Here is a 114,931-nt window from a genome sequence, read left to right on the forward strand (position 1 = left end):
GCGCCTGTACCGGCCGCGGCGCCTGTACCGGCCGCGGCGCCTGTACCGGCCGCGGCGCCTGTACCGGCCGCGGCGCCTGTACCGGCCGCGGCGCCTGTACCGGCCGCGGCGCCTGTACCGGCCGCGGCGCCCGTACCGGCCGCGCCCGTACGGGCCGTCGCCACCGCGGGGCCGGCCGGGTCGCCGCCGTCGCGGGCGCAGCTCCCGTCCTCGCGGCCGCGCTGAACCCGTCGCCCGCGCGCAGTGCGCCGGGGCGGCCCGGAGGAGGGCGGTCCGCCGGGCGACCGGCAGACTGCTCCGCATGCTCGATGCCTCCGCACGACTGCTGCGCCTGCTGTCCCTGCTGCAAGCCCACCGGGAATGGACCGGGGCCGATCTCGCCGACCGGCTCGGGGTCACCCCGCGCACGGTGCGGCGGGACGTCGACCGGCTGCGGGAGCTCGGGTATCCGGTCAACGCCAGCCCCGGGACGGGAGGCGGCTACCAGCTGGGGGCCGGGGCCGAGATGCCGCCGCTGCTGCTGGACGACGAGGAGGCCGTGGCGGTCGCCGTCGGGCTGCGCACCGCCGCCGGGAACGGGGTCGAGGGGATCGGGGAGGCATCCGTACGGGCCCTCGCGAAGCTGGAGCAGGTGCTGCCGTCGCGGCTGCGGCGCCGGGTCTCGGCGCTCAACGAGTTCACCGTGTCCATGCTGCGCGACCCCCGGGGTTCCACCGTCGACCCCTCCGTCCTGACGGAGCTGGCCTCCGTCTGCCGGGACGCCGAGCGGCTGCGCTTCGGGTACCGGGACCACGGAGGCACCGTCAGCCGCCGCACCGTGGAGCCGCACCGGCTGGTGTGCACCGAGCGGCGCTGGTACCTGGTCGCCTGGGACGTGGACCGGGAGGCCTGGCGCACCTTCCGGGTCGACCGGATCGAGCCCAGGCCCCCGCACGGCCCCCGGTTCACCCCGCGGCCGCCGCCGGCCGAGGACCTGGCCGCGTACGTCTCCCACGGGGTGTCGCAGGGCGTGTACGCGACCAGGGCGCTGATCCGGCTGAAGATCCCGATCGAGGAGGCGTCGCTGGTCATCGGGCCCAGCGACGGAACCCTGGAGCCGGTCGACGGGCGGAGCTGCCTGCTGCGCACCGGAGCGGTGAACCTGACCGTTCTCGTGATTCACGTCATGTTGCTCGGCTGTGAGTTCGAAGTCGTCGAGCCGCCGGAGCTGACGGACCGGATCAGGGCCGCGCGGGATCTCCTCGGGCGGGCCGTGGACTCCGCACCCGTGGAGAAAATGTAAGAGAACTGAGGGGTAATCACCTGGTCCGGTCCAAGGGGCCGCGGCAATCTCCGGCGGTAATTGACCCCCTTGCGGCAGGAATTCCATACGGTCTTCCCGGCGGGCGTGTCGCGCACGGGAAAACAATGGGAGCCTGTCGATATTCTGTGACACAAGCGTGACCCGGGACGGACTAACGTGCCGGTCGGCCGCTGACGGTCCGGGGGTGCCCGCGGACCGCGCGGCGGGAACGGCGGAGGCGGGCCGGGTCGATGACCCGGCCCGCCTCGGTGTCGTGCGGGAGGTGGTGCGTACCGTCCCGCGGACGTCAGCCGCCGGTCACCGGACGCGCCGCGGCACCCCGGGCGGGGGCCCGCTCGGTGTGCGCCGGACGGCGGCTGCCGGCCGGGGTGACCGGGGTCCGCTCGGAGCGGATCACGTGCGCCCTGGTGGCCGCGTGCGCGGCGGGGCGGGGCGCCGGGGAGTGCCCCGTGACGGCGCCCGCGGGGCCCGAGGGCGCCGCGGGGACGGCCGGCAGGGCTGAGGCGACGGGGGAGGCGGGGAGCACGGGCTCGGCGGGGAGCGCGGGCTCGGCGGCCGCGGCGGGAGCCGGGGCAGCCGCCCCGGCGGTGTCCGCGTCCAGTCTGAGCTGCCACTTGCCGCCCGCGGAGAGCAGCGGGGTGAGCGCGACGGCGACCGGCGCGGGCATCCGCCCGGTCTCGGCACGGCGGCGCAGCAGCTCGCGCAGCTCGAAGACGTAGGCCTCGACGCGGGCGATGAGCGGCTCGAACCAGGGGAGCGCCAGGAGGATCAGCAGCCCCGCGGTCCAGCCGAGGAGGACGTCGCTGATCCAGTGGGTACCGAGGTAGACGGTGGTGGCGCCGACGCTCAGGGAGACGACGGCGGACACCACGGACAGCACCCGCCGGGTGACCACGGTGGAAGCCAGGTAGGCCAGGATTCCCCAGGTCACGACGGCGTTGGCGGTGTGGCCGGAGGGAAATATATCGCCGCCCGCGAAGAGTTCGGCGGAGCCGATCTCGGTGGCGTAGTGCGGGCCGAGGCGGCCGAGGCCGATCTTGACGGCCCCGACGGTGACGTTGAGGAGCAGCAGTGACACGCCGAGGGTGATCAGCGGGCGGAGGGTGTGCTGGCGCCAGGAGCGCCAGCCGAGCCAGGCGGCGACCATCACCGCGGTGGGTCCGCGCTGGCCGAGCACGACGAGGTAGTCGAGGAAGGCGTGCAGCTGCGGCCACTGCTCGTAGGGGCGGAAGAACATGACCTGCCAGTCCAGCCGGACGAGCCAGGACGTGGTCAGTACGGCCACCACGATCGCGAGGTAGAAGGCCAGCGTCGATCCCAGGAGCACGACGCGGTGCCGGCTCATCCGCGGCGTTTGCAGATGAGCCGGTCGCTCTGGTTCCCGGTCCAGCCGGGCGAACACCCGCTCCAGACGGGGCGGGATTAGGTCGGTACGCACTCAATCGACGTTACCGCGCGTTGCCGGGCGCCCCGGGCGAATCACGCGCTTTGTGATGACCATGTGATGTGGAGTTGGTCTCACGCGGAACTTAATTGCCGCTATTTCGAGCGGGGTTGCGGCCCACTTGATCCACTGTCACCGAAATGCCTTTCGCACACTTACCTGTGCTTTATTGCCGCAGCCCGCGTCCTTTGCCGAATGATGTATCGGAATGTCTCATTCCGTTATCTACGGGGGCCCGGAGCCGTTCAGCCAGAACGCCCCGTAGACCGCCGAGGCCACGGCCGCCGCACCCAGCACCAGGGCCGCCCACCGCGTCCGCCACCGGGCCAGGGCCACCGCCACGGGAAGCAGCAGCGGGAAGGCCGGCAGCAGCAGCCGCGGCTTGGAACCGAAGTACCCCGACGCGCACAGGGCCAGCGCCATCACGACCCCGCCGTAGACGAGCAGCGGCACCGGCTGCCGCTGCCGCACGCACCGCACGTACAGCCACAGCACCAGCGCGACCCCGGCGACCAGTCCGGCCCCGGCCGCGAAGCCCGCGGACGCGGGAGCGCCGGGGGAGGCCAGCTTCGCCCCGACGAAGCGGGCGAAGGCCCAGCCGCCGTCGAAGCCGTTGCCCCAGCCCGCCTGCACGTCCAGGTAGCCGAACGGCCCGCCCCCGGTGCGCACGCCGACCCACAGCACGTACGCCGCCGCGCCCAGCGGGGCCAGCAGGGCGCCCGCCGCCATCCGCCACGACCGCTCCCCGCGCCGCACCGCCAGGGCGACCGCCACCCACACCGCCGCGACCACCGCGGCACCGACCGGGCGGGTCAGCCCGGCCCCGGCCGCCAGCAGCCCCGCGGTCACCCACCGGCCGCGCAGGGTCCCGTACAGCGCCCAGGCGGCGAGCGCGGTGAACAGGGACTCGCTGTACGCCATGGACTGCACGATCCCGACGGGCAGCACCGCCCACAGCGCCACGGCCATGACCCCGGCCCGGCGGCCGTACAGCAGGCCGGCCACGGCGAAGATCCCCCAGGCCGCCGCGAGCCCGGCGAGCGCCGACACCACCAGGCCCGAGGAGCCGTACGAGAGCCCGGTCAGGGCCGACACCAGCCGCTCCAGCCAGGGCAGGAGCGGGAAGAAGGCCAGGTTCGAATGGACGTCCCCGTTCGGGAGGACCACCTCGTAGCCGTACCCGCCGGCCGCGGTGCGGGCGTACCAGAGCGAGTCCCAGCGGGCCGACAGCAGCGTGTGCGGGCTGCTGCCCGCGGCCGCGCTCCAGGCGCCGAGGACGAGCAGCCCGAGCAGCCTGACCGCCGCGAAGACGGCCAGTGCGGGCGCGGCCCGGCGAAATCCAAGATCTTCCACGGGCATGATTATCGGTGGCGGCGCACCGCGGGCGCGGCCGGGCACCACGAGCCGTGAGCGCGCGTGCACGCGGGGCAGTGCGAGCGGCCCGGCACGTGGCGTACGCCACACGGCGGCCGCATCCGGGATGAGAGCTTGACCACGTGGACGACAGGCGAACTCGCGTACGCTGACCGTTCACTCGCGTGTCGATGCCGGACCCGTCGGAAGCCGCACAGCGCACCATCCCCGCGGCCCCGCAGACGCTGGTCCGCCGAGTGCGGGGGGATCACCTGGGAGGTACATGCATGTCGGGGACGAACACGGCCGACCGCAGCACCCCCGGCCCCTGGCAGCGGCTCCGCGCGGCATCCGGCGGGGCCAACCGCTGGGTCGTCCTGGCGGTGCTCTGCGTCAGCCTGGTCCTCGTCGCGCTCGACGCGACGATCCTGCACGTCGCCGTCCCGTCCGTCACCGAGGACCTGCGCCCCGGCTCGATCGAGCTCCTCTGGATCGTCGACGCCTACCCGCTGGTCTGCGCCGCCCTGCTGATCCTCTTCGGCACCCTGGGCGACCGGGTCGGCCGCCGCCGCATCCTCCTCCTCGGCTACGCGCTCTTCGGCGCGGCCTCCGCGCTGGCGGCCCTCGCCGACAGCGCCCAGGTCCTCATCGCCGCCCGCGCGCTGCTCGGCATCGGCGGCGCGATGATCATGCCCGCCACGCTGTCGATCCTGCGCCAGGTCTTCCCCGACCGGCGCGAGCGGGCCCTCGCCATCGGCATCTGGACCGCCGTCGCCGCCGTCGGCGCGGCCGGCGGACCGGTGCTCGGAGGCTTCCTGGTCCAGCACTTCTGGTGGGGCTCCGTCTTCCTCATCAACATCCCGCTGATGGCACTGATCCTTCCGCTGGGCCGCTGGCTGCTCCCCGAGTCGAAGGGCTCCGCCGACGGGCCCTGGGACGTGCTCGGCGCGCTGATGGCCGCCGCCGGAGTGCTCGGCTCCGTGCTCGGCGTCAAGCGGCTGGGCGCCGAGCGGCAGCTGCTCGACGCCGAGGCGATGGTCCCGCTGTTCCTCGGTGCGGCGCTGCTCGTGCTGTTCGTACGGCGCCAGAGGCGGCGCACGCACCCGCTGATCGACATGCGGCTGTTCTCCCGCGCCGCCTTCACGACCTCCGTCGGATGCATCGTGCTCGCCATGCTGGCGCTGGTCGGCCTGGAGCTCATCGCCGTCCAGTACCTCCAGCTGGTGCTGCACCTCAGCCCGCTGGAGACCGGCCTGCGGCTGCTGCCGCTGACCTTCGCCGCCATGGCCGCCGGCGCCACCGGGTCCTACACCCTGACCCGGATCGGCCCGCGGACCATGGTCTCGCTGGGCTTCCTGCTCACGGCCTTCGCCGTGCTGCTGCTGACCCTGATGGGGCAGCAGGACCGTCCCGTCCTGCTCACGGTGGGCTTCATCCTGCTCGGCTTCGGGCTCCAGACCACCCTTTTCGCCGCGTACGAGTCCATGCTGAGCGAGGCCCCCGCGGCCACCGCCGGCGGTGCGGCCTCGATCGGCGAGACCTCGTACCAGCTGGGCGCGGGCATGGGCATCGCCCTGCTGGGCAGCGTGATGAACGCCGCGTACGCCCCGGGGCTCGCGCGGGTGCCGGGCGTCTCGGCGGCGCAGTCGGAGGGCGCCGCGCATTCGCTGGGCGAGGCGTACCAGATCGCCGCGCAGCTCGGCGGGCCCGCGGGGGCCTCGCTGTACGAAGCCGCCCGGCACTCCTTCGTGCACGGGCTGCACGTGACCCTGGTGGTGAGCGCGGGGCTGCTGCTGGCGGGTGCGGTGATGGCGCTGAAGCTGCCGCGGGTGATGGAGTGCGGGGCGCCCGGCGGCGAGCCGGAGGAGGAAGCGGCGGTGAAGCTGCCCTCCCAGGGGGGCGGGCGGCGGGCGGCCGGGGTGCCGTCGCAGGCTGCCGGTGAGCCGTGCCCGGCTCCTGCGGAGCGCGCGGGCTGACCGTGCCGGGCCGCCGGGCCGCCGGGCCGCCGGGCCGACGTGGGCTCGGGTGCGTGCTCGCGTGCCGCGCCGTCGCCGGGGGCGCTGCCCCCGGACCCCCGCGCCTCAAACGCCGGCGGGGCTGATCATGCGCTGACCGTGGCGGGCTGATCAGGGCCGCGGCTGTCCGGGGGCGGGGCTGATCATGGCCGGGGTGGGGGTGGACGGGTGGGGAAGGGGGCGTCTAGCGTCGGGGGCGCCGCGCGCAGACGTGCGCCGCCAGTTCCGACTCCGGCCGCCGGGAGGCCCCGTGTCCGCGTTCCAGCCCCATGATCCGCTCGGGCTCGACGAGCTCCTCGGTCCGGAGGACCTCGCCATCCGCGACACCGTCCGCGGCTGGGCCGCCGACCGGGTGCTGCCGCACGTCGCCGAGTGGTACGAGAAGGGCGAGCTGCCGGAGATCCGCGAGATCGCCCGCGAGCTCGGTTCGCTCGGCGCCCTCGGGATGTCGCTGACCGGCTACGGCTGCGCCGGCGCCAGCGCCGTCCAGTACGGCCTCGCCTGCCTGGAACTGGAGGCCGCCGACTCCGGCATCCGCTCGCTGGTGTCCGTACAGGGTTCCCTCGCGATGTACGCGATCTGGAAGTACGGTTCCGAGGAGCAGAAGCAGCGCTGGCTGCCCGGCATGGCCGCCGGCGAGCTGATCGGCTGCTTCGGGCTGACCGAGCCGGACCACGGTTCCGACCCCGCGGGCATGCGGACGTACGCGAAGCGCGACGGCACCGACTGGGTGCTGAACGGCCGCAAGATGTGGATCACCAACGGCTCCGTCGCCGCGGTGGCCGTGGTGTGGGCGCAGACCGACGAGGGGATCCGCGGCTTCGCGGTGCCCACCGGCAGCGCGGGGTTCTCCGCCCCCGAGATCCGGCACAAGTGGTCGCTGCGCGCCTCGGTGACGAGCGAGCTGGTCATGGACGACGTACGGCTGCCCGCGGACGCGGTCCTGCCCGGCGTCACCGGTCTCAAGGGTCCGCTCGGCTGCCTCAGCCACGCGCGGTACGGGATCATCTGGGGGTCCATGGGCGCGGCGCGCGCCAGCTTCGAGTCCGCGCTCGACTACTCCAGGACCCGGGAGCAGTTCGGCAAGCCGATCGGCGGTTTCCAGCTCACGCAGGCCAAGCTCGCGGACATGGCACTGGAGCTCCACAAGGGCATCCTGCTGGCCCACCACCTGGGCCGGCGCATGGACGCGGGGACCCTGCGGCCGGAGCAGATCAGCTTCGGCAAGCTCAACAATGTCCGCGAGGCCATCGAAATCTGTCGGACCGCGCGGACCATCCTGGGTGCCAACGGGATCTCCCTCGAATACCCCGTCATGCGGCACGCCACCAACCTCGAGTCGGTCCTCACCTACGAGGGCACCGCCGAGATGCACCAACTGGTGCTGGGCAAGGCGCTCACCGGGCTCGACGCCTTCCGGTGAGGGCCCTGCCTAGCTCTGGTTGAAGAAATCGCGCGAACGGCCGCCGGGCTCACCGCTCACGATCTGGGTGTCGGCCGGGGTCAGCAGGAAGACCCTGGTCGCCACCCGCTCGATCGATCCGCGCAGCCCGAAGGTCAGTCCGGCCGCGAAGTCGACCACGCGCTTCGCGTCGCCCGGATCCATCGACGACAGGTTGACGATCACCGGGACGCCCTCGCGGAACAGCTCGCCGATGCCGCGCGCGTCCCGGAAACCGTCCGGGGTGACCGTGGCGATCCGGCGTCCCTGGTCGACGGCCGACTCCGAGGCCACCTTGACCCGGGGGTCGGTGACCCACGCGTCGCCGGGGCCGGAAACCGAACCACCCTGGGCGGCCTCCGCGTAGTCGTCGTCGTAGTAACGCTCGTCGTCGCTGTCTTCCACGAGACCCAGCCAGGCACTCGCCTTGCGCACCGAACCCATGGACGCCTCCTTTCACCGCGGTCAGTCTGTCTTCTCTCCGCTGCCCCTATGGTCGTCCATGATGCTGACAACGCGCCAAGTGGATAGTCGGCGCGCACGGGTTTCGTGACGGTACTGGTGCAGAACATCCGTTGCACGGTCAAGGATCCAGGCGGCTACCGCTGCTGACTGAGTGAAAATACGACTGCTGCGGCCTTACGGGTGAGCGGTGCGGACGTACGGGTGACGCGCGGGGCTCGCTACGATGCCCGGCAGGCACGCGTACGACCCACGGGGGAACAGATTGTTCGGCATCGTCAGACCTTGCACGCACCGGCTCGGGGAGCGGTTCAAGGCGGAGTGGATGGCCCATCTGTGCGGGCTGTGCCTGGCACTTCGCGGGGACCACGGTCAGTTCGCCCGGATCGTCACGAACTACGACGGTTTGCTGGTCTCCGTTCTGACGGAGGCTCAGTCCGGTCCGGCTCCCGGCGCGCGCCGCACCGCGGGGCCCTGTCCCCTGCGCGGCATGCGCACGGCCGCGGTGGCCCAGGGCGAGGGGGCGCGCCTCGCGGCAGCCGTCTCGCTCGTGCTGGCCTCCGCGAAGGTGCGCGACCACGTCGCGGACCGGGACGGGCTGTTGGCCCGGGCCCCCCTCGCCCTCGCCGCCCGTACGGTCGCCCGCGGCTGGGACCGGGCCGGCGCCCGGACCGGAGCCTCGCTCGGCTTCGACACGGCGGTGCTCGTCGACGCCGTGGACCGGCAGGGGGCCATCGAGACCCTGGCCGGTCCCGGCACGCCCGTGCTCGTCGTGACCGAGCCGACGGAGACCGCCACGGCCGCCGCCTTCGCGCATACCGCGCAGCTCGCCGGACGGCCAGGCAACGCCCCCGCGCTCGCCGAGGCGGGCCGGTACTTCGGGCGGCTGGCGCACCTGCTGGACGCGGTGGAGGACCAGGGCGCGGACGCCGAGGCGGGCGCCTGGAACCCGCTCACCGCCACCGGGACCCCGCGGGCCGAGGCCCGGCGGCTGTGCGACGACGCCCTCCGGGGCATCCGGCTGGCACTGGCCGAGGTCGAGTTCGCCGACGCGGGCCTCGCCCACCGGCTGCTCGTGCACGAGCTGCGCACCTCCGTGGACCGGGCCTTCGGGACCGCGGGCTGCGGGCACGACCACACCGGTACGGCACCGGCCGGCCAGGGCGGCGCCCCGTACGGCGGCGGGCCCTACGGGGGTCAGCCGCACGGGGGCCTGCCGTACGACGCCCGGGGCGCCGGCAACCCGTACGCGCAGAACCCCTACGGCGGCCCGCCCCAGGGCGGCGCCCCGTACGGCGGGGGAGCGCCCGGCGGGCCCCCTGCGGGCTCGGGCGGCGGCTTCGGCGGCGGTGGTGGTGGTGGCGGCATGTTCGGCGGGCCGACCCCGCCGAAGCCGCGCCGCGGGCTGCTCGCCGGCTGCGCGGTCGCCATCGGCCTGTGCTGCACCTGCCGGATCTGCTGCGCCGACGAGTACGAGGGGCCCTGGTCCCGCAAGAAGCGCGAGGGCTGCTGCTCCAACTGCGACTGCCCGACGGGCTGCGACTGCGACGGCTGCTGCTGCCCCTGCGACTGAGGTCCCGTCAGATTCCACAGGTCCGGACGGGGTACCCCCGGGTTCCCGCCCGGACCGGCGTGGAAGGGTTGAGCGGCATGAGCGACGACGCGGACGATCCGCACACCGACTGGCGGAAATGGCACGAGCGACGGCTGGCCGCCGTGTCCGCCCCCTACGGCCCCCTCGCGCTGACCGGAACCCACTGGCTCGCCGACTACCCGGAAGGTCGACTTCCGGCCGTTCCGGGGCTCTGGCGCGCGACCGGAGGCTCGGTGGCGCTGACCGCCGCCGCCGGGGACGGTCTGTGCCTCGACGGCGAGCCCCTCGCGGGCGAGGCCGTGCTCGGCGCGGACGAGGGCCCTCCGTCGGCCTCCCGGGTCCGCGCGGGCGAGGTACGGCTCGTCGTGATCCGGCGCGAGGGGGAGTGGGCGGTCCGCGTCTTCGATCCCGGCTCCGAGGCCCGCCGGTCCTTCGCCGGCATCGAGGCCACCCCGTACGACCCGGCCCTCGCGCTGCCGGGCCGCTTCCGCCCGTACGCCGAGGGCCGGACCGTCCAGGTCGAGAACGCCGACGGGCGCGCCCGGGGCCTCGGACTCGGCGGCGAGCTCGTCTTCGCCCACGAGGGCGCGGAGCACGCCCTCCAGGTCGCCGTCGACGAGGACGACGGCAGTCTGTGGGCCGTTTTCGGCGACGCCACCGGCGGCCGCTCCAGCTACCGCTTCCGCTTCCTGAAGCCCGGCGTCCCGGCGTCCGACGGCTCGATCACCGTGGACCTCAACCGCGCGGTGCTGCCGCCCTGTGCCTTCGCGGACCACTTCGTGTGCCCGTTCCCGCCACCGGGGAACACGCTGCCCTTCGAGGTGGCGGCAGGAGAGCGGCGGCTGAAAGCCGCCCTTGCGACCGATATCTGACGACAGCACACTCCCGAGAGTGCTTGTCAGGGACACGGCGTGTTCTTCTGCGCTCCCGTGCCCCTGCCGCGCCTCACGGGCTCCGGCACCCCCACGATCGCCGGGCCCCCGAACCCTCCCGGAGGACGATAAGTGAGGATCAAGAGCATCACCCGTACCCGGCTGCTCGCGGCGGCCACCGGCCTGGCCGCCGTAGCCGCGCTCGCCGCCCCCACCGCCGCCAGCGCCGACACCCAGGACGGCGGGTTCAGCGCCTCCCGTCTCGCCTCGGCCGGCGCATCCGTCCTGCGCGCCGACGTCGCCGGCACCGCATGGCACACCGACCCCGCCACCGGGACCCTCGTGGTCACGGCCGACTCCACCGTCTCCGCCGCCTCCCTCGCGAGAATCAAGCGCGAGGCGGGGGCCGACGCCGGTGCCCTGCGCATCGAACGCACCCCGGGCAAACTGACCAAGCTGCTCTCCGGCGGCGACGCGATCTACGCGTCGAGCTGGCGCTGTTCGCTCGGCTTCAACGTCCGCAGCGGAAACACCTACTACGCGCTCACCGCCGGGCACTGTACGGACGGCGCCGGCACCTGGTGGAGCAACTCCGCCAAGACCACCGTGCTCGGCTCGACCACCGGGTCCAGCTTCCCCACCAACGACTACGGCCTGATCAAGTACGCCAGCAACTCGCCGGTCCCGCCCGGAACCGTCGGCAGCCAGGACATCACCAGCGCCGTCAACGCCACCACCGGCATGGCCGTCAAGCGCCGCGGGTCCACCACCGGCACCCACAGCGGTTCGGTCACCGGCCTCAACGCCACCGTCAACTACGGCGGCGGCGACGTCGTCTACGGCATGATCCGCACCAACGTGTGCGCCGAGCCCGGCGACAGCGGCGGCCCGCTCTACTCGGGCACCCGCGCCGTCGGCCTCACCTCCGGGGGCAGCGGCAACTGCTCCTCCGGCGGAACCACGTTCTTCCAGCCCGTGGTCGAGGCCCTCAACGCCTATGGGGTCAGCGTCTACTGACGGTGACCCACGCGCCCCCGGACGCCCCCCTGGACGTCCTCCCGCCATCTGGGAGGATGTCCAGGGTGTCCACGGGGGAGGCTTCTGCATGAAACGCATCGGAGTGACCGGCCACCGGTCCATCCCCGGCAGGGCGCTCGGCCACGTGGAGAGCGCCCTGCGGGCCGTGCTGGGACGCCACGAAGGCCCGCTGGAGGCCCTCTCCAGCCTCGCCGACGGGGCGGACCAGCTGTTCGCCTCCATCGCGCTCGAACACGGCGCCGACCTCACCGTGGTCATCCCCAGCGGGGACTACGAGGACGCCTTCGAGGACGCCGAGTCCCTGGCCCGCTACCGGGGGCTCAAGCGCCGCGCGGCCCAGGAGGTGCGGATGGACTTCGCCCACGCCACCGACGAGGCCTACTACGCCGCCGGCACCTACATCGCCGACTCCTGCGACCGGCTCGTCGCCGTCTGGGACGGACTGCCCGCGCGCGGCCACGGCGGAACCGCCGAGATCGTCGCCTACGCCCGGACGCTCGGCAAGCCGGTCACCGTCATCTGGCAGGCGGGCGCGACCCGGGACTGAGCCGCGCCCCCGCTTCCCGGACGGCCGTCAGCTGCTGTGCCGGGCCAGCCAGTCCGTGTGCTGCGGCGAGACGTACCGCTCGGTCTCGTACACCGACGAGGGCCACTGGGACTCGGTGATCGTCGTCTGCATCACGACCATCATGGCCGCCAGGTCCTGCTCGATCAGGGTGTGCGCCTCGATCAGCGGATGGTGGCGGCGCACCTCGTTCCAGGCGATCCCGGCCGCGGCGGCCGCGCTCAGCAGCCCGGTCAGCTCCGCGCCCGGACCCGAGCCGAACATCCCGAACACCGCGAGCAGCAGGGCCAGGAGGGTCAGCAGCACGATCGTCCACGACCACAGGGCGGTCGCCCGGCGGGACACCTCCGTCCGCCTCCGGTACCAGTTGCGCTGCTCGATCAGCCGGTCCCGGACGTACGTCTCGCGCCGCGCCTGGTAGCCCGTCCCGCGCAGCCGCTCCATCGCGCCGGTGATCTCCCCGCCCTCCGGGACCTCCCCGGTGGCCCGCGGGTCCTCCCAGCCCATCTTGCGCAGCTCGTCCAGGCCCTTCTCCAGCCGGGCCCGGTACGTCGCCCCCGCGTCGGCGGCGTCCGTGCCGAACGGCGCGCCGTGCACGGCGTACCGCCACGCCAGGGACTTGATGAACTCCGCCGCACTGCGGTTGAGCTGCCACTGCGGGCGGGCCCGCCGCCGGGTCGCCCGTACGCCCACGGCCAGCACCCCCGCGTACGCGAGCGCGCTCAGCAGCCCGAACAGGCGCACCGGGCCGAGCTCCGGGCCCGACGGCAGCGCGGCCGCCCCCGCGGCCGCGACCAGCAGCAGCAGCTGGGCACGGGTCGCCTGGGTGGACTCCCGCTGGCGGGAGATCGCGGCCCGGTCGGTGTGGTGGAAGAGGGCCGGCAGGTCCTCGTTTCGAAAGGTCATGCTGTCGGTCACGGCGCCCCCTGCTGTCGGGTGGCGGGCGGTCGGGCCGCGCGGCCCCACCGCCCGCGGTCGGATCACACGGCGAGGGGCTCCAGGTCACGGTGGACCCGCCGCTCGTCGCGGGCGTAGCGGGTCAGTCCGTGCTCCTCGCCGAGCAGCCGGGTCAGTTCGGCCACCGTCTCCGCACGGACCCGGGCCGCCTCCTCCTTGCGGCCCATGGAGTCCAGGCTGACCGCCATGTTGGAGGCGCTCGCCAGGGTCTCCGGGTGGTGCACCCCGAGCGACTCGCGCAGCCGCATCACGGACAGCCGCTCCAGCTCCAGGGCACCCTCGGGATCGCCCAGGTCGGCCCGGGCGTTGGCCAGGTTGAGGTGCGCGAAGATCGTGTGCGGGTGGTTGTCGCCCAGCACCTCGCGCATGTGCCGGATCGTCTGCCGCAGCATCGGCTCCGCCGTCTCCGACGCGCCCGTGCCCCAGTGGAAGACCGCCAGGTTGTTGACGGCCGCCAGGGTGTACGGGTGCCGCTCGCCCGGCACCTTCATGTACTCGTCGACCACCTCCTGCGCCAGGTCCCGGGCCGCGCCCGGGTCCCCGGTCGCGAACAGGTCCGCGGCCAGGTTCAGCTCGCAGGCCAGCAGGTCCGGGTTGACCGAGGTGTACTTGGCCCGGTAGCGGCCCCGGGTCGCCGTCGTCAGCCGCAGCGCGTCCTCCAGCTCCCCGGCCCGGCGCAGCGACACCGCCAGGTTCTTCGCCGCCGACAGGGTGCCCGGGAACGCCCAGCCGAGCTGCCGCTTGTAGATCTCGTACGTCCGGGCCAGCAGCTGCACCGAGTCGTCGTAGCGGCCCACCTCGCGCAGGTCCCGGGCCAGGTTCTGCGCCGAGGACAGGGTGTACGGGTGGTCCGGGCCCAGCACCTCCGTGCGCCGGTCGAAGACCTCCTGGTCGATCTCCCGGGCCCGGGAGTACTGCCCGACCATGCGCAGGTTCAGCGCCAGGTTGTTCGCGGCGGCCAGCGTGCGCGGGTGGGCCTCGTGGAAGATCTGCCCGAAGCCCTCGTGCGCGGCCGTCGCCAGCTCCATCGCCTCGCCGTAGCGGCCGAGCGCGCCCAGGTCCATCGCCAGACCGCTGGTGGTCATGTACGTGTGCGGGTGGGAGGCCCCGAGGGCGTCCCGCTGCCGCTCCAGCGTGCCCTCGTCCAGTTCCATCGCCTCCACGAAACGGCCCTGCGAGCGCAGGATGTTCGAGAGGTGGAACCGCAGGTAGAGGTACTGCAGGTCGTCGCCGCCCAGGGTCTCCTTCCAGACCTCGCGCAGCTCCTCGCCCAGCTGGTGCGCGGCCTTGAAGTCACCGCGCTTCCACAGGTACCGCACCCGGTCGATCAGCAGCCGGCGGGTCTCCGGCTCCTTGCAGTGGCGGGCGTCGGACGGAGTCAGGTGGGGCCAGATCGTGTTGAACCGCGGCCACGTCTCCGGGTTGTCTATCGGCTCGTCGTCGTCCGGCCGGGCCCCCGCCAGGATCCGGTGCACCGCGTGCCGGGCCTCGTGCTGCTCCTCCTCCGAGAGCTGCGCCCGGATGACGGCCTGGACCAGGCGGTGCACCTGGATGCTGTTGCCGACCTGGTCGACCTTGGCCAGGGCGAACCGGCCGATCTCCCGGATCACCCGGCCCAGCACCAGCTTCTCCTGCAGGGAGGAGTCGTACGGCTTGAGCGCGTCGATCATCTCCTTGCTGTAGAGGAGGTTGGCCGAGATCGGCTCCGGTGCGAAGAACGCGCACAGCTGCAACAGCCGTACGGCGGCGGGGGAGCGGGACTGGAGCCGCTCGATGGACACGTTCCAGGTGGCGGCCACCGGCTGCGGGTACCCGGGGGGCTGGTTCAGGCCCAGCACCCGGGCGGCCTGCTGCGCGAGCTGCTCGATGTACGCGGACACCGGGGTCGCGGTCTCCGCGATCCAGGCACCGGCCTGCTCCACGGCCAGCGGCAGGTCTCCCACCGCCACGGCGACCTGCTCGGCGTCGTCCTGGGACAGTCCGGGCGCGCGGCGCTGGAGGTGCTCGATGGACTCCTCGCGCAGGAAGACGTCCACGGGCAGCGCGTCGCCGTACTGCGACCAGGACTGGTTGCGGGAGGTCACCAGCACGTGACCCGGACCGCCCGGCGGGAAGAACCGCTTGAGGGTCTCCGGGTCGTCGGCGTTGTCGAAGACCAGCAGCCAGCGCGAGGACGGGACCCCGCGGCGGAGCAGGTCGATCGCCTCCTGGGAGGCGGCCGCCATGTCCTCCCCGGTCTGCGCCCCCAGCCGTACGGCCAGCTCGGCGAGGGCCGCGACCACGTCGTCGGTCTGCTCCGAGGAGATCCACCACACCAGGTCGTAGTCGGCCATGAACCGGTGCACGTACTCCAGGGCCACCTGGGTCTTGCCGACGCCGCCGAGCCCGTACAGCGTCTGCGGCTGCGGCAGCACGACGGCCATGCCGCCGCCGAGCTGGTCGCGCATCCGCTCCAGCACGATGCTGCGGCCGGTGAACCCGGTGTTGCGGGGCGGTGCGTTCCAGATCTTCGGGACGGTCCCCGGGAAGCGGGGGCCGGGCTGCGAGGCGCTGTTGACGGTGTCGGGCAGGGCCATCGGCCGCTCCACCGCGCGCAGCAGCGCGGTGGTGGCGTGCACCTCGTCCAGCCGGAACAGGTCCACCGGGTTGCGGTCGATGTAGGGCGTGGCGAGCCGTACGTCGCCCACGCGCAGCGGCACCAGCTGGCGCCGGCCGCCGGTCGGGTCCTCGGCGGCCGCCCGGTTCCACACGTCCACGGCCCGGGCCGACTTGAGGTAGGCGCTGGAGAGCAGGACCACGGTGCGGGCGGCGGTGTCCACGCTCAGGCCCGCGCCGCCGAGCGTGTCGCCGGAGCCCTGCCCCGCACCGGCACCCGCCCCGGCGCCCGCCGCGCCGGACGGCGGCTGTTCGGCGGAGACGTCCCGGGGGACGACCCGGAAGCCGGCCCGGGTGAGCACCGACTCGATCCAGTCGGCCCACATCCGGTTCTCGGCGACGTACGAGAGGAACAGGTCGGCGGGCAGCGCGGGACGGCGCCGGGTGAAGGCGTCGCGGATGCGCAGCCGTACCTCCTCGCCGATGACCGGCATCGAGGTGATCTCGCCGCCGGTCACCACGGTGGTCAGGCGTTCGAAGGCGGAGAGCAGGGAGTTGGTGAGCCCGGCCTCGTCGCCGAAGGTCGCCAGGGTCTCCTCGTACGCGTAGTACGGGCGGTAGGGGATCTCCACCGCGCCCCAGTAGGAGGTCAGCTCGTCCCCGACGAGGCCGCCCGGAAAGCGGTCGAACTTGATCCGGGCCAGGGCCCGGCCGGCGTCGGCCTTCTCCTTCTCGCCCTCGTCGATGCGCATCGGGACCGGGTAGATCGTGATGCCGCGGTCGTTGAACCGCTCGTCGATCTGCCGGGCGACGGAGGCGGCGCCGTCGATGGACTGGTCGGAGAGGGTGAAGCAGTCGACGAGGACGTCCGGGAGGTGGACGGTGCAGATGTCCGCGATGTCGGACAGGCCGGTGCGGCTGTCGATGAGGACGTAGTCGTAGTTGCGCTTCATGTCCGCGCGTAAGGCGTCGAAGAACAGCCCGCCGCCGAGCCGGTCGTAGAAGTTGTCCCAGTCGAAGGTGGAGACGGTCGCGGAGTACTCGCGGTTCTGGCGGCCCGCGGAGACGAAGTCGAGGGTGCCGCCGTCCGGGAACTCCCAGCCGAGGACCTCCGGGGTGAGGGAGACCGCGTGCGGCTGGATGCGCGCGTAGTCCTTGTGCCAGTCCTCGGCCCGCGCCACCGGGCTCGTCGCGGCCCAGGCGTACTCGCTGATCAGGTCGATGACCCCGGTGGTGGCGCCGAGCGTGGACGGGTCGAGGAAGGGGTGGAAGAAGCGGTGCAGGCCCGGGGCCTCCAGGTCCCAGTCCACGGCGAGGACCCGCTTGCCGTTGGCGGCGAGGATCCAGGCGGTGTTGGCCAGCGCCATGGTGCGGCCGGTACCGCCCTTGTACGAGTAGAAGGTGACGATCCGTCCGTCACGGCTGTCGCTGTCACGACTCGCTGTCATCCGCGTCCCCCCGGTCGATGTCGTCGGCGTCGTTGCCGTCGTTGCTTGCGGTGTGCGCGCGCTGGGCATCGGGCGGGAAGGGGACGGACGGCGCGGGCGTGAACGGCTCGTTCATCCCCATCGGCCCGATCAGCCGCGGTCGTTCGGTGTGGGTGTTGCCGGCCGGCAGGTACACCTGGGCGTGTCTGAGGAACTGCTGGGCCGCTGCCTCGACCACCTGCGGCAGGATCTGGCCGAGGGTCTCCATGTTCGCGACGCCGTTGGCCGCGGCCCGGCACGCGGCCCGGCCCTGGCCCATCTTGACGGGGAGGGTCTCCTCCAGCCGCCGGGTCAGCTCGGCTTCCTTCGCCCGGCTCTGGTGGTCGTAGCGGTTCCACGGGACGACCACGTTGATCCACGGGCGGGACTCCTGGTCGAAGGCGGCGAGGCGCCGGCGGCGCTGCTCGTCCTCGACCACCCAGCGGTCGACGATCAGGATCTCGGGGCGGGTCGGCGGCTGCTTGCTGTCGAAGTGCCCGGCCTCGTCGTCGAACGTGGCCATGGTCGTGCGGTAGTTGAGGGACCTGACCAGGTCCTCGGCCACGTACGCGATGGGCTTCTGCGAGACCGGGTGGTACGGGTTCCATTCCAGCGCGCTGTCCCCGTAGTACTCGGGGCTGCGGCCGTCCGGCAGGTCGTGCCGGGACGAGGCCGCCACGGTCACCTGCAGGGTGCGGCCGGCGTTTCCCGGCGTGCCGAAGGCGCTCGGTATGCCCCGGTAGTCGACCGGGCGGGTGGACGCCAGGCGGACGGTTTCGGCCACCGAGACGATGCGCTTGGCCAGCTCGTACACGGCCCGCTCGTACTGCTCGGCGTATCCGCGCAGCTTGATCAGCCCGTACAGCCCGTCGGTGACGTACCGCTCCCCGAGGGTGTTGTGGTTGAACTGCAACCGTTCGGCGGGGCCGGGAAGTTGGGACGGCGGCACCGGCACCCATAACGCCGGCACGATGGCGTCGGCCGATTCGTTCGTGATGGCGCTCTTCTGGATGAGGCGCTGCGTGAAGGCGAACCACTCCTTTCCGCACATCTCACTGGCGAAGTACCGCGGCGAGAAGAGGGGTACGAACACCCGGCAGGTGGCGAGCGCCGCCCCGAGCCGTTCCGACCAGCCCTCGCCGCTGCGTATCTCCCGGTCCATGAATCCGGCGTCGGAACCCGCGGGGAGGTCCGTCAGGGCCATGACGTGGCTGCAGAGGTCGCGGAAGAGACGCTCGACCCACATGTCCGGGTCGGGCCCCCCGGCCCCGAATCTCGGTGTATGCGCATAACTGAGAAAAAAGTACGGCTGCACTGATGCGGGCACACGCCCCCCGTCCCGAAGATGCGAGCGAAGAAACATCATTCCGGAGCTGCATCGCCACATCCCCTCATCGTTCAGTCAATCAGCGTCTGTTTTCGGTCATCCATTCACGGGCGTGATCGACGGCGTCCGGGATCGAGAAGAGCATGGCCGGAGCCCCGCCCACCCATCCCCTGCGCGCCCGCGAATCCGGGAACGTTCCGCCGATCTCCGCGAAATCACTGTCGTCCAGCTCGACGTCCTCGTACGCGGTCCACTCTCCCCCCTGCTGACGCCCTGGCCGGACCCCCGGATGGTTCACCTTCACCACACACTCGTACATGCGCAAGGGGGGCTTCGGAATTCGATACTCCGCGAGATGGAATGCGGTGCAGACGGAAAACCCCACATTGATCATGAGTACCTGTCCTCCCTCCCAGCACAGCTTTCCCAGGGGGGAGTCCTCGCCCATGTGGCTTTCGATCCGGTGGCCCGAGCAGAGCCGCGCCGCGTCCCGGCCCACGGCGGCGAACGAGGTCTGCGGGTGGGCGCTGCGCGCGGCGCCCGGCGCCGTGCGGACCGCCTCGGCGAGGACCCCCATGCCCTCGCTGGGGCTGAGCAGCGGGTCGTACGCGGGCATGCGCTCCCGGAAGGCCGCCACCTGCTCCGGGGTCAGGCCCGCCGTCCGCCGCCGATGGCTGGCGGAGGTGACGGAGTTGGACGCGGTGAACGCCGGGACCATCAGGGTGCCGCGGCGCCCGAGGAGACCGGTCAGGGCCTCGCGCAGCACCTCGGCGCGCAGCCCCGTACCGCTCAGGGAGGCGTGGGCCATCAGCCGCATCCCCGGGCGCACACCGAGCCGCCGCAGCTGCGCCGCGAGGGTCAGGGCGCCCGGCACCCCGCGCGGCGGGGCGCTCACGCGTCGACCGCCTTCAGCTCCCCGCGCAGTTCCGCCACCAGCCGCTTGCCGGTGACCGTCAGCTCGGCCGCTCCCGACAGCCGGTCCAGGGCCCGGTGGATGGCGTCCGAGGCGCCCGGCTCCGGGGCCGCCGTCGCCCGCCGGTACGCCTCCACCGCCACCCGCTCGTGCACGTCCGCCAGCAGCCGCGACACCGGGACCGGCCGCTCCCGCCACGGCGAGGGGTGCTCCCACTGCCCGTCCAGCGCGTACAGGTCGGCCACCTCGGTCAGCGCCCGCAGCCGGGCCCGGCGCCGCCCGGTCAGCAGCGCCAGCGCCGTCTCCCGGACCCCCGCCGCGTACGGCACCCCGAGCGCCCCGGGGCCGTGCCGGCCCGCCTCGCCCCAGTCGCCGGCCCGCGGGCCGCCCGCGAGCGGGGTCAGGGTGCTCAGGGGACTCAGCCCGGCGGTGGCCGCCCGGGTGAACTCCGGCAGCGAGGCGCACAGCAGCGCCCACGCCCCGTCCAGCCGGCCGCGCCACTCGTCGGCCTCCCCGGCGCCGAGCCGGAGCCTGGGCGGGCGGGCGAAGCAGTTGCGGTACGGGTCGAGGTCCTCCAGCGCCACCGGCGCGGAGTCCGGCCCGGGCGACCAGGTCCGTACGGGCTGCCAGCGCGCGTCCCCCGCGGCCGGCCCGAAGCGGTGCTCGGTGCGGCCGTCCCGCACGGCGTACGCCCCGTCGGCCGCCCGCAGCGCGGCCCGGCCCTCGGTGCCGGGCTCGCCCAGCCGCAGCAGGCCCAGCGTCGGCAGGTACACCTCGCCGTCCCGGTAGGCGACCTCGGCCGGCAGGTCCAGCCCGCCGCGCAGCACGGCCGCGGCGGTCAGCGCGGTCAGCCGGCGCGCGGCCTCCGCGGGATCGGGGCCGGGCGCCGCGCCGGAGGGGCGGTCCCCGCGCGCTCCGTCCAGCGCGGCCAGCACCCAGGTCCGGGTGAACGGGTGGTCCAGTACGGCGTCCAGGGCGTCGGCGCCCGCGTCCCCGGCCCGCTCCACTTCGGCCAGCAGCTCCCAGGCCCGGGCCCAGGCGGGTTCCCCGGCGAGGTCGGCGTGCAGCCGGGCGAGCAGCACCCGGGTCAGCTCCTCCTGGGACCGGGCGAGTTCCGCCGGGTCGGCGAGCTGCGGCGCGGTCTCCCCGGCGGAGGTGCGGCCCTCGACGCCGTCGACGAGCTCGCGCAGGTCGGTGCAGTACACGGAGGGGTTCTCGAAGCCGTGCCCGTCGCGGTAGCGGTGGGTGTAGAGCCCCCCGCCGCACGAACGTACGACGGGGCACCGTCGGCACGCCTCACTGACCCCGGCCAGGCCCAGCTGCCGGGCACGGACCCCCGGATGGGCCGCGACCTGGTCGAGGGCGTGGTCGAAGACGTTGAACCCGGTGGCCGCCGCGCCCTCGTAGGCGCTCTTGAGGGAGTCCACCTGCTCCAGGGTGCCGTCGGTCTCGACGACGACGAGGTCGGTGGGCGCCAGCCCCAGGGACTCGGTCAGGCTGGGGCCGCCGCGCAGGGTGGAGAGCAGGGACTCGAAGAGCCGTACGGGTACCGGGCGCTCGCGGCGCTCCCAGTGGTCGAAGACCCGCAGCAGCCAGCGGGCGTACGCGTCGGGGGCGCCGTCGGGCCGGGCCGGGGGCGTGTCCCAGGTGGCGTGGGGGAGGAGGAAGTCCACGCGCGGGGGTTCGAGTGCGACGAGCGCGTCCAGGACGGCGACCGGGTCGTTGGCGACGTCCACGGTGCAGAGCAGGCCCTGGTAGAGGTGGCGGTAGGGGGCGGAGCGGAGCAGGGCGACGGCGGCCAGGACCAGGGGGTGGCTCGTACGGCCGTCCGCGAAGCGGCGGTGGCGGTCGTTGGCGGCGCGGTCCCCGTCGAGGGAGATGCCGACCCGCACGCCGAACTCGTCGAAGAGGTCGAGGTACCGGCTGTTCAGCTGGAGGCCGTTGGTGTGGATCCGCAGGTCCAGGGCGGCCGTTCCGGCGAGCGCCCGGGTGAACTCCTCGCACACGAGCCGGAGCCGGTCGGGGCCGGCCAACAGGGGTTCCCCTCCGTGGAGAATCACCGTGACAGAGGGGAGTGCATGGTCACGGGCATGCTCGGCGAGCCGCGACGCGGTCTGCGAGACGACCTCGGGGGAGATCACCTTCGGTCGAGCCCGCCAGCTCTGATCTGCGTGTTCGTAGACGTAGCAATGATCACAAGCAAGATCGCATCTGCTGTGAACTTTCAGGACGATCTCGCGAAATGCGATCAGGCCGGTCATTCCACCAGTCTAGAGCGCTTACTCCACCGTCAGAGAGCGGAGTTGAAGATCGGTGACTGGACCGAACGACCGGATTCCGCCGGCAGTACACGGCCGAGCGTCGCCGTCGCCGAGGCGCTGCGGACGTCGATCTGGGCGAGCGGGGTCCGGCGGGCCTTGACCGTGCTGGTCGCGGGGGTTGCGGAAGTGTTCACGACACCGTCCTTGGGGGAGCCATGGGGAATGGGCATGTGAATGACAACAACGGCACGCTGCTGTCAAGCGTGGACTTTACTCGGCCACACCCCATTGGCAACCGAGACATGACGCCTGGTCAAGCGTTCTAGGCAAAGGGCGGCGAATTTCACGGTGGGCGTATTCGGCCGTTCGCCGCACGGCAAGATCCATTTCGCGCGGCGGACGATTTCGGCGCCCCGGCTCCGGTCCCGGTCCGCCCCGGCCCGTCTCCGGCTTCGGCCCCGCTACGCGGGCTGCTGTTCGCTCACCGGGGGTGCCGGGACGTCGCGCAGCAGCCAGTTCAGGACGTCGGGCAGCGCGCGCAGGGCGGCGAAGTGGGCGCCGGCCGGGTCGATGGTGGTGGTGGCGCCGGGGATCCGGCGGCCCAGCCAGCGGGAGTGGCCGACGGGGGAGAACACGTCCAGTTCCCCGTGCCAGATCAGCACCGGGCAGCGGATGTCGGCCGGGTCGAAGCCCCAGGGGCGGCTGAAGGCGAGGGCGTCGTCGATCCATCCGTAGGCCGAAGTCCGCAGGCCCTCACGGTAGTTGCGCAGCAGCATCGACCGCAGGCCCGCATCCGAGACGATCATGCGGTCGTTGGCCGTCAGGTCCTGGCGCAGCTCGTCCAGGAGGCGGCCGGGGTCCTTGCGGATGCCGTCGGCGCGGGGGATCAGCCGGGCCGCCAGTTCCTCGGGGTCGTCGAAGGCGGTGGTGTACTCCTGGACGTTGGAGTCGGCCATCCCGGCGAACCAGTCCAGGTCTTCCGCGTCCCAGGGGGCCAGCCCCACCATGGCTGCCGTCCGGGTGACCCGGTCCGGGAGCAGGGCGGCGCAGGCCAGGGCGCCGGGGGCGCCGCCGGAGCGGCCCGCCACGGCGAAGGCGTCCAGGCCGAGGGCGTCGGCGATCGCGGCCACCTCCTGGGCCACGTCCGCGACGGTGCGGCCGGGGTGGCGGTCGGAGCCGCCGTAGCCGGGTCTGTCGTACGCGATGAGCTGCATCCGGCGCTGGTAGAGGACCATGCCCCGGGGCGCCGGGCCCAGGCGGCTGCCGGGGGTGCCGTGGAGCAGGAAGACCGGCCTGCCACCCGGATCGCCCCAGCGCTCCACGGTCAGGGCGCGGCCGTCGGCGGTACGCACCTGATGGCGCACTCGCTCCCTCCCTCATGGTCGACGCGAGCCGTCACGGTGATTGTGCTCGCTGGGGGAGGAGTGCGGTAGGGCGCACTTCGCGCGAAATTCTTGTGAAAGTTTTCACAAGCGCGCAGAGGTCTTTGGTCCCTCGGCATATGCCCAGGTCACGTAGGGGATTTGAGGGGCGTGAACCGGCGTGAACGGTCCTTCGGCCCCCTCGAAAGGGGCTTTTTCGGCGCTGCGGCTTCCGTTTTCGGGTGTGGAATTGAGTCATCAGGCTGAGTCGTCAGGAAATCAGCGGATCGCCGGTTCGGGCCGGGTCGAAATGAAGGAGTTCCCGTCATGCAGGCCAACGAGATGGTGGACGGACTGGTTCAGGGCGCGCTCGCGGCGCTCGGCCGGTTCGAGTCGTTCAATCAGGAGCAGGTCGACCACATCGTCAAGAAGGCCTCCCTGGCGGCGCTGGCCCGGCACGGCGAACTCGCGCAGCTCGCCGTCGAGGAGACCGGCCGCGGCCTCTTCGAGGACAAGGCGGTCAAGAACCTCTTCGCCTGCGAGCACGTCGTGAACTCCATGCGCGGGCTGAAGACGGCGGGCGTCATCCGCCGCGACGAGCTGAACGGCATCACCGAGATCGCCGAACCGGTCGGCGTCGTCTGCGCGATGACCCCGGTCACCAACCCGACCTCGACGACGCTGTTCAAGGCCCTGATCGCGCTGAAGACCCGCAACCCGATCATCTTCGCCTTCCACCCCTCCGCGCAGAACTGCTCCGCCGAAGCCGCCCGCACCGTGCGCGACGCGGCCGTCGCGGCCGGCGCCCCCGAGGACTGCATCCAGTGGGTCACCGTCCCCTCCATGGAGGCCACCGGCGCGCTGATGAACCACCCGGGCGTCTCCACCATCCTCGCCACCGGCGGGAACGCCATGGTCAAGGCCGCCTACTCGTGCGGCAAGCCGGCCCTGGGCGTCGGCGCCGGCAACGTTCCCGCGTACGTCCACAAGAGCGCCAAGCTGGGCCGCGCCGTCCACGACATCGTGCTCTCCAAGGCCTTCGACCACGGCATGATCTGCGCCTCCGAGCAGGCCGTCATCCTCGACCAGGAGGTCTACGAGGCGGGCATCGCCGAGTTCCGGCGCCTGGGGGCCCACGTGGTCAGCGCCGCCGAGAAGACCAAGCTGGAGCAGTTCGTCTTCGGTACGACGGCCCACGCCGCCGACTGCTCCGGCGCGAAGCTGAACCCGGCCGTCGTCGGAAGGTCCCCGCAGTGGATCGCCGAACAGGCCGGGTTCACCGTCCCCGAAGGGACCTCCCTCCTGCTCGCCGAGTGCGGCGAGGTCGGCGACGGCGAGCCGCTGACCCGCGAGAAGCTCTCCCCGGTACTGGCCGCGCTGAAGGCCTCCGACACCGAACACGGCCTCCGACTCGCCGCCGCGATGGTGGAGTTCCACGGGCTGGGCCACAGCGCCGCCATCCACGCCGAGGACGAGGAGCTCGTCGAGGAGTTCGGCCGCCGGGTCAAGGCGGTCCGCGTCATCGCCAACTCCCCGTCCACGTTCGGCGGCATCGGCGACGTCTACAACGCCTTCCTGCCCTCGCTGACCCTGGGCTGCGGCTCCTACGGCCACAACTCGGTCTCCGACAACGTGACCGCGGTGAACCTGGTCAACATCAAGCGGATCGGACGGCGCAACAACAACATGCAGTGGTTCAAGGTCCCGCCGAAGATCTACTTCGAGCGCAACTCCATCCGCTACCTCGGCGAGATGGACGGCATCAGCCGCGTCTCCGTCGTCACCGACAGGACGATGGTCTCCCTCGGCTTCGTGCAGCGGGTCACCGACATCCTCCAGGCCCGCGACGGCGCGGTCGCCGTCCAGGTCATCGACAACGTCGAGCCCAACCCGGAGCTGGCCACCGTACGGGCGGGCGCCGCGCTGATGCGCGAGTTCCGGCCGGACACGATCATCGGCCTCGGCGGCGGCTCCCCGATGGACGCCGCGAAGATCATGTGGCTGATGTACGAGCACCCGGAGGTGGAGTTCGGGGACACGAAGGAGAAGTTCTTCGACATCCGCAAGCGCGCCTACACGTTCCCCTCACTGGGCGGCAAGGCGAAGATGGTCGCCATCCCGACCACCTCGGGCACCGGCTCCGAGGTCACCCCCTTCGCGGTCATCTCCGACCCGGCCGCGGCCCAGAAGTACCCGCTCGCCGACTACGCGCTGACCCCGGACGTCGCCATCGTCGACCCGGTCCTGTCGATGGGCCTGCCGCCCACCGTGACCGCGGACTCCGGCTTCGACGCCCTGACGCACGCCACCGAGGCCTACGTCTCCGCGTACGCCAACGACTACACGGACGGCCTCTGCCTCCAGGCGATCAAGCTGATCTTCGAGAACCTCCAGCGGTGCGTCGTGGACGGGCCGAACGACCCCGAGGCCCGCGAGAAGATGCACAACGCCTCGACGGTCGCGGGCATGGCCTTCGCCAACGCCTTCCTGGGCCTGGTCCACGCCATGGCGCACACCCTGGGCAACACCTTCAAGGTCGCCCACGGCCGCACCAACGCGATCCTGCTGCCGCACGTGATCCGCCACAACGGCACGGTCTCGCACAAGGCCACCCCGTGGCCGAAGGCGGAGGTCTACCGGGCGCCGGAGCGCTTCCAGGAGATCGCGAAGATGCTGGGCCTGCCGGCGGCCACTCCCGCCGAGGGCGTGGAGTCCTACGCGCGGGCCGTCGAGGAGCTCCGTACGAAGTGCGGGATCCCGGCCTCCTTCGCCGAGGAGGGCGTGGACGAGCGGGCCTTCCTGGAGGCCCTGCCGACCCAGGCGATGAACGCCTACGCCGACCAGTGCGCCCCGGCGAACCCCCGGATGCCGATGATCGACGACATGCGGCAGCTCATGCGGCAGGCGTACTACGGCACCGCGGAGGGCGCCCCGGCCGGAGCGTGACCCCCCGGGGCCGCCGGCGGAGGACGGTGAGGGAACAGGGGCCCGCCCGGTGCGCACGCACCGGGCGGGCCCCTCCGCGTCCGCGTCGCAGGCGGGCCGCTCCCGGGTCCCCGGCGGCTTCTAGAGGTGCGGGATCAGGGCCGCCGTGGCCGAGCGGGCCCGTTCCAGGGCGGCGGAGCGGTCCGCGCCGGGCTGGCCCAGGACCACGCGGGTGCTGAGCCCGTCCAGCAGGGCCAGCAGCTCCGAGGCCCGGCCGGGCACGTCCACCGGGGCGAAACGGCCCTGGTCGACGCCCTTGGCGAGGAGGGCCTCCAGGTCGCGCTGCCAGCCGTCGTCGATCTCCTGCTGGGCGGCGCGCAGTGGTTCGTTGGAGGCCGTACGGGCCCACAGCTCGATCCACAGGGTCCAGCGCGGGTCCCGCGGGCCGCGCGGCAGGTACAGCTCCGCGAAGAGGGCGAGCTTGCGGTGCGCGGTGACCCGCCGGCTCAGCAACCCGGCCCGCTCCGCGGCGAGTTGGTCCTCGCTCCAGCGCAGCGCCTCCAGCAGCAGGCGGTCCTTGCTGCCGAAGTAGTACAGGATGTGGCCGCCGCTGGTGCCGAGCCGCTCGGCGAGCGCGGACATGGTGAGCGCCGCCAGCCCGTCCTCGGCGATCGCCGTCATGGCCTCTTCCAGCATCCGCTCCTGGGCGATCTGCCCGTCGCGCCGCCGTGCCGCTCCCGCCACCGGTCCGCCCTCCTGATCTTCGGGTCCCGACCTTATCCCGGACAGGGTCTTGACGCGGCCCCCGTTCGCCCCGCATCTTGAATGCCATTCAAGAACCTAGAACGTCGTTCAAGGTCCAGTACGGTCCGGAGCGGTCCCGCAGGGCCCCGCGGGCTCCCGCGGGTCGAAGATCAGGGGTACGGCGCATGACACAGCAGGAGACGACGCCCGACGTCGACGAGGTCTTCCGGGTCGAGACCCACGGCATCGACCCCATCCCCGACGCCGAGCGGCACGGCAGCGCCAAGGACCTCTTCTGGCTCTGGTTCGGCTCGAACCTCACCTTCACCTACGTGATCAACGGGGCCCTCGCCGTGGCCTTCGGCCTCTCCTTCTGGCAGGCCACCGCGGTCGTCGTGATCAGCGGACTGTCCTTCTTCGCCGTCAGCGCCGCCGGCCTCAGCGGCATCCGCACCGGCACCGCGACCCTGGTCATCTCCCGCGCGGCCTTCGGGGTCCGCGGGAACTTCCCCGCCGGCGTCCTGAACTGGGTGGTGAGCATCGGCTACACCATCGTCAACACCGTGGTCGGGACGCTGGCCCTGGAGGTCTTCTTCGCCGAGACCGGCCTCGGCACCGGGAACGGCGTCCGGGCCCTCGCGCTCGCCCTCACCCTCGCGCTGACCTTCGCCGTGGCGATGTGGGGCCACGCCACCGTGCAGTTCGCCGAGCGCTGGATGGCCTACGTCCTCGCCGCCGGCTTCGGCGTGCTCCTCGTCTTCGTCCTGCCCGGCGCCGAGACCTCCGCACCCGCCGCCGCCCCCGGGCTGTCCGGCTGGAGCCTGGCCTTCGTGGTCATGCTGGCCGGGCCGTTCTCGTACCTGCCGATGCCCGCCGACTACACGCGCTACCTGCCCCGCACCACCACGCTGAAGTCGATCACCTGGATGGGCGCCCTGGGCGGCTTCGTCTCCTCCGTGGCCCTCGGCGTCGCGGGCGTGGCCGCCGCCACCCAGACCGACATGACCGACGCGGTCGCGGGGGCCGAGAGCCTGCTGCCGGGCTGGTTCCAGCCCCTGTTCCTGGCCCTGGTCCTCGGCGGCTCCGTCACCAACTCGATCATCACCCTCTACTCCTCCAGCCTGAACCTCCAGGTCCTCGGCATCCCCTGGAGCCGGGCCCGCGCCATCCTGATCAGCGCCGCCGTCACCGCCGCCGGCTCACTCGGCGCGCTGTTCCTCACCGACTTCACCACCTCCCTGCTCTCCTTCCTCTCCCTGCTGATCATCGTCTTCGCGCCCTGGGGCGGGGTCTTCCTCGCCGACATGCTGCTGCGCCGCTGCCGCTACGACTCCGACGCGCTGCACGCCGGGCGCGCGGGCGCCTACTGGTACCGCGCCGGCTACCACCCGGCCGGCCTGGCCGCCCTGCTCGCCGGCATGGCCTTCGCGGCCCTGACCTGCGATTCGGAGCTGTGGACCGGCCCGCTGGTGGCCCCGCTCGGCGGCGCCGACCTCACCCTGCTCGGCGCGGTGGTGTCCGGGCTCACGTACGCGGCCCTCGTCCGCCGGACGCCCGCGTACGCGCCGGCCGCCTGACCCCTCCGGCAGTCCGCCCCGGCCTGTCCGCCCCGGCCCCGGTCCCGTCCCCCGGCCCCACTCCCCACTCCCGTCCCCCCCCGCACCCGTCCACGTCGCCCAGGAGCACCACCCCATGTCATCGCACCCCTTCCCCGCAGACCTGCTGCTCACCGGAGCCCGCATCCACACCGTGGACCCCGCCCTGCCCGAGGCCGAGGCCCTCGCCGTGCACGACGGCCGGATCGTCTGGGTCGGCGCCGACGCCGACGCCGGGCAGTGGTACGGGCCCGGCACCGAGGTGCTCGACGCGGGCGGGAAGCTGGTGCTGCCCGGGTTCATCGACGCGCACAACCACGTCCGGCTCGGTTCCGACGACGCCTGCGTGCAGCTGGCCGGGGTCCGGATCCTGGAGGCGATCCTCGACCGGATCGGCACCTGGCGGGAGGCGCACCCCGACGCGGAGTGGATCGAGGCGGAGGCCTTCGACTACTCGGCCGTTCCGGGCGGGCGGATGCCGTGCGCGGCCGACCTGGACCCGGTCACCGGGGACACCCCCGCGATCGTGCTCTCGTACGACGTGCACACGGCCTGGCTGAACACCGCGGCCATGCGGCGCCTCGGCGTGACCCGGGACCGCACCGACCTGCCGTTCGGCACGGCCGCGACCCACCCGGAGACCGGCGAACCCACCGGCTTCGTCACGGACTTCGCCGTCAAGGGGCTCTCCCGCGACGGCCACCGGGAGCTGCGCGCCCTCGGCGTGCCGTGGGCCTCGCCGGAGCGCCAGTACGGGCGGCTCGTGAAGAGCCTCGACGACGCCATCGGCTTCGGCATCACCACCGTCGTGGAACCGCAGAACTCCCTCGACGACCTGGAGCTCTACGAGCGGGCCCGGGCGGAGGGGCGGATGCGCTCGCGGATCGTCGCCGCGCTGTTCCACCCGCGCGGCACCACCGAGGAGGAGCTCGACGGCTTCGCGGCGGCCGCCCGGATGTACGCGGGGGACCGGCTGCGGGTGGGCCCGCTCAAGCTGTACATCGACGACGTGGTGGAACCGCGCACGGCCGCGCTGCTGGAGCCGTACACCGGCTGCGGCGCGCACCGGGGCGAGACGTTCTACCCGGCGGAGGAGTTCGCGGACCTGCTGGCCGGGCTGGACGCGCGCGGCTTCCAGTGCTTCGTGCACGCCACCGGCGACCGCGGCATCCGTACGGTGCTGGACGCGGTCGAGCACGCCCGTACGGTGAACGGTCCGCGCGACGCCCGCCACCAGGTCGTGCACGTGGAGTGCCTGGACCCGGCGGACGTGCCGCGCTTCGCGGAGCTGGGCGTGGTCGCGTGCATGCAGCCGCGGCACTGCGCGCCGGAGATCGCCGGGCCCGGCCAGGACTGGGCGGAGAACGTGGGCGAGGACCGCTGGCACAAGGCGTGGCCGATGCGGAGCCTGCAGGAGGCGGGCGCGGTGCTGGCCTTCTCCAGCGACTGGAACGTCGCCGAGATGGACCCGATGGTCGGCATCTACACGGCGGTGACGCGCCGCCCGCTGGGCGGCGGCGACCCGTGGCAGCCGGCCGAGACGGTGGACGTGGCGCAGGCGGTGTACGGCTACACGATGGGCTCGGCGTACGCCAACTTCCTGGAGGCGGAGCGGGGTTCGCTGTCCGTGGGCAAGGCGGCCGACTTCGTGGTGCTGTCGCGGGACATCCTCGCCGTCGCCCCGGAGCGGATCCCGGGCACGGTGGCGGAGGTGGTCGTGGTGGCGGGCGAGGTCGCCCACCGGGCCGGCTGACGCCCGGCGGGGCGTCGCGGGGCCCGGGGCCGGCTGTACGCCGCCCCGGGGGCCGGCCGCGTGCGTCTTGCGGCGGGGTCAGCGCTGGGGCCAGTACCAGAGCGGTTCGTCCAGCGGGCCCTCGCGGCCCGCGACCTCGGTGCGGCCGAACTCCTTGACCAGGGTGATCGTCCGCAGGTCCACCCGGTGCCGGCGGGTTCCGGCGGCCAGGGCCCCGGCCAGCGCGTCGGCGTGGGTGACCACCACCGTCTGGGTGTTCCGGGAGGCCGTGAGGATCAGGTCCGCGAGCGGTTCCAGCAGGTCCGGGTGGAGGCTGGTCTCCGGCTCGTTCAGCACCATCAGGGCGGGCGGCCGCGGGGTCAGCAGGGCCGCCGTCCAGATCAGGTAGCGCAGGGTGCCGTCGGAGAGCTCGGCGGCGTCCAGCGGGCGCAGCAGGCCGTGCTGGTGGAGTTCCAGCGCGAAGCGGCCGTCCCGTTCGGTGACGGAGACCCGGCTGCCCGGGAAGGCCGCTTCGACGGCCTCGTCCAGCGCGGCGTGGTCCCCGATCTCGCGGATCGTCTGGAGCGCGGCGGGCAGGTCCGAGCCGTCGGCGCCGAGCACCGGCGTACGCGTGCCGATCCGCGGGGTCCGGGCGGGCGCCCCGGCGTCGGTGCGGACGTGGTCGTAGAACCGCCAGGACCGCATCAGCTCGCGCAGGGCGAGCAGGTCGGGGGCGAGCTGGGGGTCGGCGAGCTCGCCGAGCACGGAGTCGTACGGGCGCAGGGCGTTCTGCGTCCGGTGCCAGCCGCCGTCGGCCGTGCGCGTCCGCACGGCGGGGCCCGCCCGGTCCGACAGCAGGGCGGCCGGGCGCAGCACGGGCCCCGCCCAGGTGCACTCGCGCTTGATCTCCGGGTCCAGGGAGAAGAGCGAATCCGGGACCGGGGCCGGGTGCCCGAAGTCGACGGCGTAACCGAACTCGTCGCCCGCGAAGCCCAGGCGCAGGCTGACCGGCTCGCTCCGGACCGTGCCCTGGAGCGGGTGCTGTCCCTCGCGCACCGCCCGGCCGAGCTTCTCCGGCCCTGCCCACAGGGTGGACGGCAGCCCGCCCTCCCTGGCCAGCGCGGCGACGGCGCCACCGCGGGCGGAGTCGGCGAGCAGGCGCAGCGAGCGGTACAGGCTGGACTTGCCGGTCCCGTTCGCGCCCGTCACGACGGTGAGCCGGCCCAGCGGGACGACCAGTTTGCGCAGGGAGCGGTAGTTCTCGACGGCGAGCGTGGTGATCACGGGACGATCATGCCCCGGGTCGCTCGCCGGGCGCGGGGAAACGGCCCGTCGGCAGTACCCGGCGGCCCCGGGTCGTTCACCGGGCGTCCGTTCCCTCCCCGGCGAACCGGGGGACGGACGGCGCGTCGCCGGGGAGCCCGCTGCCGACCGCCGGACCGGGCCTGCCCTTGCGGAAGATCGCGCAGGCGAGCGTGACCGCGGAGCCGAGGACCGCCCAGCCGGCCAGCACCAGCATCGGCCCGCCCGCGCCGTTGCCGCTGAAGTACGCGATGGAGCGTGCGGCGTACGTGCCGGCGCCCGGCGGCAGGGCCGGGCCGATGGCACTCCAGAACGGCGGCAGCAGCGGGTACGGGTAGGCGCCGCCCGCGCTCGGGTTGCCGAGCACCACGACCAGCAGGATCGCGAGGCCGATGCCGACCACGCCCGCCAGCCCCTGGAGGGCCAGGGTGATCGCGCCGACCGCGAAGACGACCAGGGTGCCCAGCCCCCACAGCGCCATGAGGGAGCCGGACAGGGCGCCCAGGACCGGGCCGGCGATGACCGCGCCGAGCAGTCCGGCGACGATCGCGTACACGAGCAGCGCGCCGAGCCGGATGACGGCGCGGGCGGAGTTCGCGGGGCGGGCGCCGGCGCTGATCGCGAGGATCGCGGCGCACAGGTAGCCGCCCACGCACCAGCCGACGACCAGGTAGAAGGCGCTCAGCCCGCGTCCGTCGCCGGCGGCGGCCGGGGCCACGTCGACGATCCGGACGGTGCGGCCCTGGCTCTGCTCGGCGAGGCCCACGACCTCCTCGACGGCCTGGGAGAGGGAGGCGCCGGCGCCGCTGGCGACCAGCAGCCGGTCGATCGTGCCCGACGGGTCGATGATCAGGGCGGCGTCGACGTCCCGGTTCTTGATCTGGGCGCGGGCCGCGGCCTCGTCCTTGACGGTGCGGGGGGCGAGCGGATCGCCGGGCAGGGCGCCGAGCTGCTGCGCGGTCTGCGTGGCGACCGGAGCGAGGGGGGCGGCCACCGCGATCGGGATGTCGCGCGGTTTCGGGTGGTGGAAGGCCCCGATGTACGAGGTGATGAAGGCGAGCTGGAGGGCCAGCACCCCCAGGACCAGCAGGGCCGCGCGGGCGGTCACGGCGTCCTTGACCTCGGCGAGGAAGCCTCCGGGCGGGCCTGCTGCGGTGCTCTCGGTGGGCTGGTTCATGCCCCCCACGCTCGGCGCGGCGGGGGCGGGGCGCAGCAGGGGAGGACCGAATGGATGACCGAACACGTGTTTCGCACGTGTATTCGAATTGCTCTATGGTGGAGAGCGGGGGAGGTGTTTTCTTTCGAGCGAAGCAGGAGGCCGCGGGTGCCTGGTTTTACGCATCTGCACACCGTTTCGGGGTTCTCCGTGCGTTACGGCGGATCACACCCGGACCGGCTGGCGGAACGGGCCGCGGAGCGGGGCATGGACGCCCTGGCCCTCACCGACCGCGACACCCTCGCGGGCGCGGTGCGGTTCGCCAAGGCATGTGCGAAGGCCGGCATCCGGCCGCTGTTCGGGGCCGACCTGGCCGTGGCGCCCCCGGCGCCGTCGGGCAGGTCGGGCGCAGCCGCCGGGTCGGCCGGGTCGGGGGGCCCGGCCGGCCCGGGACGGCCCGGTGCGGGCGGCGCCCGGCCGGGTACGGGGCTGGTGCGCACGGGGCTCGCGGACGGCGGCGGGGCCGGGTGGGCCGCGGCCCGGCCGGGCTCCGGTTCCGGCTCCCCGGGCTTCGGCGCGGTGCCGGGTTCCGGCTTCGGCGCCGCACCGGGGTCCGCGCAGGGCGCCGGGTCCGCCGAGGTCTCGTACCGGCGGCGGAACCCGGTCAAGGGCGGCGCCTTCGTCGACGAGTCCGCCCCCCGCGCGGTCTTCCTGGCCCGCGACGGCGCCGGATGGGCCGAGCTGTGCCGGCTGGTGACCGCCGCCCACGCGGCCGGGAGCGCCGAGCCGACCGGATCCGGGGCGGGTTCCGGGCAGCCGGTCGTGCCCTGGGGCGCCCTGGGCGGGGGCGGCGTGTACGTCCTGCTCGGGCCCGGTTCCGAGGTGGGGCGGGCGCTCGCCGCCGGGCGCCCCGACCGGGCCGCGCGCCTCCTCGGGCCCTGGCGCGAGGTGTACGGGGACTCCCTGCGCCTGGAGGCCGTCCACCACGGCCGCACCGGCACCGGCCCCGGCTCGCTGCGGCTGGCCGCCCGTACCGTCGGCTTCGCCGCCGAGCAGGGGGTCCCGGCCGTCCTCAGCAACGCCGTCCGGTACGCCGACCCCGGCCAGGGCCCGGTCGCCGACATCCTCGACGCCGCCCGGCGGCTGGTCCCCATCGACCCCCGGGGGCCGCTCGACACGGGCGAGCGCTGGCTCAAGGACGCCACCGCCATGGCCGAGACCGCCGACCGGGTCGCCGAGGCCGCCGGCCTGCGCCCCGCCGACGCCCGCCGGCTCCTCGCGGAGACCCGGCGTACGGCCGAGGCGTGCGCGGTCGACCCCGAGGACGACCTCGGCATGGGCTCCGTGCACTTCCCCGAGGCCCGGCTCGTCGGCGCGGCCCGCCGCAGCGCCCAGCGGGTGCTCACCTCCCGGGCCTCCGCGGGCATGGTGCTGCGCGGTTACGCCGGCGACCGCGCGTACTGGGAGCGGATGCACCAGGAGCTCGACGTCATCGCCTACCACGGCTATGCCTCGTACTTCCTGACGGTCGCTCAAGTCGTGGACGACGTAAGAGAGATGGGGATTCGGGTGGCCGCCCGCGGCTCCGGCGCCGGCTCCCTCGTCAACCACCTCATCGGCATCGCGCACGCCGACCCCGTCGAGCACGGCCTGCTCATGGAGCGCTTCCTGTCCAAGCGCCGGCGCGTCCTGCCCGACATCGACGTCGACGTGGAGTCCGCCCGCCGGCTGGAGGTCTACCGGCGCATCATCGACCGGTTCGGCACCGAGCGGGTCGCCACCGTCTCCATGCCCGAGACCTACCGGGTCCGGCACGCCATCCGGGACGTCGGCGCCGCCCTGTCCATGGACCCGGCCGCCGTCGACCGGCTCGCCAAGGCCTTCCCGCACATCCGGGCCCGCGACGCCCGCGCCGCGCTGGAGGAGCTGCCGGAACTGCGCGACGTGCGCGGGGAGTCGTACGGGCGGCTGTGGGAGCTCGTCGAATCGCTGGACGCGCTGCCGCGCGGGAGCGCCATGCACCCGTGCGGGGTGCTGCTCTCCGACGCCTCGCTGCTCGCCCGTACGCCGGTGGTGCCCACCAGCGGCGAGGGGTTCCCCATGTCCCAGTTCGACAAGGACGACGTCGAGGACCTCGGGCTGCTCAAACTGGACGTGCTGGGCGTGCGGATGCAGTCCGCGATGGCGCACGCGGTCGCGGAGATCCGGCGCGGCACGGGGGAGGAGCTCGACCTGGACGACCCGGCGCAGGTGCCGCCGGGCGACGAGGCGACGTACCGGCTGATCCGCTCGGCCGAGACCCTGGGCTGCTTCCAGATCGAGTCCCCGGGCCAGCGCGACCTGGTGGGGCGGCTCCAGCCGTCCACCTTCCACGACCTGGTGGTCGACATCTCGCTGTTCCGGCCGGGGCCGGTCGCCGCCGACATGGTGCGGCCCTTCATCGAGGCCCGGCACGGCCGGGCGCCCGTCCGCTTCCCGCACCCCGACCTGGCCGACGCGCTGCGCGGGACGTACGGGGTGGTCGTCTTCCACGAGCAGATCATCGAGATCGTGCACGTCATGACCGGCTGCGGGCGCGACGAGGCGGACCGGGTGCGGCGCGGGCTGTCCGACCCGCAGTCGCAGGGGCGCATCAAGGTCTGGTTCGCGGCGACGGCGGCCGGGCGCGGCTACCCGGTGGAGGTGATCGCCCGTACCTGGGAGATCGTCGAGGCCTTCGGGTCGTACGGCTTCTGCAAGGCGCACGCGGTGGCCTTCGCGGTGCCGACCTACCAGTCGGCGTGGCTGAAGGCGCACCACCCCGCGGCCTTCTACGCCGGACTGCTCACCCACGACCCGGGGATGTACCCGAAGCGGCTGCTGCTGGCGGACGCCCGGCGGCGGGGCGTGCCGGTGCTGCCGCTGGACGTGAACCGGTCGGCGGTCGCCCACCGCATCGAACTGGTGTCCGATGCGGTGGGCGGGGGTACGGGCGCGGGTGGGGTGTGGGGGCTCCGGCTCGGCCTGTCCGACGTGCTCGGCATCAGCGAGGCCGAGGCGCGCCGGATCGAGGACGGGCAGCCCTACGCCTCCCTGCGCGACTTCTGGGACCGCGCCCACCCGGGGCGCCCCGTTGCCGAACGGCTGGCTCAGGTCGGGGCGTTGGACGGGTTCGGCGCCAACCGACGGGATCTGCTGCTGCACTTGACGGAGCTGCACGGTGCGCAGCGGGCGGCCGGAGCCCGTGGGGGCGCCCAACTCCCGCTGGAGGGAGGCCGGTCCACGGCCTCTGTCGGACTGCCCGACCTGAGCGACGCGGAACGGCTCAGTGCCGAGCTGGGCGTCCTCGGCATGGACGCGTCCCGGCACCTGATGGCCGACCAGCAGGCCTTCCTGGCCGAGCTGGGGGCGATCCCGGCCCGGCGGCTGCGGGACACCGCGCACGGGCAGACGGTGCTGGTCGCGGGGGCCAAGGCAGCCACCCAGACCCCGCCGATCCGGTCGGGGAGGCGGGTCATCTTCACCACGCTGGACGACGGGACGGGCCTGGTCGACCTGGCCTTCTTCGACGACAGCCACGAGCGCTGCGCGCACACCGTCTTCCACTCCTTCCTGCTGCTGGTGCGGGGCGTCGTGCAGCGCCGGGGCCCGCAGAGCCTGAGCGTGGTCGGGTCGGCGGCGTGGGACCTGGCGGAGCTGGTGGAACTGCGGGCGTCGGGCGGCCTGGACGCGGTCGCGGCCCGCCTGGCCGCGGGCGGGGACGGCCGGGGAGGGGACGGGGACGGCCGGGGTGACGGCGGAGCCGGTGACGGCGGCGACGGCAACGGCAGCGGCGGTGCCGCCGCGGGGGACGGGTCGGAGCCGCAGGCGTCCGGGGCCGGGACCGGGACCGGGTCTGGGTCTGGGGCCGGGACCGGCCGCCGGATCCGCATGTCCACGGGGTACGAGATGAACCCCTGGGCCGACCTCCAGCCCCCGGGCACCGGCCCCGCGACCGGCCGCAAGCTGTGGCACTCCAGCCCGGGGAGCGCGGGATGACCCGCGCCGGCGCGCCGCGGGCCGTGATGTGCCTGCGGCTGCGCCCCGCCGACGGGGGCCCGCTCGGGGCGGAGGCGTACGCCGGGGTGCTGGCGCTGCTCGGCGGCCTCACCCCGGTCGTGCAGGCGCTGCCGCCCGACGCCGCGCTCGCCGATGTCCGGGGCGCCCTGCGCTACTTCGGCTGCGACGCCGTCCGGCTGGCCGCCGTCGTCCGGGTCCGGGCCCTGGCCCTGTACGGGGTGGACGCCGCCGCGGGCATCGCCGGGAACCCCATGCTGGCCCGGACCGCCGCGCGCGACGCCCGCCCCGGGGAGACCCTGGTCGTCCCCGACGAGCCCGCCGCCGTGGCGCGGTTCCTGGCCGGCCGCCCCGTCACCGACCTCGACGGGGTCGGCGCCAAGGCCGCCCGGACGCTGTGCTCCTACGGTCTCGACTCCGTCGGGCGGGTCGCCGCCGCGCCGCCCGCCGCGCTGCGGCGGATCCTCGGGGCCCGGCTCGGCCGCGAGGTGCGCGAGCGTGCCCTGGGGATCGACCCCACCGCCGTCCGGCCGGGCTCGGCCGCCCGGGCCGTCGCGGCCGAACGTCCCTTCGACCGGGACGAGCTGGACCCCGTACGGCACCGGCGGGCGCTGCTCTCGCTGACGGAGGAACTCGGTGCCCGGCTTCGTACACAAGAACCCGGGCAGGGGCAGGTCTGCCGCACCCTCTCGCTCACCGTCCGCTGCGCCGACCGCACCACGCTCACCCGCACCCGCACCCTGGCCGAACCCACCGCGCACTCCGCCGTCCTGACCGCGACGGCCTACGCCCTGTACGAGGGCCTCGGCCTGCAGCGGGCCCGGGTCCGCGCGCTGTCCCTGCGGGCCGAGGACCTGGCCCCGGCCGAACGGGCCGCGCGGCAGCTCAGTTTCGACCCCGGCGACGAGAAGGCCCGCCGCCTGGAAGCCGTCACGGACCGGGTGCGGGCCCGCTTCGGGCCGCACGCGATCGCCCGCGGCACGCTCGCCGCGGGGCGGGCGGCGTAACGGGGCGGTGCGGCGGGCGGCGTGACGGGGCGGTACGGCGGGCGGTGTGACGGGTCGTGCACCGGGCGGCTCGGGGCCGGGCCGGGGCCTCGGGCGGCTGCGGCGCTCGCCGGGCCGTCTATCAGTCCGCGGGACGACACGGCGATTTTTTACCGACGCGTAACTTCCCAGTTTTGCTACCCGCCCGTAATTTGGCGGCAGCAGCACCCCTTGTGATCCGGATCACGGGACGAGCCCCCACGCCCCATCCCCCCGCGCCATCCCCTTGAGTCGCAACCGCAAGGAGATCACACGATGCTGCCCTGGAGACGCCTGCTCCGCCCGCTGGCCGTCCTCACCCTCGCCGCCGCAGCGCTCGTCGCCCCCACCGGCGCCGCGCAGGCCGCGTCCGCACCCAGCAGCGGCTGGAACAACTGGTCCTGCAAGCCGTCCGCCGCGCACCCGCGCCCCGTCGTGCTCGTCCACGGCACCTTCGGGAACTCCGTGGACAACTGGCTGGGCCTCGCCCCCTATCTCGTCCACCGCGGCTACTGCGTCTACTCGCTCGACTACGGGCAACTGCCCGGCGTGCCCTTCTTCAACGGGCTCGGACCCATCGACAAGTCGGCCGGCCAGCTCGACGTCTTCGTCGACCGGGTCCTCGCCGCGACCGGCTCCGCCAAGACCGACGTCATCGGGCACTCGCAGGGCGGCATGATGCCGCGCTACTACCTGAAGTTCCTGGGCGGCGCCGACAAGGTCAACGCCCTGATCGGCCTGGCCCCCGACAACCACGGCACCACCCTGCTCGGCCTCACCAAACTGCTCCCGTACTTCCCCGGCGCCGAGGACCTGATCAGCGCCGCGACCCCGGGGCTGGCCGACCAGATCGCCGGATCCGCCTTCCAGAACAAGCTGAACGCGGGCGGGGACACCGTCCCCGGCGTCAAGTACACGGTGATCGCGACCAAGTACGACCAGGTGGTCACCCCGTACCGGACCCAGTTCCTGGACGGTCCGAACGTACGGAACGTCGTGCTCCAGGACCTGTGCGCGGTGGACCTCTCCGAGCACGTCGCCATCGGGCTCACCGACCGGATCGCCTGGCACGAGGCCCTGAACGCCCTCGACCCGGCCCACGCCGAACGGACCACCTGCGCGTCGGTCTTCGACTGACGCACGGGCGGTCCGGGGGCCGCGGCCCCCGGCTGCCGGTCCGCGGACCGGCAGCCGGGGAGCCGGCGAGGTCCGCGCCTAGCGGCCGTGGCGGCCCGCGGTCGTACGGCGGCGGGCCACACCGAACAGCACGGCCGCACCGACGGCCAGGACGGCGGCCCCGCCGATCGCGATGACCGGAGTGGCGCTGCTGCCGCCGGTCTCCGCGAGGTTCGAGCCGTCCGACGAGCCCGCGGGGACCGGGGCGGAGACGGCCTTGCCGTTCGTCTTCGGGTCGTTGTCGCCGTGGCCGTTGTGCTCCACCGAGGACTTGTCCGCGCCGGCGGCGATCTGCTGGTCCGTCGGGACCTGGGCCACCGGGCCGGTGCCGGGCTGGTCGGACGGCTCGCCGCCGGGCTGGTCCGAGGGCGCGGAACTCGGCTTCGAGGTGGGCTTCGTGCTCGGCTTGGTGCTCCCGCCGCCCGAGGTGCCGGTACCGGTACCGCCGGCCGTGGCGCCGGCGCCGCCGGTGGCCCCGCCCGTGCCCGTGCCGCCCGTCGCACCGCCGGTGCCGCCACCGCTGCCGCCGTTGTCCTTGCCGAAGACCACGTCGGAGCAGGTGTAGAAGGCCTCCGGGCTGTCCGAGCGCTGCCAGATGCTGTAGATCAGGTGGCGGCCGGTCTTCTTCGGGACGGTGCCGGAGAAGACGTAGTCACCGTTCTGCATGCCCGGGTCGGTGGACTTGAGGAAGGGCGCGGCCTCCAGGTCGGACCACTTCAGCGGCTTGGCGGGGTCGTACCCGTCCTTCGTCACGTACAGCTCGAAGGACCCCTTGTGCGGGGCGGTCCCCTTGTAGCGGAAGGTGTGCGCGCCCGCCGTCATCGGGCTCGACGGCCAGTCGGCGCGGGCCAGGTCCAGCCCCTTGTACTTGCTGTTGCCCGCCGAGCACAGCTGCCCGTCCGGGATCAGGGACTTGCTCTGCCCGGCCGCGTTGGCGATGTTCACCGCGTTCCAGTCGTAGAACGCCTGCGCCCCGCTCGCCGCCACGGCCGCCTTGCACGCGGCGGACTTCGGCGACTCCGGCCCCTCCGCGTAGCACGCCGCCACCCGGCTCACCGGGTCCGTCATCGACCCGTGGGCGGCCGCGGGAGCGACGGCGTACGCGGCCACCGCGAGCGGGGCGAGACCTACGGCGGCGATACGGGTGGCGGTGCGGCGTACGGGCATGGGTGGATCTCCTTCGGAGCACAAGACGGGGGTGCGCCAGCGGTGTCGGGCAGTGCGGCGCCGCCCCCGACGGGGGATGCGGCGCCGCTCCGGCCCTCCCTGGCCCCGCCAAGCTAGCCCGCGAAACCCCCCGTTTCCCGAGCCCAAGCCCCCAAAGCCCGATCCTTAGGCTCCACTTAAGGCACCGGTAAGCAGCCCCTCAGGAAGGGCCTTCGCGAGCCATTCCGCTTCACGGATCCAGTGAGGGTTCCGGCCTGGTTCGTCCGGCGTCGCCGGACGGGCGGTCCGCAGTGCCGACCGCGCACTGGGCGTGCCCGCCCGTCGGCAGTCCTGGGGACTGCTTCTTCACCTCTTTCGCAGCGGACAAGGAGCGGATCGCCTCGGAAGCGTCGTCTCTGGTATTCGCTGTTCTGGTGTGCGGCAACGAGGTGGTGACCGGTATCTCCAGGGAGGACTCTCCAGGCTCCTCACGCTTACCGACGTAGGCGCCTCCACCGTTAAGGTGTCTGCCCAACAGGGCAGGCAGCTCGGGATCTCAGGCCCTAAGGGGCAATTGGCGCTGGTCTCCCGGCGCTCGTTCCCGGCTCGAATCCTGGACCAAGGCTTGTCCCGCAAACTGCCTGCTCAGGGCCTGATGGCATGATCGAGGCGTGATGAGTGGACCCGCTCGCCCCGGTGCGATGAGATATGTCCTGTTTGATGTCGATGGCACGCTGATCGATGCCGTGGACAATCAGCGCCTGGTCTGGCGCACATGGGCAGAGGGGTACGGGCTGGACCCTGTTGAGGTTTACCGAGTGGCGCTGCGGACGAGGCCCATGGAGACGTTCGCGCAGGTTGCCCCGGACCGGGATCCCCGGGAGTGCCTGGCCACACTGCACGAGTTGGAAGACGAGGACGTCCGGTCCGGCACCTATACGGCCTTCGATGGCGCGTCGGAGCTGCTGAGCGCGCTGGAGCCCGGGACCTGGGCACTGGTGACCTCGAACTACGGGCACCGGGTACGTGGACGTTTCGCGCGGACGGCCCTGCCGGTCCCGAAGGTTGTCGTGGATGCGGCCGCTGTGGCGGAAGGCAAGCCGTCGCCGGTGCCGTATCTGCAGGCAGCCGCTCAACTTGGTGCCCAACCGGAGAATTGCCTGGTCATCGAGGACGCCCCTTCCGGGGTGCAGTCCGGGCTGCGTGCCGGGATGACGGTGTGGGGCGTCAACGCCCCCACAGCAGTGGACGGCGTGCATCGCCACTTCGGCAGCCTGCGCGAGGCGGTCCGCGACATCCTCGCCTTCGCATCTGGGCCCCGCCCTGACCGGCCGGAGGGGGCGGCCCCAGTGGAATGATCTTGCTGTGGCTGGTGTGATCACGGCGTCGGAGCCGTCCTGGACAGTCCCGTTCACCGGGCTGAGCCCGCGCCGGTTCATGAAACCGGTGACGGCGCTGCGTCGCGCGGGGGTCGATGCCACCCGCCGGGGCAGACCGTGGAGCCTGCTGCTGGAAGACAGAACGCTGCTGGTCACGGCGTACTGGCGCACCACGATGCGCCGGCTCGCCCCCTGTTCGGGATCTCCCTCGGCCCATCTTGACCATGCCGAGCTTCTGCGCGAGGTGCAGGGACTGGGTGAACAGGCCGGCGAGCGCGTCCAGGTGGCGGCGGCGAAACCGGGCGAGATGGTCCTGGGGCAGCCGGTCGTCCAGCGACGGCGGCAGCAGCAGGACCTGGTGCGGGTCGAACGCCCGGAACCGCTTGTCCACCCCCGCCGCACGGCCCTGCGGCCGCTTCTTCTCCACGGCTCGACCTCGAACAATCCATCCCCACCACCCATACCCAGATGATCCACACGAATGAGCACGAACCGCAGGCCGGGTGCCGGTTACTGAGACACGCTCCTGGCCACCGGATGGCGGAAGCCCCCGCCCGGATCTTCCGGGCGGGGGCTTCGTCTTGCTCTTTGCGGTTCCGACCATCAGACGATCAGAGGATCAGGCGGTCCGACCGCGATTTACCAGAGGCCGGGCTCTGCGGTCCAGCCCTGGACGTAAGGGCTGAAGCCACCGTCCGCCTTGGCCTTGTAGGTGAAGGCCGAGGTCTTGCCGACGGCGTAGTTGTACATGAACGTGATGTCCTCACGTCCGTCGCCGTCGGTGTCGCCGGAGGCCGGGTGGCCGGTCGACGAGGAGTACCACTGGCCCGCTCCGACGAACCAGCTGCGGAAGTCCTCGTTGGTGACCCCGCCGTCCGTCTTGCCGAACATGGTGAACAGGCCGGAGCTGCCGCCGTCGTAGTCGTAGAACGCGCCCAGGTCGTCCCGGCCGTCGCCGTTGTAGTCGCCCGCGGTCCAGCGGGTCTTGGCGAAGTTCCAGTTGGCCTGGTTGCGGGTCCACGAGGCGATCGGTGCGGCGAAGCCGCCGTCCGCCTTGCCGAGCATGGTGTAGGCGGTCACCTTGGCGTTGCCGGAGTAGATCGCGAGGATGTCGTCGCGGCCGTCGCCGTTGAAGTCACCGGCGACCTCGTAGCCAAGTCCCCAGGTCCACGCGTTGTTGGCGGAGCGCCAGCTCGCGACGGAGTTCTTGAAGGAGCCGTCGGCGTTCGACAGGAAGGTGTGGAGGCCGGAGGCGCCCGAGCCCTGGTCGTAGAACATCGCGACGTCGTCGCGCTTGTCGCCGTTGAAGTCGCCGGCGACGATGCGGCCCTTGCTCGCGGTCCAGTTGCCCGGGGCGATGTAGGCGCTGCGCGGCAGCACCTTGAAGGTGCCGTCGGCCTGGCTCAGCCAGGTGAACATGCCGTTGGAACCGTCGGCGTATCCGTACAGTGCGGCGATGTCGGAGCGGCCGTCGCCGTTGAAGTCACCGGCGACCCACTTGGATTCGGCGAAGGAGAAGTGGCCCTTGCCGCTGACGTAGGCGAGGTCCGGATTGGCGAACTCGCCGCTCGGCTCGGCCGACTGGACGTAGAGGCCGATGGTGCTGGCACCCAGGTCGTAGACGGTCGCCAGGTCGCTGAGCCCGTCACCGTTGAAGTCACCGGCCAGCTCGTGGCGCAGGTGGGCGGTGCGGTCGGCCGGCTTGTGGTCGAGGGTGACGCCGCTGACCCGGTCGTGCCGGATGTAGCCGCCCTCGAAGTCGGCGCGGACGCCGCTGTGGATGTCGTACTCGCCCGAGGTCGGGTAGCCGAGGTAGCTGCCGCCGCCGCCCACCGCGAGCCACTTGGCGCGGATGCTGCCGAACACGGGCCAGGAGCCCTTGTCACCCGGCAGCCAGTAGATGGAGGCGGTGTCGCTGGTCTGGCCGCGCAGACGGAAGTGGTTGTAGCGGGACTTTCCGTCGGTGGTGGCCGTCTCGTCGGTGGTCGGGTAGCCGAGGCGGCTCGGGCCACCGGTCAGCAGATAACGGGCGTAGATGTTGCCGTGGATCGACCAGGAGCCGGTCTCGGGCGACCAGTAGATGGCGCCGTTGCCGCCGGAACCGGTGAAGGTGGTGAAGGCACCGGTCTCGTCGAAGGTGCTGTCCTCGTCGGAGGTCGGATAGCCGAGGAAGCCGGTCTGTGCGCCGAGGGCGATCCACTTGGTGCGGATGCCGTTCTGGAGGGACCAGGCGCCGGTGCTCGGGTGCCAGTAGATGGAGATGTTGTCGCTGGTGTAGCCGGTGCCGCGCAGGTGGACGTACTTGCCGCCGTCCGCGGTGGTGGCGATGTTGCCCGAGGGCTTGCCGAAGGCGGTGCCGCCCTTGGCCTTGTACTTGGACAGGATCGGCCCGCACAGCTGGTGGTTGCTGCCGGTCGTGACTCCGGGCACGCTCTCGCACTCGGTCCACGGGGTGCCGCTGACGGCGACCTGGCGGGCCGAGGAGAACGCGTTGCCGCCGATCGGAGCCCGGCCCTGGAACTCGTAGATCACACCGTTCTGGTCACGCGCCCACAGGTCGGGGAAGCCGTCCTTCTCGAAGTCACCGAGGCTGGCGAGCTGCGGCCAGGCGGTGCCGAAGAACTCGGTGCCGATGGTGGTGGTGCGGACCGCGGGGTCCGCGTACACCGTCAGGTCCAGGGCCGACTTGGCCGCGGTGTCCGTGGTCTTCTTGCTGGTGTACTGGTGGATCTTGCCGTTGGTGTTCTCGCGGGCCCAGATCTCCGGCAGTCCGTCGCCGTTCAGGTCGCCCGGGGCCGCCAGGGTCATGTTGGCCCAGTCAAGGTTGCCGAGCCGGACCGGCTCCAGGCCCCGCTTGCCGAGGGTGCCGGTGGGGAACCCGAAGTACAGCCAGAGCTCGTCACCGGTCCGGACCAGGAGGTCCGGGTTGTCCTTCTCGTCGATGACACCGTCACCGGTCTCCGCGTCGACGGCGATGTCGTCGTTGACGCTGGAGATCGCGACGATCTGGTCGGCCTTCTCCAGCTGGTCCGAACCCGCGTTAGGGCCCGTCGCCGTCAGCTCGACGCGATGGGCGTCAGTCAGCTGGAGATCGCCGTTGCCGGTGCTCGGGTAGACGTACAGCTTCTTGAGGGTGGGGTCGTCGGCCGAAGGCTGCAGGACGACCAGGTCCTCGTAGAAGTCGCCGCCGTTCCAGCTGCCCCACTGGGTCAGGGAGACGGCGCTGCTGAACTTGCCCTGGGGGGTCTTGCGCGGGATGCCGAACGCGGCGCCGCCCTTGCCGGGCACGAACCACAGCGAGCCGTCGCCCGGGTCCACGCTCCAGATGTCCGTGATGCCGTCACCGTTGGTGTCGCCGTGCTTGTCCCGCTCCGGCGGGCGCTTGGCGTGGAACGTGTAGGAGGTGGTGTCGGAGCGGTTGCCCGCGGCGTCCAGGCTCCACACGTACAGGGTGTGCGGGCCGGCTGCCGTCGGCGTGTACTTGATCTGCGCCGGGCCGCCGACCGAGGTGGCGTTGACGGTCTTCACGGTCGGGTTGTCGGCCGTGTGCCACTGGTACTTGGCGATGTCGGTGATCTTGTTGGGCTTGAAGTCGAACGTGCCCTCGGTCCGCGCGAGGGTCTGGTTCGCCACGTCGTCGGCCGGGTACTGCGCTGAGACCACCTCGGGGGGGCTGCCCGGCTTGGTGGCGTCGACGTTCAGCGTGCACTGGCCTGCCCACGGACCCGCATCGGTGCCGTCGGAGACCCTCACGTCCCACTTGTACGTACCCGAGAAGGGTCCGAGGATCGTGGCGGACGCCACGTTGCCCGAAGCGCGGTCGACGAAGACCTTCTTCAGGGTGCCGTTGTAGTCGTCGGCCCGCCAGAAGTGGAACTCGGCCTTCAGGAGATTGTCCTCGTCGTCCTGGACCTTGCCGCTCAGGACGATCTGGTCGGTCTTGCCGATGGTGCCGCCGGCGCAGGGGACGTACGGGTTCATGGTCCGGCCGGTCACCGGGTCCGGAACGGTGTTGTACTTGGTGGAGATGCGGAGGCTGTCCGGGTTGAGCTTGCGCCAGGACACGTCGACCGTGTCCCTGGCGGCCTTCAGGCCCAGCGTCCAGGAACCCCACTTGTACTGGGCCGCGTCCGCGACCGCGGACTTCACGTCCAGCTCGATCGTGTCGCCGTCACCGGGGCAGTTGCGGCCACCGTAGGAGGCACCCGAGGCGGACACCAGACGGGTCCAGTTCGGCTGCTTGTTCCAGGTCGTCGCCTTGGAGATGGTGCCGGTGTCCCACACCTGGATGTCACCGGAGTTGCAGCTCCAGGAACCCGCCGACTTCTGCTGGATGCGCAGCGTGGCTTCCATGATCTTCTTGCCGTGGACGGCGCCCATGGGCACCTGGAAGAAGGTCTTGGCGCAGACGACAGCGTTGCCCTTCTGGGCGTCCTTCGCACAGCCGACGCGGGCTTCCTTGCTGAGGGTGCCGCCGTTCCAGTAGTTGGTGTCGGCGGTACCGGAGATGCCGTTGTGCTTGTAGGCGATGGTGTACGCGGACTTCCAGTCGTCCCGCCACTTGGGGTCGATGACGACGGGGAAGTCGGTGTCCTCGCCCGTGAGCAGGGCGCGGTCGGTGGTGAGGGTGAGCTTGTCGCCCTTCAGCGCCACACCGAGGTCGGCCTGGCTGGTACCGAGCGAGATGCCGTCGACAGCGGGCACCTGGTCGGCCACCGGGGTGACAGGGGTGACAGGGGTATCCGGGGTCTCCGTGGCGGAGAGGGCGGCCTCGGAGCCGGTCGCCGCCTTGGCGCCTGCGGCGGCGGCCTCGGCCTGGTCCTTGGCGGAGGTGCCGGCAGCCCCCGCCGCGGCCGGCTTGTCCGCACCGGAGTCCCACATCTGGGGCTTGGCGGAGCTGAACAGCGTCCGGCCGGAGGGGTCGACGGCGTTGAGCTCGCCGTTGGCCTCCTTGCGGACGGTGACGCCGTTGCCCTTGAGGGAGAAGTCGATGGAGGCCAGCTCCGGGTTGGCAGCGGCCTCGCGGTTCTTCACCACCAGCTGGTGGGTGAACCCGTTGGCGTCCGCTTCGACCCGCAGGTCGACGCCCTTGAGCACCTCGGCGTACGTGGCGGCGCTGCCGTCCACGGTCGGCGCCGGCAGCGGCTTCGGCCAGCTGAGACTTATGTCCCGGCCGTCCTTGCGCATGGTGACCAGCGGGGAGGTGCCGCCGCCGGAGAAGGTGAGGCCGCTGCGGGTCGCCTTGGCGGCGATCCGGCCGTCCTTCTGCTTGGCGAGGCCGGTGTCCACGGGGACGAGCTTGCCGTTGCGGTGCACACGCACCGGCACCACGGCCTGCTCGGTGGTGAACGATCCGTCCGGGTTGGCCCAGAGCTCTTCGCTCTCGGTGCGCTCGGCGACGATCTCGACCCGCTTGCCGGTGCGCTTGGCCTCGGCCGCCGCCTTGGCATTGCGCTCGGTCTCGGTGGTCGTCTCCGTGTCCTGGGCCTTGGGCTTGGCGGCGGCGGAGGCCAGCACGGGCGCGGCCGCGGTGGCGACGGGCGCGCCGATCAGGGCGGCGGCCAGTGCCGTCGCCACGGCAAGTACGGGCGCCCTGTGTGAGGGCGGTGCTCCTGCGACGCGCTCCCGCGTCGTGAAGGGTCTCAACTGAGTGATTCCTCGGGGTCGGCTTCGGCTACCCCACATCGGGGCGTCCGAAAGAAGTCGGCTGAACCTCCGAGTGGAGGCCGAGATTCGGCCGCCCACAGGAAGGTCACAGATGTTCGATTGATTTGTAGCACCCAAAGCCTTGTTGATTCGAGCCGATACACCTGCGCCCGGCCAGCCGAGCGGCCCAATATCAGACCCTTTGCGGAATATCAAATTCCGAATAATGTATTCCACTTACCCCTCAGGACCTGCGACGATGCCCCACCGGGCGCCGCTTCCAGCTGACTGGAATTTCGACGGGCACCTCCCCCCGCTGTTAGGTTCAGCGTGAATGCACATGCTCGCGGATTGCTGTGATTCGCGTTACCCAACGGGGGAGTGTTCGATTTGAGAAGGACTCAGGCGCGCGCGATGCGTGCGCCTATGAGGCGTGTCTGGCGGTGGCCGATACCACTGCTGGCCACGACGCTGCTCGCGAGCGGTATGACGGTGATCGAGGCCTCGGCGGCCTCGGCTGCCAAGCTCCCGGGCCTGCAGAAGCTGACGAAGGTCACCGGCGAGGACGTCAAGGGCAAGCCCGCGAAGGGCCCCGCCGAATCGGACCTGAAGGCGTGGAAGGGCGCGCCGAAGATCGCCTGGCCCGCGGCCGGTTCGGCTGAAATCGCCCTCCCGGACGCCCCGGTCGCCCCAGTCGTCGCGGAGACGGCACTGAAGTCGGCCACAGCCGGCGCGTTCGGCCTCCCGGTGAAGGACACCGGTCTGGCCGGCAAGCCGGTCAAGGCAGGCAAAATGCCCGTCTCGGTAGCGGCTGTGACGCCTGCCACGGTCCCGGCCGCGGCGAAGTCGAAGTCCGCCCCGGCGGCCAAGGCCCCGGAAGCGAACCCGACCGGTGTGAAGGTGAAGGTCGATCTCCTCGACCAGAGCGCCGCCAAGCGTGCGGGCCGTCCCGGCAACGTGTTCCTGAACATCGCCCGCACCGACGCGGGCAAGAGTGCCGCGCCGGTGTCGGTGGAGCTGGACTACAAGGCGTTCAAGAACGCCTACGGCGGCAGCTGGGGCTCACGCCTGCGCTTCACCGCGATCCCGTCGTGTGCGCTGACGACTCCGAATCACCCTGACTGCCAGGGCAGCTTCCCCGTCACCACGCAGAACAACTACGAGACCGGCAAGCTGGTCGCCACCTTCGAAGCCCCCGCCAAGCCCGCCGCGCAGCCGGGCGGCGAGTTGAAGTCGGCCTTCGCTTCCCCCGCCTCCACGGGTGGCATGATCCTGGCAGCCTCGCCGGGTGCCTCGGGTGCCAACGGCACCTTCAACGCCACCTCGCTGAGCGCCTCGGGCTCCTGGCAGGCCGGCGGCTCCGCAGGCGACTTCTCCTGGTCGTACCCGTTCGACATCCCGGCTTCGCTGGGCGGTCCGAGCCCGTCGCTGTCCCTCGGCTATTCGAGCGCGAACATCGACGGCCGCACCAACGCCTCCGCCCAGCAGACCTCGTGGGTCGGTGACGGCTGGGACCTCGCCTCGAACTACATCGAGCGCGGCTACACCCCGTGCAGCCAGGACAAGCGCGAAGGCTCCGGGTTCAACAACCCGAAGGACGACACCGGCGACCTCTGCCACGGCGCCCCGATGGTCATCATGTCCCTCAACGGCGGCTCCACCGCCCTCGTCCTCGACGACGCGACGAAGAAGTGGCGTCCCGCGAAGGACGACGGCTCGAAGATCGAGCAGCTGACCGGCGCCACCAACGGTGACAACGAGGGTGACCACTGGCGGTTCACCAACCCCCAGGGCGTCCAGTTCTACTTCGGCCTCAACAGGCTGAACGGCTGGGCGGCGGGCAAGCCGGTCACGAACTCCACCTGGAACGTTCCGGTCTACGCCAACCACCCCGGTGAGCCCTGCTACAACGCCACCTTCGCCAACGCGGTCTGCAACCAGGCCTACCGCTGGAACCTCGACTACGTCGTCGACCCCCGCGGCAACGCGATGACGTACTGGTACCAGAAGGAAGGCAACTTCTACGGCTCCAACTACAAGATCGCAGGCGGCTCCACCGCCCGCGCCTACGACCGCTCCGGGTGGCTCGACCACATCAGCTGGGGCCTGCGCAGCGACAACCTCTTCGCCAACGCGCCCGCCGAGGCCCGCTTCAAGGTCGAAGAGCGCTGCCTGAAGACGCAGACCTTCGACTGCGACCCGGCCAAGCTCAAGCCCGAAGTCGACTGGAACATCGCCAAGGAATGGCCGGACACCCCCGGTGACCAGCTGTGCGCCTCCGGCGAGGAATGCAAGGGGCGCTTCACCCCCACGTTCTTCTCCCGCAAGCGGCTGACCGAGGTCAGCACCTTCGTCTTCAACGGCACCACCCACAAGCCCGTCGACACCTGGAACCTGATCCAGGGCTTCCCCGACACCGGCGACGGCACCGACTACCCCCTGTGGCTGTCGGAAATCCGCCACGTCGGCAAGAACGGCGCGACGCTCGAACTGCCCCCCGTCAAGTTCCGGGGCAAGCAGCTCGACAACCGCGTCGACGCCCACGCCGACGGCAAGGCACCGTACAAGCGCTACCGCATCGAAGCCATCGACACCGAGACCGGCTCCACGATCAGCGCCCACTACGCCGCCAACCAGTGCAAGATCGCCGATCCCAGGAACATGCCCGCCTCACCCGAGGCGAACAACCTGCGCTGCTACCCGGTCATCTCCGAACTCCCGGACCCCACCGACCCCGAGCGCAAGCGGAAGATCTACTCCACCGACTGGTTCCACAAGTACGTCGTGGACTGGGTCCAGGAGGAAGACCGCAACGGCAACTCCCCGACCCGCCGGACCGAGTACCAGTTCATCGGCGACCCCGCCTGGGCCTTCGATGACGAGACCGAGATGATGCGTCCCAAGACGCGCACCTGGTCCCAATGGCGCGGCTACGCCAAGGTCCGCACCCTTATCGGTGTCGCACCCGACAAGCGGTCCATGACCGAGACCCTCTTCTTCCGCGGCCTCGACGGCGACCGCGCCACCCCCAGCGGCGGCACGAAGACGGTCAAGGTCAAGGACTCCGAGGGCAACCAGATCGCCGACCACCGCCTCTACGCCGGCCAGACCCGCGAGGTCCTGGCCTACAACGGCGAAGGCGGCGCCCTCGAAGCGGCCACCACCTACACCCCCTGGCTCCACGGACCCACCGCCACCCGCCTGCGCAAGGGCGAAGTCGCGGCCGAGGACATCGAACCCCTCCAGTCCTTCGTCCAGCAGACCACGGGCGTCCAGTCCCGGATCCTGCTCTCCGACGGCCGCGGCTGGCGCCGCACCGCGCTGGAGAGCAAGTTCGACAACCGCGGCATAGCCGAATGGGTGTCGGACCTGGGTGACGTCGCCGACCCCTCGGACGACACCTGCGCGCGGTACGAGTACGACTCGGACGAAACCCGCTGGATCATCGCCCGCCAGAAGCGCGTCGAAACCGTCTCCAAGGCCTGCGATGCCGCAACTCAGCGCCCGGCGGATGTCACCTCCGACGTCAAGCTGGCCTACGACGCCGCGGGCAACCTGAAGTCCTCGGAGTCCCTGTCCGGCTACAGCGGCAGCACGCCGCAGTACCAGCTCGACGGCAGCTCCACCTTCGACGCCTACGGTCGTCCCAAGACCACCACCGACGTGTTCGGCAAGGTCACCAAGATCGACTACTCCCCGGCGTCAGCCCAGATCGTCACCAAGGTCGTCTCCACCAACTCCGCGGGCCACACCCAGACCACGGAGACCGATCAGGGCCGCGGTTCGATCCTGACGAAGACGGACACCAACGGTCGCCGTCAGGTCATGGAGTACGACCCGCTCGGCCGCCTCACGAAGGTGTGGTCGCCGTCCCGGAACCCGACGACCAAGTCGCCGGACGGCATGTTCTCCTATGATGTCCGACCCGACGGTCCGGTCGTCATCACCAACAAGGCGCTGCTGGATGACGGTACGTACCGCACCAGCTACGACATCTACGACAGCAGCCTGCGGATCCGCCAGACCCAGATGGAAGCCCTGGCAGGCGGCCGCATCATCACCGACACCTTCTACAACAGCCTCGGCCAGGTCTGGAAGTCCAACGGCGCCTACTACACCGCCGGCGAAGCCTCCGGTGTCCAGTTCGCCCCGCGCGACAACGAGGTCCCCTCCTCCACCATGACCGAGTACGACGGCTCCGGGCGGTCCATCGCCCAGATCAGCCGCAAGCTCGGTGAGGAGACCGACCGCACGACGACCGCGTACGGCGGCGACAACATCACCGTCGACCCGCCGAAGGGCGAGACGCCCACGCGGGCGTTCCTCGACGGAGCCGGCCGCAAGACCGAACTCCGGCACTACCGCTCCGACTCCCCCACCGGCGCCTACGACAAGACGACTTACGGGTACGACCGCCGTGGCGCGCTGGCGTCGGTGGTCAACCAGGCGGGCGACAAGTGGACGTTCGAATACGACATCCGCAACCGTCAGATCAAGCAGACCGACCCCGACAAGGGCACCGCGACGACGACGTACGGTCCGGGCGACCGGCCGACGTCCTCGACCGATGCCCGGGGCAAGGTCGTGGTCCCGGAGTACGACTCGATCGGTCGGATCGTCGCCACCCGTGAGGGCTCGCTGACCGGCCCGAAGCTGACGTCCAACACGTACGACACGCTGCCGGGAGCCATCGGCCTGCCGGTCTCCTCGACCCGGTACATGAACGGTCGTGCGTACACGCAGGAGATCACCGGATACGACAACGAGTACCGCCCCACCGGATCGAAGATCGTCATTCCTGCCGAAGAGGGCAAGCTCGGCGGTACCTACGAGTTCACCACCGGCTACCGGGAGAACACCGGTCTGACCGAGTGGACCGAGCAGCCGGCGGTCGCCGGCCTGCCCATCGAGCTCACCACGATGAAGTACAACCACTTCGAACTGCCCACCATGATGGGCATCGAAGGCAAGACCTTCGTCGACAAGGTCGACTACTCGCCCATGGGCGATGTTCTCCGCACCTACGCGGGCGCTGCGGGCTCGCAGGTCTACACGTCCAACTTCTACGACGAGCAGACCCGCCGCATCACCCGCAGCGTCAACACGCAGGAGAGGTCTCCCGCCGCGATCAACGACACGTCGTTCCAGTACGACGCCGTCGGCAACATCCTCAAGGTCTCCGACAAGGAGGGCACCAGCCCCACCGCCGACACCCAGTGCTTCGCCTACGACCACATGCGCCGCATGAGCGAGGCCTGGACCGCCACCGACGACTGCGCCGCCCAGCCGGACGCGGCAGGACCCGGCAGCAAGCCCCGGGTCGGCGGACCCAACCCGTACTGGAACTCCTACAGCTTCGACGCCGCCGGCAACCGCACCAAGGAGATCCAGCACAGCCCCACCGGTGACCTCACCAAGGACGTCACCCGCGCCTACACCTACGGCACCCCCGGCCAGGCCGCCGCCAACGGGCTCAAGAAGGTCGACACCACCGGACCGGGCGGAACCCGCACCGAGTCGTACAGCTACGACGCGTCCGGCAACACCAAGACCCGCACCCTCCAGGGCGACACCCAGAACTGGGAGTGGGACAACTCCGGTCAGCTGACCAAGGTCACGAAGGGCACCGAGTCCACCGAGTTCGTCTACGACGCTTCCGGTGAGCGGCTGATCAAGCGGGACAAGACCGGAACCACGCTCTACCTGCCCAGCACCGAGGTCAAGCTCACCCCCGCCGGCAAGCTGGAGGGCACCCGCTACTACTCGCACCCGGCCGGACCGCGCATGGTCAAGACGGTCAAGGACGGCGTGACCACCACGTCGTACCTGATGGGCGACAAGAACGGCTCGGCGACCACCGCGGTCGATTCCAAGACCGGAGTCGTCACCCGCCGCAAGTTCACCCCCTACGGCGAGGCCCGCGGTGCGCAGCCTTCCGTGTGGCCGGGCCAGCGCGGATTCGTCGGCGGCGAGACCGACGAGACCATCGGCACCGTTCACCTCGGTGCGCGTGAGTACGACCCGGCAACGGGCAGGTTCCTGTCCGTCGACCCCGTACTCGACTTCAACGAACCAAAGCAGCAGAACCCCTACGCGTACGCCAACAACTCCCCGGTCACCTTCAGCGACCCGTCGGGTCTGTCGATCGCGCCTCCCACGATGCCGATCAAGGACTTCACGGATGCGGAGGCCGCTTGGGCCCGCATGATCCAGGGCAAGAGCGCTCTGGACATCGCCCTCGAAGTGGCCATCGGCATCCTGAAGGATGTCTCCGGCTACAACGACATCCGCGACTGCCTCAGCGGATCGTGGGGCGCCTGCGCCGGACTCGCCCTCGACGCGGCCCTGCCGTTCGCGGGACGCGCCAAGCGCATCATCAAGGCACTCGACCGCGCCTGGGAGGCCTTCAACAGCTGGTCTCAGAAGCTGGCCCTGGCACGGGACATCCTCATGAGGGTCCAGCGCTACGAGCAGGCCATGGCCAAGTACGCCGAGGACCTGGCCGAGTGGAAGCGTCAGCTCGAAGAGGCCGCGGAGCGGGCTCGAAAGCTGGAGGAAGAGGCGGCGGCAGCCCGAAGAGCTGCGCAGGAGGCGGCGGCCGCGGCCGCCAAGAAGGCCGACGAGGCCAAGGCCACCGCCGCTCGACAGGGCAAGGTCTCCACTCAGAAGGCCAAGAAGGCCGACGGTGGTGGAAAGGCTTCGAAGTCCGCCGAGACCAAGAAGTCCGACGGCCCCAAGAAGTCCGAGTCCAAGGACAGCGACGGCGGCGGCTCCGAAGGCGGCTCCTGCAAGATCGGCAACAGCTTCGTCCCGGGCACCGAGGTGCTGATGGCGGACGGATCCGCGAAGCCGATCGAGGAGGTGGCCATCGGGGACGAGGTGGTCGCGACCGACGAGCGGTCCGGTACCACCGGGGCTCAGCCCGTGGTGGCCCAGATCCTCGGACAGGGCCAGAAGAACCTGGTCGAGATCACCATCGATACGGACGGCACGGCCGGTACGGATCTGGGCAGGATCACCGCGACCGACGGCCACCCCTTCTGGGTGCCTTCCCTGGGCAAGTGGCTGGACGCGAAGGACGTCACCGCCGGCCAGTGGCTGCAGACTTCGTCGGGGACCTGGGTGCAGGTCGCCACGGTCGAGCGGTGGACGCAGCCCCAGTCGGTGCGCAACCTCACGGTGGCGACGGCTCACACGTACTACGTGCTCGCTGCCGCCACCCCGGTTCTCGTCCACAACAACGGTTGCGGCGAGACGAAGACCGATGCGACCAGCACGTGGACCCCGGACGAGGAGTACTCGGACGCGGCCATCGCGGCGCGTTCGGCGCAGTGGTCCGAGCAGGCCGGTCTCACGAAGAAGCATGACCAGCTGGCGAAGACGGTGGCATCGAACCCGAACTACCCCCAGCGCCTGACGACCGTTCGCAACTCGGACGGCACTACTACCCGGGTTGCCGACAACTTCCGCAACCGCGGAAACGCCAAGGGATGGGGTGACTGGAGAAACTCTCCGATCTTCGACATGGAAGGTCCGGGGCTGAACCAGGTCACCCAGATCCGCGTCATGGTCCACCATACGACCGGTGAAATCGCATGGTTCCCGGTCAAGAACGGGGAACATGACTACAACAACCCGGTGTACTATAAGTACGGGCGAAGGTAACGCCGATAGAGACTAGCTGAGAAATCTCCACCGATGGGGTGGGCCGTCACCACGGCCCACCCCATCGGCCTTGAAGGAAAGAAAACATGAGCGAAATCAATTCGGGACTCCTGCAGGCCTTCGCCGCAAGCGGATTCACGTTTCACGAGGTGCTCGAACCGCGCGGCGATCTCACCCCCTTCCTGGTGGCACGCCGACTGTCCCGCCTCACCTCTCAGGACGGTCTGCAAGAGACGCTCATCGAGCATGAAACCCCGGACCTGACCGCCGCCATCAACAGGGCATGGGAAGAACTGGCCACAGCGGGCGGGCTGTTCACCACGACGAGCGCGGATGGCCGACGGGAATTTCTGATCGGGCTCGACATGGATTTCGACCCGTCGGCCCAGGGGGAACCCGAGGATGAATTTGAGGAAGAATCCGGGGACGAGTCGGTTCCGCGTTACCGGTGGGTGCGGGTGGCCTTGACCGACCATTGGGACATCGCCGGAGCAGGCTGCGAAAGCGGCCTGCTGGGAGCGGGTCGCGGCAACCCGACATTCACCATGTCCTCACTCACCGGTGACACCATGATGATTGCCTCGTACTGGCAGAGCGGAATCGGCATCGAGCTCGTCAAACACCCGGAGAGGATTGAAACCCTCAGGGAGAGTGCGGAGCAGATCGCCGCCGACGACTCCGTCGAGAGCCGCCAGCGGGAATGGGCCGAACTCTGGCTCGAACAGAGCGGCGGCTAAGGGCTGTCCCGTAAATGATCTACGAGTCGCCTTAGGTTGGCCGCAGTGACCCGTGGGCCTATCCGGCGAGGGCGAGGTTGTGCATCCGTGCGATGCCGAGCATGGCGTGGTGGACACCATCGCCCTTCAAGCGGCAGTCGCGGAGGATCTTCCAGGCCTTCATACGGGCGAAGACGTGCTCGACCCTGGCGCGGACCTGCTTGTGGGACGTGTTGTGCTCCTCTTTCCAGGCCGGGAGTTCTGCCCTGGCCTCGCTGCCGACGGCGGGGGACGACGAGTCCGGTGCCCGGGTATCCGCCGTTGGCGATCGTGGTCGTCTTGCCACGACCCGGTGGTCGGTGGAGTACCGGTGGTTCCTCGACCGCTCGGCGATGGTGTGGTCTCGGGTGGGGACCAGAGTGCCGTCCACGATGAGCACGGCATCCTTGGCGAACCGCTTGCGCGACTGGAGCGCGAACTTCGGCCCCAGGTGGTCGATGATGCGGTCCGCTGCCGACTTCGAGATGCCGAAGAGTGGGGCCAGTTGTCGCATGGACAGGTTCGTTCGCCAGTACGCGGTGACCAGCGAGGTCCGGTCCTGACGTCCTCCCCGGCGTCCGGGGCGACCTCGACGAGCCGCTGGTCTCAGGCCCTGCCTCGGCTCTCGTCCCGGTCCTCCTTCGCCTCGTCGACAGAGGACGGATCGAAGTGTGCCAGCTCGTGCCCTGGACAGCGCCGGATGGCACTCTCGGTCAGCAGCCCGGTCCCCCCATCCCGACACCGGACCTTCCCGCAGTCCTGGCGAACGCCGAGAACTGGGAGTACCTGCAATCCGGCACATGGCTGGGGTGCCTCACCCTGACCCTCACCGAAGCAGGACAGAGGATCCACCGCTGACACGCAGTCTCAACGGCACCCTTCCCGGTGTGGGAGCAGCGGGCAACTCCCGCACCGGGACGTTCCCCGAGAGCCGCGTCGGCAGGGTCGCCCGGCGGGCGGATACGCTCCGGGGATGGAGCGTGCAGAGGTTCTCAAGCGAGTCATCGGCATCCTCACGGAAGCCCAGGAGATCCGCCGGGCCGCGGAGGCGGGCGAGGACGACGACGGTCCCGAACTGGAGACGAGGGTAGTCACCAAGCTGCTGAACGAGATGCTGCCCTCGATCAGCGTGCCCGCCGAGTCCTCCCCGCAGCAGGTGGCCCGTCTCGTCGCGGAGGCGCTCGGGCCCGCGCTGCAGACCATGGTCGCCGGGTTCAGCCTGGCCTTCACCAGCCTCGCCATGGCCCACGACGCCGGCCGGACGGACGTCTCCGCCATCGGAGTCCTGCAGGAACTGGCCCTCGAAGTGGAGGCGGGCGTCTACGACGAGGGCGCGTAGGGGCGCGCCGGAGCGGCGGCATCAGGACATCCGGAACTTCCGTTGTCATATGCCTATCGGTGCCCCTGTCCCGTGCGTAGGGTGTGGCCCCGGACCATCCCGGACCGTCGCCCTCCCGGCTCCCCACGGGAGGGCGACGGCGTCTCCCCGCCCGGGGGACCGCCCGCGGGCGACACCCCCTAGCGCAGGAGCGCCGGCAGGCCCGCCGGGGTGCGGGCCTGGTCGTCCAGCGCGTCCAGCGCCCGTACGGCCTGGGCGGCCGCCTCCGGGTCCGACACCGCGAGGCCGCTCGCCGCGAACTCGTCCTCGTCCAGGCGCAGTACGGACGTCCCGTCCGCCGAGACCCACAGGTCCAGGTCCAGGTCGTCCACCAGGATCTCCCCGCCGCGCACCAGCGCCGGGCGCGTGACGTCGCAGTACCAGCCCTTGAGGACCCCGTCGCCGGTCCGGACCTCCTTGACCGCGTACCAGCGGGTCCGCCAGAAGTGCTCCACGAACACGTCGCCCGGCTCGAAGCGGACGAAGCCGAAGTCCCGCGCCTCCCCGGCCGCCCAGGGGGCGCGTACGGAGATCCGGTCGCCGTCGTCGGCGACCCGGGCCGCCGGGTAGCGGATCTTCTCGCGTCCGGCCTTGGTCAGGACGACGGTCAGTTGCTGCTCGCTCACTGTGCCCCCAGTTTCTTCGTGTAGCGCGTCTCGGTCGCGCAGATCTCGTATCCGAACCGGTCGTTGACGGCGAGCATCGGCTCGTTCCCCGCGTCGTTGCCGGTGAACGCCTCGGTGTACCCGGCCGCGCGGGCCCGGTGCAGGGAGGCCGTCTTGGCGAGCTTGGCCAGGCCCCGGCCGCGGAACGCGCGCAGGGTGCCGGTCATCGCCGAGCCGTACCGGCGGACCCCGTCGGTCTGCGCGGCGGTGAAGGCCGCCACCTCCCCGCCGACCAGGACGACGGTGGTCAGCTCCTTGTCGAGGGTCGGGTCGTTCCAGGTGCGCGCGACCCAGTCCGCGTAGTCGTCGAGCACGACGGCGACGTCGCCCGGCTCGTCGGACGTCGCCTCGGCGTCGGCGAGGAACAAGGGACGGGGATCGGCGGCGAAGGCCGATCCGGGGAGCAGCTCCACCCCCTCCGGGAGCGGCTCCGGCAGCGCGGGCAGTACGGCCGCCGCGAGGTCCAGGCGCAGGAAGTGCGCGGAACGGCTGGGCCGGTAGCCGTGCCGTTCGGCGAAGGCGCGGCTGTACGGCTCGTCGAGCACCCAGGCGTACACGTCCACCGCGCCGTGGCGGGCGAGGTGCTCCTCGGCGCCCCGCAGCAGGAGGGCGCCGGCGCCGCGGCCGTGGTGGGCCGGGTCGACCTGGGCGTTGACGTAGGCCTGCCCGGGCTCGGGGCTGTCGTGGACGACGCCGACCTGGGCGGTGCCCACGACCCGGCCGTCGGAGTCCTCGGCGACGAGCACGCGCAGCTGCCGGCCGGGGTGGGCGGAGGCCGCCTCGAAGGTGACGCCCCCGGCAGTGGTGATCAGGAAGGGGAGGGCCGCCCGGCGGACCCGCGCGACGGCGTCCGCGTCCGAGGGGTCGGCGCGGCGGAGGTCCCGCACGAGAACGGTCATGCGGAGGACGCTACGTGCGGGCTCGTCCCGGGCGCCTCCCAATTAGCCGCCGATGGGACAGAATCAGCCGCGTGACCTCGACGAACCTCAAGATCGCCATCGACGGCTCGGCCGGCTCGGCCGCCCCGTACGAACAGCTGCGCGCGCAGATCGCCGACCGGGCCCGGTCGGGGAGGCTGCCGGCGGGCTTCAAGCTGCCGACCGTGCGGGGGCTGGCGGAGGAGCTGGGGCTGGCCGCCAACACCGTCGCGAAGGCGTACCGGGCGCTGGAGGCGGACGGGGTGGTCGAGACGAGGGGCCGCAACGGCACGTTCGTCGCGGCCTCGGGGGAGGGCCCGGCCCGGGAGGCCGCCGCGGCGGCCCAGGCGTACGCGGACCGGGTCCACCGGCTGGGCCTCACGGACGCGGAGGCCCTGGCGGCCGCCACGGAAGCCCTCCGCGCCCGGTACGCGGCGGGCTAGGACGCCGGCCCGCCCCGCCGTCCGGGAAGCGGCGTGCGCGGCGGACCGGCAGCCGCGCGCGTACGCCCCCCGTACGGTCCGAGGGCCCCGGAACCCCGTCCGCCCGCCGGAGGCTAGAGGTACAGCCCCGCCTCCGGGCCGTGCGGCTGCGGGGGCAGGACGGACGTCGGGCCCGTGCCGCGGCGCAGGGCGAACAACTCCGCCAGGCTCGCGCCCTCGCGCGATACGCCCTCGTCCGTGCCCAGCCAGTCCACCGCCTCCCGGTGGGTCAGCCGGCCGACCTCGACGCGGGCCAGGCAGCGTCCCGGCCGGACGACCGCAGGGTGGAGCCGTTCCAGGTCCTCGTTGGTCGTGACGCCGACCAGGACGTTGCGGCCCTGCCCCAGCAGGCCGTCCGTCAGGTTCAGCAGCCGGGACAGCGCCTGCCCCGCCGTGTGCCGGGCCTCGCCGCGGATCAGCTCGTCGCAGTCCTCCAGCAGGAGCAGCCGCCACCGGCCCTTGGCCGTCCCCTCGTCCTCGCCGATCGCGATGTCCATCAGGTAGCCCACGTCGTTGAACAGCCGCTCCGGGTCCAGGACGCAGTCCACCTGGCACCAGTCCCGCCAGGAGCGGGCCAGCGTGCGCAGCGCGGAGGTCTTGCCCGTACCCGGCGGACCGTGGAGCAGGAGCAGCCGCCCCGCGATGTCGTCCGGGGTCACCTTCATCAGCCGGTCCAGCGCCCCGGCCACCGGCGCCGTGTAGTTGGGCCGCACCTCGGCCCAGGTGCCGGCCCCGATCTGGCGGGTCGTCCGGTACGGGCCGCGGCGCGGGGAGACGTACCAGAAGCCCATCGTGACGTTCTCGGGCTGCGGTTCGGGCTCGTCCTGCACGCCCTGCGTCGCCTCGCCGAGCACGCCGGCGGCGAGTTCGTCGCTGATCGCCGTCACGGTGACGTCCGCGCCCCGGCTCCACCGGGAGACCAGCATCGTCCAGCCCTCGCCCTCGGCGAGCGTGGCGCTGCGGTCGCTGTCGCGGGCCGAGCGCAGCACGGTGGCCCCGGGCGGCAGCAGGCTCGCCCCCGCCTTCACCCGGTCGATCGACACGCTGTGCGAGAACGGCTGCTCGCCGGAGGCGAACCGGCCGAGGAACAGCGCGTCGACGACGTCCGACGGCGAGTCGCTGTCGTCGACGTTGAGCCGGATCGGCAGCGCGTCATGCGGGTTGGCTGGCATGGCGCCCATGATCCGGCACGAACTGGCCCGGTGCACGTGTGTTTCGCCGGATCGAGTGGCCGGTTTCCCTCTTCAAACGCATCGCGCGTGAACGTTCGGACCGCAGGTCTGCGCCAAATATTCTTGGCATGAACACTTCCGGCGAACCCGCGTTCCTTGTACCACGGACTGAGGAGTAACCCCCACTAGGAGCCGCATACATGAGCACGAGAACGTCTCGTTTCGCTGCCCTGACCTCCTCCCTGTTACTCGCCGCGGGAGCCGCCCTCTTCGGCGCAGGTCAGGCGGCCGCCGCCCAGGCCGACTTCGGCTACGTCGCCCTCGGCGACTCGTACTCCTCCGGCGTCGGCGCCGGCAACTACGACGCCGCCAGCGGCAACTGCAAGCGCTCCACCCGCGCCTACCCCGCCCTGTGGGCTGCCGCCCACTCCCCGCAGAGCTTCTCCTTCGTCGCCTGTTCGGGCGCCCGGACGGGGGACCTCCTCGCCAACCAGCTCGCCCCCCTCAACTCCGGCACCGACCTGGTGTCCGTCACCATCGGAGGCAACGACGCCGGATTCGCCGACGTCATGACGACCTGTGTGCTCCAGTCCGAGTCCACCTGCGTCAACCGCGTCAACCAGGCCAAGGCCTACGTCAACTCCACCCTCCCCGGCCAGCTCGACCAGGTCTACAACGCCATCGACAGCCGCTCGCCCGGCGCCCGCGTCGTCGTCCTCGGCTATCCCCGGTTCTACAAGCTGAGCGGCTCGTGCGTCACCGGCCTCACCGAGGGCGAGCGCGCCGCCATCAACGGCGCGTCCGACCACCTCAACGCCGCCATCGCCAAGCGCGCCGCCGACCACGGCTTCGCCTTCGCCTCGGTGGCCGGCGCGTTCACCGGCCACGAGATCTGCTCGGGCAACGCGTGGCTGCACAGCCTCAACTGGCTCAACATCGGCGAGTCGTACCACCCGACCGCGGCCGGACAGTCCGGCGGCTACCTGCCGGTCTTCACGAACGCGGCCTGACCGGCCCGGCGCACCGGAACCGGCCCCGGCGTCACGTCCGCGCTCGCACCCGGGGCCGACGGCGCCGGCGCCGGGACGGACGGCGGCGCCGGTGAGGACGTCGGCGTCGGGTCCGTCCCCGGGTCCGGATCCGGCTCCGGCGGCGTGGTCGTACCGGGGGAGGCGGTCCCGCTCGCCGGGGCCGCCTCCTCGCACGTCACGGACGTCTCCACCCACGCGGAGTCCACCGCCGCCGGACCGCGCACCTCCAGCCGCACCGCGTCGGTGAAGACCGGGCCCGGCCCGTACGTCAGTTCCGCGTGCTCCAGCCGCCGGCTCACCGGTCCGCCCGCCTCGTACGCGAGGGACTGCCAGCCGGGCCCCGAGGTCCTCCCGCTCCGGGTGGCCCAGCGGTACTCCAGCACGGTCGGCGTTCGCTCCACCTCCACCGTCGCCGTGAACGCGGGGGCACGCTCCGCGGGCGGCGGACAGCCGCCGCGGTAGGACGCGCGCACGGCGTCGACGAACACCCCGGGGTACGCCTGCCCGCCGGCCGGCGTCGGGACCGGCGCGGGCCGCGGGGGCCGGGCGGGAGAGCCCGGGCCCGCGGATCCGGCCGGCCGCGCAGCCGGCTCCGTCCCCGCCGGCGCCCCACCGCGCCCGTCCGCGCCGCCCCCGCGGCCGCCGAGCAGCAGCCACCCCAGCGCGGCCAGCGCCAGCAGCAGCACGACGATCCCGGCGGTCAGCACCAGCCCGGCCCGGCCCGCCCGCGGTGCCGCGGCCGCCTCCCCGTACGGACCCCCCGCGGCCGGGGGCGCCCCCGGCGGGGCCGCCGCACCCGCGGCCCTCGGCTCACCGCGGGGGCGCGCCCCGGCCGCCGGCCCCTGCGGCCCGGGGCCTGACACCGGCCCGCCGGCGGCCCGTGCGGTCCCGCCCGCGCCGACCAGCCGCAGCATCCGGGCCGCCTCCGCCGGGTCGAGCCGCTCGGCGGGGTCCTTCCGCAGCAGACCCTCCAGTACGGGTGCCAGCGCACCGGCCCGGCGGACCGCGGGCGGCTCCGCCTCCACCACCGCCTCCAGCGTGTCCAGCGCGGTGGCCCGGCGGAACGGCGAGATCCCCTCGACCGCCACGTACAACAGGACCCCGAGCGACCACAGGTCCGACCCGGGACCCGGCTCGCTTCCCGACGCCCGCTCCGGCGCCAGGTATTCGGGGGAGCCGACCATCTCCCCCGTCATGGTGATCGCCGAGGACCCCTCCAGGCTCGCGATCCCGAAGTCGCTCAGCACCACCCGGCCGTCGTTGGCCAGCAGCACGTTCCCCGGCTTGACGTCCCGGTGGAGCACCCCCGAGTCGTGCGCCGACCGCAGGGCGGCCAGCACCTGCTCCCCGAGGTGTCCGGCCCGCTGCGGGGGCATCGGGCCCTCCGCCTCCAGCACCTCGGCCAGTGAGAGCCCGCGCACCAGCTCCATCACGATCCACGGCCGCCCGCCCTCGGAGGCCACGTCGTACACCGTCACGACCCCGCGGTGCGAGATCCGGGCCGCGGCCCACGCCTCCCGCTCCAGGCGCCGGTACATCCGCTGCAGTCCGGCCGCGTCCAGCCCGGCCGGCGCGCGCACCTCCTTGACGGCGACGTCGCGGGCCAGCACCTCGTCCCGGGCCCGCCACACGATGCCCATCCCGCCGCGGCCGAGCGGTTCGAGCAGCCGGTAGCGGCCCGATATGACACGCTCGGCGGCGTCTTCCCGCTCCCCGTCACCCACGTCGTCGCTCACGCGCGCCCCCATGTGCGTCCATGCGTCACCGGATGATCACTCCAAGTTAGCGCAGCGGGCCGGAAGTGGCCCCCGCCGTGACGGGACTTGCGGTACCGCCCGCGAACGGCCCCGCAAAACCACCCCATTTGTGCGGAGAGTGACGAATGACTCCGCTGAGTAATCGTCAACTCCCCGTCGCCACAGGGGTAATTCACACCACCGGGATACCCGGGCGCGACGCGGGGACGATAGGGTTAACCTGCCCGGGCCGGGTGCCCTCGTACGGGTGGGGAGAGATCATGGAACAAATAGCAATGCGCAGCAGGCCGCCTCGCGTGCCTGCCATCAACTGCGGCAGCAACGCGACCAGCTCGCGCCTCGACCGCCATCTCGCGGTACTGGGCGGCCCTGCCGTCCCGCACCGGGATGCCGCCGAGGCGACGCTGCTGATGCGCGAGCTCACCTCGCGCGACCACACGCACCGCCTGCGGAGCCGGAGCGCGCGCGTCTCGCTCTTCGCGCCGCTGCGCCGTCTGCGTCGCACGCTCTTCGGCAGCCGCCGCTCGTAAACCGTCCCCGCAGCAGAGCCGTTCACCCCCGGGCTCCCGGCTTCCCGGCCCTACGCGACCACACCGTCCCGGCGCAGATCCGCGATCTGCGCGTCCGTCATCCCCAGGGCGCGCAGCAGGGCTCCGGTGTGCTCGCCCAGCGCGGGCACCGCACCCATGTGCGGTGCCGCGCCGCCCGGCAGCCCGATCGGCGGCAGCAGGGCCCGCAGCGGGCCCACCGGTGACCCCACCTCCCGCCAGCGGTCCCGCGCCGCCAGCTGCGGATGCCCGGCCAGCCGGGCCACCGAGTTCAGCCGTGCGCAGGCGATGCCCGCCGCCTCCAGCCGCCCGATCGCCTCGTCCGCGCCCAGCCCGGCCAGCGCCGCGGCCACGACCGCGTCGGTCCGCTCCCGGTTCGCGGTGCGCGCCGCGTTCGTCGCGAACTGCGGATCATCTGCCAACTCGGTTCGTTCCAGCACCTGTTCGACGAGCCTGCGCCACTCGCGGTCGTTCTGCACCGACAGCAGCACCCGGTCCCCGTCCGCCGTCGCGTAGGCGTCGTACGGCGCGATCACCGCGTGCGCCAGACCGGTGCGCACCGGCTGCTCCCCACCGTGCATCGTGTGGTGCAGGGGGTGCCCCATCCATTCGGCGAGCGCGTCCAGCATCGACACCTCCACCCGGCCGCCGCGCCCCGTGACCCCGCGGCGCAGCAGGGCGGCGAGCACGCCCGAGAACGCGTACATGGCGGCCGCGATGTCCGCGGCCGGGATGCCCGCCTTGACGGGCTGCTCCGGCGTCCCGGTCACCGAGACCAGGCCCGCCTCGCACTGGACGAGCATGTCGTAGGCGCGCTTGTGGGCGTACGGGCCCTCGGCGCCGTAGCCCGACACGTCGACGGCGACCAGCCGCGGGTAGCGGTCGCACAGCGCGGCCGCGTCGAGCCCGAGCCGGGCCGCGGCCCCCTGGGCGAGGTTCTGGACGAACACGTCGGCGCCGGCCAGCAGCCCGTGCAGCACGTCGAGGCCGCGCGGGTCCTTCAGGTCCAGCGCGATCGACTCCTTGCCGCGGTTGGCCCACACGAAGTGGGAGGCGAGGCCGTGCGCGGCGGTGTCGTAGGCGCGCGCGAAGTCGCCGCCGTCGGGGCGCTCGACCTTGACGACCCGGGCGCCGAGGTCGGCGAGCTGACGGGTGGCGAAGGGGGCCGAGACGGCCTGTTCGACGGCGACGACGGTGATGCCGTCCAGGGGGAGGGGGTCGGGCGCGCAGCGTTCGGTGTCCATGGCACCGATGCCTATCCCGCCGGACCCCGCCCTGTCACCCCCCGGCGCGCTCCGCCCCTGCCCGGCGACCCTCAGCCCGCGGTGCCGCGGGCGAACCGCCGGGACGCCAGCGGCACGAACACGGCGAGCAGCAGCGCCGACCAGAGCAGCGCGCCCGCCACCGGGTGCGCGGCGGGCCAGGCCGCGCCCGCGCCGGCTCCGGCCCCCGGATTCCCGCACAGCTCGCGCACCGCCGTGGCCACGGCGCTGATCGGGTTCCACTCGGCGACCGTGCGCAGCCATCCGGGCAGCCCGGCGGTCGGCAGGTAGGCGCTGGAGAGCATCGGCAGGACGAAGGTGGCGCCGCCGAGCTGCCCCGCGGCCTCCTCGCTCCGGGTCAGCAGGCCCAGGTACGTCCCGACCCACGCGGTGGCGAAGCGGAACAGCAGCAGGATCCCCAGCGCCCCGAGCGCGCCGGGCAGCCCGTTCTCGATCCGCCAGCCCATCGCCAGCCCCACCAGCATCAGCGGCACCATCGACACCCCCGTGGTGAGCAGGTCGGCCGCCGTCTGCCCGAGCGGTACGGCGCTCCGGCTCATCGGCAGCGTCCGGAACCGGTCCATCACCCCCCGGTGCGCGTCCTGCGCGGCGGTGAACAGGCCGGACATCAGGCCGCCCGCGGCCGTCGCGGCGAGCAGCCCGGGCACCAGGAACGCGCGGTAGTCGGCGCCCGGCATGGCGAGCGCGCTGCCGAAGACGTACCCGAAGAAGAGGAGCATCGTGATCGGCATGGTCTGGGTGAGGATCAGCAGCGCCGGGGCGTGCCGGGCCTTCTGGAGCCGGCCGGCCAGGACCGCGCCGCCGTCGGACAGCAGGGTGCTCATGCGGCGTACTCCTCGTGGTCGGTGCCCCGGTCGGCGGTGGTGCGGGTGAGGCGCAGGAACACCTCGTCGAGCGTGGGCGGCCGCAGGCTCGCGTCGGTGACCGGCACTCCGGCGCCGTCGAGCGCGCGGATGATCCGGGGCAGGGTCAGCCCGGCGTCCAGCACGGTCACGCCGACGGTGAGCCGCTCCTCGTCGAGCACGGGGCGGCCGCCGGTGAGCTGGTCGAGGACGCCGGCGGCGGCCGCGACCGCTCCGCGCGCACCGACGTGGACCTCGGCGTAGGCGCCGATCCGCGCCTTGAGCCCGGCCGGGGTGCCGGTGGCGACGGCGCGGCCGCTGTCGACGACCACGATGTCGTCGGCCAGCCGGTCCGCCTCCTCCAGGTACTGGGTGGTGAGCAGCACGGTGGTGCCCTCCGCGGCGAGCGCCCGGACCTCCGTCCAGATGCGGTCGCGCGCGGCGGGGTCGAGCCCGGTGGTGGGCTCGTCGAGGAACAGCACCCGGGGCCGGGTGATCAGCCCCGCGGCCAGGTCCAGGCGGCGGCGCATGCCGCCGGACCAGGTGCCGGCCACCCGGCCGGCGGCCTCGGTCAGGCCGAAGCGCTCCAGCAGCTCGTCGGCGCGGGCCCGGCCGGCGGCGCCGCGCAGTCCGGCGAGGCGGGCGAAGAGCCGGAGGTTCTCACGGCCGGTCAGGTCCCCGTCCACCGAGGCGTACTGGCCGGTGACGCCGATGGCGCGGCGGACGGCGGCGGGTTCGCGGGTGACGTCGTGGCCGGCCACGACGGCGCGGCCGCCGGTGGGTGCGGTGAGGGTGGTGAACACCCGTACGGCGGTGGTCTTGCCCGCGCCGTTCGGGCCGAGGAGGCCGCAGACCGTGCCCTCGCGGACGGCGAGGTCGAGGCCGCGCAGGGCGCGGACCTCCCCGTACTTCTTTTCCAGGCCCTCACTAAGTACGGCGTACGTAGTAGTCATACGGCGGACCCTACCCCACTACGTACGGTGTACGTAACTAAGATGGGGGCGAGACGACGAGGTGATCGACGCGATGACAGCCGCTGGACGAGCCGCTGAACCGGAAGTGATCTGGTCCCGCCCGCAGCGGGCCGGCCGCGGACCCAGGCCCGCGCACAGCCGCGGGTCGATCGCGGCCGAGGCGGTGCGGATCGCCGACGCCGAGGGGATCGACGCCGTCTCGATGCGGCGCGTGGCCGCCGGGATCGGCGCGGGGACCATGTCCCTGTACAACTACGTGCCGCGCAAGGAGGACCTGTACGAGCTGATGGTCGACGCCGTCAGCGGGGAGTACGCGCTGACCCCGCCGACCGGCGACTGGCGGGCGGACCTGCTCGGCCTGGCCCGCCAGGCACGGGCGCTGATGCACCGGCACCCGTGGCTGCCCCGGCTGCTGAGCCCCGTGCACGGCTTCAGCCCGAACGCCCTGCGGTACCTGGAGCACACGCTCGACTGCCTCGCGCCGCTGGACGTGCCGGACGGCGAGAAGCTGGAGCTGGTCGCCGCGGTCAACGGGACGGTGGCGATCTTCGTGGCGAGCGAACTGGACCTGGCCGAGCGGGCGCGGGCGCTGCCCTGGAGCGAGGCGGCGGAGCAGGGCGTACGGGCCGCCTGGCTCGGCTCGCGGCTGGAAACGGGGGAGTACCCGCGGCTGGCGGCGGCCCTGGCGGCCGGCGCGGTTCCCGTGACCGCGGCCGGGCCGCAGCTGGCCGACGTGTTCGACCGCTCGGTGCAACGGCTGCTGGGGGCCTGGGGGACGTAGACCCTGCGGGGGGCGTACGGCGCGCGCCGGCTACAGCAGCGCGAACTGCCCGCCCGGGCCCTCCTCCTGGTGGTCCAGCACCGAGGCCGGGCGCCGCGCCCAGCGGGGCACCGGCAGGACGCCCGCCGCGCGCAACCCGGCCGCCGACAGGAGGGGCCCGGGCTCGAACGCCGCCCGCTCCGGCGCCAGATCGGCCAGCAGCGCCAGGGTGGTGACCAGCGCGAGCAGCTCCGAGGTCCACTCCGGCGGCCACTCGGCCGGCCCGAGCGCCTCCAGCCCGTCGGCCGCGGGGTCGCGGTGCGCGATGCGGGCGGCGCACCAGGACTCCAGCACCCGGGCGCCCTGGACCTCGTACTCCCAGGCCCCGGGCGGGACGGGCGAAACGGTCCCGCCGCCCAGGCTCAGCGTCTCGCTCGCGGCGTCGTACGCGATCCCCTGCGGCCACCCGGCCACCGCCGAGCGGACGTACGGGCGGCGCCCGCCGGGCAGCCGGGGCGCCTCGCCCCCGCGCGTCCCGCGCAGCTGGACGGCGAGCAGCCGGTGCCCCAGCTCCAGCCCGGTCCGCCAGCGCTCGGGCTCGGCGGCGAGCGGTACCTCGTACCCCCGGGGGCCCGGGCGGCCCGCCGCGAGGATCCAGCACAGCAGGTCCTCCGGGGTGGCCCAGCCGCCGTACTGCCCGCCGAGCAGGGCCGGAAGGCCCGGTGCGAGGTTCGGCTCGGCGCCGCCGGGGCGCCGGTGCAACGGCCGGGTCCGCAGGGGCCGCCCGGCCGGCAGGTGCGCGGTGACGAGCGGCTCGGGCCCCTCGACCAGGAACAGCTGGTGCCCGTCCAGCACCCGCCAGAGCTCGGGGCGGGCGGTGTCGATCAGCCGCTGGTCGGGCAGCAGCCACTGCTCGTCGAACGGGGCGCGGAGCACCCGTACGGGGTCCGGGCAGGGGCCCGGACCGTCGGCGAACCGGGTCGTGGCCGAACGCTGACCGGGCAGGGCGGCGGCCCCGGCGGCCGGGGTGCGGCTGCGGCTCGGGCGGAACAGCCGCTCGCGGTCGGCCCCTTCGGCGCCGGCCAGGGCGGCCCAGCGGGCACGCAGGACGGCCGGGTCGGGCGCGGCCACCCAGTCCCGGCCGAGGCGAAGGCCGCCCACGGCCCAGGGCATCAGATCGTCCAGCAGCGGTACGTCGTCGCTCACGCCGCCGATGGTAGCGACGGCGTCCGGCGGCCGGGCTGCGTCCAGGCCGAGGAGTTACGCTCCTTGTGTAGGCATACGTCCCGTATCGACCGAGGAGAAGGACGGCCATGAGTCAGTACGACGAATACTCGACTCCGTCGCAGGCCGAGGGCGAGCGCCTCGACGAGGACATGGACGAGGCCCAGCGCGCCCAGCGCCACCACCCCCAGACGACGCGCACCACGCCGTCCCAGGCGGAGGGCGAGCGGACCGCGGAGGACGACGCCCCGCGGGGCTGAGGCAGTAGCGGAGCCCCGCGCCCGCCCCGCCCCGCGCCCGCCTCGCCCCGCGCCCGCCCCGCGGCACGTCAGTGCGCGTCCACCGTCACCGTGAAGGAGAAGCGGTCGCCGCGATAGCGGATGCGGGCCACGTCCACGACCCGGCCGTCCTCGTCGTACGTCACACCCGTGTAGTGCAGGATCGGGCTGAGCAGCGGGACCCGCAGCAGTTCCGCCGTCTCCGGGTCCGCGAGCCGGGCCTCGATCGTGTCGGTGATCCGGCTGATCCGCACCCCCGCGACGTCCCGCAGGACCTTCGTCATCGGCCACCGTTCGAGGTCGGCGGGCTCCACGGCGGCGGCGAACTCGGGGAGGACCGCGTTCTCCGCCCAGTTCGTCGGCTCCCCGCTCTCGCGGTCGTGGCGCAGCCGCCGGTAGGTGACCACCTCGGCCGTGTCCGGGAAGTGCTCCAGCAGCTCCCCGGCCACGGCCGTGCGCCCGTGGCCGAGGATCGTCGTACGGTCGCCCGACTGCTGGGCCACGATCGCGTCGACCGAGCCCAGCAGCCGTACGGGGGCGCCGCGCAGCGCCCCCGGCTCGATGAAGGTGCCGCGCCGCCGGTGCCGGCTGATCAGGCCCTCGCCCTCCAGCTCCTTGAGGGCCTGCCGCATGGTCAGCACGCTCACCCCGTAGTGCCCGGCGAGCTGCTCCTCGGTGGGCAGGCGCAGCGAGGCGTCCGGGGTGCGCCCGAGTATCGAGGCGCGCAGCGACTGGGACACCTGGTACCAGAGCGGAAGCTTCCGGTTCAGTACCAGCGAGTCGGGGGCGAAGGCGGTCACGGGTGTTTCTCCGTACGGCTGGACGCGGGGTGTGCGGCGGCGCAGGTGAGCGTACGCACGACGGGTCAGGCGCGGAAGTGGCGCTGCAGCCCCTGCCAGACGTCGTCGTAGCCGCGCTGGAGGTGGTCCGCGCCGGCCGCCTGGGCGGTGGTGGTGATCGGCCAGCGGGTCTCGAACATGAACGCCAGGCCGTCGTCGATCTTCTGCGGCTTCAGCTCGGCGGCGCTCGCCCGGTCGAAGGTCTCCCGGTCCGGGCCGTGCGCGGACATCATGTTGTGCAGCGAGCCGCCGCCGGGGACGAAGCCCTCGGCCTTGGCGTCGTAGGCCCCGTCGATCAGGCCCATGTACTCGCTCATCACGTTGCGGTGGAAGTAGGGCGGGCGGAAGGTGTCCTCGCCGACGAGCCAGCGCGGCGCGAAGACCACGAAGTCCACGCCCGCCAGCCCCGGGGTGTCGGAGGGCGAGGTCAGGACGGTGAAGATCGACGGGTCGGGGTGGTCGTAGCTGATCGAGCCGAGGACGTTGAACCGGCGCAGGTCGTAGACGTACGGGACGTGCGTGCCGTGCCAGGCGACGACGTCGAGCGGGGAGTGGTCGTAGGTCGCCGACCAGAGGTTGCCGCAGAACTTGTTGACGACCTCGGTCGGGCGGTCGAGCAGGCCCGGCTCCTCGTACGCGGCCACCGGGGCCCGGAAGTCGCGCGCGGCGGCGAGTCCGTTGGCGCCGATCGGGCCCAGGTCGGGGAGTTCGAAGGGCTGCCCGTAGTTCTCGCAGACGTACCCGCGGGCGTCGGCGTCGAGCAGTTCGACGCGGAAGCGCACGCCGCGGGGGATCAGCGCGACCTCGCCCGGCCGGGCGGCGAGCAGGCCGAACTCGGTCCGCAGGAGCAGCCCGCCGCGCTCGGGGACGATCAGCAGCTCGCCGTCGGAGTCGCTGAACACCCGCTCGTCCATGGAGGAGTTGGCGGAGTAGAGGTGGATGGCCATGCCGGTGCGCTGGGTGGCGTCGCCGTTCCCGCCGAGGGTCCACAGGCCGGCCAGGAAGTCGGTGCCGGGGGCCGGGTCGGGCAGGGGGTTCCAGCGCAGCCGGTTGGGGTCCGCGGGAGCCTCGGTGAAGGGGCCGGTGCGCAGGGCCCCGTTGTCGATCCGGGTGAAGGGCGGGTGCGCGGCCGAGGGGCGGATCCGGTAGAGCCAGGAGCGGCGGTTGTTCCTGCGGGGCTCGGTGAAGGCGCTGCCGCTGAGCTGCTCGGCGTACAGGCCCAGGGGCGCGCGCTGGGGCGAGTTCCGGCCGAGCGGCAGGGCGCCGGGGACGGCCTCCGAGCTGTGCTCGTTGCCGAAGCCGCCGAGGTACTCCAGCGCCTCCGCCGTCTTGCCGGCCCGCTCGCTGCCCGACTGCTCGCTCATGTGCTGCTCCCGCTCCTTCGAAGGAATCCTATGGCTGACAGTAGGATTCCGCGGCCCGCACGTCAACGGCGGCTTCCGGCCGGTCGGGACGCCGGGTCGGCCGGAGCGCCGCCGCCCTGCCCGGGCGGAGCGGATTCCTCGCGGGGGAGCGGATTGCCGCACGGGTGGGAGTGGATTCTCGAACGGGCGGAGCGGATTCCCGCACGGTCGGGACGGAATCCCGCACGGGGGGATCCCAAAAGGTGAACATTGCTCTACTCTCTCGCGCATGCCGTGGACCCGCAGGTTTCCTGCCGTGCCGGCGGTGCTCCTCGCCGCCCTCCTCGCCCTCCTGTCCCTCTTCGCCGCCGCGCCCGCGGCCCAAGCCCACGAGGAGCGGCCCGTCGCCCTCCCCGACGGCACCGGATCCGTCCCCGTGTACCGCGCGGCAGAGCCGGACCTGCTGGTCTGCAAGACCGACCGGCCGGCCTTCGAGCGCCGCATATCCGCCTTCCCCGAGGCGCTGCGGCAGCGCAACCTCGCCCTCTACGAACGGTGCGAGCAGAGCGGCTACCGCCACCTCCAGGAGGCCGTGGACGCCGTCGACCGGCCCGGAATGAACATCGCGATCCTCCCCGGCCTCTACGAGGAGGAGCCCTCCCTCCCGAAGCCGGCCGGCGAATGCGCCGCCCTGAAGGCCCCCGACTCCTCGCTCGGCTACCAGATCCTCAGCTACGAGCAGCAGGTCCAGTGCCGGCACAACCAGAACCTCGTCGCCATCCTCGGCAAGACGGACCTCCAGATCGAGGGCACGGGAGCCTCGCGGCTGGACGTCGTCATCGACGCCAAGTACCAGAAGCTGAACGCCCTTCGCGCCGACCGGTCCAACGGCGTCTACTTCCGCAACTTCACCGCCCAGCGGACCACGTTCAACTCGCTCTACGTCCTCGCGGGCGACGGCTTCGTGATCGACGACGTCCTGACCCGCTGGAACGACGAGTACGGCTTCCTGACCTTCGCCAGCGACCACGGGCTCTACAAGAACTGCGAGTCGTACGGCAACGGCGACTCCGGCATCTACCCCGGCAGCGCCTCCGACATCAACGACGGCCGCGGCTACGACGTCCCCCGGTACTCCATCGAGATCACCGGCTGCCGCAGCCACCACAACATGGTCGGCTACTCCGGCACCGCCGGCGACTCGGTCTGGGTCCACGACAACGAGTTCGACCAGAACATGGGCGGCGCCTCCATGGACAGCGCCTTCCCCGGTCACCCCGGACTCCCGCAGAACCACGCCAAGTTCGAGCGGAACCTGATCCACGACAACAACCAGGACTACTACCGGTACGTCGCCGACGGCACCTGCGCCAAGCCGGCCGCCGAGCGCGGCTACGAGCAGGGCGTCGTCTGCCCCCAGATCTCCATGCCGCCGGGCACCGGCATCATCACCGCGGGCGGCAACTGGAACCTGTACGAGGGCAACTGGGTGTACGGGCACCAGAGGGCCGGCTTCTTCCTCAGCGCCGTCCCGGCCTTCATCCGCGGCGAGGAGGCGTGGTCCAAGCAGACGGACACCTCCCACCACAACCGGTACGCCGGGAACGTGATGGGCAAGGACAAGGCGGGCGCCGCCCGGCCCAACGGCATGGACGTGTGGTGGGACGGCCAGGGCCGCGGCAACTGCTGGCAGGACGGCCCCGACGGTTCCACCCCGGGCACCGTCCCGCAGTGCGGAGCCGCCCGCGGCGACCTCACCGGGGCCTCGGCCCGGCTGGTGGGAGAACCGGTGAAGCTGGTCCAGCTCCTCGTCTGCGCCGACTACAGCGTCCAGGCCCGCAAACTCCCGGCCGGCTGCGACTGGTACGGCGCGCGCGGCCTGGAGCGGGTGGAGACCCAGATCGCGCTGGCCGTGGCGGGCGTGCTGCTCCTCGTCGGCGGGGTGCTGTGGTGGCGCCGCCTGCGCGGCTCCCGGCTGGGCACGGCCGCCTCGCTCCTCGGCCTGGCCGGGCTCGCGCTGGACGTGGCCGGTTCCACCGCGGGGCTGGTCGCCACCTTCGTCCCGGCGCTCGCGCTCCTGCTCCTCGGGCTGTGGTGGACGGGCGCGGGCCTGGCGCTGCGCGCCGACCGCCCCTGGCTGGCCCGGCTGACCCTGCTGCTGGCCGGGCTCACGCTGCTCGACGCCTTCGACAAGGCGGTCCTGATGATCCCTTGGACCCCCCTGAGCCCCGCCTGGGTACGGGCCCTGGTGGCCCTGGTGTGGCTGCTCTGGGCCGCCGTGGCCTCGGCCCGCCCCACGCCCCGTGCGGCGGTCGGGGTGCCGGGAGCCGACGGTGTACCGGATGCCGAGGGGGCGGGAGCCGACGGGGCGGGAGCCCCCGGGACCGGGACCGGGACCGGAGCTGGGTCTGGTGGCGCGGGGGACCGGGCCGCCGCGCTGGTCGGCCCCGGGGCGGGCCCTGCCGACGACCGCACCTCCGCCCGGACCGGCTCCGCCCCGGCGGCCGACCGCGTATCCGCCCAGGGCAGCGCAGACCCCGCCCCGGCGGCCGACCGCGCACCCGACCCGGACGGAGCCGGTTCCGATGCGGCGGGTCCCGCCCCCGGCACCGCGGGCGACGGTCCCGGGTCCGGCCGGCCGGGGACGGAGGGTCCCCGATGACCCGCGCCGTGTCCGAGACGGCCCGGGGCGCACGCCGTTGCGCCCCGGGGTGCGGTCGCACGGCTCGGCTCACCGCCGGGGGTGGGCGGTGAGCGCGGCGGGAGCGTCGGGCGGCCTGCTCGCCGGCGCCGATCCGCACGACACCGGCCGCCGTACCCCGCGCCCGGTACGCGGCAGGGCGCGGCGCCGAGCCGCCCGCACCGCGGCCCTGCTCGCCCTCACCCTGCTGCTCGGGGGAGCGGCTGCGGGGTGCGGCGGGCGGGCCACCACCCACCACAAGCCCGGCACCAGCCACGAGGAGGCCTCCGGCAGCGCGGGCGCCCTGCTCACCGCCGACGACGGCGCCGGCCACCGGCTGCGCGAGGTCCCGGCCGAAGGCGCGCCGAAGGTCCGCCTCACCGCGCGTCCGGACTCCGAGGACGGCTGGAACCTCCAACTGGCGGTGGAGAACTTCGCCTTCACCCCCGACAGCACCGGCGGCGCCGCCCTCCGGGGCGCGGGCCACGCCCACCTGGAGCTCGACGGCCGCAAACTGGCCCGGCTGTACGGCCCCTGGTTCCACCTGCCCGCAGCGCAGGTCCCCGAGGGCGCGCACACCCTGACCGTCCGGCTGTACGCCGACGACCACACCGCCTGGGCCGTGTCCGGCAAGCCCGTCGAGGCGACCGTCCCCCTCACCGGCGGGGGCCAGAGCGGCGGTCACAACCACGGCGCCACCCCGCCGGCGTCGGCACCCGTACCGACCCCACCGGCCCCCGCGCCGGGCCTGCCCACAGAACAGGCCGCGGACCGCACCGTCACCATCAGCGTCCGCGACGGCAAGGTCAGCCCGGCACCGGCGCGCACCGAGCTCAAGCGAGGCGAGCGGGTCGCCCTGCGCGTCACCAGCGACCGTGCGGACACCCTGCACGTCCACGGCTACGACAAGGAACTCGCCCTGCCCGCGGGCCAAGAGGCCGCCCTGGTCCTCACGGTCGACCGCACCGGCCTCTTCGAGGTCGAGACCCACGCGTCCGGCCTCGTCCTGACCCAGCTCCTCGTCCGATGACCCCGCACCCGTACCCGCACCCGTACCCGTACCCGTACCCGCGCCGGAAGCCGCACCCGCACCCGCGCCGGTGCCCGGTCCCGCCCCGGCCCCCGGCGCCGGCCGACGCCGACACCGCTGCCGCTGCCGCTGCCGCTGCCGCTGCCGCGGTCACGGCCGCGGCAGCAGTCACGGCGGCGCCCCGTTCCGCGCGGGCCCTGGCGGAGCAGTGGTGACCCCCCTCGGGCCGGGAGCCGTTTCCGGCGCCGCGGGCGGCGGTGACGGCTCCGGCCGGGGCGTGGTCCTTCGCCCGGCCGATCCCGACACCGATCCGCTCACCGCGCTCGCGCACGGGATCGGGTCCCAGCACGACCTGCCGATCTCTCCCTTCTACGCCTTCGCCGGCGCCTTCACCGCCCTGTTCGTCTCCTTCCTCGCGCTCGGCCTGCTCTGGTCCGCCTCCCGCTTCCGGGGCGACCGCTCCGGGATCGCCCTGCCCGCCTCCCTCCAGCGGGTGGCCGACGCGCCGGCCACCCGTACCGTCCTGCGCGGACTCGGGCTCGCCGCCGCGGCAGCCGTCCTGCTGTACCTCCTCCTCGGTCCCGACGACCCCGCCCGCAACCCCGCTCCCGGCGCCGTCTACGTCCTCTTCTGGGTCGGACTCGTCCCCGCCTCCCTCCTCCTCGGCCCCGTCTGGCGCCTGCTCAACCCGCTCCGCACCCTGCACCGCCTGATCGCCCGCGCCCTGCGACGCCCCGACCCCGACCGGCCCCTCGCCGCCCGGCTGGGGCAATGGCCCGCCGCCGCGGGCCTGTTCGGGTTCACCTGGCTGGAGCTCGCCGCCCCCGATCCCGCATCCACCACCACCCTCCTGACCGCCCTCACCGCCTACGCCGCCACCCACCTGCTCCTCGCCGCCCGCCACGGCGAGCGCTGGTTCGACGACGGAGACGCCTTCGAGGTGTACTCCGCGCTCCTCGCCCGTCTCTCCCCCCTCGGCCGTCGCAGCGACGGCCGTCTCGTTCTCCGCAACCCGTTCCACGGACTCGACGCGACGCCCGAGCGGCCCGGACTCGTCGCCACCGTCTGCGTCCTGCTCGGATCCACCGCCTACGACGGCTTCTCCGACAGCCCCTCGTGGATCAACGTCCTGCAGACCTCCCCCCTCGGCCGCACCCCCACGGCCACCCTCGGACTTCTCGCTTCCGTCGCCCTCGTCGCCACCCTGTACTGCCTGTGCGCCGCCGGCACCCGCCTGGTGAGCGGACCGCACCCCGGCCCGCTCACCGCCTTCGCGCACTCACTGGTCCCCATCGCCCTCGGTTATCTGATCGCCCACTACTTCTCCCTCCTGGTAGTCGAAGGACCACGCACAGTGAGCATGGCACTCGGCACTGACAACGCCTCGGAACCCGTGTCCCCCTTGGGCCCCGGCGGCCTCGCCGCCCTCCAGGTGATCGCCGTCGTCACCGGACACGTCCTCGGTGTCGTCGCGGCGCACGACCGGTCCGTGCGGCTCTTTCCTCCCGCGAAAGCGGTGGCCGGTCAACTGCCGCTGCTCGCGCTGATGATCACGTACACCATCGGAGGGCTGAGCCTCCTGCTGAACTGAGGGCCCCGCCGAACGGATGAAGCCAGGAGCGGCATGATGGACCCCGTGCCCCCCGCCCCCTCCCTGCGCCGCACCCCCGTCCAGCAGCGCAGCGCCGACCGGCTCGCCCGGATCCTGGACGCGTGTGCCGAACTGCTGGACGAGACCGGCTACGAGAACCTCAGCACCCGAGCGGTCGCCCAGCGCGCCGGCGTCCCGATCGGCTCCGTCTACCGCTTCTTCGGCAACAAACGGGCCCTGGCCATCGCCCTCGCGCACCGCAACCTGGACCGGTACGCCGACGGCATCACGCACCGGCTCGCGGGCCTCCCGTCCACGCACTGGCCACCGGTGGTGGACGCCGTGCTCGACGAGTACCTGGCCATGAAGCGCAGCGTGCCCGGCTTCGCCCTCGTGGACTTCGGCGTGCCCGCCCCGCCCGCCGACGGGCCGGCGGCCGACCCCAACCACCTGGTCGCCGTCCGCCTGACCGAGCTGCTCAGCGCGCACCTGGGCCTCACCCCCGACGCCACGCTGGAGCGGGCGGTCCTCGTCGCCGTCGAGGCCACGGACGCGCTGATCCAGCTGGCCTTCCGGGTCGACCCCGCCGGGGACCCCGGCATCGTGGCCGAGACCCGCGCCATGATGCACGCCTACCTGGCGCGCGTCCTCGGCTGACCGGCCAGCCCGCCCACGCCGTTCGCGGACGTGCCCCGGGCAGACCCCTCCCCACCGTGCCTACCGGTCGGTATGCTCGGGGCGCCCGCGTGACCGCGTCCACCGCGCGCGGCCGTGACCGTGCCGCAGCCTGCCGCCCTGGAGGGCCCATGCCCCGCACCGCCCTGCGCATCTGCCCCCTCTGTGAAGCCACCTGCGGCCTCACCCTCACCCTCGACGGCGCCACCGTCACCGGCGCCCGCGGCGACCGCGAGGACGTCTTCAGCCGCGGTTTCATCTGCCCCAAGGGCGCCGCCTTCGGGCAGCTCGACGCGGACCCGGACCGGCTCCGCGGCCCCCTCGTCCGCCGCGACGGCCGGCTGCGGGACGCCACGTGGGAGGAGGCGTACGACGCGATCGCCGCCGCCGTTCCCGCCCTGGTGGGGGAGTACGGCGCCCAGTCGGCCGGAGTCGTCCTCGGCAACCCCAACGTCCACACCATGGCGGGCGCCCTCTACCCGCCGCTCCTCCTCAAGGCCCTGGGCACCCGCAACCTGTTCACCGCCAGCACCGTCGACCAGATGCCCAAGCACGTCTCCAGCGGACTGCTCTTCGGCGACCCGTTCGCCATTCCGGTGCCCGATCTCGACCACACGGACTTCCTGCTGATCCTGGGCGCCAACCCGGTCGAGTCCAACGGCTCCCTGTGCACCGCGCCCGACTTCCCCGGCCGCCTCAAGGCCCTGCGCGCCCGCGGCGGCACCCTGGTCGTCGTCGACCCGCGCCGTACCCGCACCGCCCGGCTGGCCGACCGCCACCTCGCCCCCCGCCCCGGCAGCGACGCCCTGCTGCTCGCGGCCCTCGCGCACACCCTCCTCGCCGAGAAGCTCGCCGCGCCCGGCGCCGTACTGGAGGACATCACCGACGGGCTCGGGGAACTCGCCGCCGCGCTCGGGAGTTTCAGCCCTGAGGCCGTCGCACCCGCCTGCGACCTCCCGGCCGCCGAGATCCGCGCCCTCGCCCGCGAACTCGCCGCCGCGCCCACGGCCGCCGTCTACGGGCGCATCGGCAGCTCCACCGTCGAGTACGGCACACTGGCCAGCTGGCTCGTCGACGTCCTGAACATCCTCACCGGCAACCTCGACCGGCCGGGCGGAGCCCTCTTCCCGCTCTCCGCCACGACCGGCGCGCCCCGTCCGGCCGGCCCCGGCAAGGGGTTCGCCCTAGGTCGCTGGGCGAGCCGGGTCAGCGGCCACCCCGAAGCCAAGGGCGAACTCCCCCTCGCCGCCCTCGCGGAGGAGATCGAGACCCCGGGCGACGGGCGCATCCGAGTGCTGCTCGCCATCGCCGCCAACCCCGTCCTGTCCGCACCCGACGGCAACCGGCTCGACCGGGCCCTGGCCGGGCTCGACTTCATGATCTCCGTCGACCCGTACCTGAACGAGACCTCACGCCACGCCCACGTCGTGCTGCCCCCGCCGCCGCCCGCACAGAGCGCTCACTTCGACTTCGCCTTCAACGGGTTCGCCGTACGCAACCAGGCCCGCTACTCGCCCGCCGCCGTCACGCTGGAGGAGGGGCGGCTCGACGAGTGCGAGATCCACGCACGGCTGCTCCTCGCCGTCTCGGGGCTGCACGGCGCCCCGCCGGAGGCCGTCGACGAGCGCGTCATCGCCGACACCCTCGCGCGGGCCGTCGCCGACCCGCGCTCGCCGCTGCACGGGCGCGACCCCGACGAGGAGGCCCGGCTGCTGTCCGGCCGGACCGGCCCCGAACGGCGGCTCGACCTGATGCTGCGCCTCGGCCCGTACGCACTCACCCTCGACGACCTCCGCCGGAGCCCGCACGGCATCGACCTGGGACCGCTGCGGCCCCGGCTACCGGGCCTGTTGAAGACGCGCAGCGGCAGGATCGAGCTGCTGCCGGACCCGATCGCGGCCGAGCTGCCCAGGCTCCGCGCGGCGCTCGCCGACCGCCCCGCCGCGCTGGTGCTCGTGGGCCGCCGCCACCTGCGGTCCAACAACAGCTGGTTGCACAACGTCCCGGCCCTGGCCGGAGGTTCCAACCGCTGCACCCTGCACGTCCATCCGCAGGACGCCGACCGGCTCGGACTCGCCGACGGGGCGCGGGCCCGGATCACCGCCGACGGCGGCAGCCTGGAGGTGCCCGTCGAGGTCACCGACACCGTCCGCACCGGCGTCGTGAGCCTCCCGCACGGCTGGGGTCACGACCGGGCCGGGACCCGGCTGTCGGTGGCCGCCGAGCAGCCCGGCGTCAACGTCAACCAGCTCCTCGACGGCAGCCGGCTCGACCCGCTCTCCGGCACGGCGGTGCTCAACGGCTTCCCCGTCGAGCTGACACCCCTGCCCTGAGCTGGGGTTTTGCTCGTATTGCTCACACGCAGACGTCTTGTTGGCGCACGGAGGCGGCACCTACGTTCCCAGCATGCTGACCTTCCTCGGCTTCGCCATGATCGGGACCTTCCTGGTCCTGATCATGATGAAGAAAATGTCGCCCATCGCGGCGCTCGTCCTCATCCCCGCGCTCTTCTGCGTGTTCGCCGGACAGGGCGCGCAGCTCGGCGACTACGTGATCGACGGCGTCGGCAAGCTCGCACCGACCGCCGCCATGCTGATGTTCGCCATCGTCTATTTCGGCGTGATGATCGACGTCGGCCTCTTCGACCCGATCGTCCGGGGGATCCTGCGCTTCTGCAAGGCGGATCCGATGCGGGTCGTGGTCGGCACCGCCGTCCTCGCCGCGATCGTCTCGCTGGACGGCGACGGCTCCACCACCTTCATGATCACCGTGTCGGCGATGTACCCCCTGTACAAGCGGCTGGGCATGAGCCTCGTCGTCATGACCGGCGTCGCGGCCACCGCCAACGGCGTCATGAACACCCTGCCCTGGGGCGGCCCCACGGCCCGCGCCGCCACCGCCCTCAAGCTCGACGCCGCCGACGTGTTCGTGCCGATGATCCCGGCCCTCGCGGCCGGGCTGCTCTTCGTGTTCGTCCTCGCCTACGTCCTCGGGCTCAAGGAACGCCGCCGGGTCGGCACGCTGACGCTGCCCGGCGGGCGCGAGCCGCTGGATGCCGGGGCGGACCGTCTCGTACCGGCCGGAGCCGCCACCTCCGCGGTGACGGCCGGGACCACCCCGTCGCCCGCGACCGCGTCGGCCGCCATCCCCTCGGCCGGAGCCCCTCAAGCCGCCACCCCCTCGGCCGGAGCCGCCGGTTCGGACGCCCCCGCCCCCGCCTCCACCCCGGCCCCGGACCCCGCCGCCGGCGGCCCCGTCGACGGGTTCCAGGGCCTGGACCCGGACCGCCCCACCCTGCGCCCGCGCCTGTACTGGTTCAACGCCGGCCTGACCGTCGCCCTGCTCACCTCGATGATCATGGAACTGCTGCCCATCCCGGTGCTGTTCCTGCTCGGTGCCGCGCTCGCCCTCACCGTCAACTTCCCGCACATGCCCGACCAGAAGGCCCGCATCGCCGCCCACGCCGACAACGTCCTGAACGTCGCCGGCATGGTCTTCGCCGCCGCCGTCTTCACCGGCGTCCTCACCGGCACCGGCATGGTCAAGGGGATGGCCGACTGGCTCGTCGGCGCCATCCCCGAGGGCATGGGCCCGCACATGGCCCTCGTCACCGGCCTGCTGAGCCTGCCGCTCACCTACTTCATGTCCAACGACGGCTTCTACTTCGGCGTCCTGCCCGTCCTGGCCGAGGCCGGCGCCGCCCACGGAGTCTCCCCGCTCGAGATCGCCCGGGCCTCCCTCGTCGGCCAGGCCCTGCACATGTCCAGCCCGCTGGTTCCGGCCGTTTACGTCCTCGTCGGGATGGCCAAGGTCGAATTCGGCGACCACACCCGCTTCACCGTCAAATGGGCCGCTTTGACCTCCCTGGTCGTCCTCGCGGCAGGGATGCTTTTCGGCATCATCTGATCCCGGCCACCCCTGGCGCACAGAAAACTACCGGCGCTAGTTTGTAGGCTGTCCGCGAGGTCAGGTCCACGTGCTCGTGCGTGTTTCGGGAGGAACAGCCATGAAGGCCCACGACGGTATGTACATCGGCGGGGAATGGCGGCCCGCCGCCGGACGCGAGCGGATCGAGGTCGTGAACCCCGCGGACGAACAGGTCATAGGCGGGGTCCCGGCCGGTACCGCCGAGGACGTGGACGCGGCCGTGCGCGCGGCCCGCGCCGCCTTCCCGGCCTGGGCGGCCACACCGCCGGCCGAGCGGGGCGCCCTCATCGGGGCCCTCCGCGACGTGCTGGCCGCGCGGAAGAAGGAGATAGCCGAGACCATCACCGCCGAGCTCGGCTCCCCGAGCGGGTTCTCGGAGGCGGTGCACGTCGGATCGCCGATCGCCGTGGCCTCCTCGTACGCGGAGCTCGCCGCCTCGTACGCCTTCGAGGAGCGGATCGGGACCTCCACCGTCCTGCTGGAGCCGATCGGGGTGGTCGGGGCGATCACGCCCTGGAACTACCCGCTGCACCAGGTCGTTGCCAAGGTGGCACCCGCTCTCGCCGCCGGCTGCACCCTCGTCCTCAAGCCGGCCGAGGACACCCCGCTGACCGCACAGCTCTTCGCCGAGGCCGTGCACGAGGCGGGCATCCCGGCCGGAGTCTTCAACCTCGTGACCGGTACCGGTCCGGTCGCCGGTCAGGCCCTGGCCGCGCACGAGGGCGTCGACCTCGTCTCCTTCACCGGCTCGACCGCCGTCGGCCGGAAGATCGGCGCCACGGCCGGCGCCGCCGTCAAGCGGGTCGCCCTCGAACTGGGCGGAAAATCGGCCAATGTCATCCTGCCCGGGGCCGACCTGCCCAAGGCCGTCGCGACGGGCGTCGGCCACGTCATGAACAACACCGGCCAGAGCTGCAACGCGCTCACCCGCATGCTCGTCCACCGGGACCAGTACGAGGAGGCCGTCACCCTCGCGGCCGCCGCCGTCGCCAAGTACCCCACCGGCGACCCCCGCGAGCCGGGCACCCGCCTGGGTCCCGTCGTCAACGCCAAGCAGCGCGACCGGGTGCGCGGATACATCGCGCAGGGCATCGAGGAGGGCGCCCGCCTCGTCGCCGGCGGTCCCGACGCGCCCCGGGAACAGGGGTACTTCGTCGCCCCGACCGTGTTCGCCGACGTCACGCCCGACATGACCATCGCCCAGGAGGAGATCTTCGGCCCCGTCCTGTCGATCCTCGCCTACGAGGACGAGGAGGAGGCCCTCGCCATCGCCAACGGCACCGTCTACGGCCTGGGCGGCGCAGTCTGGGCCGCGGACGAGGCCACGGCCGTGGCCTTCGCCCGTCGCATGGACACCGGTCAGGTGGACATCAACGGCGGCCGCTTCAACGTGCTCGCGCCCTTCGGCGGCTACAAGCAGTCCGGCGTGGGCCGCGAGCTGGGCCCGCACGGCCTGGCCGAGTACCTCCAGACCAAGTCCCTGCAGTTCTGAACACGGAGACGACGACCATGGTCCGCGCCGCCATCCTGCCCGCCGTCGGAGCCCCGCTGGAGATACGGGAGATCGTGCTGCCCGACCCCGGCCCCGGCCAGGTCCGGGTACGGCTCACCGCCGCCGGGGTCTGCCACTCCGACCTCTCCCTGACCAACGGCACCATGCGGGTCCCCGTCCCCGCCGTCCTCGGACACGAGGGCGCGGGCACGGTCCTCGCGGTCGGGGAGGGCGTCACCCACGTCGCCCCCGGCGACGGCGTGGTGCTCAACTGGGCCCCGTCCTGCGGGGAGTGCCACCACTGCACCATCGGCGAGGTCTGGCTCTGCGCCAAGGCCCTCTCCGGGGTCGGCGCCGTCTACGCGCACGACGCGCACGGCACCGAGCTGCACCCGGGGCTGAACGTGGCCGCGTTCGCCGAGGAGACCGTCGTCGCGGCGAACTGCGTGCTGCCCGCGCCCGCCGGGATCCCGCTCGCCGAGGCCGCCCTGCTGGGCTGCGCCGTCCTCACCGGCTACGGCGCCGTCCACCACAGCGCCCAGGTGTTCCCGGGGGAGTCCGTCGCCGTCTTCGGCGTCGGCGGCGTCGGCCTGGCCGCGCTCCAGGCCGCCCGGATCGCCCAGGCGGGCCCGATCGTGGCCGTCGACGTGTCCCCGGCCAAGGAGGAGCTGGCCCGCGCGGCCGGTGCCACGGACTTCGTCCTCGCCTCCGACACCACGGCCAAGGAGATCCGCGCGCTCACCGGCGGTCACGGCGTGGACGTCGCCGTCGAGTGCGTCGGGCGGGCGGAAACCATCCGCGGCGCCTGGGAGTCCACCCGGCGCGGCGGCCGCGCCACGGTCGTCGGCATCGGCGGGAAGGACCAGCAGGTCACCTTCCACGCGCTGGAGATCTTCCACTTCGCCCGCACCCTGACCGGCTGCGTCTACGGCAACAGCGATCCGGCCCGCGACCTCCCGGTGATCGCCGAACACGTCCGCCAGGGCCGCCTCGACCTCGGCTCCCTGGTGACCGACCGCATCACCCTCGACGACATCCCGGCCGCCTTCGACGCCATGCTGGCGGGCAAGGGCGGCCGCTCGCTGGTCGTCTTCTAGGGGGTGTCGCACGACCGGCGCCGCGGCACGACCGGCGCCGCGGCACGACCGGCGCCGCGGCACGACCGGCGCCGCGGCACGACCGGCGCCGCGGCACGACCGGCGCCGCGGCACGGCCGGCGGAGCGAAGGAACACCTCCGCCGGTCGTGCCCCGCCGCGACAGGCCGTGCCCCGCCGTGTGCGTCACGCCGTTCCGCGTGCCGCCTCGTACTGCAGCGCCAAGCCGTCCAGCAGCGCCGTCAGGCCCGTCTCGAAAGCGCCCTGGTCCACCTCGCGCTGCCGCTCGGCCAGCAGGTGTGCCTGCCCCAGGTGCGGGTAGTCCGCCGGGTCGTACGCCGCCTCGTCGTCCACGAAGCCCCGGGCGAAGGACGCCACCGCCGAGCCCAGGATGAAGTACCGCATCAGCGCGCCGATCCGGGTCGCCTGCGCCGGGGGCCACCCGGCCGCCGTCATCGCGCCGAACACCGCGTCCGCCAGCCGCAGGCCCGCCGGCCGGCGGCCCGGCCCCCGGGCCAGTACCGGCACGATGTTCGGATGGTCGGACAGTGCGTCCCGGTACGAGTGCGCCCACGCATGCAGGGCCCCGCGCCAGTCCCGGCCGCCCTCGGCGCCGTACGCGGGCGGCTCGAACATCGACAGGTCGACCCGCGCGCTCACCGCGTCCGCCACCGCCTCCAGGATCTCGTCCTTCGTCCGGAAGTGGTTGTACAGCGAGGGCCCGCTGACGCCGAGCGCGGCCGCCAGCCTCCGCGTCGACACCGCCTCCAGTCCCTCCGCGTCCACCAGCGCACCCGCCGCCTCGACGATGCGGGTTCTGCTGAGCAGGGGCTTGCGCGGTCTGGCCATGCGCCACATAGTAGGGCCTGCCCGCCATAAACTACCGGTGCTAGTTAACCGCCCCGGAAGCCCGCCACGACGACCCCGGAGGTGCCCGGTGAACCTTGAGCTGAGCGAGGAACAGACCGCCGTGCGCCGGCTCGCCCGGGAGTTCGCCGACCGCGAGGTCGTCCCGTACGCCGCCGCGTGGGACCGCGCCGAGAGTGTCGACCGGGCCATCGTGAAGAAGCTGGGCGCCCTCGGCTTCCTCGGCCTCACCGTCCCCGAGGAGTACGGCGGCTCCGGCGGTGACCACCTCGCGTACGTGCTGGTCACCGAAGAGCTCGGCCGCGGCGACTCCGCCGTGCGCGGCATCGTCTCCGTCTCCCTGGGCCTGGTCGCCAAGACCGTCGCCGCCTGGGGCACCGAGGAGCAGAAGCGCGCGTGGCTGCCCCGGCTCTGCTCCGGCGACGCGCTCGGCTGCTTCGGCCTGACCGAGCCCGGCACCGGCTCCGACGCGGCCAGCCTCACCACGCGCGCCGTCCGCGAGGGTGACTCGTACGTGGTCAGCGGCAGCAAGATGTTCATCACCAACGGCACCTGGGCCGACGTGGTGCTGCTCTTCGCCCGTACCGGCGACGAGCCCGGCCACCGGGGCATCTCGGCCTTCCTCGTCCCCACCGACACCCCGGGCCTCACCCGCCGCGAGATCCACGGCAAGCTCGGCCTGCGCGGCCAGGCCACCGCCGAGCTCGTCTTCGACGGGGTCCGGGTACCGGCCTCCGCGATGCTCGGCCCCGAGGGCAAGGGCTTCTCGGTCGCCATGTCCGCGCTGGCCAAGGGACGGATGTCGGTCGCCGCCGGCTGCGTGGGCATCGCGCAGGCGGCGCTGGAGGCGGCCGTCGCGTACGCCGGGCAGCGCGAGCAGTTCGGCAGGCCGATCGCCCACCACCAGCTGGTCCAGGAGCTGATCGCCGACATCTCGGTCGACGTGGACGCGGCGCGGCTGCTGACCTGGCGGGTCGCGGACCTCATCGACCGCGGGCAGCCGTTCGCCACCGAGTCCTCCACCGCCAAGCTCTTCGCCTCCGAGGCGGCCGTGCGCGCCGCGAGCAACGCCCTCCAGGTGCACGGCGGGTACGGCTACATCGACGAGTACCCGGCCGGCAAACTGCTGCGCGACGCCCGCGTGATGACCCTGTACGAGGGCACCAGCCAGATCCAGAAGCTCCTCATCGGCCGGGCCCGCACCGGGGTTTCGGCGTTCTGAGCCCGCGCCTTCCGGTTCCGGGCTGAGTACGCGCCTGAGTACGCGTGCGGATGTGTCCGCGGCCGGGCGGCCCGATGCTCGACCCATGAACGAGACGCCGGTCAAGCAGCAGAACTCGGGGGCGTACTACGGCCAGGCCGTTGCCTCCTTCGGCATCGCCATGGGCGCCGTGTCCGTGGGGATCTACAACCTGGAGGTGGACGGCTGGGTCCGGGCCTTCCTCGGCATCGCGGTCCTGTACCTCACGACCTCGGCCTTCACCCTCGCCAAGGTGATCCGCGACCGCCAGGAGGTCACCAAGATCGTCAGCCGGGTGGACCAGGCCCGGATGGAGAAGATGATGGCGGAGTACGACCCCTTCGCGCCGAAGTAGCGGGCCCGGGGCCGGGCGGGACCCGGGCCGGGACCGCACCGGGGGTGCCGGTCCGCGCGGACACGGCTAAGCGCTTGCTCACCCTCCGGTAGGGTGTCCCTTCCCAACGGGTGAAGAGGGTGAGCGGGCGATGGACAGCGTGGAGGAGACGGCCGGCGGCTACCAGCCGTGGTCGGAGGTCACCCCCGAGGCCGCGCGGCGGCTGCTCGTGGCGGCCGTCGAGGCCTTCGCCGAGCGCGGGTACCACGCCACCACCACGCGGGACATCGCCGGCCGGGCCGGCATGAGCCCGGCCGCGCTCTACATCCACTACAAGACCAAGGAAGAGCTGCTCCACCGGATCAGCCGGATCGGGCACGACAAGGCCCTGCGGATCCTCACGTCCGCGTCCGAGGGCCCCGGCAGCGCCGCCCAGCGGCTCGACGCCGCCGTACGGTCCTTCGTGCGCTGGCACGCCGCGCACCACACCACCGCGCGCGTCGTCCAGTACGAGCTGGACGCGCTGGCGCCCGAGCACCGCTCCGACATCGTGGCGCTGCGCCGCCGGAGCGACGCCGCCGTGCGCCGCATCCTCGCCGACGGGGTCGAGGCGGGGGAGTTCGACGTGCCCGACGTGCCGGGCACCACCCTGGCCGTGCTGTCGCTGTGCATCGACGTCGCCCGCTGGTTCAGCGCGACCGGACAGCGCACGCCCGACGAGGTCGGCGCGCTCTACGCCGACCTCGTGCTCCGCATGGTGGGCGCGCGGACGCCCGCGCCTCAGAAGTAGTAGCGGGACACCGACTCCGCCACGCAGACCGGCTTGTCGCCGCCCTCGCGCTCGACCGTCACGGTGGCCGTGACCTGCACCCCGCCGCCCGCGTCCACGACCTCCGTGAGCACGGCGGTGGCGCGCAGCCGCGACCCGACGGGGACCGGGGCGGGGAAGCGCACCTTGTTCGTGCCGTAGTTGATGCCCATCTTCATGCCCTCCACCCGCATGACCTGCGGCACCAGGCTCGGCAGCAGCGACAGCGTCAGGTAGCCGTGCGCGATGGTGGAGCCGAAGGGGCCGGTCGCGGCGCGCTCCGGGTCCACGTGGATCCACTGGTGGTCGCCGGTCGCGTCCGCGAAGAGGTCGATCCGCTTCTGGTCGACCTCCAGCCACTCGCTGGGACCGAGCGGTTCGCCCGTTCCGGCGCGCAGTTCCTCGGCGGACGTGAAGATCCTCGGCTCGGCCATGCCCTGATCCTGCCTCTCACAGACGACGGACTACCCCGCTCAATGAATAAGCGCTTGCTCAGCATGCGGTGACCGTATGTGTATGTCAACGGACCTCCGGCTACCCTCGGCCTGGTGCCGCAGATTCCCGAAAAAATTCACGAACTCACCGTCGGCCAGCTGTCCGCCCGCAGCGGCGCGGCCGTCTCCGCGCTCCACTTCTACGAGTCCAAGGGCCTGATCAGCAGCCGGCGCACCTCCGGCAACCAGCGCCGCTACACCCGCGACGCGCTGCGCCGGGTGGCCTTCGTACGGGCGGCGCAGCGCGTGGGCATCCCGCTCGCCAGCATCCGCGAGGCGCTCAGCCGGCTCCCCGAGGAGCGCACCCCCACGCGGGAGGACTGGGCCCGGCTCTCCGAGGCCTGGCGCGCCGAGCTCGACCGGCGCATCACCCAACTCGGGCGGCTGCGCGACCACCTGACGGACTGCATCGGCTGCGGCTGCCTCTCGCTGGAGACCTGCGCACTGTCCAACCCGGACGACGTCTTCGGCGAACGGCTCACGGGCTCCCGGCTGTAGCGGCGCCGCGGGCCGCCCCGGTCACCCCACCGGGCGAGGGGGCGCCCGTCACCCCGCCGACGCCGGCCGTCGCCCCGCGGGCGCGCCCGTCACCCGGCCGCGCGCACCGCTCCCGCCCGCTCCGCCCGAGCGGCCGCCACCAGTTCGGCGTTCGACCGGGCCCGCCGCCCGTCCGGCAGGTGCAGCACGTCCCCGACGCCGGTCCGCGCGCCCGTACCGCACCGCGCGGCCAGCCGCAGCACCGGCCAGGCGGCGTCCCCCCGCCCGTACAGCAGCAGGGCCACCGGCGGCAGCCCGCCCAGGCCCGCCACCAGCGCCGGTTCGGCTGCCGCCAGCTCCACGGCCAGCCGGACCCGCCCGCCGGGGTCGCGCAGCGGCCAGGCCAGGAACCGCGCCAGCGGCTCCGGTCCGGCCGGCCCGCCCAGCGGTACCACCGCGTCCACGCAGACCCCCCGGTCGAGCAGCGCCTCGGCGAGTTCCACCGCCCCGGGCTCCGCGAAGCGGACCTCCGCCCGGTCCGGCAGCACCGACCAGGACCGCACCCGCTCCAGCCGGGCCGCCGGGTCCGGTTCCGCGGCGCCGCCCGCCGGCACCGAGAGGGGTACGCCGACCCCCGCGTCCCGCAGCGCCTCCAGCGCCGGCCCGACCACGCGGGGCGACATGCTCTGGCGCCCGCACGGGGACCGCGGATGGACGAGCACCTCCCCGGCCCCCGCGGCGACCGCCTCCCGCCCGGCCCCGGCCAGGGCCTGCGGGGACAGCGGCACGGCCGGGCCGTCCGCCGCGTCCCGGGCGCCGTTCAGCGACACCAGCAGGGGCGGCCTCACGCGGCCCCCGCCGAGGGCATGTCCGCGAGCGCCGGTCTCGGCACCACGATCCCGCAGCCCGCGCAGACCGGGCCGCCGTCCCAGGCCCAGGCCCCCTCCCAGTGCTCCGGCCCGGAGCCCGCACGGGACCCGAGTCCCGGGCCCCGTACGCCCGGGCCCCCGACGCCGGAGGCCCGGACGCCGGCGCCCCCCGCGCCCGGCCGCCGGCCCGCCGCCGGCGCCGGCCACCGCAGCTCCTGGTCCCCGCAGACCGGGCAGCCCGTCCCCGGCTCCGTCTCCAGCGCCCGCACCAGCCGCCGCAGCACCTCGCCCAGCGTCCCCTCGGGCCGCACCCCCGGGTCCGCGCACCGCACCACCGCGTCCCCGCTGCCGCCCCACGCCCACTCCGGGCGCCGCAGCCCGTGGTGCTTCTCGCGCCTGCGCCGTTCCGCGAAGTGCCTCTCGTACTCCAGCCAGACCGCCCGCGCCTCCTCCAGCTCCTCCAGCGCGGCGACCAGCCGCAGCGGATCGGCTCCCCGGTCCTCCGGGGCGATACCGTGCCGGTCGCACAGGTGCCACCACGTGGCCCGGTGCCCGTAGGGCGCGAACCGCTCCAGGCAGCGGCGCAGGGAATGGCGCCGCAGGGCCCGGTCATTGCGCGCGTCGCGCACCTGGTGGGCCAGACTTTGGAATCCCGCCATCACACCTTCACCTCCGCCGATGTGCCCAACATGCCCGGCCTACGGCGGGCGCATGCGGGGGCGGTCGAGGCGTGCGGGTGGCAGATGGCCGGAAGTCAGCGCCCCATGCGCCCCGCGGTGACCACGAGCCGTGCCAGTTCCTCGTGGCAGATGTCGCTGTGCGCCCCCGACGGGGCGCCGCCGCGCCGGACCACGGAACCCGTGTCCACACTGACGCAACCGGCCCCGGGGACCCCCTCGCGCAGGGCGGTGTCGAGGCTCAGGCGGGGCGCGCCGGGCACCGCCCGCACCCCGTCGTGGCCGATCGCGCCCCACCGGTCGTCGAAACCGAGCAGACCGGCCGAATCACCTGCCATCCGGGACGCCAGCGGATAGAACAGCTTCAGCGAGGTGTCGTGCGGGGAGTGGCAGGCCACCACCGGACCGTCGACCCGGCTCTGGAGGCCGCCCAGGGCGCCGCCGCGGCCCTGGTCGTGCGGGAGGCGGTCGGCGAAGGCGTAGTGCGAGAAGGCGCCCTGGAGGAGGGTCAGCGACTTCACGTACCGGGAGCCGTCCGGCACGGCGCGCAGGGAGAAGGACACCACCCGCGCCCCGAAGCTGTGCCCGATCAGGTGGATGCGCAGGGCCGGGCGGCGGGCGGCCAGCCCGGCCAGCACCGGGCCGAGACCGCGCTCGCCGACGACTCCCGCGCGCTTCTTCATCTGGTAGTACGTGGCCTGCCGCAGCAGTTCCTTCGCGCCCTTCCACAGGGGCCGCAGCCCGTCGCCGGCCGCCGGCTCCCGTCCCTCCGCCGCGGCCAGGGCGAGGGCGAGGTCCCGGCACACCTCCAGGACGTCCTCCGTGAAGACGGCCGGCACCGGGGGAGCGGTCGCGGTGGGTACGGCGTTGACCCCCGCCAGCTCCCGTACGAGCGCACCGAACTCGATGAAGGCGGCCGCCGACTCCTCGCCCCGCTCCAGCAGCTCGGCCACGCGGTCCAGCTCCGCCCGCCGGCCCGGCCAGAAGGCGTCGAGGGCCGCGCGCGTGCCCGGTTCGAGCGCGGTACGGGGGCCCGCGGTCTCCACCGAGCCCTCCACCGGGTCCTGCTCCGCGGGCGCGAACAGCCCGGGGCCGTCGAAGTCCGGTATGGGCTCGTCCGCGAACCGTATCGAGGGCCAGACCACGCCCACGTACCCCAGCCGTACCCCCGGCCCCACCAGCCCCGGGAACGGGGCGAAGAACCGGTCGTAGAGCCGGGTCGAGGTGGAGCGGTCGCTGTTCCAGCCGTGCGCGAAGACCAGCAGGTCCGTGGCCTCGATGCGGGCCACCGCGCTCTCCGCGGCCCGGTCCACGTCCCCGTCGGAGTCGAAGACCAGCTCCGCGTACGGTCCGACACCGATCCCGCCGACGCTGCCCGCCATGACATCCCCCTCGCCGCCCCCGGCGTCCCGGCGTTCCCCGGACGCCGCCGGCTCACCCGTACAGGAGGTACCCCGCGCGCACCGCCGCGAACCGGTCCAGTCCGGCGGCCCAGTCCCCGGCGATCTCCTCCACCCCGGCGCCCGCGTCCACCATCGTCCGGACCCGGTCCGAGCCCGTCAGCCTGTCGATCCAGTGGTCCGCGCGCCAGCCGAAGCCGCTCCACGTCCGCCGGGCCGTGACCAGCAGCCCGATGCCCGCCCGTACGGGATCGAAGGCCTCCCGGTCGTGCACGATCAGCCGGACGCCGCCGCACGGCCGCCCCGCGTGCTTGGAGAACGTCGGCGTGAAGTACGCCTCCCGGAACCACACCCCCGGCAGCCCCAGGGCGTTCGCCGCCTCCGCCCAGCGGCGGTCGACGCCCTCCGCGCCCAGCACCTCGAAGGGGGTGGTCGTACCGCGCCCCTCGGACAGGTTCGTCCCCTCGAACAGGCAGGCCCCGGCGTACGCGAGGGCCGTGCCCGGCGTCGGCATGTTCGGGCTCGGCGGCACCCACGGCAGCCCGGTGGAGCCGAAGAAGGAATCCCGCCGCCAGCCGCTCATCGCCACCGTCCGCAGGGCGACGGGCCGGTCGGCCAGGAACTCGCCGTTGAAGAGCAGGGCCAGCTCGGCCGCCGTCATCCCGTGCGCCAGCGCGATCGGCTCCCGTCCCACGAAGCTCGCGTAGGGGCGCTGGAGGACCGGCCCGGCCGCCCGACGGCCGCCCACCGGGTTGGGCCGGTCCAGCACCACCACCGCCTTGCCGGCGAGCGCGGCCGCGCGCATGCAGTCGTACAGGGTCCAGATGTAGGTGTAGAAGCGGGCCCCGACGTCCTGGATGTCGAAGACCACGGTGTCGATCCCGGCGGCGGTGAACACGTCCGCGAGCCGCTGCCCGCTCGTGTCGTACGTGTCGTACACGGGCAGCCCGGTCGCCGGGTCGCGGGACGCCCCCTCGGAGCCGCCGGCCTGCGCCGTGCCGCGGAAGCCGTGCTCGGGGCCGAACACCGCGACCAGGTCGACCCGTTCGTCCGCGTGCAGGACGTCGACCAGGTGGCGGGCGTCCGCGGTGATCCCCGTCGGGTTGGTGACCACCCCGACCCGCTGCCCGGCCAGCACGGCGTACCCGTCCGCGGCCATCCGCTCGAAGCCGGTCCGCACCCGGCCCTCCGCCGGTGCGGCGGGAGCGGCGGCGACCCTGCCCGCGGCGGCTCCACCGCCCGCGGCGGCAGCCGTTCCCACGGGCCCCACGGCTCCCACCGCCCCCATGGCCCCCGCCAGTCCCAGCACCCCGCGTCGCGACAGAATCATCCGGCCACGCTAGGTGGCGGACCTCTTCCCCCAGGACATACCGACTGGTTAGTATGCGCGCGATCCGTTCCGAGGATCTGCGGCAGCCGACCGGTGGCGCCGGCCACCGGCGCCCCGCTGCCGCACCCGGCCACGAAAGGTGATCACCGTGAGCGCGTACCAGGACCAGCGGGTCGTCGTCACCGGTGCGGGCGGCGGCATCGGCGCCGCCCTCGCCCACCGCTTCGCCGCCGAGGGCGCCACCGTGGTGGTCAACGACCTCGACCCCGCCAAGGCCGCGTCGGTGGCCGCCGGGATCGGCGCCCGCGCCGTCGCGGTGCCCGGCGACGCCTCGGCGATCGTGGCGCAGGCGCGCGAGGCCCTCGGCGGCACGATCGACGTGTACTGCGCCAACGCCGGACTCGCCTCGGGCGGCGACGCCTTCGCCGACGAGGCCGTGTGGGAGGCCGCCTGGGACACCAACGTCATGGCCCACGTCCGCGCGGCCAGGCTGCTGCTGCCCGACTGGCTGGAGCGGGGGAGCGGCCGGTTCGTGTCCACCGTCTCCGCCGCCGGGCTGCTGACCATGATCGGCGCGGCGCCGTACAGTGTCACCAAGCACGGTGCGCTCGCCTTCGCGGAGTGGCTCTCGCTGACCTACCGCCACCGCGGGGTCGACGTCCACGCCATCTGCCCGCAGGGAGTGCGCACCGACATGCTGACCGCCGCGGGCTCGGCGGGCGAACTCGTCCTCGCACCGACCGCGATCGAGCCGGACGCGGTGGCGGACGCACTGTTCGACGGCATGGAGAAGGGCCGGTTCTTGATCCTCCCGCACCCCGAGGTGGCGGACTACTACGCCGCGCGCGCCACCGATCCGGACCGCTGGCTGGGGGGCATGAACCGCCTCCAGCGCACGTGGGAGGCCAGGTGAGCCCGCCGGCCGCCCCTGAGGACTCCCCGTACGCGGCCCGGCCCTGGCTCGGGCTGCTCAGCCCGGCCCAGCGCGCCCCCGTCGCGCCACCGCCCACGGTGCTGCACGCCTTCCGCGCCGCCGCGGCCCGGGTGCCCGGGCGCACCGCCCTGGCCTACTTCGACGGCCGCACCGGCTACGCCGAGGCCGACGCGCTCTCCGACTCGGTCGCCGGACACCTCGCGCGGCGGGGCGTCCGGCGCGGCGACCGGGTCGCCGTCATGCTCCAGAACACCCCGCACTTCGTGCTCGCCGTCCTCGCCGCCTGGAAGGCGGGCGCGGTGGTCGTCCCGCTGAACCCGATGTACAAGTCCGGCGAGGTCGGACACGTCCTCGGCGACTCCGGGGCCGTCGCGCTCGTCTGCGACGTCCGGGCGTGGAGCGCGTACCTGGGCGGGGCCGTGCGGGGCAGCGCCGTGCGCACCGTCCTGACCGCGAGCGACCTGGACTTCCAGACGCGGAACGACCCCCGCGTCCTGCGGATCACGGACGGGCCCGCCGACGGGACCGCCGGCCTTCCCCTCGGTGCCGACGCCGGTGCCGAAGCCGACGCCGGTGCCGAAGCCGAAGCCGAAGCCGCCGACCCGGGCCGGGTCGCCGACCTGACCGCCGTCGCCCGCCACGGCCACCCGGCCCCGGACGACCCCCGCCTCGCCGCCGCGGACACCGCGCTGATCAGCTACACCTCCGGCACCAGCGGCGCCCCCAAGGGCGCGCTCAACCCGCACGGTGCGCTCACCTACAACGCCGCCCGCCAGGTGACCGGCCACCCGCTCCCCGAGGGCGCCACCTACTTCGCCCTCGCGCCCCTCTTCCACATCACCGGCATGGTCTGCCAGCTCGCCGCCTGCTTCGCCAACGCGGGCACCCTCGCCCTCGCCCACCGTTTCGACGCCGGCGCCGTCCTCGACGCCTTCCTCGAGCACCGCCCCGCCTACGCGGTCGGCCCGGCCACCGCCTTCATGGCCCTGGCCGCCCACCCGGGCGCCACCCCCGACCACTTCGCCTCGTTCCAGGTGCTCTCCTCCGGCGGAGCCCCGCTGCCGCCCGCGCTCGTCGAGCGGCTGCGCGCCGCCTACGGCTTCTACCTCCGCAACGGCTACGGCCTCACCGAGTGCACCGCCCCCTGCGCCTCCGTCCCCGTCCACCTCGAAGCGCCCGTCGACCCCGTCTCCGGCACCCTCTCGGTGGGCGTGCCCGGCGCCGACACCGTCGTACGGATCCTCGACGAGCAGGGCGCCGAGCTCCCCTTCGGCGAGGCCGGCGAGATAGCCGTCCGCGGCCCCCAGGTCGTACCCGGCTACTGGGGCCTGCCCGAGGACACCGCCCGGGCCTTCCCGGACGGCGAACTGCGCACCGGCGACGTCGGGTTCATGGACCCGGCCGGCTGGCTCTACGTCGTCGACCGCAAGAAGGACATGATCAACGCCTCCGGCTTCAAGGTCTGGCCGCGCGAGGTCGAGGACGTGCTCTACACCCACCCCGCCGTCCGCGAGGCGGCCGTGGTCGGCGTCCCGGACCCGTACCGCGGGGAGAGCGTGAAGGCGTACGTCAGCCTGCGCCCCGGCACCTCGGCCACGCCGCAGGAGCTGTCCGCGTACTGCGCCGCGCGCATCGCCGCGTACAAATACCCGCGCCAGGTGGAGATCCTGCCTGTCCTTCCGAAGACGACCAGTGGCAAGATCCTGCGACGGGAACTGCGCGACCGCGGCTGAAAACAGCCGGACGGCCGCCCGGGGCACGACGAAGCACACGGAAGGAAGGTCAGCGCCATGGCGGCCAGGACCACGGAGCCCGAGGGCACGCACGAAGCGCCGGTACCGCAGCGCCTGCTGGCCGTCGCCACCAGGCTGTTCGCCGAGCGCGGCTACGACCGCACCTCGGTCCAGGAGATCGTCGAGGCGGCCGGCGTCACCAAGGGCGCGCTCTACCACTACTTCGGTTCCAAGGACGACCTGCTGCACGAGGTGTACGCGCGGATGCTGCGCCTGCAGCAGCAGCGGCTCGACGCGGTGGCCGGATCCGACGCCCCGGTGGAGGAGCGACTGCGCGCGGCCGCCGCCGACGTGGTCGTCACCACCATCGAGAACCTCGACGACGCGATGATCTTCTTCCGGTCGATGCACCAGCTCAGCCCGGAGAAGTTCAAGCAGGTGCGGGCGGAGCGCCGGCGCTACCACGAGCGGTTCCGGGCCCTGGTCGAGGAGGGCCAGCGCACCGGGGTCTTCTCCACGGCCACCCCCGCCGACCTGGTCGTCGACTACCACTTCGGGTCCGTGCACCACCTCTCCACCTGGTACCGCGCGGACGGCCCGCTCACGCCGCAGCAGGTCGCCGACCACCTCGCGGACCTGCTGCTGCGCGCCCTGCGGCCCTGAGGGCTCACCCCGCGAGGGCGGGGTAGTCGGTGTACCCCTCCGGCCCCTGGACGTACATCAGGAACTCCGGGCGGAGCGCGTTGAGGGGGGCGCCGGTGCGCAGCCGTTCGACGAGGTCGGGGTTGGCGAGGAAGCCGCGGCCGAGCGCGACCAGGTCGGCGCCCCCGGCCAGCAGGCGCTCGGCGCGCAGCAGGCCCCCGTCGGCGGCGACCTCCTCGTGGGAGAGCGCCGGGTTGGCGATCAGCGTGCCGGGCCATGCCCTGCGGAGGTCCGCGTACAGGGGGTGGTCCGGGTCGGCGTGGATCTGGTGGAGGTAGGCCGGCTCCAGTTCGGCCAGCGCCCCCAGCAGCGCCGGGTAGAGCTCTCCGGTGTCCCCCTCCTCAATGGCGTTCACGCTCCCCCCGGGGGAGATGCGCACCCCGACCCGCTCCGGGCCCACCGCTTCGGCGACCGCCCGCACCACCTCGACGGTGAACCGGATCCGGCCCTCCACGGAACCGCCCCAGGCGTCGGTGCGGCGGTTGGTGTTCCGGGACAGGAACTGGTGGAGCAGGTGCCCGTTGGCGGAGTGCACCTCCACTCCGGCGAAGCCCGCCGCGACGGCGTTGCGGGCGGCGGTCGCGAAGTCGGCGACGGTGTCCGCGATGTCCCGGGCCGTCATCGCGCGCGGCGCCACGGCGTCCCGGAGCCCGCCGGGCGTGTGCAGCGGCTCGGGGAACACCACCGCCGACGGGGCCACCGGGACGTGCCCGCTGGTGTCGGGGTGGCCGACCCGGCCGCCGTGCTGGAGCTGGAGGAACATCCGCCCGCCGGCCGATCCCACCGCCTCGGTGACCCGCCGCCAGCCGGCGATCTGCGCGGGCGTGTGGATGCCGGGGATGTGCGGGTAGGTCTGGCCGACGGCGTTCGGCGTGGTGCCCTCCGCGATGATCAGACCGGCCGAGGCGCGCTGGGCGTAGTACGCGGCCATGAGCCCGCCCGGGACCCCGTCCGCGCCGGCGCGGTTGCGCGTCAGCGGCGCCATCACCAGCCGGCTGGGCAGCTCCAGGGGGCCGAGGCGGGCGGGCTCGAAGAGGCGGGATGCGGCGGTCGCCCGCTGTGTCTGCGTCATGCCGGTACCGTAGAAGTTCACACTGATGTGAGGTTCAAGTCCCGTGGTGCGCCGTGCCCCGGGACCTGCGGCCGGACCGGGGGCGGGACATGCGGATCGGTGAACTGGCGGCGCGCACCGGCGTCAGCGAGCGCTCGCTGCGCTACTACGAGGAGCAGGGCCTGCTGGTGTCCGGCCGGACGCCCGGCGGCCACCGGGACTTCCCCGAACGGGCCGTGGACCGGGTCATCCGCATCCAGGAGCTCTACGCCGCCGGCCTGCACAGCACGAAGATCGCGCGGATCCTGCCCTGCATGCGCGACGAGGACGGCGGTCCCTCGCTGCGCGCCACCCCGGCGCTGGTGGCCGAACTGGCCACCGAGCGGGACCGGATCGAGCGGATGATCGGCGAGCTGGAGCGCTCCCGCGAGGTGCTGGACGAGGTGATCGACGCGGCCGCGGGCCGCGGCGCGGCCGACCCCCGCTGAGGGGCGGCGCCGACGCGGCCGCGGGCCCGTACGCCCGTCAGCCCAGGGGAACGACCTTGCGGCCCCAGGTCGCCTCGGCCACGCCGGCGAAGGAGACGTACCAGGCGATGCCCGCGCACAGCAGGCCGAGCCAGCCGCCGGCGTGGCCGAGCGCGGTGACCTGGGTCAGGTCACCCAGCGCCAGGAAGAGGAAGGTCAGGGCGAGGACCGTGAACAGCGCGCGGTGCGCGAGGTCCAGCTTGAGGGCCGCGACCGCCATGTACGAGGTGAAGACGAACCAGGCGACGAGGAACCAGCCGGTGGCGAGGTGCGCCTGGTCGGCCGGCAGGGTCGGGACGACGAACTTCACGTAGCCCGCGAAGGACATCCAGAACGCGCCGTACGAGACGAACGCCGTGGTCCCGAAGGTGTTCCCGCGCCGGAACTCCAGCAGGCCGGCGACGAACTGCGCGAGGCCGCCGTAGAAGAGGGCGAGCGGCAGGACGACCGCGCTGAGGGCGGTGTTCGAGACCAGGCCCGAGTTGAACAGGCTGAGCACGAACGTGGTCAGGGCGAACGCGGCCAGGCCGAGGGGCCCGGCATCGGCCGACGGCTGCGCGGCGGCGGGAAGGGACGCGGGACCGGGGGCGGGGGCGGCCTCGGGACGGGTGGCCCGCGGGGCGGGGGCCAGGGCGGAGCTGGGCATGGCTGAGGGCACTTTCGGTGGGGGTAATCCGAATATATCGGACTTCGCGACTGGTCTGGACCACTAGAAGTCCCCCGCCCGGGCCCGAAGTCCCCCGCCCGGGCCCGAAGTCCCCTGCCCGGGCCCGAAGTCCCGTACCCCGCCCGGGTCCGAAGCCCCGGCACCCGTCCCGCTCCGAAGCCCCGGCCGGGCCCGGCCCGGGTCCGAGTCCGGGCCGGGCCCGGCCGGGTCCGAGTCCCGGACCGAGGATCCGGGCCGGGACCGTTCCGGGCCGTCCGCCGGAGGCTACTGGTAGCGCTTCAGCTCCCGCCGGGCCAGGGACCGCTGGTGCACCTCGTCCGGGCCGTCGGCCAGCCGCAGCGTCCGCGCCGCCGCCCACAGCTCGGCCAGCGGGAAGTCCTGACTCACCCCGCCCGCGCCGTGCAACTGCACCGCCTGGTCCAGGATCGCCACCACCGCCCGCGGCGTCGCGATCTTGATGGCCTGGATCTCGGAGTGCGCGCCCCGGTTGCCGACCGTGTCCATCAGCCAGGCCGTCTTCAGCACCAGCAGCCGCGCCTGCTCCACCGACACCCGCGCGTCCGCGATCCAGTTCTGCACGACGCCCTGCGCCGCCAGCGGCTTGCCGAAGGCCGTGCGCTCCAGCGCCCGCCGGCACATGAGCTCGATGGCGCGCTCCGCCATGCCGATCAGCCGCATGCAGTGGTGGATGCGGCCCGGACCCAGCCGGGCCTGGGCGATGGCGAAGCCGCCGCCCTCCTCGCCGATCAGGTTCGCCGCCGGGACCCGCGCCCCGTCGAAGACGACCTCGGCGTGGCCGCCGTGGTCGTGGTCCTCGTACCCGTACACCGTCATGGCCCGGCGGATCTCGACGCCCGGAGTGTCCCGCGGGACCAGGATCATCGACTGCTGGCGCCGCGGATCGGTCCCGTCTGGATCGGTCTTGCCCATCACGATGAAGACCGCGCAGTCCGGGTTCATCGCCCCGGAGATGAACCACTTGCGCCCGGTGACCACGTACGTGTCGCCCGAGCGCTCGATCCGGGTCTCGACGTTGGTCGCGTCGGAGGACGCCACCTCGGGCTCGGTCATCGCGAACGCGGACCGGATCTCCCCGGCCAGCAGGGGCTCCAGCCACTGCTTCTTCTGCTCCTCGTTCCCGAACTGGGAGAGCAGCTCCATGTTCCCCGTGTCCGGGGCGGCGCAGTTGGTCGCCGTCGGCGCCAGGTGCGGGCTGCGGCCGGTGATCTCGGCGAGCGGGGCGTACTGGAGGTTGGTCAGCCCGGCGCCGTGCTCCGCGTCGGGCAGGAAGAGGTTCCACAGGCCCTGGCGGCGCGCCTCGGCCTTCAGTTCACCGAAGACGGCCGGGGTGTCCCAGGGCGAGGCCAGCCGCGCGCGCTGCTCGGCAGCGACGGGCTCCGCCGGGTAGACGTACTCCTCCATGAACGCGAGGAGCCGCTCGCGGAGTTCCTCGGTCCGGGCGTCGAATGCGAAGTCCATGGGATGAGTGCCTCAGCCTTTCCGGAGGTCCTGCAGCGTGGTCAGTCCGTGCTCGATGAAGACCGGGACCAGCTCGCCGATCCGGTCGAAGCCGGCCCCGACGGTCTGCCCCAGCGTGTAGCGGTAGTGGATGCCTTCGAGGATCACCGCGAGCTTGAACCAGGCGAACGCCGTGTACCAGGCGATCGACCCGGTGTCGCGGCCGGAGCGGGCGGCGTACCGCTCGATCAGTTCGGCGGGTCGCGGATGGCCCGGCGCCGCGCTCGTCGTGCTGACCGGGGACTCGGTCAGGCCCAGGTCGGAGCTGTACATCACCAGCAGCCCCAGGTCGGTCAGCGGATCGCCGAGCGTGGACATCTCCCAGTCCAGCACCGCCCGGATCGCGTCGTCGGGCCCGCCGATCAGGACGTTGTCGAGGCGGAAGTCGCCGTGCACCACCGTCGGGGCGGGGGAGTCGGGCAGCGCCCGGCCGAGCGCGGCGTGCAGCTCGTCGATTCCGGCGAGCTCACGGCCCCGGGAGGCCGCCAGCTGCTTGCCCCAGCGGCGCAGTTGCCGGTCGAGGAAGCCGTCGGGGCGGCCGAAGTCGCCCAGCCCCACCGCCGCCGGAACCACCGCGTGCAGCTCGACGAGCGTGTCGACCAGTCCGAGCACCGCCCGCCGGGTCCGCTCCGGGCCGAGCGGGGCCAGCTCGCCGGCCGTCCGGTACGGCACCCCGTCCACGAACTCCATGACGTAGAACGGCGCCCCGAGCACGGACTCGTCCTCGCACAGCAGCACCGTCGCGGGTACCGGCACGGCCGTGTCCCGCAGGGCGGTGATGACCCGGTGCTCGCGCCGCATGTCGTGCGCGGTGGCCAGGACGTGTCCCAGCGGGGGCCGGCGCACCACCCAGCGGGAGGTGCCGTCGGTGACCTCGTAGGTGAGGTTGGACCGCCCGCCTTCGATGAGCCGGCCGCGCAGCGGACCGGCGACGAGTCCCGGACGCACCGCGTCGAGGTGGACGCGCAGCCGCTCCGGATCGAGGCCCCGGGGGCCGGCTGGGGCTGAGGACATGGTGCGCGCCTCCGTACGGAGTCGGGGGATGGTGCCGGACGGAACGATGCCATCATGCCGACCAGTCGGTATGCCGTCCAGAGGGCGGACCGAAAGAACACCTTTCGCCCTGAGGTGTCCATCCCGGTCACCCCGCCGCTCCCTTCGCCCGCCGCGTCACGCGTCACGCGTGGCAGGGGATCGGCGTCCCGCCGTTCAGCGCCGTCATGTCCCTCAGCACCGCCGGCACGTCCAGCGGGACGCCTTCGGGTTCCCCGGCCAGCTCCGCGTAGGCCCGGTGCAGGTTCGCCACCAGCCGTTCGCTCTCCCGCCAGGCCGCGAACTCGCCGAGGTCGGCGCCCCGCGCGGTCTCCAGCGGGGTCAGGCCCTTCGCCCGCCCCTCCCCGGCCAGCTCGGCCACGTACCGCAGGTAGCGTTCGGTGGCGTCGTACGCCGACGGGTCGGTGAGCGGCCCGTGCCCGGGTACGACGGTCTCCGCGTCCAGCGAGCGCAGCAGCTCCATGGCGCGCAGCGATCCGGCCAGGGAGCCCATCGCCAGGAACGGGGTCCCCTCCGCGAAGACCAGGTCCCCGGTGAACACGATCCGCCGGTCGGGCAGCCACACGACCGAGTCGCCGGTGGTGTGGGCGACGCCGGGGTGGATGACCCGCACCTCCGTCCCGCCGACGTGCAGGGTGATCCGGTCGTCGTAGGTCAGGTCGGGGGCGGTGATCTCGACCGCGCCGAAGTCCGTCGCGGGCCAGATCGTCTCCAGCTGGTGCCCGGCGGCGAGCTGCTCGGCCCGCGCGTTCTCGTGCCCGAGGATCATCGCACCGGGGGCGAACACGCCGTTGCCGTAGGTGTGGTCGCCGTGGTGGTGGGTGTTCACCACCGTGCGCGGGAGCGGAGCGTCGGCGGCCGTGACCGCGTCGCGCAGCGCGCGGGCCCGGCGCTCGGTGGCGGCGGTGTCGACGAGCAGCGTGCGGCCGCCGTCGGTCACGAAGCCGGCGTTGTTCAGGCACCAGCCCCCGTCCGGCTGGACGTAGGCGTACACCCCGGCGGCGGGCTGGACGAGGTACGGCTCCGCGACGGCCATCGCGCTCTCCCCGGGTCGCTCTGACAGGAGTTCAGCATCCTGCCAGGCATCGCGGCGCCGGGGGAGGGCGCTGTCCCGACGCCTTTCCCGGTCGGCGTCCCGGCCGGTGCTCCGACCGCGTCACCGCCCGGGACGCGCGGGGTCCGGCTCAGTGGTCGTCGTAGTGGCCGTCGTGCTCGGCGTGCCGGTGGCCGTCGTGCACGTAGTCGACGTGGTCCCCGTGCGGGACCGCCTCGTGCCCGCACGCGGAGCCGTGCGCGTGCGGGTGGCCCTCGTGGGCGGTGTGTCCGGCCGGCTCGCACTCGTCCCAGTGCCCGGAGTGCTCGCGGTGCAGGTGGCCGTCGTGCGCGTAGTCGACGTGGTCTCCGTGCGGTACCGCCCGGTGGCCGCAGTCGGCGCCGTGGGCGTGCTCGTGCGTGGGGTGTTCGTGGTGCAGGGTCGTCATGGCGCCGAGGCTAGTGGTGATCACCGTAAATCGCCTGTTATCGGGCGGTGGCGCGAAGAAGCCCGATCATCGGACGGAACGATCAGCCGATCAACGCCTGCAGCACGAGCAGTGCCATCGCGAAGACCGCCAGCGCCACCGTGCACGCCACCGCGGCCAGGGCGGCCCTGGGGGCCAGCCCCCGCGGCCGGGCCGCCGCCAGCTGTCGCATCCGCAGGTGCGCCACCCACAGGAACGCCAGCCAGAGCAGCACGATGATCCCCGCCCCGGCCGCGTCGGCCGGCGTACCCGGCCCGCGCATCGCCTGGCGCAGCCCCAGCACCGCCGCGACCGAGCAGGCCAGCGTCGTACGCCGCCACGCGAGGCGGGTCCGCTCCGGCTGCAGCCCGGCGTCGCGGGCCGCCGCGGGGGCGGTCACCGCCCCTTCGTCCAGCCCAGCAGCACGACCGCCATCATCGCCACCGCGACCAGCGCCACGCCCGCCGTCAGCACCACCGGGAACCGCGACAGCGGCAGGTCCTCGCCCCGCCGCATCGCCCGCTCGCACTTCGCCCAGTGGTTCACCGCCCGCACCGCGCAGGCGCCGCCGACCGCGAGCAGCGCCAGCGCCATCCCGACCCGTACCGCCCACCGCAGGTCCGGGAGGAACTGGTCCACCGCGAACCCGCCGCCCACCAGCGCCAGGGCGGTCCGGATCCAGGCGAGGAAGGTCCGCTCGTTGGCCAGCGAGAACCGGTAGTCGGGAGTCTCGCCCTCGTCCCTCAGCCGCTCGGGGGCGAACCAGAGGCGCATGTCCTTGACGAAGTCGATCACCCGGCCAATCTACTGGCCGGGCCCCCGGAACCCCCGCAGCCGCCGGTACGCCTCCAGCCCGTCCGGCACCCAGGGCCAGTCGCCGTCCGCCACCCGGCGCTCCAGCGCCGCCTCCGGCAGCCAGGTGTGCCAGTCCACCTCCGAGGCCTGCGGGTCGACCGGCAGCTCGCACCGCACCTCGTGCACGTACGACCACCAGGACCCGCCCGGCCCCTCGTACAGGAACTTGAACAGCGGTACGGGCTGCGGCAGCCCGCGCACCCCGAGCTCCTCCTCCGCCTCCCGCAGCGCGGCCCGCGGGTAGTCCTCGCCGGCCCCGACCACTCCGCCGACGAACATGTCGTAGTGCGCGGGGAAGACCAGCTTCGACGCCGTCCGGCGGTGCACGAAGACCCGCCCCGCCGCGTCGCGGGCCCGTACGAACACGCAGCGGTGGATCAGCCCGCGGGCGTACACCTCGCCGCGCGGGGCGCGCCCCGTCACCCGGTCGTCCCGGTCCACCACGTCCAGCAGTTCGTCAGCAGCACTCACACGGTTCATCCAACCATCCCTGTTGACGGGTTACCGGTCCGTAGCCAAGGATCGCCCCACCACCGACGGAGGACGGGTTTCGCATGACGTACGACGCAGACGTGATCGTGATCGGGGCCGGGCTCGCGGGCCTGGCGGCCACCGCCGAGCTCGTCGACGCCGGCCGCAAGGTGATCCTGCTCGACCAGGAGCCGGAGCAGTCGATCGGCGGCCAGGCGCACTGGTCCTTCGGCGGCCTGTTCTTCGTGGACTCGCCCGAGCAGCGCCGGATGCGGATCAAGGACACCCGGGACCTCGCCCTCCAGGACTGGCTGGGGACCGCCGGGTTCGACCGCGAGGAGGACGCCTGGCCGCGCCGCTGGGCCGAGGCGTACATCGACTTCGCGGCGGGCGAGAAGCGCTCCTGGCTGCACCGCCAGGGCGTGCGCTTCTTCCCCGTCGTCGGCTGGGCCGAGCGCGGCGGCTACGACGCCAACGGCCACGGGAACTCCGTCCCCCGCTTCCACATCACCTGGGGCACCGGCCCCGGACTGGTCGAACCCTTCGAGCGCCGGGTCCGGGCCGGGGTCGCCCGCGGCCTGGTGCAGCTGAAGTTCCGCCACCGCGTCACCGGCCTCTCCCGTACGGCGGGCTCCGTGGACACCGTCACCGGCGAGGTCCTGGAGCCCTCCGACGCCGTACGGGGCGCCGCGAGCGGCCGCGGGGCCACCGGCTCCTTCTCGCTGCGGGCCCAGGCCGTGATCGTGACCAGCGGCGGCATCGGCGGCAACCACGACCTGGTCCGCGCCCAGTGGCCCGCGCGCCTCGGCACCCCGCCGCAGCGGATGCTCTCCGGCGTCCCGGCGCACGTGGACGGCCTGATGCTGGGCATCGCGGAAGCGGCGGGGGCCAGCCACATCAACAAGGACCGGATGTGGCACTACACCGAGGGCATCGAGAACTGGAACCCGATCTGGAACCGGCACGGCATCCGCATCCTGCCCGGCCCCTCCTCGCTCTGGCTGGACGCCACCGGCCGCCGGCTGCCCGTACCGCTCTTCCCGGGCTTCGACACCCTCGGCACGCTCGACCACATCATGAAGACCGGCCACGACCACACCTGGTTCGTGCTGAACCAGCGCATCATCGGCAAGGAGTTCGGGCTCTCCGGCTCCGAGCAGAACCCCGACCTCACCGGCCGGTCCGTCCGGCAGGTCATCGACCGGGCGCGCCAGGCCGTTCCGGGGCCGGTCAAGGCGTTCATGGACAACGGCGCCGACTTCGTCGTGGAGCGGGACCTGTCCGCGCTGGTCCGCGGGATGAACGCGGTCACCAAGGAGGACCTGCTCGACGAGTCGACCGTCCGCGACCAGGTCGTGGCCCGGGACCGGGAGATCGCCAACCCCTTCACCAAGGACCTCCAGGTGATGTCGATCCACGGCGCCCGCAGGTACCTCGGCGACAAGCTGATCCGTACGGCGGCCCCGCACCGCATCCTCGACCCCGCGGCCGGCCCGCTGATCGCCGTCCGGCTCTCGATCCTGACCCGCAAGTCGCTCGGCGGCCTGGAGACCGACCTCTCCTCGCGGGTCCTCACCGCGGAGGGCGAACCCCTGCCCGGCGTCTACGCGGCGGGGGAGGCGGCCGGGTTCGGCGGCGGCGGCGTCCACGGCTACCGGGCCCTGGAGGGCACCTTCCTCGGCGGCTGCCTCTTCTCGGGCCGGGCGGCGGGCCGCGCCGCCGCCCTGGCGGTCGGCTGACCCCCGCCGCCCCCGCCGCCCCCGCCGCCCCGGGCCTCCGGGCGGGCCCACCCCGCCCGGAGACCCCGCCGCGGGGTGGGTTTCAAGCCAGCCGCTCCACGACCCGGAACCGCTCCGCCACCACCTGCGTGTCGTCGTCGACCGTGTAGGCGGGATCGCCGAGGACCTCCCGCACCGGCCCGCTGTGCCAGAACCGTTCGTGCGCGGCGCGCCATTCGGCCACCGATCCGTACCCCTCGCCCTCGTCCAGCGCGTGCCGCAGGTCCACGTCGGCCAGCCGCAGCACCCGGACCCCGGTGACCTCGACGACGGCCACCGGGCGCTCGTCGGAATCCACCAGCACCGCCCGCTGCCCGGCCTCCGGCAGCGGCTCGCCCTCCGCCTCGTACTCGGGCAGCAGTCCGGTGGTCGAGGTCTTCGCGCCGCTCAGTACGGCCGCCACCAGCTGGTCGCGCAGGGGCCCGGGGAAGCCCAGCAGGTACGGGGGAAGGTCGTCGTATGTGCTCATGATCCGACCCTATGACAGGTCCGGCGGCCTCCCCGAGCCGACACGGGAGCCCCAACTCTCATCGCGCTCCATGCAGTTGAAACCCGCCACCCAGTGGACTGGACCTTGACTCGGAGCTGTGCGTACCGCTTTGCTGTCGGTGATCACCGGTTCGCTCACCGGTACCAAACCCCGACCACCCGGCCGTACCAGTCACGTGCAGCATGCACGCGTTTCGGCCAGAGTTTCGTCCCGTCCGCCCGCGCCCTGGAGGGAAAACCGCGGATGTCCCCGCCTCCGCCGCCCCTCGGCCGTGCCCGCAAGCGCGACGCCCAGCTCTTCGACCCCGCCCTGTGCGACGTCGAACTCGTCGACGTGCGGACACAGTTCAGCCAGGGCCGCTGGGCCAAGGTCCGCTCCCTGCTCGTCGGCACCGGCGACGACTGGGACCGCAGGGGCCACCGCATCGTCGTCCTCGCCGAAACCCCGACGGCCGGCGCCTGGGCCCGCGAATGGCTGCTCGCCGAACCCGGCAGCGCCGACGCCTCCACCCTCCTGGCCTGCGCCGCCGTCTTCACCGCGCTGCGCGGCAAGGGCTCCCCGGCCGCCGCCGAGGAGGCCTGCCGCCGCGCCGCCGCACTGCAGCCCGCGGATCCCACCCCCTGGCTGGGCCTGCTCCTGCTCTCGCGCGCCTTCGGCACCGAGGAGGAGTTCAGCCGTCACTTCGACCAGGTCCGGGCCCGGCACCGCGAGCACCACCACGCCCACCACCTGATGGTCGCCCGCCTCGCCGAGCGCGTCTGCGCCGGCGGCCAGGACCCGCTCCACGAGGTGTACGACTTCGCCGCCTGGGCCGCCGAGGAGTCCCCGGCAGACTCGCCGCTCGCCGTGCTCCCCGTCATCGCGCACGCCGAGCGCTACCGCGTGCTCGCCGCCGCCCACGGCCACGGACCCGAGCGTGCCGCCGAGCACTGGTCCGGCCGCCGCGCCCGCCAGGTGCTGCGCTCCGCCTTCGACTGGTGGCTGGAGTGGGAGCGCGAGGACCACCCGCGCAACCGGGTCGACCTCAACTTCCTCGCCCACGCGAAGCTCTGCGAGGGCCGCCCCGCCGAGGCCGCCGCCCTCTTCCACCGGATCGGCAGCCACGCCACCAGCGCCCCCTGGTCCTATCCGGACCTCGACCCGCACAAGGCCTTCCTCGCCGCGCGCAGTGCCGCGCTCGGGACCGCCTGACCCCCTCCGGACCACCCGTACTCCCGAAAGGACGCCGCCATGCCGACGGGCAGATCCACCACGCTCCAAGACCCGCCCGAGATACGCACGTACAAGGGCCAGGACCGCGCCCTGCGCGCCGACCGCCTGGGAACCGCCGGACTGCTGCTGTCCGTGCTCGCCGCCAGCGCGCCCCTGATGGTCGTCGCCGGCGTCATGCCCACGACCTTCGGCGTCATGGGCATCGTCGGCCAGCCCCTGCTCTTCGTCATCCTCGGCATCGTCCTCGCGCTCTTCAGCATCGGCTACGCCGAGATGAGCCGGCACGTCCACAACGCCGGCGCGTTCTACGCGTACATCGCCCGCGGCCTCGGCCCCACCGCCGGCGCGGGCGCCTCGCTCGTCGCCCTCGTCGCGTACAGCTCCATGCAGGTCGGCGTCTACGGCATCCTCGGCTTCGAGATCTCGGGCCTGTTCGCCACCTACCTGGACATCGAACTGGCCTGGTGGATCCCGGCCCTGCTCGCCGTCGCCGCGACCGGCGCCCTCGGCTGGCTGAAGATCGACCTGAACGCCAAGGTGCTCGGCGTCCTCCTCCTGATCGAGTGCGCCCTCGTCGTCATCTTCGACGTCGCCGCCCTCGGCAAGCCCGGCCCCGAAGGCCTCTCGCTCCACGCCTTCAACCCCGAGACCCTCGCCGGCGCCGGCCTCGGCACCGCCCTGTGCTTCTGCATCGCCGCCTTCGTCGGCTTCGAGCAGTCCCCGGTGTACGCCGAGGAGACCAGCAAGCCGCACATCGTCGTCTCCCGGGTGATGTTCCTCGCCGTCGGCTTCGTCGCCCTCTTCTTCGCCTTCAGCTCCTGGGCCCTGACCGTCGCCACCGGCCCCTCGGAGGTCGTGAAGACCTCCGCCGAAGCCGGCCCCGGCCTGCTCTTCCAGCTCACCCAGGACCGCCTCGGCGGCACCTTCACCGACGTCCTGCACGTCCTGTTCGTGACCGGCATGTTCGCGGCCGTCCTCAGCTTCCACAACGTGGTCGCCCGCTACGCCTTCGCCATGGGCCGCGAGGGCCTCCTCCCGGCCGCCTTCGGCCGGACCAACCCCGGCACCGGGGCCCCCGGCACCGGCTCCCTGCTCCAGACCGGCATCGCCGCCGTCGTGGTGATCGCCTTCGCGGTCACCGACGACCTGCCCGCCGGCGACCCGACCGCCCCCGTGCTGCACCTCTTCACCTGGATGGGCAGCGTCGGCGCCCTCGGCATCACCCTGCTGATGGCCGCCGCCTCCTTCGCCGTCATCGCCTTCTTCGTCCGCCGCGGCACCGCCGGCGCCCAGGTCTGGCGGCTCGTCGCGGCCGGCGCCGCCGGCCTCGCGCTCCTCGGCATCGCCGTCTACACCGTCAAGGACTTCGGCGTCCTCGTCGGCGCCGAGAAGGGCTCCGCCCTCAGCTGGGCCCTGCCCGGCATCATCGGCGCGGCCGTCGTGATCGGCCTGCTCTACGGAGCGGTGCTGCGCCGCCGCCGCCCCGAGGTGCACGCCCGCATCGGCCTGGGCAACGAAGCCTTCCGCCTCGACCAGGCGGCGGAGGCCAACACCAGCGACTAGCCTCGCTTTCCAGCTTCCCCGAAGCCCCCGACACCCCATTCCAAGGTCGTCGGGGGCTTCGGTGCGCATGGGGGCGTTTTTGGCGGGTAGCGGAGGCCCGTGGTCTCCTGGGGCGATCAAAACGGCCGGACCACCGCACAGGGGACATCACCCAGCTCCCCGACGGCAGCCCGGGCCCTGCCTGTCCCACCCACGAAGGCGAAGTCGTACATGAGTGACCTGAGTGACCGCACCCTGGCCGAGGCCCCCGCCCCGCCGTCGGCCCCGGCGGCGCCCGCCCGCCACGTCGACGCCGGCGACGAGGGCTACAGCAAGGACCTCAAGTCCCGCCACATCAACATGATCGCGATCGGCGGGGCGATCGGCACCGGCCTCTTCCTCGGCGCGGGCGGCCGCCTCGCCGGAGCCGGGCCCTCCCTCGCCATCGCCTACGCGGTCTGCGGCGTCTTCGCCTTCTTCGTCGTCCGCGCCCTCGGCGAGCTCGTGCTCTACCGCCCCTCCTCCGGAGCCTTCGTCTCCTACGCCCGCGAGTTCATGGGGGAGAAGGGCGCCTACACGGCCGGCTGGCTGTACTTCCTCAACTGGTCCACGACCACCGTCGCCGACATCACGGCCGCCGCCACCTACGCCCACTTCTGGTCGCTGTTCACCGACGTGCCCCAGTGGGTCCTCGCCTTCGCCGCCCTCGCCATCGTCCTCACCGCGAACCTGATCTCGGTGAAGTACTTCGGCGAAATGGAGTTCTGGTTCTCCCTGGTCAAGGTCGCCGCCCTGACGGTCTTCCTGCTCGTCGGCATCTACCTCGTCGCGACCAGCCACCCCATCGACGGCCACACCCCGGGCCTGTCCACCATCTCCGACAGCGGCGGGCTCTTCCCCGTGGGCATGCTCCCGATGCTCCTGGTGATCCAGGGCGTGGTCTTCGCGTACGCCTCCGTCGAGCTGTGCGGCGTCGCCGCCGGCGAGACCGAGAACCCCGAGAAGATCATGCCGAAGGCGATCAACTCGATCATGTGGCGCGTCGGCATCTTCTACGTCGGCTCGGTCGTCCTCCTCGCGCTGCTGCTCCCGTACACCGCGTACTCCTCCGACCAGAGCCCCTTCGTCACCGTCTTCGACAAGCTGGGCGTCCCCGGCGCCGCGGGCATCATGAACCTCGTCGTCCTGACCGCCGCCCTCTCCAGCCTGAACTCCGGCCTCTACTCCACGGGCCGCATCCTGCGCTCGATGGCCATGTCCGGCTCCGCCCCCAAGTTCACCGGCGTCATGAACAAGGGCAAGGTCCCCTACGGCGGCGTGCTCTTCACCGCCGCCTTCGGCATCGCCGGCGTCGGCCTCAACTACTTCATGCCGTCCGACGCCTTCGAGATCGTCCTGAACTTCGCCTCGCTCGGCATCCTGGGCACCTGGGCCATGGTCATGCTCTGCTCGCTCCACTTCTGGCGCCGCGCCCGCCAGGGCCTCCTGGAGCGCCCCTCCTACCGGCTGCCCTGGGCCCCGTACACCCAGCTCGTGACCCTGCTCTTCCTCGCCACGGTCCTGGTCCTGATGTGGTCGGACGGCGGCGTGGGCCGCACCACGGTCCTGTGCGTCCCGCTCATCGGCGCGGCCCTGGTGGGCGGCTGGTTCCTGGTCCGCCGCCGCGTAGCCGAAATCGCCGCAACCCGCTCCTGAACCGCGCCCGGGTACGGGAACCCCGCCACGGGGCCCCGTACCCGGGCGTCCCCCCCCGGCGGAGCACGACGAAAAGGACCCCGCCGAAGCGGGGTCCTTCTTTTGTGTCCGAGGGGGGACTTGAACCCCCACGCCCGATAAAGGGCACTAGCACCTCAAGCTAGCGCGTCTGCCATTCCGCCACCCGGACTAGGTGTCTGTCTCGCGTCCCTCGCGGGCCGTTCCGACGTGGAAAACATTACCAAACATTCCGGGGTCCTCGATCACACCCCCCGGCGGCCGGGATCGCCCTTGGGGAGAACGGTCCGGCGGGGCGAGGATGGGAGGCAGTCCGGTACCGATCAGTGGGAGGAACAGCGTGAGCGAGTCGAGCGCGGGCAGGACCGTCTCCGGCGAGGACGAGGTGGTGGACCTCTGCCGGGACCTCATCCGGATCGACACCAGCAACTACGGGGACCACTCGGGCCCGGGCGAGCGCAAGGCGGCCGAGTGGGTCGCCGAGCAGCTCGCGGAGGTCGGGCTGGAGCCGCAGATCTTCGAGTCGCACAAGGGGCGCGCCTCCACGGTGGCCCGGATCGAGGGCGAGGACCCGTCGCGGCCCGCCCTGCTGATCCACGGGCACACCGACGTGGTCCCGGCCAACGCCGCCGACTGGACCTACGACCCCTTCGCGGGCGAGATCGCCGACGGCTGCCTGTGGGGCCGCGGCGCCGTCGACATGAAGGACATGGACGCGATGACGCTGGCCGTCGTGCGCGACCGGATGCGCAGCGGGCGCAAGCCCCCGCGCGACATCGTCCTGGCCTTCCTCGCCGACGAGGAGGCCGGCGGGATCTACGGGGCCCGGCACCTCGTCGACAAGCACCCGGGGCTGTTCGAGGGCGTCACCGAGGCGATCGGCGAGGTCGGCGGTTTCTCCTTCACCGTCAACGAGAACCTGCGCCTCTACCTGGTGGAGACCGCCCAGAAGGGCATGCACTGGATGCGCCTGACGGTGGAGGGCACCGCCGGGCACGGATCCATGACCAACAACGACAACGCCATCACGGAGCTGTGCGAGGCCGTGGGCCGCCTCGGCCGCCACCAGTGGCCGGTGCGGGTGACCAAGACCGTACGGTCGTTCCTCGACGAGCTGTCCGACGCGCTCGGCACCCCGCTGGACCCCGACAACATGGACGCCACGCTCGCCAAGCTGGGCGGCATCGCCAAGATGGTCGGCGCCACGCTGCGCAACTCGGCCGCCCCGACGATGCTCGGCGCCGGCTACAAGGTCAACGTGATCCCCGGCCAGGCCACGGCCCACGTGGACGGCCGCTTCCTGCCCGGGTACGAGGACGAGTTCTTCGCCGACCTCGACCGCATCCTCGGGCCGCGGGTGAAGCGGGAGGACGTGCACGGGGACAAGGCGCTGGAGACGGACTTCGACGGCCGGCTCGTCGACGCCATGCAGGGCGCGCTGCGGGCCGAGGACCCCATCGCGCGGGCGGTGCCGTACATGCTGTCGGGCGGTACGGACGCGAAGTCCTTCGACGACCTCGGCATCCGCTGCTTCGGCTTCGCGCCGCTGCAGCTCCCGCCGGAGCTGGACTTCGCCGGGATGTTCCACGGCGTGGACGAGCGGGTGCCGGTCGACGGGCTGAAGTTCGGCGTGCGGGTGCTCGACCGATTCATCGACAACGCCTGAGATTCGCAGAGGTGTGCGCATTCCACTGAGAAGAGTGAATGCGCTCATACGCTCGTAGCCCTGGTGATCCCTCCTCGTTACAGGTGGTGCGGTCCGCGGCTGGGACCGCATTGCCTACTAGGAGGAACAATGATCAAGAAGGTTGTAGCCGCTGCGGCTGCCACTGGTGGCCTCGTTCTCGCGGGTGCGGGTCTGGCCGTCGCCGACGCGGGTGCCCAGGGTGCGGCCATCGGGTCCCCCGGTGTCCTGTCCGGCAACGTCGTCCAGGTTCCGGTTCACGTTCCCGTGAACGTCTGCGGCAACACGATCTCCGTGATCGGCCTGCTGAACCCGGCCTTCGGCAACACCTGCGTCAACGCCTGACGCGTCTGAACCACCGGGCCCCGGAACGCATTCCAGCGTTCCGGGGCCGCCGGGCTTTCCGGCCCGGTTCCACGGTCTTCGGCGGGTCGGCGGGGGAACCTGTACGGCCGGGCCGCCTGGGCCGCGCCCGAACACGTACACACCAGGGGACGAGTACAGATGCGACGACCGGCACAGGTCACCAGGAAGACCCTGATCACCATGGCGGCCGCGGGGGGTGTCCTCGCCCTCGGCGGGGGATACGCGCACGCGGACGCCGGGGCATCGGGGAAGGCGGCGAACTCGCCGGGACTGCTGTCCGGGAACCAGCTGCAGGCGCCCGTGGACGCGCCGGTGAACGCCTGCGGCAACACGGTGACGGTGGTGGGGGCCCTCAACCCGGCCTTCGGGAACCGCTGCGCCAACCTCCCGGGCAAGCCGACCCGCCCGGATCACCCGGGCCACCCCGGCCACCCCGGCCACCCGGGTCACCCCGGCGGCGGGGACGACGAGCCGTGCGACGACCACCCGGAACACCCGGGCAACCCCGGTACGCCGGGCAATCCTGGTTCCGAGAACCCGGGCAACCCGGGTACGCCCGGCACCCCCGGCTCCGAGAACCCCGGGAATCCGGGTACGCCCGGCACCCCGGGCTCGGAGAACCCGGGCACTCCGGGTACGCCGGGCAACCCCGGCACCGGCACTCCGGGTACGCCCGGCACCCCCGGTTCCGAGAATCCGGGCACCGGCACTCCCGGCACTCCCGGCACGCCGGGCAACCCCGGCACCGGCACCCCGGGTACGCCCGGCACCCCCGGCACCGGTACCCCCGGCAACCCCGGTCCCGGTTCGGTCACCCCCGTCACGCACCCCGGTCCGGGGACGGGCACGGGTACCGGTACCGGTGAGACGCCCGGGCTCGCCGCGACCGGCGCGGGCAGCGCCCTCACCGCCGGTCTCCCGCTCGCGGGCGGTCTGCTGCTGGCCGGCACCCTGCTCTACCGGCGCTCCCGCAACGCGGCGTGAAGTCCGCCGGTGACGCGGGCCCCCCCCCCGGGGCCCGCGTCACCGGCGTCACCAGGTCGCGCGGACCTGGCGGATGATCCGGCGGCGCAGTCGCACGCGGCGGCTGCCGTCCCGGTGCAGGGTCAGGCGGTCGAGTTCCCAGTTCCCGTACTCGGCATGATCGGTCAACAGGCGGGTCGCCTCCTTGCGAGGGACGCCGCGGGGTACGTACACGTCGACGAATTCGTATTCCGGCATCGCATCTATTGTGCGGGCAGAGCCCTGCTACGGATAGCGTCTACTCCATGTCTGATGCCGCTCTGCCCACTGTTGCCGAGGTACGCGCCGCCGCCGAGGCGGTCAAGGCCGCACTCGACCGTCACCTCGCCGCGGTCGAGCGCAGGACCGGGGACGAGGACCCGGACGTCTACGCCGCGTTCAACGAACTCGCCGCCGCCGCCGAGGAGTACGACGAACTCCTCTACGACCGCTACGACGAGGTCACCCCCTTCGAGATCCCCACGCCCGAGGACGGCGTGCCGTACGCCGGCCCCGCCGACCCGGCCGCCTTCAGCGTGCTCATCCGCCGGGACTACGCCGTGGTCGAGCCGCAGAGGCTGATCGCGCAGGCCGAGCGTGTCGCGGCGCACGACCGCGATGCCGAGCTCGTGAACGACGGCGGTACCGCGGGGGCGCTGGGCGTGCTCTTCGGGGAGTACGAGCCCGACGAGATCGCCTCCCGCTACAAGGAGTTCGGTCTGGAGGAGGGCGACTCCACCCTCTGGGTCGCGGCCTCGGAGGAGGTGGCCGAACCGGGGGAGTGGCTCAACTCGCCCTTCGAGCACACCGGTCCGGAGGACGTCCTGCACCGGTTCGACGTCAGCTCCGTCTTCGACGAGGAGAGCGACGAGTTCGACGACGAGGACGGGCCCGAGGACGACCGTGAGGACGAAGCGGCCGAGCCGGGGCTGACCCCGGCCTGACCCGGCCGCCGTGGCCCCCGCCCCGCGGGGCGGGGGCCACGGCGTACCGGTCGCCGCACGGCTACGCGGCTACTGCGGCTGCTCCCGCGCCGACACCGCCAGCGCGGTCAGCAGGCCCGTCAGCCGGGTCGTACGCGGTTTCGGCAGGACCTCCGCCACCGCCCGCGGCAGCGCCTGGTCGACGCCGTGCACCACCGACAGGTGCCGCTCGGCCCGCCCGAACGCCGTGTACACCCAGTCCCGCGACAGGGCCTCCGCCGCGTCGCCGGGCAGCACGACGACCGCCGCCGGCCAGCGCGTCCCGACGGCCTGGTGCGCCGTCACCGCCCAGCCGTGCCGCACCTGCGCCTCCACCAGCTCCTTCGGTACGACCACCCGCACGCCCGCGCGGTCCAGGTGCAGTCCCTCCGCGTCGGCCGACACCACCCGCGCCGGCAGGGCCCGCCCGGGCGTGGGCACGTGCACGACGCGGTCGCCGGGGTCGAAGCCGCCGAACCGGCCGGGGCCGGGGTTCAGCCGCTCCTTCAGCGCCGCGTTCAGCGCCCGGGTCCCCGCCGCGCCGCCGTGGCCCGGGGTGATCACCTGCACGCCGTCCCCCGGGATGCCGAACGCCCGCGGCACGGACTCGGCCACCAGCTGCACCGTGCGGTGCACGGCCTCGCCGGCGTCCCGCACCGGGACGATGACGACCTCCTTGCCGGGGGCCTCGACCTGGTAGAGCTCCCCGATCCCGATGCCCGAGACCAGCTCGCCGACCGGGCCCGGGTCGGGGGTGCGGGAGACCAGCACGGGGCAGGTACGGGCCGCCAGCACATCGGCGAAGACCCGCCCGGCCCCGGCGGACCCGAGGACGCAGGGGTCGCCGGACAGCACCAGCCGGGCCCCGTCCGGGACGGACTCCACCAGCGCGGCCGCCGTCTCGACGTCCAGCTGCGGCGCGTCCAGCACCACGAGCAGATCCAGCGCGAACTGCCCGTCGGCATCCCGCCCGGGCCCCTCCGCGCCCGCCAGCAGCCCGGCCACGGTCACCGAGTCCGGGCCGCCGGGTGCGTGCGCGGCCAGGCAGGCGCGCAGCCCCAGTTCCCGGGCGGCCGCCAGCAGCGCGAGCGGTTCCGCGCGGGCCGCCCAGCCGCCCGTGTGGGCGACCACGCCGTTCGCCGCGACCGCGCGGATCAGCTCGGCGCCCGGTCCGGTGGCGGCGCCCTCCCAGTCCGCCGGGCCGTCGAGGGCGCTGGCGATGCGGGCCAGGCCGTCGGCCAGGCTCTCCTCGGCCATCGCGGCACCCTCCAGGCCCACGAGGACGCGTACCGGCTGTTCCGCGTCCTCCTCCACCGGCGGCGGGCCCAGCGGTTCGTGGAACACCAGGACCGAGCCGTCGGCGACCGACGCGGCGAGGGCCCCGGCGGGCTCCGGGACGCCGTACTGGGCCAAGGCCTTCTCCAGGACCGGGGCCTCCAGCGCGG

89 protein-coding genes, 1 tRNA gene and 3 pseudogenes (1 of these 93 cut by a window edge) are annotated in these 114,931 nt (G+C 73.1%); 47 read left to right on the forward strand and 46 right to left on the reverse strand.

Translation table 11 applies throughout. From position 1 onward, the window contains the following. Window positions 1-301 precede the first annotated feature (301 nt). Window positions 302-1,282, forward strand: a complete 981-nt coding sequence (locus ACZ6S8_RS12475) for a helix-turn-helix transcriptional regulator (protein ID WP_469454942.1) — start codon at window positions 302-304, stop codon at window positions 1,280-1,282. A 307-nt stretch (window positions 1,283-1,589) separates the two neighbouring features. Here the strand turns inward: ACZ6S8_RS12475 and ACZ6S8_RS12480 are convergent, their stop codons facing one another. Then, window positions 1,590-2,741 carry a phosphatase PAP2 family protein gene (locus tag ACZ6S8_RS12480; protein WP_469454944.1) on the reverse strand — a complete coding sequence of 384 codons (1,152 nt, stop codon included), beginning with the start codon at window positions 2,739-2,741 and terminating at the stop codon, window positions 1,590-1,592. Between the two features lie 231 nt (window positions 2,742-2,972). Next, window positions 2,973-4,106: a glycosyltransferase family 39 protein gene (locus ACZ6S8_RS12485; protein WP_469454946.1), complete on the reverse strand. Its 1,134-nt coding sequence runs from the start codon at window positions 4,104-4,106 to the stop codon at window positions 2,973-2,975. A gap of 281 nt (window positions 4,107-4,387) precedes the next feature. On the opposite strand from ACZ6S8_RS12485, the gene ACZ6S8_RS12490 reads away from it, so the two are divergent. Next, window positions 4,388-6,076 carry an MFS transporter gene (locus tag ACZ6S8_RS12490; RefSeq protein WP_469454948.1) on the forward strand — a complete coding sequence of 563 codons (1,689 nt, stop codon included), beginning with the start codon at window positions 4,388-4,390 and terminating at the stop codon, window positions 6,074-6,076. A gap of 289 nt (window positions 6,077-6,365) precedes the next feature. Further along, the gene (locus ACZ6S8_RS12495; RefSeq protein WP_469454950.1) at window positions 6,366-7,538 is read left to right on the forward strand and encodes an acyl-CoA dehydrogenase family protein; all 1,173 of its coding nucleotides are present in this window, start codon (window positions 6,366-6,368) and stop codon (window positions 7,536-7,538) included. Between the two features lie 9 nt (window positions 7,539-7,547). Here the strand turns inward: ACZ6S8_RS12495 and ACZ6S8_RS12500 are convergent, their stop codons facing one another. Beyond that, the gene (locus ACZ6S8_RS12500) at window positions 7,548-8,000 is read right to left on the reverse strand and encodes a cell division protein SepF (protein ID WP_383927133.1); all 453 of its coding nucleotides are present in this window, start codon (window positions 7,998-8,000) and stop codon (window positions 7,548-7,550) included. Between the two features lie 283 nt (window positions 8,001-8,283). Between ACZ6S8_RS12500 and ACZ6S8_RS12505 the strand changes: the two genes are divergently transcribed. From ACZ6S8_RS12505 to ACZ6S8_RS12520, 4 genes are all read left to right on the forward strand, one after another. Continuing rightward, on the forward strand, window positions 8,284-9,591 hold the full coding sequence (locus ACZ6S8_RS12505) for a DUF5685 family protein (RefSeq protein ID WP_469454952.1): 1,308 nt from the start codon (window positions 8,284-8,286) through the stop codon (window positions 9,589-9,591). Window positions 9,592-9,668: 77 nt separating this feature from the next. Continuing rightward, complete coding sequence (locus ACZ6S8_RS12510) at window positions 9,669-10,484, forward strand: DUF1684 domain-containing protein (RefSeq protein WP_469454954.1); 816 nt, start codon at window positions 9,669-9,671, stop codon at window positions 10,482-10,484. Window positions 10,485-10,616: 132 nt separating this feature from the next. Beyond that, window positions 10,617-11,501, forward strand: a complete 885-nt coding sequence (locus ACZ6S8_RS12515) for a S1 family peptidase (protein ID WP_469454956.1) — start codon at window positions 10,617-10,619, stop codon at window positions 11,499-11,501. Window positions 11,502-11,589: 88 nt separating this feature from the next. Next, entirely contained in the window at window positions 11,590-12,069 is a 480-nt protein-coding gene (locus tag ACZ6S8_RS12520; RefSeq protein WP_469454958.1) for a hypothetical protein, read from the forward strand. A gap of 27 nt (window positions 12,070-12,096) precedes the next feature. On the opposite strand, the gene ACZ6S8_RS12525 is transcribed toward ACZ6S8_RS12520, so the two are convergent. The 7 genes from ACZ6S8_RS12525 to ACZ6S8_RS12555 form a co-directional block, all read right to left on the reverse strand. Beyond that, window positions 12,097-12,993, reverse strand: coding sequence for a DUF4231 domain-containing protein (locus ACZ6S8_RS12525; RefSeq protein ID WP_469455450.1), 897 nt, complete (start codon window positions 12,991-12,993; stop codon window positions 12,097-12,099). Between the two features lie 74 nt (window positions 12,994-13,067). Continuing rightward, window positions 13,068-17,087 carry an FxSxx-COOH system tetratricopeptide repeat protein gene (fxsT, locus tag ACZ6S8_RS12530; RefSeq protein WP_469454960.1) on the reverse strand — a complete coding sequence of 1,340 codons (4,020 nt, stop codon included), beginning with the start codon at window positions 17,085-17,087 and terminating at the stop codon, window positions 13,068-13,070. Then, window positions 17,071-18,468 carry a TIR-like protein FxsC gene (locus tag ACZ6S8_RS12535; protein ID WP_469455452.1) on the reverse strand — a complete coding sequence of 466 codons (1,398 nt, stop codon included), beginning with the start codon at window positions 18,466-18,468 and terminating at the stop codon, window positions 17,071-17,073. Before ACZ6S8_RS12535 ends, fxsT begins: the two co-directional genes overlap by 17 nt. A gap of 43 nt (window positions 18,469-18,511) precedes the next feature. Next, window positions 18,512-19,327, reverse strand: coding sequence for an AAC(3) family N-acetyltransferase (locus tag ACZ6S8_RS12540; protein WP_469454962.1), 816 nt, complete (start codon window positions 19,325-19,327; stop codon window positions 18,512-18,514). Continuing rightward, window positions 19,324-21,606 (reverse strand): radical SAM/SPASM protein FxsBH, inactivated beta-hydroxylase extension form, encoded by a 2,283-nt coding sequence (gene fxsBH / locus ACZ6S8_RS12545; RefSeq protein ID WP_469454964.1) that lies wholly within the window; start codon window positions 21,604-21,606, stop codon window positions 19,324-19,326. Before fxsBH ends, ACZ6S8_RS12540 begins: the two co-directional genes overlap by 4 nt. Before the next feature lie 29 nt (window positions 21,607-21,635). Beyond that, window positions 21,636-21,800 (reverse strand): FxSxx-COOH cyclophane-containing RiPP peptide, encoded by a 165-nt coding sequence (gene fxsA, locus ACZ6S8_RS12550; RefSeq protein ID WP_469454966.1) that lies wholly within the window; start codon window positions 21,798-21,800, stop codon window positions 21,636-21,638. A gap of 267 nt (window positions 21,801-22,067) precedes the next feature. Continuing rightward, entirely contained in the window at window positions 22,068-22,970 is a 903-nt protein-coding gene (locus ACZ6S8_RS12555) for an alpha/beta fold hydrolase (RefSeq protein ID WP_469454967.1), read from the reverse strand. A gap of 324 nt (window positions 22,971-23,294) precedes the next feature. Between ACZ6S8_RS12555 and adhE the strand changes: the two genes are divergently transcribed. Continuing rightward, entirely contained in the window at window positions 23,295-25,913 is a 2,619-nt protein-coding gene (adhE, locus tag ACZ6S8_RS12560; protein ID WP_469454969.1) for a bifunctional acetaldehyde-CoA/alcohol dehydrogenase, read from the forward strand. 120 nt (window positions 25,914-26,033) lie between these two features. Here adhE and ACZ6S8_RS12565 read toward each other — a convergent pair whose 3' ends face one another. Further along, complete coding sequence (locus tag ACZ6S8_RS12565) at window positions 26,034-26,636, reverse strand: TetR/AcrR family transcriptional regulator (protein ID WP_469454971.1); 603 nt, start codon at window positions 26,634-26,636, stop codon at window positions 26,034-26,036. 185 nt (window positions 26,637-26,821) lie between these two features. Between ACZ6S8_RS12565 and ACZ6S8_RS12570 the strand changes: the two genes are divergently transcribed. Both ACZ6S8_RS12570 and ACZ6S8_RS12575 read left to right on the forward strand, forming a co-directional pair. Next, the gene (locus tag ACZ6S8_RS12570) at window positions 26,822-28,213 is read left to right on the forward strand and encodes a purine-cytosine permease family protein (protein ID WP_469454973.1); all 1,392 of its coding nucleotides are present in this window, start codon (window positions 26,822-26,824) and stop codon (window positions 28,211-28,213) included. Window positions 28,214-28,328: 115 nt separating this feature from the next. After that, window positions 28,329-29,984 (forward strand): amidohydrolase, encoded by a 1,656-nt coding sequence (locus tag ACZ6S8_RS12575; protein WP_469454974.1) that lies wholly within the window; start codon window positions 28,329-28,331, stop codon window positions 29,982-29,984. 78 nt (window positions 29,985-30,062) lie between these two features. On the opposite strand, the gene ACZ6S8_RS12580 is transcribed toward ACZ6S8_RS12575, so the two are convergent. Together ACZ6S8_RS12580 and ACZ6S8_RS12585 are read right to left on the reverse strand one after the other, a co-directional pair. Next, window positions 30,063-31,247, reverse strand: a complete 1,185-nt coding sequence (locus ACZ6S8_RS12580; RefSeq protein ID WP_469454975.1) for an AAA family ATPase — start codon at window positions 31,245-31,247, stop codon at window positions 30,063-30,065. Window positions 31,248-31,323: 76 nt separating this feature from the next. Then, the gene (locus ACZ6S8_RS12585; RefSeq protein ID WP_469454977.1) at window positions 31,324-32,442 is read right to left on the reverse strand and encodes a DUF3533 domain-containing protein; all 1,119 of its coding nucleotides are present in this window, start codon (window positions 32,440-32,442) and stop codon (window positions 31,324-31,326) included. Window positions 32,443-32,589: 147 nt separating this feature from the next. On the opposite strand from ACZ6S8_RS12585, the gene ACZ6S8_RS12590 reads away from it, so the two are divergent. The 3 genes from ACZ6S8_RS12590 (at window position 32,590) to ACZ6S8_RS12600 (ending at window position 38,618) form a co-directional block, all read left to right on the forward strand. Then, on the forward strand, window positions 32,590-36,438 hold the full coding sequence (locus tag ACZ6S8_RS12590) for a DNA polymerase III subunit alpha (protein WP_469454979.1): 3,849 nt from the start codon (window positions 32,590-32,592) through the stop codon (window positions 36,436-36,438). Continuing rightward, window positions 36,435-37,463 (forward strand): DNA polymerase Y family protein, encoded by a 1,029-nt coding sequence (locus ACZ6S8_RS12595; protein ID WP_469454981.1) that lies wholly within the window; start codon window positions 36,435-36,437, stop codon window positions 37,461-37,463. The genes ACZ6S8_RS12590 and ACZ6S8_RS12595 overlap by 4 nt, the downstream gene beginning before the upstream one ends. Window positions 37,464-37,757: 294 nt before the next feature. Continuing rightward, window positions 37,758-38,618, forward strand: coding sequence for an esterase/lipase family protein (locus ACZ6S8_RS12600; RefSeq protein ID WP_469454984.1), 861 nt, complete (start codon window positions 37,758-37,760; stop codon window positions 38,616-38,618). A gap of 78 nt (window positions 38,619-38,696) precedes the next feature. On the opposite strand, the gene ACZ6S8_RS12605 is transcribed toward ACZ6S8_RS12600, so the two are convergent. Further along, window positions 38,697-39,824 (reverse strand): lytic polysaccharide monooxygenase, encoded by a 1,128-nt coding sequence (locus ACZ6S8_RS12605; RefSeq protein WP_469454986.1) that lies wholly within the window; start codon window positions 39,822-39,824, stop codon window positions 38,697-38,699. A 680-nt stretch (window positions 39,825-40,504) separates the two neighbouring features. Between ACZ6S8_RS12605 and ACZ6S8_RS12610 the strand changes: the two genes are divergently transcribed. Further along, on the forward strand, window positions 40,505-41,161 hold the full coding sequence (locus tag ACZ6S8_RS12610) for an HAD-IA family hydrolase (protein WP_469454988.1): 657 nt from the start codon (window positions 40,505-40,507) through the stop codon (window positions 41,159-41,161). Window positions 41,162-41,168: 7 nt separating this feature from the next. Then, a pseudogene (locus ACZ6S8_RS12615) lies at window positions 41,169-41,384 on the forward strand (IS5/IS1182 family transposase); the annotation flags it as partial. A 6-nt stretch (window positions 41,385-41,390) separates the two neighbouring features. Here the strand turns inward: ACZ6S8_RS12615 and ACZ6S8_RS12620 are convergent. Further along, a pseudogene (locus ACZ6S8_RS12620) lies at window positions 41,391-41,573 on the reverse strand (hypothetical protein); the annotation flags it as partial. 248 nt (window positions 41,574-41,821) lie between these two features. Further along, a complete protein-coding gene (locus ACZ6S8_RS12625; protein WP_469454990.1) occupies window positions 41,822-46,759 on the reverse strand; it encodes an FG-GAP-like repeat-containing protein in 4,938 nt (1,645 codons plus the stop codon). A 555-nt stretch (window positions 46,760-47,314) separates the two neighbouring features. Here ACZ6S8_RS12625 and ACZ6S8_RS12630 point away from each other — a divergent pair. Both ACZ6S8_RS12630 and ACZ6S8_RS12635 read left to right on the forward strand, forming a co-directional pair. Beyond that, the gene (locus ACZ6S8_RS12630) at window positions 47,315-54,493 is read left to right on the forward strand and encodes a polymorphic toxin-type HINT domain-containing protein (RefSeq protein WP_469454992.1); all 7,179 of its coding nucleotides are present in this window, start codon (window positions 47,315-47,317) and stop codon (window positions 54,491-54,493) included. A gap of 86 nt (window positions 54,494-54,579) precedes the next feature. Next, window positions 54,580-55,230, forward strand: a complete 651-nt coding sequence (locus ACZ6S8_RS12635) for a hypothetical protein (RefSeq protein ID WP_469454994.1) — start codon at window positions 54,580-54,582, stop codon at window positions 55,228-55,230. 58 nt (window positions 55,231-55,288) lie between these two features. Here the strand turns inward: ACZ6S8_RS12635 and ACZ6S8_RS12640 are convergent. Beyond that, a pseudogene (locus ACZ6S8_RS12640) lies at window positions 55,289-55,990 on the reverse strand (transposase). 231 nt (window positions 55,991-56,221) lie between these two features. Here ACZ6S8_RS12640 and ACZ6S8_RS12645 point away from each other — a divergent pair. Further along, entirely contained in the window at window positions 56,222-56,587 is a 366-nt protein-coding gene (locus ACZ6S8_RS12645) for a hypothetical protein (protein WP_386532549.1), read from the forward strand. Window positions 56,588-56,766: 179 nt separating this feature from the next. On the opposite strand, the gene ACZ6S8_RS12650 is transcribed toward ACZ6S8_RS12645, so the two are convergent. Next, entirely contained in the window at window positions 56,767-57,252 is a 486-nt protein-coding gene (locus tag ACZ6S8_RS12650) for a ribonuclease FAU-1 family protein (protein ID WP_469454996.1), read from the reverse strand. Continuing rightward, complete coding sequence (locus ACZ6S8_RS12655) at window positions 57,249-58,190, reverse strand: GNAT family N-acetyltransferase (RefSeq protein ID WP_469454998.1); 942 nt, start codon at window positions 58,188-58,190, stop codon at window positions 57,249-57,251. Before ACZ6S8_RS12655 ends, ACZ6S8_RS12650 begins: the two co-directional genes overlap by 4 nt. Window positions 58,191-58,261: 71 nt before the next feature. On the opposite strand from ACZ6S8_RS12655, the gene ACZ6S8_RS12660 reads away from it, so the two are divergent. Continuing rightward, entirely contained in the window at window positions 58,262-58,651 is a 390-nt protein-coding gene (locus ACZ6S8_RS12660) for a GntR family transcriptional regulator (protein WP_469455000.1), read from the forward strand. Between the two features lie 113 nt (window positions 58,652-58,764). On the opposite strand, the gene ACZ6S8_RS12665 is transcribed toward ACZ6S8_RS12660, so the two are convergent. Then, window positions 58,765-59,862, reverse strand: a complete 1,098-nt coding sequence (locus tag ACZ6S8_RS12665) for a DUF5925 domain-containing protein (protein WP_469455002.1) — start codon at window positions 59,860-59,862, stop codon at window positions 58,765-58,767. A 200-nt stretch (window positions 59,863-60,062) separates the two neighbouring features. Between ACZ6S8_RS12665 and ACZ6S8_RS12670 the strand changes: the two genes are divergently transcribed. Further along, a complete protein-coding gene (locus ACZ6S8_RS12670) occupies window positions 60,063-60,872 on the forward strand; it encodes an SGNH/GDSL hydrolase family protein (protein WP_469455003.1) in 810 nt (269 codons plus the stop codon). Here the strand turns inward: ACZ6S8_RS12670 and ACZ6S8_RS12675 are convergent. Beyond that, complete coding sequence (locus ACZ6S8_RS12675; RefSeq protein WP_469455005.1) at window positions 60,842-62,641, reverse strand: serine/threonine-protein kinase; 1,800 nt, start codon at window positions 62,639-62,641, stop codon at window positions 60,842-60,844. The two genes, ACZ6S8_RS12670 and ACZ6S8_RS12675, sit on opposite strands and share 31 nt — an antisense overlap. Before the next feature lie 269 nt (window positions 62,642-62,910). Between ACZ6S8_RS12675 and ACZ6S8_RS12680 the strand changes: the two genes are divergently transcribed. Further along, a complete protein-coding gene (locus ACZ6S8_RS12680; RefSeq protein ID WP_469455007.1) occupies window positions 62,911-63,180 on the forward strand; it encodes a hypothetical protein in 270 nt (89 codons plus the stop codon). A gap of 50 nt (window positions 63,181-63,230) precedes the next feature. Here the strand turns inward: ACZ6S8_RS12680 and ACZ6S8_RS12685 are convergent, their stop codons facing one another. The 3 genes from ACZ6S8_RS12685 to ACZ6S8_RS12695 form a co-directional block, all read right to left on the reverse strand. Then, complete coding sequence (locus tag ACZ6S8_RS12685; RefSeq protein WP_469455009.1) at window positions 63,231-64,442, reverse strand: CaiB/BaiF CoA transferase family protein; 1,212 nt, start codon at window positions 64,440-64,442, stop codon at window positions 63,231-63,233. Between the two features lie 71 nt (window positions 64,443-64,513). Further along, on the reverse strand, window positions 64,514-65,305 hold the full coding sequence (locus ACZ6S8_RS12690) for an ABC transporter permease (RefSeq protein WP_469455011.1): 792 nt from the start codon (window positions 65,303-65,305) through the stop codon (window positions 64,514-64,516). Next, entirely contained in the window at window positions 65,302-66,276 is a 975-nt protein-coding gene (locus tag ACZ6S8_RS12695) for an ATP-binding cassette domain-containing protein (protein ID WP_469455013.1), read from the reverse strand. The genes ACZ6S8_RS12690 and ACZ6S8_RS12695 overlap by 4 nt, the downstream gene beginning before the upstream one ends. 73 nt (window positions 66,277-66,349) lie before the next feature. Here ACZ6S8_RS12695 and ACZ6S8_RS12700 point away from each other — a divergent pair, with 73 nt between their 5' ends. After that, entirely contained in the window at window positions 66,350-67,078 is a 729-nt protein-coding gene (locus ACZ6S8_RS12700) for a TetR/AcrR family transcriptional regulator (RefSeq protein WP_469455015.1), read from the forward strand. Between the two features lie 30 nt (window positions 67,079-67,108). Here the strand turns inward: ACZ6S8_RS12700 and ACZ6S8_RS12705 are convergent, their stop codons facing one another. Beyond that, window positions 67,109-68,272, reverse strand: coding sequence for a type ISP restriction/modification enzyme (locus ACZ6S8_RS12705; protein WP_469455454.1), 1,164 nt, complete (start codon window positions 68,270-68,272; stop codon window positions 67,109-67,111). Between the two features lie 98 nt (window positions 68,273-68,370). Here ACZ6S8_RS12705 and ACZ6S8_RS12710 point away from each other — a divergent pair, with 98 nt between their 5' ends. Continuing rightward, on the forward strand, window positions 68,371-68,541 hold the full coding sequence (locus tag ACZ6S8_RS12710; RefSeq protein ID WP_383929280.1) for a hypothetical protein: 171 nt from the start codon (window positions 68,371-68,373) through the stop codon (window positions 68,539-68,541). A 68-nt stretch (window positions 68,542-68,609) separates the two neighbouring features. Here ACZ6S8_RS12710 and ACZ6S8_RS12715 read toward each other — a convergent pair whose 3' ends face one another. Together ACZ6S8_RS12715 and hmgA are read right to left on the reverse strand one after the other, a co-directional pair. Continuing rightward, window positions 68,610-69,359, reverse strand: a complete 750-nt coding sequence (locus tag ACZ6S8_RS12715; protein WP_469455017.1) for a GntR family transcriptional regulator — start codon at window positions 69,357-69,359, stop codon at window positions 68,610-68,612. Window positions 69,360-69,424: 65 nt separating this feature from the next. Then, window positions 69,425-70,762 (reverse strand): homogentisate 1,2-dioxygenase, encoded by a 1,338-nt coding sequence (hmgA, locus tag ACZ6S8_RS12720; protein WP_469455018.1) that lies wholly within the window; start codon window positions 70,760-70,762, stop codon window positions 69,425-69,427. Between the two features lie 268 nt (window positions 70,763-71,030). On the opposite strand from hmgA, the gene ACZ6S8_RS12725 reads away from it, so the two are divergent. From ACZ6S8_RS12725 to ACZ6S8_RS12760, 8 genes are all read left to right on the forward strand, one after another. After that, a complete protein-coding gene (locus ACZ6S8_RS12725) occupies window positions 71,031-73,403 on the forward strand; it encodes a right-handed parallel beta-helix repeat-containing protein (protein ID WP_469455020.1) in 2,373 nt (790 codons plus the stop codon). Window positions 73,404-73,611: 208 nt separating this feature from the next. Next, window positions 73,612-74,451: a cupredoxin domain-containing protein gene (locus tag ACZ6S8_RS12730; RefSeq protein WP_469455457.1), complete on the forward strand. Its 840-nt coding sequence runs from the start codon at window positions 73,612-73,614 to the stop codon at window positions 74,449-74,451. 277 nt (window positions 74,452-74,728) lie between these two features. Beyond that, the gene (locus ACZ6S8_RS12735; protein ID WP_469455459.1) at window positions 74,729-76,042 is read left to right on the forward strand and encodes a hypothetical protein; all 1,314 of its coding nucleotides are present in this window, start codon (window positions 74,729-74,731) and stop codon (window positions 76,040-76,042) included. Between the two features lie 36 nt (window positions 76,043-76,078). Continuing rightward, a complete protein-coding gene (locus ACZ6S8_RS12740; RefSeq protein WP_469455021.1) occupies window positions 76,079-76,699 on the forward strand; it encodes a TetR/AcrR family transcriptional regulator in 621 nt (206 codons plus the stop codon). A gap of 149 nt (window positions 76,700-76,848) precedes the next feature. Continuing rightward, window positions 76,849-79,050 carry a molybdopterin oxidoreductase family protein gene (locus ACZ6S8_RS12745; protein WP_469455023.1) on the forward strand — a complete coding sequence of 734 codons (2,202 nt, stop codon included), beginning with the start codon at window positions 76,849-76,851 and terminating at the stop codon, window positions 79,048-79,050. Between the two features lie 73 nt (window positions 79,051-79,123). Beyond that, entirely contained in the window at window positions 79,124-80,623 is a 1,500-nt protein-coding gene (locus ACZ6S8_RS12750; RefSeq protein WP_469455025.1) for a CitMHS family transporter, read from the forward strand. A gap of 100 nt (window positions 80,624-80,723) precedes the next feature. Next, window positions 80,724-82,136, forward strand: coding sequence for an aldehyde dehydrogenase family protein (locus ACZ6S8_RS12755; RefSeq protein ID WP_469455027.1), 1,413 nt, complete (start codon window positions 80,724-80,726; stop codon window positions 82,134-82,136). 17 nt (window positions 82,137-82,153) lie between these two features. Next, the gene (locus tag ACZ6S8_RS12760; protein WP_469455028.1) at window positions 82,154-83,233 is read left to right on the forward strand and encodes a Zn-dependent alcohol dehydrogenase; all 1,080 of its coding nucleotides are present in this window, start codon (window positions 82,154-82,156) and stop codon (window positions 83,231-83,233) included. Window positions 83,234-83,417: 184 nt separating this feature from the next. Here ACZ6S8_RS12760 and ACZ6S8_RS12765 read toward each other — a convergent pair whose 3' ends face one another. Further along, window positions 83,418-84,089: a TetR/AcrR family transcriptional regulator gene (locus ACZ6S8_RS12765; RefSeq protein ID WP_469455030.1), complete on the reverse strand. Its 672-nt coding sequence runs from the start codon at window positions 84,087-84,089 to the stop codon at window positions 83,418-83,420. A 79-nt stretch (window positions 84,090-84,168) separates the two neighbouring features. On the opposite strand from ACZ6S8_RS12765, the gene ACZ6S8_RS12770 reads away from it, so the two are divergent. The 3 genes from ACZ6S8_RS12770 (at window position 84,169) to ACZ6S8_RS12780 (ending at window position 86,462) form a co-directional block, all read left to right on the forward strand. Further along, window positions 84,169-85,320, forward strand: a complete 1,152-nt coding sequence (locus ACZ6S8_RS12770; protein WP_469455032.1) for an acyl-CoA dehydrogenase family protein — start codon at window positions 84,169-84,171, stop codon at window positions 85,318-85,320. A gap of 85 nt (window positions 85,321-85,405) precedes the next feature. Next, window positions 85,406-85,693 carry a YiaA/YiaB family inner membrane protein gene (locus ACZ6S8_RS12775; protein ID WP_383927443.1) on the forward strand — a complete coding sequence of 96 codons (288 nt, stop codon included), beginning with the start codon at window positions 85,406-85,408 and terminating at the stop codon, window positions 85,691-85,693. Between the two features lie 130 nt (window positions 85,694-85,823). Beyond that, complete coding sequence (locus ACZ6S8_RS12780) at window positions 85,824-86,462, forward strand: TetR/AcrR family transcriptional regulator (RefSeq protein WP_469455034.1); 639 nt, start codon at window positions 85,824-85,826, stop codon at window positions 86,460-86,462. On the opposite strand, the gene ACZ6S8_RS12785 is transcribed toward ACZ6S8_RS12780, so the two are convergent. After that, window positions 86,453-86,914 (reverse strand): MaoC family dehydratase, encoded by a 462-nt coding sequence (locus tag ACZ6S8_RS12785; RefSeq protein WP_383927438.1) that lies wholly within the window; start codon window positions 86,912-86,914, stop codon window positions 86,453-86,455. The two genes, ACZ6S8_RS12780 and ACZ6S8_RS12785, sit on opposite strands and share 10 nt — an antisense overlap. Before the next feature lie 114 nt (window positions 86,915-87,028). Between ACZ6S8_RS12785 and soxR the strand changes: the two genes are divergently transcribed. Beyond that, window positions 87,029-87,472 (forward strand): redox-sensitive transcriptional activator SoxR, encoded by a 444-nt coding sequence (gene soxR, locus ACZ6S8_RS12790; protein WP_469455036.1) that lies wholly within the window; start codon window positions 87,029-87,031, stop codon window positions 87,470-87,472. An 89-nt stretch (window positions 87,473-87,561) separates the two neighbouring features. Here the strand turns inward: soxR and ACZ6S8_RS12795 are convergent, their stop codons facing one another. The 4 genes from ACZ6S8_RS12795 to ACZ6S8_RS12810 all read right to left on the reverse strand — a co-directional run bounded on the left by ACZ6S8_RS12795 (window position 87,562) and on the right by ACZ6S8_RS12810 (window position 91,727). Then, on the reverse strand, window positions 87,562-88,299 hold the full coding sequence (locus tag ACZ6S8_RS12795; RefSeq protein WP_469455038.1) for a 3-keto-5-aminohexanoate cleavage protein: 738 nt from the start codon (window positions 88,297-88,299) through the stop codon (window positions 87,562-87,564). Then, window positions 88,296-88,979: a hypothetical protein gene (locus ACZ6S8_RS12800; RefSeq protein ID WP_469455039.1), complete on the reverse strand. Its 684-nt coding sequence runs from the start codon at window positions 88,977-88,979 to the stop codon at window positions 88,296-88,298. The genes ACZ6S8_RS12795 and ACZ6S8_RS12800 overlap by 4 nt, the downstream gene beginning before the upstream one ends. 95 nt (window positions 88,980-89,074) lie before the next feature. Next, window positions 89,075-90,379, reverse strand: coding sequence for a serine-threonine protein kinase (locus tag ACZ6S8_RS12805; RefSeq protein ID WP_469455041.1), 1,305 nt, complete (start codon window positions 90,377-90,379; stop codon window positions 89,075-89,077). 52 nt (window positions 90,380-90,431) lie between these two features. Beyond that, on the reverse strand, window positions 90,432-91,727 hold the full coding sequence (locus ACZ6S8_RS12810) for an exo-beta-N-acetylmuramidase NamZ family protein (protein ID WP_469455043.1): 1,296 nt from the start codon (window positions 91,725-91,727) through the stop codon (window positions 90,432-90,434). Window positions 91,728-91,869: 142 nt separating this feature from the next. On the opposite strand from ACZ6S8_RS12810, the gene ACZ6S8_RS12815 reads away from it, so the two are divergent. From ACZ6S8_RS12815 to ACZ6S8_RS12825, 3 genes are read left to right on the forward strand one after another with little or no spacing between them, the layout of a single operon-like run. Then, complete coding sequence (locus tag ACZ6S8_RS12815; RefSeq protein ID WP_469455461.1) at window positions 91,870-92,640, forward strand: SDR family oxidoreductase; 771 nt, start codon at window positions 91,870-91,872, stop codon at window positions 92,638-92,640. Further along, window positions 92,625-94,394, forward strand: coding sequence for a class I adenylate-forming enzyme family protein (locus tag ACZ6S8_RS12820; RefSeq protein WP_469455044.1), 1,770 nt, complete (start codon window positions 92,625-92,627; stop codon window positions 94,392-94,394). The genes ACZ6S8_RS12815 and ACZ6S8_RS12820 overlap by 16 nt, the downstream gene beginning before the upstream one ends. 57 nt (window positions 94,395-94,451) lie before the next feature. Then, window positions 94,452-95,057 carry a TetR/AcrR family transcriptional regulator gene (locus ACZ6S8_RS12825; RefSeq protein WP_267722589.1) on the forward strand — a complete coding sequence of 202 codons (606 nt, stop codon included), beginning with the start codon at window positions 94,452-94,454 and terminating at the stop codon, window positions 95,055-95,057. A 4-nt stretch (window positions 95,058-95,061) separates the two neighbouring features. Here the strand turns inward: ACZ6S8_RS12825 and ACZ6S8_RS12830 are convergent, their stop codons facing one another. After that, window positions 95,062-96,168, reverse strand: a complete 1,107-nt coding sequence (locus ACZ6S8_RS12830) for an alkene reductase (protein ID WP_469455047.1) — start codon at window positions 96,166-96,168, stop codon at window positions 95,062-95,064. Window positions 96,169-96,257: 89 nt separating this feature from the next. Here ACZ6S8_RS12830 and ACZ6S8_RS12835 point away from each other — a divergent pair, with 89 nt between their 5' ends. Further along, entirely contained in the window at window positions 96,258-96,635 is a 378-nt protein-coding gene (locus tag ACZ6S8_RS12835; RefSeq protein ID WP_469455048.1) for a MerR family transcriptional regulator, read from the forward strand. A 37-nt stretch (window positions 96,636-96,672) separates the two neighbouring features. Here ACZ6S8_RS12835 and ACZ6S8_RS12840 read toward each other — a convergent pair whose 3' ends face one another. The 8 genes from ACZ6S8_RS12840 to ACZ6S8_RS12875 form a co-directional block, all read right to left on the reverse strand. After that, on the reverse strand, window positions 96,673-97,320 hold the full coding sequence (locus ACZ6S8_RS12840) for an acetate uptake transporter (RefSeq protein WP_469455050.1): 648 nt from the start codon (window positions 97,318-97,320) through the stop codon (window positions 96,673-96,675). Between the two features lie 285 nt (window positions 97,321-97,605). Continuing rightward, entirely contained in the window at window positions 97,606-98,820 is a 1,215-nt protein-coding gene (locus ACZ6S8_RS12845) for an acyl-CoA dehydrogenase family protein (RefSeq protein WP_469455051.1), read from the reverse strand. 12 nt (window positions 98,821-98,832) lie between these two features. After that, window positions 98,833-99,873, reverse strand: coding sequence for a phosphotransferase family protein (locus ACZ6S8_RS12850; protein ID WP_469455053.1), 1,041 nt, complete (start codon window positions 99,871-99,873; stop codon window positions 98,833-98,835). A gap of 163 nt (window positions 99,874-100,036) precedes the next feature. After that, window positions 100,037-100,948, reverse strand: coding sequence for an MBL fold metallo-hydrolase (locus ACZ6S8_RS12855; RefSeq protein WP_469455054.1), 912 nt, complete (start codon window positions 100,946-100,948; stop codon window positions 100,037-100,039). A gap of 148 nt (window positions 100,949-101,096) precedes the next feature. After that, window positions 101,097-101,393, reverse strand: coding sequence for a hypothetical protein (locus ACZ6S8_RS12860; RefSeq protein ID WP_469455055.1), 297 nt, complete (start codon window positions 101,391-101,393; stop codon window positions 101,097-101,099). A gap of 82 nt (window positions 101,394-101,475) precedes the next feature. Next, complete coding sequence (locus tag ACZ6S8_RS12865; RefSeq protein ID WP_469455056.1) at window positions 101,476-101,811, reverse strand: DUF202 domain-containing protein; 336 nt, start codon at window positions 101,809-101,811, stop codon at window positions 101,476-101,478. Beyond that, window positions 101,808-102,206 carry a YidH family protein gene (locus ACZ6S8_RS12870; protein ID WP_469455057.1) on the reverse strand — a complete coding sequence of 133 codons (399 nt, stop codon included), beginning with the start codon at window positions 102,204-102,206 and terminating at the stop codon, window positions 101,808-101,810. Before ACZ6S8_RS12870 ends, ACZ6S8_RS12865 begins: the two co-directional genes overlap by 4 nt. A 9-nt stretch (window positions 102,207-102,215) precedes the next feature. Then, the gene (locus ACZ6S8_RS12875) at window positions 102,216-102,746 is read right to left on the reverse strand and encodes an NUDIX hydrolase (RefSeq protein WP_469455058.1); all 531 of its coding nucleotides are present in this window, start codon (window positions 102,744-102,746) and stop codon (window positions 102,216-102,218) included. Between the two features lie 74 nt (window positions 102,747-102,820). Here ACZ6S8_RS12875 and ACZ6S8_RS12880 point away from each other — a divergent pair, with 74 nt between their 5' ends. Continuing rightward, window positions 102,821-104,476, forward strand: a complete 1,656-nt coding sequence (locus ACZ6S8_RS12880; protein WP_469455059.1) for an FAD-binding dehydrogenase — start codon at window positions 102,821-102,823, stop codon at window positions 104,474-104,476. An 82-nt stretch (window positions 104,477-104,558) separates the two neighbouring features. Here the strand turns inward: ACZ6S8_RS12880 and ACZ6S8_RS12885 are convergent, their stop codons facing one another. After that, window positions 104,559-104,984, reverse strand: coding sequence for an ASCH domain-containing protein (locus ACZ6S8_RS12885; protein WP_469455061.1), 426 nt, complete (start codon window positions 104,982-104,984; stop codon window positions 104,559-104,561). Between the two features lie 264 nt (window positions 104,985-105,248). Between ACZ6S8_RS12885 and ACZ6S8_RS12890 the strand changes: the two genes are divergently transcribed. From ACZ6S8_RS12890 to ACZ6S8_RS12900, 3 genes are all read left to right on the forward strand, one after another. After that, complete coding sequence (locus ACZ6S8_RS12890; protein ID WP_469455063.1) at window positions 105,249-106,196, forward strand: hypothetical protein; 948 nt, start codon at window positions 105,249-105,251, stop codon at window positions 106,194-106,196. 39 nt (window positions 106,197-106,235) lie between these two features. Continuing rightward, window positions 106,236-107,780, forward strand: a complete 1,545-nt coding sequence (locus ACZ6S8_RS12895) for an APC family permease (RefSeq protein ID WP_469455065.1) — start codon at window positions 106,236-106,238, stop codon at window positions 107,778-107,780. 219 nt (window positions 107,781-107,999) lie between these two features. After that, window positions 108,000-109,454: an amino acid permease gene (locus ACZ6S8_RS12900; protein WP_469455463.1), complete on the forward strand. Its 1,455-nt coding sequence runs from the start codon at window positions 108,000-108,002 to the stop codon at window positions 109,452-109,454. Between the two features lie 105 nt (window positions 109,455-109,559). Here the strand turns inward: ACZ6S8_RS12900 and ACZ6S8_RS12905 are convergent. Next, a tRNA-Leu gene (locus ACZ6S8_RS12905) sits at window positions 109,560-109,644 on the reverse strand. A 168-nt stretch (window positions 109,645-109,812) separates the two neighbouring features. Here ACZ6S8_RS12905 and ACZ6S8_RS12910 point away from each other — a divergent pair. The 3 genes from ACZ6S8_RS12910 to ACZ6S8_RS12920 all read left to right on the forward strand — a co-directional run bounded on the left by ACZ6S8_RS12910 (window position 109,813) and on the right by ACZ6S8_RS12920 (window position 112,506). After that, window positions 109,813-111,138, forward strand: a complete 1,326-nt coding sequence (locus ACZ6S8_RS12910) for a M20/M25/M40 family metallo-hydrolase (RefSeq protein ID WP_351278811.1) — start codon at window positions 109,813-109,815, stop codon at window positions 111,136-111,138. A gap of 129 nt (window positions 111,139-111,267) precedes the next feature. Next, window positions 111,268-111,501, forward strand: coding sequence for a chaplin ChpH (gene chpH, locus ACZ6S8_RS12915; RefSeq protein WP_383812603.1), 234 nt, complete (start codon window positions 111,268-111,270; stop codon window positions 111,499-111,501). A gap of 159 nt (window positions 111,502-111,660) precedes the next feature. Continuing rightward, window positions 111,661-112,506 (forward strand): chaplin, encoded by an 846-nt coding sequence (locus ACZ6S8_RS12920; protein WP_469455067.1) that lies wholly within the window; start codon window positions 111,661-111,663, stop codon window positions 112,504-112,506. Between the two features lie 48 nt (window positions 112,507-112,554). On the opposite strand, the gene ACZ6S8_RS12925 is transcribed toward ACZ6S8_RS12920, so the two are convergent. Then, window positions 112,555-112,743: a DUF5703 family protein gene (locus ACZ6S8_RS12925; RefSeq protein WP_031146791.1), complete on the reverse strand. Its 189-nt coding sequence runs from the start codon at window positions 112,741-112,743 to the stop codon at window positions 112,555-112,557. Between the two features lie 47 nt (window positions 112,744-112,790). Between ACZ6S8_RS12925 and ACZ6S8_RS12930 the strand changes: the two genes are divergently transcribed. Beyond that, window positions 112,791-113,468, forward strand: coding sequence for a hypothetical protein (locus tag ACZ6S8_RS12930; RefSeq protein WP_469455069.1), 678 nt, complete (start codon window positions 112,791-112,793; stop codon window positions 113,466-113,468). 69 nt (window positions 113,469-113,537) lie between these two features. Here the strand turns inward: ACZ6S8_RS12930 and ACZ6S8_RS12935 are convergent, their stop codons facing one another. Then, window positions 113,538-114,931, reverse strand: the 3' portion of a protein-coding gene (locus ACZ6S8_RS12935) for a helix-hairpin-helix domain-containing protein (RefSeq protein ID WP_469455070.1). The gene runs 844 nt beyond the window's last position; 1,394 of the gene's 2,238 nt are visible here — the last part of the coding sequence; its start codon lies beyond the right edge, outside the window; it ends in the stop codon at window positions 113,538-113,540.

This window comes from Streptomyces sp. NPDC048461 (assembly GCF_055587105.1).

Excerpts from the sequence above, each read along its gene's own strand:
- ACZ6S8_RS12845 (WP_469455051.1), bottom strand. The coding sequence starts at position 98,820 with ATGGACTTCGCATTCGACGCCCGGACCGAGGAACTCCGCGAGCGGCTC.
- ACZ6S8_RS12745 (WP_469455023.1), top strand. The coding sequence starts at position 76,849 with ATGCCCCGCACCGCCCTGCGCATCTGCCCCCTCTGTGAAGCCACCTGC.
- ACZ6S8_RS12855 (WP_469455054.1), bottom strand. The coding sequence starts at position 100,948 with ATGGCCGTCGCGGAGCCGTACCTCGTCCAGCCCGCCGCCGGGGTGTAC.
- fxsT (WP_469454960.1), bottom strand. The coding sequence starts at position 17,087 with ATGACAGCGAGTCGTGACAGCGACAGCCGTGACGGACGGATCGTCACC.
- adhE (WP_469454969.1), top strand. The coding sequence starts at position 23,295 with ATGCAGGCCAACGAGATGGTGGACGGACTGGTTCAGGGCGCGCTCGCG.
- hmgA (WP_469455018.1), bottom strand. The coding sequence starts at position 70,762 with ATGAGCGAGCAGTCGGGCAGCGAGCGGGCCGGCAAGACGGCGGAGGCG.
- ACZ6S8_RS12830 (WP_469455047.1), bottom strand. The coding sequence starts at position 96,168 with ATGACGCAGACACAGCGGGCGACCGCCGCATCCCGCCTCTTCGAGCCC.
- ACZ6S8_RS12610 (WP_469454988.1), top strand. The coding sequence starts at position 40,505 with ATGAGATATGTCCTGTTTGATGTCGATGGCACGCTGATCGATGCCGTG.
- ACZ6S8_RS12510 (WP_469454954.1), top strand. The coding sequence starts at position 9,669 with ATGAGCGACGACGCGGACGATCCGCACACCGACTGGCGGAAATGGCAC.
- ACZ6S8_RS12570 (WP_469454973.1), top strand. The coding sequence starts at position 26,822 with ATGACACAGCAGGAGACGACGCCCGACGTCGACGAGGTCTTCCGGGTC.
- ACZ6S8_RS12605 (WP_469454986.1), bottom strand. The coding sequence starts at position 39,824 with ATGCCCGTACGCCGCACCGCCACCCGTATCGCCGCCGTAGGTCTCGCC.
- ACZ6S8_RS12885 (WP_469455061.1), bottom strand. The coding sequence starts at position 104,984 with ATGAGCACATACGACGACCTTCCCCCGTACCTGCTGGGCTTCCCCGGG.
- ACZ6S8_RS12810 (WP_469455043.1), bottom strand. The coding sequence starts at position 91,727 with ATGATTCTGTCGCGACGCGGGGTGCTGGGACTGGCGGGGGCCATGGGG.
- ACZ6S8_RS12800 (WP_469455039.1), bottom strand. The coding sequence starts at position 88,979 with ATGGCGGGATTCCAAAGTCTGGCCCACCAGGTGCGCGACGCGCGCAAT.
- ACZ6S8_RS12475 (WP_469454942.1), top strand. The coding sequence starts at position 302 with ATGCTCGATGCCTCCGCACGACTGCTGCGCCTGCTGTCCCTGCTGCAA.
- ACZ6S8_RS12690 (WP_469455011.1), bottom strand. The coding sequence starts at position 65,305 with ATGAGCACCCTGCTGTCCGACGGCGGCGCGGTCCTGGCCGGCCGGCTC.
- ACZ6S8_RS12525 (WP_469455450.1), bottom strand. The coding sequence starts at position 12,993 with ATGACCTTTCGAAACGAGGACCTGCCGGCCCTCTTCCACCACACCGAC.
- ACZ6S8_RS12880 (WP_469455059.1), top strand. The coding sequence starts at position 102,821 with ATGACGTACGACGCAGACGTGATCGTGATCGGGGCCGGGCTCGCGGGC.
- ACZ6S8_RS12585 (WP_469454977.1), bottom strand. The coding sequence starts at position 32,442 with ATGAACCAGCCCACCGAGAGCACCGCAGCAGGCCCGCCCGGAGGCTTC.
- ACZ6S8_RS12655 (WP_469454998.1), bottom strand. The coding sequence starts at position 58,190 with ATGACCGTTCTCGTGCGGGACCTCCGCCGCGCCGACCCCTCGGACGCG.
- ACZ6S8_RS12685 (WP_469455009.1), bottom strand. The coding sequence starts at position 64,442 with ATGGACACCGAACGCTGCGCGCCCGACCCCCTCCCCCTGGACGGCATC.
- ACZ6S8_RS12825 (WP_267722589.1), top strand. The coding sequence starts at position 94,452 with ATGGCGGCCAGGACCACGGAGCCCGAGGGCACGCACGAAGCGCCGGTA.
- ACZ6S8_RS12785 (WP_383927438.1), bottom strand. The coding sequence starts at position 86,914 with ATGGCCGAGCCGAGGATCTTCACGTCCGCCGAGGAACTGCGCGCCGGA.
- ACZ6S8_RS12635 (WP_469454994.1), top strand. The coding sequence starts at position 54,580 with ATGAGCGAAATCAATTCGGGACTCCTGCAGGCCTTCGCCGCAAGCGGA.
- ACZ6S8_RS12490 (WP_469454948.1), top strand. The coding sequence starts at position 4,388 with ATGTCGGGGACGAACACGGCCGACCGCAGCACCCCCGGCCCCTGGCAG.
- ACZ6S8_RS12895 (WP_469455065.1), top strand. The coding sequence starts at position 106,236 with ATGCCGACGGGCAGATCCACCACGCTCCAAGACCCGCCCGAGATACGC.
- ACZ6S8_RS12775 (WP_383927443.1), top strand. The coding sequence starts at position 85,406 with ATGAACGAGACGCCGGTCAAGCAGCAGAACTCGGGGGCGTACTACGGC.
- fxsBH (WP_469454964.1), bottom strand. The coding sequence starts at position 21,606 with ATGACCGGCCTGATCGCATTTCGCGAGATCGTCCTGAAAGTTCACAGC.
- ACZ6S8_RS12780 (WP_469455034.1), top strand. The coding sequence starts at position 85,824 with ATGGACAGCGTGGAGGAGACGGCCGGCGGCTACCAGCCGTGGTCGGAG.
- ACZ6S8_RS12670 (WP_469455003.1), top strand. The coding sequence starts at position 60,063 with ATGAGCACGAGAACGTCTCGTTTCGCTGCCCTGACCTCCTCCCTGTTA.
- ACZ6S8_RS12675 (WP_469455005.1), bottom strand. The coding sequence starts at position 62,641 with ATGGGGGCGCGCGTGAGCGACGACGTGGGTGACGGGGAGCGGGAAGAC.
- ACZ6S8_RS12805 (WP_469455041.1), bottom strand. The coding sequence starts at position 90,379 with ATGGCGGGCAGCGTCGGCGGGATCGGTGTCGGACCGTACGCGGAGCTG.
- ACZ6S8_RS12740 (WP_469455021.1), top strand. The coding sequence starts at position 76,079 with ATGGACCCCGTGCCCCCCGCCCCCTCCCTGCGCCGCACCCCCGTCCAG.
- ACZ6S8_RS12595 (WP_469454981.1), top strand. The coding sequence starts at position 36,435 with ATGACCCGCGCCGGCGCGCCGCGGGCCGTGATGTGCCTGCGGCTGCGC.
- ACZ6S8_RS12890 (WP_469455063.1), top strand. The coding sequence starts at position 105,249 with ATGTCCCCGCCTCCGCCGCCCCTCGGCCGTGCCCGCAAGCGCGACGCC.
- ACZ6S8_RS12840 (WP_469455050.1), bottom strand. The coding sequence starts at position 97,320 with ATGCCCAGCTCCGCCCTGGCCCCCGCCCCGCGGGCCACCCGTCCCGAG.
- ACZ6S8_RS12500 (WP_383927133.1), bottom strand. The coding sequence starts at position 8,000 with ATGGGTTCGGTGCGCAAGGCGAGTGCCTGGCTGGGTCTCGTGGAAGAC.
- ACZ6S8_RS12875 (WP_469455058.1), bottom strand. The coding sequence starts at position 102,746 with ATGAACCGTGTGAGTGCTGCTGACGAACTGCTGGACGTGGTGGACCGG.
- ACZ6S8_RS12630 (WP_469454992.1), top strand. The coding sequence starts at position 47,315 with ATGACGGTGATCGAGGCCTCGGCGGCCTCGGCTGCCAAGCTCCCGGGC.
- ACZ6S8_RS12760 (WP_469455028.1), top strand. The coding sequence starts at position 82,154 with ATGGTCCGCGCCGCCATCCTGCCCGCCGTCGGAGCCCCGCTGGAGATA.
- ACZ6S8_RS12765 (WP_469455030.1), bottom strand. The coding sequence starts at position 84,089 with ATGTGGCGCATGGCCAGACCGCGCAAGCCCCTGCTCAGCAGAACCCGC.
- ACZ6S8_RS12575 (WP_469454974.1), top strand. The coding sequence starts at position 28,329 with ATGTCATCGCACCCCTTCCCCGCAGACCTGCTGCTCACCGGAGCCCGC.
- ACZ6S8_RS12710 (WP_383929280.1), top strand. The coding sequence starts at position 68,371 with ATGAGTCAGTACGACGAATACTCGACTCCGTCGCAGGCCGAGGGCGAG.
- ACZ6S8_RS12860 (WP_469455055.1), bottom strand. The coding sequence starts at position 101,393 with ATGACGACCCTGCACCACGAACACCCCACGCACGAGCACGCCCACGGC.
- ACZ6S8_RS12665 (WP_469455002.1), bottom strand. The coding sequence starts at position 59,862 with ATGCCAGCCAACCCGCATGACGCGCTGCCGATCCGGCTCAACGTCGAC.
- ACZ6S8_RS12755 (WP_469455027.1), top strand. The coding sequence starts at position 80,724 with ATGAAGGCCCACGACGGTATGTACATCGGCGGGGAATGGCGGCCCGCC.
- ACZ6S8_RS12645 (WP_386532549.1), top strand. The coding sequence starts at position 56,222 with ATGGAGCGTGCAGAGGTTCTCAAGCGAGTCATCGGCATCCTCACGGAA.
- ACZ6S8_RS12485 (WP_469454946.1), bottom strand. The coding sequence starts at position 4,106 with ATGCCCGTGGAAGATCTTGGATTTCGCCGGGCCGCGCCCGCACTGGCC.
- ACZ6S8_RS12695 (WP_469455013.1), bottom strand. The coding sequence starts at position 66,276 with ATGACTACTACGTACGCCGTACTTAGTGAGGGCCTGGAAAAGAAGTAC.
- ACZ6S8_RS12535 (WP_469455452.1), bottom strand. The coding sequence starts at position 18,468 with ATGTTTCTTCGCTCGCATCTTCGGGACGGGGGGCGTGTGCCCGCATCA.
- ACZ6S8_RS12925 (WP_031146791.1), bottom strand. The coding sequence starts at position 112,743 with ATGCCGGAATACGAATTCGTCGACGTGTACGTACCCCGCGGCGTCCCT.
- ACZ6S8_RS12680 (WP_469455007.1), top strand. The coding sequence starts at position 62,911 with ATGGAACAAATAGCAATGCGCAGCAGGCCGCCTCGCGTGCCTGCCATC.
- ACZ6S8_RS12750 (WP_469455025.1), top strand. The coding sequence starts at position 79,124 with ATGCTGACCTTCCTCGGCTTCGCCATGATCGGGACCTTCCTGGTCCTG.
- ACZ6S8_RS12700 (WP_469455015.1), top strand. The coding sequence starts at position 66,350 with ATGACAGCCGCTGGACGAGCCGCTGAACCGGAAGTGATCTGGTCCCGC.
- ACZ6S8_RS12520 (WP_469454958.1), top strand. The coding sequence starts at position 11,590 with ATGAAACGCATCGGAGTGACCGGCCACCGGTCCATCCCCGGCAGGGCG.
- ACZ6S8_RS12920 (WP_469455067.1), top strand. The coding sequence starts at position 111,661 with ATGCGACGACCGGCACAGGTCACCAGGAAGACCCTGATCACCATGGCG.
- ACZ6S8_RS12835 (WP_469455048.1), top strand. The coding sequence starts at position 96,258 with ATGCGGATCGGTGAACTGGCGGCGCGCACCGGCGTCAGCGAGCGCTCG.
- ACZ6S8_RS12600 (WP_469454984.1), top strand. The coding sequence starts at position 37,758 with ATGCTGCCCTGGAGACGCCTGCTCCGCCCGCTGGCCGTCCTCACCCTC.
- ACZ6S8_RS12930 (WP_469455069.1), top strand. The coding sequence starts at position 112,791 with ATGTCTGATGCCGCTCTGCCCACTGTTGCCGAGGTACGCGCCGCCGCC.
- ACZ6S8_RS12725 (WP_469455020.1), top strand. The coding sequence starts at position 71,031 with ATGCCGTGGACCCGCAGGTTTCCTGCCGTGCCGGCGGTGCTCCTCGCC.
- ACZ6S8_RS12850 (WP_469455053.1), bottom strand. The coding sequence starts at position 99,873 with ATGTCCTCAGCCCCAGCCGGCCCCCGGGGCCTCGATCCGGAGCGGCTG.
- chpH (WP_383812603.1), top strand. The coding sequence starts at position 111,268 with ATGATCAAGAAGGTTGTAGCCGCTGCGGCTGCCACTGGTGGCCTCGTT.